The organism is Mangrovihabitans endophyticus (genome assembly GCF_014646155.1).
Taxonomy (GTDB): domain Bacteria; phylum Actinomycetota; class Actinomycetes; order Mycobacteriales; family Micromonosporaceae; genus Actinoplanes; species Actinoplanes endophyticus.
Genome location: NZ_BMMX01000001.1, coordinates 1,041,392 through 1,156,734, shown reverse-complemented (window position 1 = coordinate 1,156,734; position 115,343 = coordinate 1,041,392). Strand labels below are relative to the sequence as shown.

The following is a 115,343-nucleotide window of genomic DNA, read 5'->3' as shown; positions in this document are numbered from 1 at the left end:
ACCCCACCTACCTGTGCGCCCATCGCGTCGACCTCGACGGTCCACTCGACACCGACCGGCTGCTCGCCGCGATCACCGAGGTCGTCGCGCAGACCGAGGTGTTGCACACCGGGTTCGCCACCGACGGCGACCAGGTCTGGCGCGTCCCGCAGCCGGCCCCGCCGGTGGAACTGATCGACCTGGCCGACGAGACCGCGGTGGCCCGATGGATCGACGCCGACCTGAGCGTCGCGCCGCCGCTGTCCGGCGCTGCGCTGAGCCGCCAGGCGCTGCTGCGCACCGGCCCCGGCCGGACCGTCTGGTACGTGCGGGCGCACCACCTGCTGCTGGACGGCTACGCCTTCTCGATGGTCACCGAGCGGGTGATCGCGACCTACCTGGCGAAGGGGCGCGGCGAAGCCGCCGCCCCTGCCGCGTTCCGGCCGCTGGACGCGCTGCTGGACGACGAGCGGGCCTATCAGTCCGCGGGGCGCGCCGCGGCGGATCGCGAGTTCTGGCGGGACCGGCTGGCCGGCGCGCCGGAGCCCGCCCGGCTGGCCGACCGGTCCGCGGCACCGGCCCACCGGCGCGCCCAGCGGCGGACCGACCTGCCGGCGGACGCCGGGAACGCCATCCGGGCCGCGGCCGACCGCCTCGGCGCCACCTGGGCCGAGGTGGCGTTCGCGGTCACCGCGCTGTACCTGCACCGGATCACCGGGGCCACGGATCTGACTCTCGGCATGCCGGTGGCCGGCCGGCTCGGCACCGTGGCGGCCCGCATCCCGTCCAGCGTGGTCAACGTGCTGCCGCTGCGGCTGGCCGTGCCGCCGCGGACCACCGTGCGCACCCTGGTCGCCGGCGTGCAGCGGGAGTTGCGCTCGGCGCTGCGCCACCAGCGATACCGCTACGAGTGGCTGCAACGGGACCTGGGCCTGGTCGGCACCGGCCGGCGATTGTTCGGCCCGCAGGTCAACGTGAAGCCGTTCCGCCGCGTGCTGGACCTGGGCGACGGCGTGACGGCACGCGTGCACTACCTGGCCACCGGGCCGGTCGAGGACATCGAGATCACCGTCGGGACCGACACCGGCACCGGGGCGATGGACCTGACCGTGGACGCCAACCCCCTGGTGTACGACGATGTGGCGCTGGACGGGCACTTCGCGCGCCTGCGGGTGCTGCTCACCCGCTTCGCCGACCTCCACCCGGACACCCCGGTCGCCGAGGTGGAGGTACTCACCGGCACCGAACGCGACCTGGTCCTGCACCGGTGGAACGACACCGCGCATCCGGTGCTCGACCGCACCCTCACCGACCTGCTGGAGCAGCAGGCCGCGCGGACGCCGGACGCGATCGCGGTACGCGCGGAGGGCGCCGAACTCACGTACGCGCACCTGCACGAGCGGGCCGACCGGCTGGCCCGCTGGCTGACCGCGCGCGGCGCCCGCCCCGGCGCGCTGGTGGCGGTCGCCCTGCCCCGCGGCGTGGACCTGATGGTCGCCCTTCTCGGCGTGCTCAAGTCGGGCGCCGCCTACCTTCCCCTGGACCTGTCCTATCCGGCGCAGCGGCGCGAGTTCATGGTGGGCGACGCGCGTCCGGTGCAGGTGCTGGACGCGCTGCCCGATCTGCGGGAGGTGCCGGACGTCGCGACCGTCGCGGCGGGACCGGGCGACGCCGCCTATGCGATCTACACCTCCGGTTCCACCGGGCGGCCCAAGGGCGTGTTGGTGCCGCACCGCGCCATCGTGAACCGCCTGCTGTGGATGCAGGACCGGTACCGGCTCACCGCCGCCGACCGCGTGCTGCAGAAGACGCCGTCCGGCTTCGACGTCAGCGTCTGGGAGTTCTTCTGGCCGCTGCTCACCGGCGCGACCCTGGTGACCGCGGAGCCTCAGGGGCACAAGGATCCCGCCTATCTCGCCGACCTGATCGCCCGCGAAGGGATCGGAACCGTCCACTTCGTACCGTCGATGCTGCGGGTGTTCCTAGCCGAACCGAGCGCCGCACGCACCGCCGGCGTGCTGCGGCGCGTCATCTGCAGCGGCGAGGAACTGCCCGAGGACCTGGCCCGCGAGTTCCACCGGGTGGTCGGCGCGCGGTTGCACAACCTCTACGGGCCGACCGAGGCCGCGGTCGACGTCACCGCCTGGGAGTGCGCGCCGGGCGATCCACCCGGTCCGGTGCCGATCGGCCGCCCGGTCTGGAACACCCGGATCTACCTGCTCGATCCCGGCGGCCGGCCGGTCCCGCCGGGCGTCGCCGGCGAGCTGCACATCGCCGGGATCCAGGTCGCCAGCGGCTATCTGCGCCGGCCGGAACTGACTGCGGAACGCTTCGTCGCCGATCCGTGGGGCGGCCCCGGCGATCGGATGTACCGCACCGGCGACCTCGCGCGGTGGCGGCCGGACGGTGCGATCGAGTTCCTCGGCCGGATGGACGGGCAGGTCAAGATCCGTGGCTTCCGGGTGGAGCTGGGCGAGATCGAGGCGGTGCTCGCCGGTCACCCCCGGGTGCGGCGCGCGGCGGTGGCCCTGGCCGGCGGGCGGATCTGCGCGTACGTGGTGGGCGAGCTCGAACCCGAGCATTGCCGCGCGTACCTGAGCACCATGCTGCCCGAGCACATGGTGCCGGCGGCCGTCGTGGCGCTGGACGACCTGCCGCTCACCCCGAGCGGCAAACTGGACCGGCGGGCGTTGCCCGCGCCCGCGCCACGGACCTCCGGGGCGGCGCCGCGCACCCCGGCGCAGGCGGCGATCGCCGGGCTGGTCGCCCAGGTGCTCGGCGTCGCGCCGCCGGGGCCGGACGACAACTTCTTCGACCTCGGTGGGCATTCGCTGCTGGCCGCCACGCTGGTGCGGCGGATCCGGGAGGAGCTCGGCACGTCGCTGCCGCTGGCCGCGGTCTTCGCCGCGCCCACCCCCGCCGGGCTGGCCGCCCGCCTGCACACCGCGCGGCAGGGCGGGGACGCCGAGCGGGAGGGCGACGAGGCGCTGGGCGTTCTGCTGCCGTTGCGCCCGGCGCCGGACGGCCCGGCGCTGTTCTGCGTGCACCCGGCCGGCGGCCTGTCCTGGTGCTACGCCGGGCTACTGCCACACCTGCACCCGTCCGTGGCGGTGTACGGCATCCAGGCGCCGGGACTCACCGGACGCCCGGCCGGGCGGTCACTCGCCGAGACCGCCCGCGACTATGCGCGGCGGATTCGCGAGGCGCGGCCCCGCGGTCCGTACGCGCTGGCGGGCTGGTCGGTCGGCGGTGTGCTGGCGCACGCGGTCGCGGTCGAGTTGCGCGCCGCCGGGGAACGGGTCGTCGCGCTCGCGCTGCTCGACGCGTATCCCGCAGACCAGTGGCGCGACCTGCCCACACCGACCCGCACCGACGCGCTGCGGGCCGTGCTGCACATGGCCGGGCGGGATGAGTCCGCTGTGGACGGTACCGTGAGCACCGCGGCGGTCCTCGACGTGCTGCGGCATGACCACAGCCCGATGGCGGCGCTCGGCGAGTCGGTGCTCGCGGCCATCCCGGACGTGGTGGTGGACAACGCCCGGATGATGCGCGAGCACCGGCACCGCCGCTATGACGGGGACGCGGTGCTGTACGTGGCGGGCGCGCCGCGCAGCGAGCACTGGCTCGATCCCGGCGGCTGGCGGCCGTACCTGGGCGGCACACTCACCGTGCGGCGGCTGGACTGCACCCACCCCGGCATGATGGGACCGATCGCGCTGGACTTCATCGGCCGTGACCTTTCCCGGCTGCTGGTCACCGGCTGAGCGCACGCGGGTGGCGAGGCGCGGCGCCCGGTCACCAGCGGGCGCCGCGCCGCCGGGCGGCCAGCAACCAGACCAGATAGACCCCGCCGAGCGCGCCGGTGAACACCCCCACCGGGAGCGCCACCGGGGCGAACAACCGCTGCGCGGCCAGGTCCGCCAGCGCCAGCAGGGCCGCCCCGGTCAGCCCGGAGACGGCCAGGTTCGCGTCCGGGGAGCCGGTCATCCGGCGGGCGAGCTGCGGTGCCGCCAGCGCCACGAACGGCACCGGACCCGCGGAGGCGGTGGCCACCGCGGTCAGCAGGACGGCCACCGCCAGCAGCGTCCGGCGCACCCGTTCAACCGGCACTCCGAGCGCGCCGGCCATGTCGTCGCCCAGGCCGAGCACGCCCAGCGGCCGGGACAGCGCGAGCGCGCCCGGCACGCCCACCGCGACGATCACGCCCACCGGCACGGCGTGCTCCCAGCCGCGCCCGTTGAGGCTGCCGGTCAGCCACACCGCCGCCTGCATCGCGTCGCCGAGCCGCGCCCGGGTCATCAGGTAACCGTTCACCGAGGCGAGCACGGCGCTGACGCCGATGCCCACGAGGATGAGCTGATGCGGCCGGACCACCCCGTGCTGCCGGGCGAGCAGGTAGACCAGGGCGGCCACGAGCAGGCCGCCGCCGACCGCGCCACCCGCGATGACCGCGCTGCCGCCGCCCAGCAGCAGCACTCCGATCAGCGCGCCGGTGGCCGAGCCGGTGGTGAAGCCGATGATGTCCGGACTGCCCAGCGGATTACGCGCCACGCTTTGGAACACCGCGCCGGAGACCCCGAAGGCAGCTCCGACGAACAGCGCGGTCAGCACCCGCGGCAGCCGCAGGTCGTACACGGCGAACTCGGCCGCCCGGTCGCCGTGGCCGGCGAGCGTCCGCAGCACCTCCGGCACGCTCAGCGGATAGGCGCCCACGGCCAGGCTGACCACGATGGTGATGGCGGCGACCGCGCACACCGCCAGCGCGACGGCCGCCGTGCGCGGCGCCACCCGCACCGCGACCGCCCCGGCGCGCAGCACCGGGGCGGGCCGGGCCCGCCGGACCGGGTCCGTGGTGGCGCCGGTGCTCACAGCCGGGCCACCCGCATCCGCCGCACGATGACGATGAACAGCGGCGCGCCGACCAGCGCGGTGACCACGCCGGTCTCCAGTTCGCCGGGCCGGCCCAGCAGGCGGCCGGCGACGTCGGCGGTCAGCAGCAGCGCCGGCGCCAGCAGCGCCGAGTAGGCCATCACCCAGCGCTCGTCCGGGCCGGTGAACGCGCGGGCGGCGTGCGGAACGGCGAGGCCGACGAAGCCGATCGGCCCGGCCGCGGCGGTCCCGCCGGCGCTCAACGGCACCGCCGCCGCGGCGGCGCCCCCGCGGATCAACGCCGGCCGGGCGCCCAGCGCGCGGCCCTGGTCGTCGCCGAGCGCGACGGCGTTCAGCCCCGGGCCGAGGGTGGCGGCGATCAGCAGCCCGGCCGCGAGGAACGGGCCGATCGCAGCGAGCGCGCCCGCGCCGCGGTCGGCGAGGGCGCCCACCGCCCAGAACCGGAACCGGTCGAAGGCGCTGGAGTCGAACAGCACGATCGCCGACGTGTAGCCGGTCAGCGCCGCCGCCACCGCGGTGCCCGCCACCGCCAGCCGGGCCGGTGACGCGCCCGCCCGGCCGCCGCTGCCGAGCAGATAGACCAGGGCGAACGAGGCGCCCGCGCCGGCCAGGGCGAACCAGACGTACGCGCCGGGGGCGGTCAGCCCGAGCAGGCTCGTCGCGGTGACCACGGCCGCCGCCGCGCCCGCGTTGACTCCCAGGATGCCCGGCTCGGCCAGCGGGTTGCGGGTGAGCGCCTGCATCAGGCACCCGGCTACGCCGAGGGCCGCGCCCACCGCGATGCCCAGCAGTGTGCGCGGCAGGCGCAGGTCCCGCACGGCGACCGCGTCCGGGCTGGCGTCGTAGGCGGTGAGCGCCGCCCAGACGTGGTCGAGCGGCACCGGCCGCGCGCCCAGCGCCACGCTCGCGACGGCCGCCGCCAGCAGCACCAGCAGCGCGGCGAGCAGGCCCGCTGCCCGGGTCACGCGGAGGGTTCGGCCATCGCGTCGGCGACCGCCTGCAGGATCACGGTGGCGGCCAGCGGCCCGCCCGCGCTGGCCCACGCGGAACCGTCCACCGGCACCACGTGGTCGTTGCGGTAGGCGGTCAGCTCGGTGAATCCGGGCGTCCGGACCGCGTCCGAGGTGAGCGCCTTCTCGCTGGCCGCGACGCCCGCGGCGGCGCCGGCGTTGCCACCCTGCGGGTTGGTCGGGCCGCCGAGCGTGCCGAAGAACATCCAGTCGGCGTCCAACTGGTCCAGGTTCTCCCGGCTGACCGGCTGGGAGTGGCCCTCGCCCTCGCGGTCCTGTGCGGGCGGGCGGCGCAGGCCCAGGTCGGCGACGATCGTGCTGGGCGTCAGCTCGCGCAGCAGCACCGACGGCTGGCCGCTGCCCCACCGCACGATGCTCACCGTGTCGTCGGCGTGCTCACCGAGTTTCCCCTTCACCTCGGCGACCTGACTGTCATAGCCGGCGAGCACCTGGTCCGCCTCGGCGGTGCGGCCGAGCACCTCGCCGAGGGCGGTGAAGGCGGTTCGCCAGTCCGCTGCGGTCTTGCTCACGTAGACGGTCGGGGCGATGTCGGCGAGCTTGCCCAGCACCGCGTCGTCCGCGGAGACGGTGCCGTCGGTGAGGATGAGGTCGGGCTTGCGGGCCAGGATCTGCTCGATGTCCGGCCCGGCGACGGTGGCCACGACCGGGATGCCGGTGGCCTGGTCGGCCAGATACGCCGGGGGGCCGCCCTGCCCGCGCCCGCTGGTCGTGCCGACCACGTCGGCGCCGAGCGCCAGCGCGCCGTCCAGGGTCGGCTCGCTGAGGGTGATGATGCGGCGCGGGTCGGCGGGCACCTCGACCGACGCGCCCTTTCCATCGGTCACCGTGCGGCTGGCGTCGTCCGCCGGCGCGGGGTCGTCGTCCGGCCCGGAGGTGCAGGCGGCAAGGGTGAGCGCCAGCGCGGCGCCGGCCACCGCGGCCACGGCTCGACGTCCGGTACGCGAAATCACCAGGTTCCTCCCTCGTCGGTCGGCGTCGCCGAACGGCCGCGGGCACGGCCGGTCGGTCCGGCGCGAGCGGCGACCCGCCCGCGCAGCAATGAGGTTAGCCTAACCTCACCTCCGGCGGGCGGGTGGTCCCGGTGTCCGCCGTCCTATTTGGCCGGCATCCACTTCTGCCAGGTCTCGGCGTGCGCGTCCAGCCACTTCTTGGCCGCCTCGTCGCGCGACATCTTCGACACCGTGATGTCCCGGGCGACCGCGTTCTGATCGTCGTTGGTCCAGGTGAAGTTCTTGATCAGCGTGGCCGCCGGGGACCCGGAGTCGACGAACGCCTTCCGCCCGATCTTGTCCAGGTCGTACGGCTGGTAGTCGCAGGCCACCGTCTTCGGGTCGGCGTCACAGCCGGGCTTGTAGAGCGGCAGCGGAATGTGCACCAGGTCGATCTCGGACAGCAGCCACTGCGGCTCGTAGAAGTAGCCGATCACCGGCTTGTGATTCTCCTCCGCCTTGCGGAACGCGTCGATGAGCGCGTCCTCGCTGCCCGCGTAGACCACGGTGTAATTCAGCTTCAGATTCTTGATCAGCGCCGCGTCGTTGGTCACGAACGACGGGTCGCCGGCGAGGAACTGGCCCTTCGAACCGGACTTCGCGGTGCGGAACAGGTGGGCGTACTCGTTGAGGTTCTTCCACTTCACGATGTCCGGGTGGGCCTTCGCCATCCACGGCGGGACGTACCACCCGATGACGCCCTTGTTGCCGGTGAGGCCGAGCTCGACGGCCACCTTCTGGTCGTCGATGTACTTCTTCTTCAGGTCGTCGTGGCCCCAGTTCTCCAGGATGGTGTCCACGTCGCCGCTGGCCAGGCCCTCCCAGGACGCGTCCTCGGTGAGGTCCTTCTCGACCACCTTGCAGCCCAGTTCCTGGCGCAGCAGGTAACTGACCACCGCGACGTTCGCCTCGTACCCCACCCAGGGGTTCACCGCGATCGTCACGCTGCCGCACGGCGCCGGGTCCACGCCGGGCGGCGGGATGATCGCCGCGGAGCTGTCGCCGCACGCGGCCAGGGCGGCCACGCCCAGCAGGGCCAGCGCCGCGCGCCAGCGCCGTCGCGGCGACCGGTGTGCCGCAGGCCGCCGGGTCCGTGCTCGCATGGGTTCGCGCTCCTCTCCGTGGCCGCGATGCGCGGCTCCTCCTGCCTTTGCGGGGCGGCTCACGACGCCGACCCCGCCCGTTCCCGGCTCAGCCGCTTGGCGAGCACCTCCTCGGTGAGCGCGACAAGCACGTCCTTCACCGACTCCCGGTACCGCGCATCGCATTCCACGATGGGCACGTCCACGTCGATGCCCAGCGCGTCGCGGACCTCGTCGAGGTCGAAGCGGCGGGCCCGGTCAAAGTTGTTCACGCCGACCAGGAACGGAATCTCATGCTCCTCGAAATAGTCGATAGCCGCGAAGCAGTCCTCGATGCGCCGGGTGTCCAGCAGCACGATGGCGCCGAGCGCGCCGTCGACCAGGTCGTCCCAGAGGAAGGCGAAGCGGTCCTGCCCGGGGGTGCCGAACAGGTACAGCAGCAGCGCATCCTCCAGGGTGATGCGGCCGAAGTCGAGCGCCACCGTGGTGGTGGTCTTGCCGGTGACGGCCGTGGTGTCGTCGACACCGATCGACCGCTCGGTCATCTCGGCCTCGGTCACCAGCGGCTCGATCTCCGAAATGGCGCCGACGAAGGTGGTCTTGCCGACGCCGAAGCCACCGCTGATGACAATCTTGACGGCGACCGGCCCCGGTGCGGCCGGCTCACTAGAGCGCCCGAACACGATCCCGGATCCTTTCGATCAAAGAGATGGGAAGCTCGCCGAGCTGGTCCTCGACGCGCAGATAGCCGTCGGTCACCAGGTCGGCGACGATCACCCGGACCACGCCCAGGGGCGCGCGGATGGCGACCGAGATGTCGGCGATGGACATCGGCGACTGGCACAGCTCGACGATGCGCCGTGACTCAAACCGCAGCGGCGCCGACAACGCAGCCGGCGCCGCGCGCAGCAGGGTCTCGATCCGCAGCCCGTCGTGCAACGGACGGGTACGCCCCCCGGTGAGCATGAACGGGCGTACCACGAGCTCGTCTCCGGAGTCCGCGGCCGACGAGGCGGTCGGCTCCGGCTCGCGACGTGGTGGTTCACCGGTCCCCGCATACGGAATCATGCGCGGGTCCGGCCCCCACGGCGGCTGGCTCATCGCGGTAGGTGTTGCCGCGACTCGGAGATCAGCGCCGGGGTGAGCAGGCCGCCGAAGCGGTCGGTCAGCAACGACATCTCGTAGCCGACCAGCCCGACATCACTGTCGCCGCCGGCGACCACCCCCAGGCAACTGCCGCCCGCGATGACCGAGACCATCAGGAATCCCCGGCGCATCTCGATCATGATCAGCTTCAGGCCGTCGAAGTCGTACCGGCGCGACGCGCTGCGCGCCACGCTGGCCATGCTGGAGACGATGACCGCCAGGTGATCCGCCTCGGCGCGGTTCAGCCCGTCCGACGCCGCGATCAGCAGGCCGTCCGAGGAGACGGCGACGGCGTCGCGGACACCATCGGTCTGGTGCACGAAGTTGCCCAGCAGCCAGTTGAACTGGTGCCGGTCGGCCGACGTTTCAACGCTCATGGGAACTTCTTTCGCGATCACTGCGGGGGTAAGGGCGGTCACGACGGATCGGCGGGCTGGGTGCTGCCCCGCCGCGCGCCGTCGCGGAAGGCGGTCAGGCGGGAGCGCACCGCGTCCGGCGAGTCGCTGACCGGCGTGGCGCGTTCGGTGGTGGCCGAGGCGGTCGCGGCGGCGGGCGTCTTCTTGCGGGCGCGGGGGCTGCGCTTGCGCAGCCCGTTGGTGGTGCGCTCGGCGTCGTCGTCGGTGGCCGGCGCGAAGGTGTACAGATCCATGCCCAGCGCCGAGGGCGCCTTCGCCGCCTCGTACGGCGACAGCGTGCCGTCCGGCTGGCCGGCGCCGCTGGTCGGCCGGAGGGCGGGCGCGCCGGGCACGGTCACGTACTCCACCGAGGTGGGCCGCAGCCGACCGTCCGATGTGGTCGACTGCGCCGGCGGGGCGGAGGCCGGCGGCAACGTCAGCACCTGCGTCTCGGCCGGATCCGGCGAGTCCAGGGCGCGCGGCGCCTGCGCGGCGCGCGACCCGACGCCGTCCGGCGGTGCGGCGGGCGTGGCGGAGACCGCCTGCGGAGCCGCCAGCATGGTCGGCGGCAGCACGATGCGCGCCGTCACACCGGTGACCGGCGACTGGGTCAGTTGCACCTCGATGCCCATCTCGACGGCGAGCCGGCCGACCACGTAATGGCCGAGGAACCGGGCGGGCGCCGAGATGAAGTCGCCCTCGCCGCGCAGGCGCTTGTTCGCCTCGGCCATGTCCGTGGCGCTCATGCCGATACCCTGGTCGGTGACGGCAATCAGATAGTTCTCGCCGATCATCCGGCCCTGGATCTCCACGTCCGCGTCCGGCGGTGAGAAGGCCAGGCCGTTCTCCACCAGTTCGGCCAGCATGTGGGCGATGCCGCTGACCACCGCGCCGGAGACCAGGGCCTCGTCCACGCGGCGCAGCGTCACCCGGCGGTACTCCTCGACCTCCGAGACGGCGGCCCGGATCACGTCGGCGATCGGCAGCGGCTCGGACCACTGCCGCGGGCTGGCCGCGCCGACCAGCACCAGCAGGCTTTCCGCGTTCCGCCGCATGCGGGTGGCCAGGTGGTCCAGCTCGAACAGGTTGGCCAGGCCGGTGGGGTCGGACTCCTCCCGCTCCAGCCGGGTGATGAAGCCCAGTTGCCGGCGCAGCAGATTCTGGTTGCGCCGGCCCAGGTTCGCCAGCGACTCGGTGGTGCTGTGCCGCAGCCGGGCCTGCTCGGTCGCCAGCGTGTACGCGGTGGCCTGCACCAGTTCGAACGCGTCGGCGACCTGGCGGATCTCGTCGCTCGCCCCGGCCGGCACCAGCACCGTCGGTTGTGGAGCGTCCTCGTCGCCGGCGGTGGCCCGGCGCACCGCTTCGGGGAGCTGCTCGCCGGCCAGACGGTTGGCCTCGTCCGCCAGGGTGGCCAGCGGCGCGGCGATCGACCGGGACGCGACGGCGGCCAGGTAGATCGAGCCGGCGAAGCACAGCAGCACCGCCCCGAGCAGCACGCCCAGGCGTACGGTCGCCTGATCCTGCAGGTCCGCGGCGCGAGCCTGGATGACCGAGCCGACATGTTGTTCCAGCGTCAGCATGTCGTCCAGCACGGTGGTCAGCGCCGACCACCAGGACTGCGGGTTCACCTGGAGGTAGCGCCCGTCGCCGGCGCCCAGCGCGACCTGCTCGAAGGAGGTCGCCTCGCGGGCCGCGCCGGTGTCCAGCACGTATGTCAGCGCATCCCGCTCGGTGGCGGTGGCGTAACGGCCGAACGAGGCGAGGGCCGCGTCCTTGGTGGATCGCATGGTGACGAACTGCAGGAACTCACCGCCGCGGAAGCCGCTGGCGGAGAAGACGCCGTTGAGGAAGGCCCGTTCCTGGGCAGTGGCCTCCTTCGCGTCGCCGAGTGCTTCCAGGGTGGCGACACCGCGGCGCAGGCTGGTGTCGGTCGAGCTGTCCAGCCCGAAGTCGACGTGGCTCAGGTCCGCGATGCGGTCGGTGTAGTAGGTGAAGGTCGGCGCACGCCCGGCGGCACCGGTGTCGGTGCCGGCGCGCACCCCGGCCAGCCCGTCGAGTTTGCGCACGGCGGTGGAGACGCGGTCCTCGACCTGTCCACCGGAGGCGATCAGGTCCTCGACCTTGGCACGCTGATCGTCGACGCGCTTGCGGGCGGGCGCCAGTTCGCCGCGGAACCCGACGTTGCCGCCCAGCAGGCCCGCGGTGAGACCACGTTCGGTCTGCAGTTCCTGCACGAGATCCTGCACGGCGAGGTCGAGCGTGACCGCGCGCGAGGTCTCCGAGGCGTTGCGATAGTCGTCGATCTCGATGACGGCGATGACGGCCAGCAGCACGACGACCACGGCCACCGGCAGCGCCAGCGTCCGCACGATCCGGCGACGGATGGTGCCGCCGGAGCCGGACGTCATGGCACGCGGAATGTTCATCGGCCGGCCTCCCCGGGTGCGCGGCCGACCCCGGCAGTGATCATGTCGGTGACCGGACAGCCTTGTACGGACACGCGATCCTCTCCTCTGTCCAAATGACTGCCACGCGTCCGCCGCGGCGAACGTCGATCGACCCGGTGACCGTGTCCGGACCGAGGCACGCGCGCAAAGCGATACGTCACGCGCGGATCGGGGAAGCGGCCGTGGAGATGACGGTGCGGAGGACATGCGGGCTAGGGGGTGGTTTCGGGGTGCGGGGGTGGGCGTCCGTGCGGATGGTCCGGACGCCCGGCCGGCCCCTCGCCGGGCGGCGTGCGCCGCGGCGAGGGGGTCCGGCGAGCGGGATGCGCCGGCGCATCAGCTATCGGCGGGGATCCATTCCTTCCACGTCGACTCGTGGTCGTTGACCCACTTCTCCGCGGCCTGGTCGGCGCTCATGCCCTGATTGGCGATGTAGTCCGAGACCAGGTTCTGGTCGTCGTTGGTCCAGTGGAAATTCTTGATCATCTGGTAGGCGGCGCCGCCGTTGTCGGCGAACTTCTTGCTCACGATCTTGTCGAGGTCGTACTCGGGGTAGTCGCAGGCGACCTTCTTCGGGTCGGCGTCGCAGCCGTCGGTGTAGGCGGGCAGCTTCACCCGGACGTACTTCTCCTTGGAGAACAGCCACTGCGGCTCGTAGAAGTAGAACAGCAGGGGCTTCTTCTGCGCGGTGGCCTGCTGCGCGGCCTTGATGATCGCGGCCTCGCTGCCGGAGTAGACCACCTTGTAGTTCAGCTTGAGGTTGGAGACCAGCGCCTCGTCGTTGGTGACATACGACGGGTCGCCGTCGAGCAACTGGCCCTTGTCCCCCGACTCGGAGGTCTTGAACAGATCGGCGTACTTGTTCAGGTTCTTCCAGTCGGTGATGTCCGGGTACTTCTCGGCCATCCACTGCGGCACATACCAGCCGATGACGCCCTTGTTGCCGGTGGAGCCGGCGGACACCGCGACCTTCTTCTCGTCGATGTAGGTCTTCTTCAGGTCCGGGTGTCCCCAGTTCTCCAGGACCGCGTCGACCTCACCGGTCTCGAAGCCCTGCCAGGAGATCTCCTCCTTGAGGTTCTTCTTGTTGACGGTGTAGCCCATCTTCTTGTCGAGCAGGTAGCCGACCACGGCGGCGTCGGCTTCGTATCCGACCCAGGGGTTCACGGCGAGGTTGACCGTCCCCTTGGAATCCCCCGAGCTCGTGTCGTCTCCGGCGTCTGACTTCACGCCGCCACAACCCGCCAGAGACAGGCTGACGACGGCCGCCAGAGCGACGTACGGCCGGTACTTCATGATGCGCTTCCTCCAGGGGGTGGATGTCGAATGATCGGGCGCTACTACGCCCGATCGTGATCACGAACGGTCCGGTGCGACTGGTGCACAAGGCTGGGAGCGTGGCGTACGCGCGAATTCGCGCGCCCTGCGGAACGCCGGGCGCGCCGCTGTCCGGCACGACCTCCGGCGTCCCTTGTGGAGCATGAACAGCCGGTCTCGCCGTCGTGGACGAGAGTCGCGCCATGGCCACGCGCCACCGAGGTCTCCAGTGCTCCACTCCTGCCTTGAATGCACCGTCGAGACGCGCCGCCACGCGAGTCTGATCGCTGGGAAACGGGATTCGCTTCCCGCACCGCCGCAATAGGATCATCGGTCGATTCGCACCTGTCAACACTGAGTGTGCATGATTTACCACAGAGCAATGAGTTGATCATGCGATGGCCGCCCGAGCAGGGTCGGCGCATCACCGCGGGGGTTGTCACGACGACGTTTTCGCGATGTTTACAGTTGCGCCATGAGCAACAGTGGAGAGGTCCAATCGGTCGACCGCGCCGTGACGGTGCTGGAGATCCTGGCCGACCGCGGCGAGGCCGGCGTCACCGAGCTCGCGGCGGAGCTGGGCGTGCACAAGTCGACCGCGTCGCGGCTGGTGGGCGCCCTGGTCCAGCGCGGCCTGGTGGAGCAGAACGGCGAGCGTGGCCGCTACCGGCTGGGGCTCGGCATGGTGCGCCTGGCGGGCGCCGCCGCCTCCCGCATCGACCTGCCGCAGGTCGCCCAGCCGATCTGCGAGATGCTCGCCGGCGAACTGGGCGAGACGGTCAACGTCGCGGTGCTCGACGACAGGCACGCGGTCAACGTCTGCCAGGGATTGAGCCAGGCGGCGATCGGCAGCTTCAACTGGGTCGGCCGGCGCACTCCACTGCACGCCACGTCCAGCGGCAAGGTGCTGCTCGCCTTCTGCGCGGACCGGCCCCGTGACCTGACACTGGCGAAGTTCACCGGGCGCACGGTGACCGACGCCGGCCGGCTGGCCGAGCAACTGGACGAAATCCGGGCCCGCGGCTGGGGCACCACCAGCGAGGAACTCGAAATCGGACTGAACGCGGTGGCCGCACCGGTGCTCGGCACCAGGGCCGCGATCAGCGCATCCGGCCCGTCGTTCCGGCTCACCACGGACAAGTTCCCGGCGTACGGACAACGGCTGGTCTCCGGCGCCGCGCAGATCAGCGCGAGCCTCGGGGTTATTGCATAACGGTAAAAGTCCGCGCCCGCCATTGACCATCGGGGCCGGTGATGTTGATCTATTGCGGCGACTTGACGGAAGGGCGGTTCACGCTGCGCGCAATCCGGCAGCGGAGCGCTGCGGCGCACGGACCAACCGCCTGATCGCGGGCGACCCGCCCGCTTCACACACAAGGACCGATCATGACAACCACGATCGCCGTCGATCATCTGTGGAAGGTGTTCGGGCCCCGCCCCGACCGCGTCGTCGGCACACCGCTGGCCGAGTTGTCCCGCGCCGAGTTGCGCGCCCGGACGGGCTGCCTGGCCGCCGTCCGGGACGTGAGTTTCGAGGTGGCCTCCGGCGAGGTCTTCGTCGTGATGGGACTGTCCGGCAGCGGCAAGTCGACGTTGGTGCGTTGCCTGACCCGGCTGATCGAGCCGACCAGCGGCGAGGTCAGCATCGACGGCGAGGCGGTGCGCGAGATGTCCGCCAAGCGGCTACGCGATCTGCGCCGGCACCGCGCCGCGATGGTCTTTCAGCACTTCGGCCTGCTGCCGCACCGGTGCGTGCTGGACAACGTGGCGTACGGGCTGGAGATCCAGGGACAGAGCAAGGCGCAGCGGCACCGCAAGGCCGCCGCGATGATCGAGCTGGTCGGCCTGGACGGCCACGAGCGCCAATACCCCGATCAGTTGTCCGGCGGCATGCAGCAGCGCGTGGGCCTGGCCCGGGCGCTGGCCACCGACCCGGCGGTGCTGCTGTTCGACGAGCCGTTCAGCGCCCTCGACCCGCTGATCCGGCGCGACATGCAGACCGAGGTGAAGCGGCTGCACGCGGAGGTCGGCAAGACCATGGTCTTCATCACCCACGACCTGACCGAGGCGCTGCGCCTGGGTGATCGCATCGCGGTCATGCGCGACGGGGCTCTGGTGCAGGTCGGCACCCCCGAGGAACTGGTGGGCGCACCGGCCGACGACTACGTGGCCGACTTCGTGCGCGAGGTCCCGCGCTCCGGCGTGCTGACGCTGCGCTGGATCACCCGGCCGGCTGGTGACGGCGAGGCGGTCGAGGAGAAGCCGTTGCCCTGCACGACAGTGATCCGCGAGGCGGTGCCGCAGATCCTGCGCGCGGACCGGCCGGTGCCGGTGCACGACGGGGACAAGCAGATCGGCGTGGTGGACGCCGAGCAGATCCTCCCGATGATCTCATGAGCTCCGCTACCGTGGCTGACGCCGACATCGACGCCGGCGACGCACCGGCACGCAGGGCCGCCGTCCGAGCGTCGCTGACCCGCAAGCGGGTCGTCGTTCCCGTCCTGGTGCTCGCCTTCGTGGTGGCCTATCTGGTGTTGCGCGTCCCGGAGGGGGCGAGCACCGGTAACACGGCCGCCTTCCGCTTCTTCACCGACGTCCGCGACTGGGTGGACGCCAACCGGGACACCAGCCCGCTGTTCCTGTACGGCCTCAACTACCTGCGTTTCGGGGTCTCGCTGCTGGTCGACGGGGTCGGCGCGGCGTTGGCTGCGCTAGGTTTCGCCGGGCTGGTGGGTGTGGCCGGCGCGCTCGCGTTCGTGCTGGCCGGCTGGCGCACCGCGGTGCTCGCGGTGGCCGGCTTTCTCGCCTTCGGCGTGCTCGGGCTCACCGAGGCGAGCATCGACACGCTGTCGCTGACGCTGTCCGCGGTGATCCTGTCGGTGCTGATCGGCATGCCGCTGGGCGTGCTGGCCGCCCGGGTCGGCTGGCTCGGCGCCACGCTGCGCCCGCTGCTGGACGTGATGCAGATCCTGCCGTCGTTCGCCTACCTGGCGCCGATGACGCTGCTGTTCCTGATCGGGCAGCCCGCCGCGGTGATCGCCACGGTGATCTACGCCGTCCCGGTCACCATCCGGATCACCCAGCTCGGCATCGCCGGCGTCGCCCCCACCACCGTGGAGGCGGCCACCGCGCTCGGTTCGACGCCGCGGCAACTGCTCACCAAGGTGCGGCTGCCGATGGCGCGGCCGACGCTGGCGCTCGCCGTCAACCAGACCATCATGATGGCGCTGTCCATGGTGGTCGTGACGGCCCTGATCGACGCGCCCGGCCTGGGCGAGGAGATCATCCGGTCGCTGGAGCGGGTGAACGTCGGTGCCGCCTTCAACGCCGGTCTCGCCATCGTGCTGATGGCCATCGTGCTGGACCGGATCACCACCAACGCGGCGCGCCGGGCGTCGGCGAGCCACCACCCGGACGCGCGGCGCCGGTTGCTGGTGTGGGCCGGGGCGGCGGTCGCCGCCGTGCTGGTGGCCCTGCTGCCGCTGCGGATGCCCGAGTTCCCCATCACCTCGCCGGTGAACACCGCGAGCACGTGGATCGAGTACCACTGGTACGACGCGACCGAGGCGATCAAGAACGTGGTCAGCACGGTGCTGCTCAACCCGGCCCAGTCGGTGCTGGCGAGCACCCCGTGGTGGCTGTTCACGGTGGCCGTGCTGGTGTTCGGCACGCTGATCAGCGGGTGGCGTTCGGCGCTGATCGCGGCGCTGGCGGCGGCCGGGGTGGCCGGGCTCGGTCTGTGGGTGCATGCCATGCAGACGCTCACCACGGTGCTTGTCGCGATGATCCTGACGATGGTGCTGGGGCTGACGGTCGGTGTGCTGTTCGCCCGGTACGACCGGATGGCCACCGCGTTGCGGCCGTTGCTGGACGCCGCGCAGACCATGCCGTCGTTCGTCTATCTGCTGCCCGCCGTGGCGCTGTTCGGCGCCAGTCGGTTCACCGCGATCGTGGCCGCGGTCATCTACGCGGTGCCACCGGTGGTGCGCCTGGTGGAACGGGGCATCCGGGATGTGCCGGCGACCGTGGTCGAGGCCGCCCAGTCGGCCGGGTCGACGCCCGGACAGGTGCTGCGCAAGGTGCAGCTTCCGATGGCGCGCGGTGGGCTGCTGCTCGCCGCGAACCAAGGCATCGTGATGATCCTCGCCATGGTGGTGGTCGGCGGCCTGGTCGGTGCCGGGGCGCTGGGCTACGACGTGGTGGCGGGCTTCTCGCAACGGGAGGACTTCGGGGAGGGCTTGGCCGCCGGTTTCGCCATCGTGCTGCTGGGCATCCTGCTCGACCGCTTGACGCAGGGCATCTCGGCCGGGAACGGGGGGCGCGGCACGGCGAACCGCTGACACCCGCTGGACCCGCCGCCAAAAAGGGGTGTTGCGTAATCTGCATTCTGTTGCGCTAATAGGAACATGATGCGGGTCGTCATCATCGGAGCGGGCATCGTCGGTTGCGCCCTCGCCGACGAACTCACCTCACGCGGCTGCACCGACGTCACCGTCCTCGACCAGGGGCCGTTGCCGGTCACCGGAGGATCCAGCTCACACGCGCCGGGCCTGGTGTTCCAGACCAACCCGTCGCGCACCATGTCCCGGCTGGCCCGGTACACCGTGGACAAACTGGTCGAGCTCGGCTGCTTCCGGCAGATCGGCAGCCTGGAGGTGGCCACCACGAAGGCCCGGCTGCGCGAGCTGCACCGGCGGCACGGCTTCGCCACCTCGTGGGGCGTGCCGGCGCGGGTCGTCCCGGCGGACGAGTGCGCGCGTCTGCATCCGATGCTCGGCGACGGCGTGCTCGGCGGCCTGCACGTGCCCAGCGACGGTCTGGCCCTGCCCGTGCGGGCGTGCCAGGTGCAGGCGGAACGCGCGCAACAGCGCGGCGCGCGGTTCCTCGGCGGTCAGCGGGTCATCGGCGTGGACCAGCGCGACGGCCGGGTCACCGGGGTGCGCACCACCGACGGCGCCTACCCCGCCGACGCGGTGGTGAGCTGTGCGGGCTTCTGGGGGCCGGCGGTCGGCGCGCTGGCCGACACGCCGATCCCGCTGGTCCCGATGGCCCACCAGTACGTGCGCACCACCCCGGTGGCGCCGCCGCAGGCGCCCATCCTGCGGCACCAGGACCAGGATCTCTACTTCCGCAGCCACGGCGACCAGGTGGGCATCGGTTCCTACCGGCACCGCCCGATGCCGGTGGACCTGGCCGACCTGGCGCCCGGCGCGCACCCGTCGATGCTGGCGTTCACCGCGGCGGACTTCGCCGAGTCCTGGGACCGCGCGGTGGAGCTGATCCCGGCGCTGTCCGGCGCCTCGATCGCGGACGGCTTCAACGGCGTCTTCTCGTTCACCGCGGACGGCTTCCCGCTGCTCGGCGAGTCGGCCACGGTGCGCGGATTCTGGTCCGCCGAAGCGGTCTGGGTGACCCATTCGGCCGGGGTGGGCAAGGTGATGGCCGAGTGGATGCTGGACGGGCGTCCCTCGATCGACCTGCACGAGTGCGACCTCAACCGGTTCCATCCGGCCCAGCTCAGCCCCCGGTACGTGCGGGAACGCGCGATCCGCAGCTTCATCGAGGTGTACGACATCGTGCACCCGCTCGACCCGCCGTCGGTGCGGGGCCTGCGGGTGAGCCCGTTCCACGCCCGGCACACCGAGCTCGGCGCGGTCTTCGGCGAGGCCGGCGGCTGGGAACGGCCGCTGTGGTTCGCGGCCAACGAGTCCTTGCCGCGACGCGGCACCGCCCGCGACGAATGGTCGTCGCGGCACTGGTCACCGATCGCCGCGGCCGAGGCCGAACACACCCGCTCGCACGTGGCGCTGTACGACATGACCCCGCTCACCCGCCTGGAGGTCACCGGCCCGGTCTCCTTCCTGCAGGGGCTGACCAGCAACGACGTGGACCGTCCGGTCGGCACCGTGGTCTACACCCTGCTGCTGGACCGGTGCGGGGGCGTCCGCAGCGACATCACCGTGGCCCGGCTCGGCGAGCAGACGTTCCAGGTGGGCGTGAACGGGCCACTGGACCTGGACCGGCTGCGCCGGGCCGCGCCACCCGGGGTGACCGTCCGCGACATCACCGACGGCACCTGCGGACTGGGCGTGTGGGGGCCGGCCGCCCGCGACCTGGTCGAGCCGCTCGCCGACGTCGACGTCTCGCACCGTGGATTCGGCTACTTCAAGGCCCGCCGCGCCCGGATCGGCGACGTGCCGGTGACCATGCTCCGGCTGTCCTATGTGGGCGAGCTGGGCTGGGAGATCTACACCGACGCGTCGCAGGGGCCGCGGCTGTGGGACACCCTCTGGGCGGCGGGCGGGCGGCTCGGCGTGATCGCCGCAGGCCGCGCCGCCTTCGCCAGCCTGCGCCTGGAGAAGGGCTACCGGGCCTGGGGCGCCGACATGACCGGCGACCACGACCCGTACGCCGCGGGCCTCGGCTTCGCGGTGAACCTGGACTCGGGCGACTTCCTCGGGCGCGACGCGCTGATCGGCCGCACGAGCGAGCAGGTGCTGACCCCGCTGGTGCTGGAGGATCACGGTTGCGTGCCGATGGGCAGCGAACCCGTCTACGCCGACGGCCGGCCCGTCGGCTACGTCACCAGCGCGGCGTACGGGCACACCGTCGGCGCGCCGATCGCGTACGCGTGGCTGCCGGCCGGCCTCTCCCAGCCGGGCCACCGGGTCGAGGTCGGCTACTTCGATCGGATGCTGCCGGCCCGCACCGCCGCGGAGCCGCTGTTCGATCCCAAACACGAGCGCATCCGGCGATAGCCGGCGTCAGGAGGTCCGCAGTGCCTGGATACGACGTGATCGTGGTGGGGCTCGGCGGCATGGGCAGTGCCGCCGCCTGCCACCTGGCCGCCCGCGGGCTGCGAGTGCTCGGCCTGGAACGGTTCGGTCCCGCGCACGACCGGGGGTCCAGCCATGGCGGGTCCCGGATCATCCGGCAGTCCTATTTCGAGAGCCCGGACTACGTGCCGTTGCTGCTGCGCGCGTACGACCTGTTCGACAAGCTGGCCCGGGACTCCGGCCGGGACGTGATCACGCTGACCGGCGGGGTGATGGCCGGCCTGCCGGACAGCCGCACCGTGGCCGGCAGCCGGCACAGCGCGGAGCTGTGGGGCCTGGAGCACGAGCTGCTGGACGCGGCGCAGGTGCGCCGCCGCTTTCCCACCATGCGCCCGCGCCCCGAGGAGGTGGCTCTCTACGAGGCCAAGGCCGGGTTCGTGCGTCCCGAGGAGACCGTGCGCGCGCACCTGCAACTGGCCGGGGCGGGCGGCGCCGATCTGCACTTCGACGAGCCGATGACCGGTTGGCGGGCGACCATCGGCGGGGTCGTGGTGACCACCGCCGCGGGCCGGTACACCGCCGGGCACCTGGTGATCGCCCCCGGCGCGTGGGCCCCCGGGCTGCTCGCCGAGCTGGCGGTGCCGATCCGGGTGGAACGCCAGGTGCAGTACTGGTTCCAGCCGCGGGGCGGGGTGGATCCGTACCGGCCGGCGCGGCACCCGATCTACATCTGGGAGGACGCGGCAGGCAGCCAGGTCTACGGTTTCCCGGCCGCCGACGGGCCGGACGGCGGCGCGAAGATCGCCTTTTTCCGGCGCGGCGTGGACACCACCCCGCAGACCATCGACCGCACCGTGCACGGGCGCGAGGTCGAGGCCATGGCGACGCGTGCCGCCACCCATTTCCCGACCCTGCCCGGCACGTTCCTGCGTGCCCGCACCTGCATGTACAGCACCACGCCGGACGAACACTTCGTCATCGCGCGGCACCCCGGCCACGACGCGGTGAGCGTGGCGTGCGGCTTCTCGGGCCACGGCTTCAAGTTCGTCACCGTGGTCGGCGAGATCCTGGCCGATCTGGCCACCACCGGCACCACCGGGTACCCGATCGGCCTCTTCGACCCCCGTCGCTTCTCCACCGTTACGCCGAGGTGAGACCATCGTGACCACGCCCAGCCTGCTGCCCACCCTGCCCGGCCACTACTACACCGATCCGGCGCTGTTCGCGCACGAGCAGGCGCGCATCTTCGAGCAGATGTGGTTCTGCGCGGTGCGCGGGTCGGAGATCCCCGCGCCTGGCGCGTTCCGCACCGTGCCGGTGGGCCGGGAGAACGTCCTGGTGACTCGCGCGTCCGACGGCTCGGTGCGGGCGTTCCTCAACGTCTGTCGGCATCGCGGGGCCACCCTGTGCCCGCAGGAGAGCGGCTCGGTCAAGCGCACCTTCCGCTGCTCGTACCACGCCTGGTCGTACGACCTGGACGGCAGGCTGGTGGCGGCACCGAACCTGGTGAAGATGCCCGACGTGGACCGCGTGGAGTACGGCCTGCGCACCGTACACGCGCGCGAATGGATGGGCTACGTGTGGGTGTGCCTGGCACCCGAGCCGCCGTCGTTCGCCGACGAGGTGCAGGGCGCGATCGCCGAACGCCTCGGCGACCTGGATTCCCTGGACCGGTACGGCATCGGCGCGCTGCAGGTCGGCCGGCGCATCCGGTACGACGTCGGCGCGAACTGGAAGCTGATCGTCGAGAACTTCATGGAGTGCTACCACTGCGCGACCATCCATCCCGAGCTGACGCACGTGCTGCCGGAGTTCGCCGGGGGATACGCCGCGCAGTACTACGTGGGGCACGGCGCCGAGTTCGGGCCGGGCATCGCCGGGTTCACCGTCGACGGCGGCGCGGGCCTGGCCGCTCTCCCCCAGCTCGCACAGGAGCAGGACCGCCGCTACTACGCCATCACCGTCAAGCCGCAGGCGTTCGTCAACCTGGTGCCCGACCACGTGATCTGGCACCGGATGTTCCCGGTGGCGGTGGACCGCACGGTTGTCGAGTGCGAGTGGCTGTACCTGCCCGAGGTGATCGCGTCGGGGGCCGACCTGGACCGGTCGGTGGCGCTGTTCGACCGGGTGAACCGCCAGGACTTCGACGCCTGCGAGCAGTGCCAGCCGCGCATGTCGTCCCGCGCCTACGCGACAGGTGGGGTGCTGGTGCCCAGCGAGCACCACATCGCCGGCTTCCACGAGTGGGTGCTGTCGAGGCTGGCGGTCCCGGAACCGGGCGCGACGGCCACGCTGAACCTGCCCGCCGCCTAGCCCCTACTCCGCGGCCGGGGACTCCTGGTTCGCCCGCTGGGACATGCCCATCCGCCCGTCAATCCCGACGGCCTGCGGTGTGCTCTCCGGCAGGTCGTCCGGCTCCGGCTCGGTGGGTGGCGGCGTGGGCGCCGCCGACGCCGCGCCGGTGAGGGCGCGCAGTTCCGCGAGCGTGCCGTCGAAGGCGTCGATGTCCAGGTGCGCCGTGATGCCGCCGGCGGTGCCCTGGTCGGTGAACTGCAGCATCTTCGAACGGGCGAAGCCGCCGTAGCCGGGGTTCCACCACGACGCCGGGACCTTCTGATAGAGCACCGAACCGTACCCGGAACCGGACACGTAGTGGCTGTTCCAGCCGCGCACGCCGAGGCTCGCCACGTTGAATCCGTCCAGGTGCGGCTGATACCACCACGCGCCGCTGTAGAAGAACAGCGGATGGCCGGAGGTGCGCGTGTTCCACCGGGAGATGAAGGTGCGCACGGTGTCCTGGGTGGCCGGGTTTGACGTGTCCTCGCAATCCACCGCCGCGAGCATGCCGGCCGGACCGCCCACCGTGGACAGCCGGCTGAGGAAGTAGTCGACCTGGGCGACCGGGTCGTCGTTGTTGAGCCAGTGGTAGGCGCCGGTCACCATGCCGGCGGTGCGGGCGCGGCGTATCCAGCTATCGAACGTGGTGGGCGCCCAGTAGCCGGAGCGGCCCTGGGTCGCCTTCACCACGAGCGCGCTGTATCCCTCCCGCGCCAGCGACTCGATGTTCATGCCCTGCTGATAGGTCGTGTGCGCGTCGACCACCCACAACACCATGACGGCGCTCCTTCCGCCTCGGGCGCGGGACCTTCTCCCGCGGCCGGGGCGGACTACTACCCGAAATGCCGGAGATCTAATCGATAGCGGTAAAGATGTAGATCGACTATGCCACGCCGTACGCGCCGCCGTTGATGAGCATCTCGCTGTCGTCGAAGTCGAACTCGATCTCGTCGATCACCCGGACCACGCCGGAGACCTGGCGTGCCAGGCGCACCGCGAGATCGGCGGCCGACCGGCGGGCGACCCGGCCGGCCATGGTGACCACGCCGTCGTCCACCGCCACGGTCACCGGCCCGACATCCTCGGCGCGGAACTTGCCGAGCACGCCGGAGACGATGTCCGCCCGGATCTCCTCGTCCGGCCGCAGGTGGACCTTCAGCAGGTCGCCGCGGGTGACGATGCCGATGAGCAGACCCCTGTCATCGACCACCGGCAGCCGTTTCACCTGCTCGGCGTCCATGGCCCGGGCGGCGGCCGCGATCGGCGTCCCGGCCCGGGTCACCACGGGCGGGCTGCTCATCAGCTCGGCGGCGGTCCCGGCGAGCGCCTTGGCGCGTTCTCCGCGGCGGCGGCGACGCTCGAACAGCCGCGGCTCGTCGTCCCCGGCGTATTCGATCTTGCGCAACAGGTCCGCCTCGGACACCACCCCGGTCACGTGCTGGAACTCGTCCACCACGGGCACGGCACTGATCCGGCGACCGACGAGGAGGTCCACCACCTCCCGGTAGGAAGCGGTCTGCGGGACGGACACGACCTTCTTGGTCATCACATCGTCCACGGTCCAGTTCTTCATCGCGCCCTCCTGTCGTCACCTCCGACGCTAGAGCCGTGGCGGACGGGCGGTCAGGGCCGAAGTGCCCGTGTCCGGCGCCGGGCCATCAGGCCCTACAAGCCCGGCCGGTCGCCGGGCTACCAAGAAAGACGCCGGACTACCGGAACGCGAAGCAGCGAGGGGAGTGTCCGATGCCGAGGTACGTGTACGACTTCGTGGAGGGCAACAAGGATCTCAAGGATCTGCTCGGCGGCAAGGGCGCCAACCTCGCCGAAATGACCGGCATGGGCCTGCCGGTTCCGCCGGGCTTCACCGTCACCACCGACGCCTGCCGCGCCTACCTGCGCACCGGCTCCCTGCCGTCCGGCCTGTTCGGCGAGGTGGACCAGCACCTGCGCCGGGTGCAGAACAGCACCGGACGCAGGTTCGGCGACGCCGACGACCCGCTGCTGCTGTCGGTGCGCTCGGGTGCGAAGTTCTCCATGCCGGGGATGATGGAGACGATCCTGGACATCGGCCTGACCGACACGGCCGTCGGCGGTCTCGCCCGTCGGCACGGCGACGAGCGGTTCGCCTGGGACTCGTACCGCCGGCTGATCCAGATGTTCGGCCGGACCGTGTTCGACGTGCCCGCCGACGCCTTCGAGGCGGAGCTGGCCGCCGCGCGATCGGCGGCCGGCGTGCGCGACGACGCGGATCTGACCGCCGCCCAGTTGCGCGAGGTGGTGCACGCCTACAAGAAGGTGTTCCTCGCGCACACCGGCCGGGAGTTCCCGCAGTCCGCGTACGAGCAGCTAGTGCTGGCGATCGGCGCGGTGTTCCGGTCCTGGAACGCCGAGCGTGCCGTGCTCTACCGGCGGCAGGAACGCATCCCGCAGGATCTGGGCACTGCCGTGAACGTGATGGCCATGGTCTTCGGCAACCGTGGCGCGAATTCCGGCACCGGCGTGGCCTTCACCCGCGATCCGGCCACCGGCCGGCGCGGAGTCTACGGCGACTATCTGCGCAACGCCCAGGGCGAGGACGTGGTCGCCGGGGTCCGCAACACGGTCAGCCTGACCGAGCTCGCCACCATCGACCCGGCTTGCCACACGCAGCTCCTGTCCATCATGGAGCGTCTGGAACAGCGGTACCGCGATCTGTGCGACATCGAGTTCACCATCGAGGACGGCAAGCTGTGGATGCTCCAGACGCGGGTCGGCAAACGCACGCCGGCCGCCGCGTTCGTCATCGCCGCCCAGCTCGTCGACGAGGGTGTCATCACCCTCGACGAGGCCCTGCAACGGGTCACCGGCGAGCAGCTCGCGGCGTTGATGTTCCCCAGTTTCGACACCGGCGCCGCCCCGCCGCCGCTGACCACCGGCGTGCCGGCCTCCCCCGGCGCCGCGGTTGGCGCGGTGGTCTTCGACTCCGCCGCGGCGGCTGCCGCGACCGAACCGGTGATCCTGGTGCGCCGCGAGACCAACCCGGACGATCTGCCCGGCATGATCGCCGCACGTGGCATCCTGACCAGCCGCGGCGGCAAGACCTCGCACGCCGCCGTGGTCGCCCGCGGCATGGGCAAGACCTGCGTCTGCGGCGCCGAGGACGTGGAGATCGGGGTGGACTCGTGCACCGTCGGCGGGCGGACGGTCCGCGCCGGCGACATCGTCTCGGTGGACGGCGCGAGCGGGCGGGTCTACGCCGGCGAGGTGCCCGTGCGACCGTCCCGCGTCATGCGGTACTTCGAGGGCGAGCGCACCGCGCACGGCGACCCGCTGCTGGCGGCCGTGCAGCGGCTCATGGTGCACGCCGACCACGTCGCCCGGCTCGCGGTGCACGCCAACGCCGACACCGCGGCCGACGCCGCCCGCGCCCGCCGGTTCGGCGCCACCGGCGTCGGGCTGTGCCGGACCGAGCACATGTTCCTGGGCGACCGGCGGGTGCTCGTGGAACGGCTGATCCTGGCCACCGACGGCGCGCAGCGGCAGGCCGCGCTCTCCGCCCTGCTGCCGCTGCAACGCGCCGACTTCGAGGAGTTGTTCGCCGCGATGGACGGCCGGCCGGTCACCGTGCGGCTGATCGATCCGCCGCTGCACGAGTTCCTGCCGTCGCTGTCCGAGATGACCGCGCGCGTGGCCGAGGCGCGGGGGCGGGGCGAGGATCCCGGTTCCGACGGCGAACTGCTGGCCGCGGTGCGCCGGATGCACGAGCAGAACCCGATGCTCGGCCTGCGCGGCGTGCGCCTCGGGCTGGTGGTTCCCGGCCTGTTCGCCATGCAGGTCCGGGCCGTGGCGCAAGCCGCGGCGGCGCGCGTCGCGGCGGGCGGCGACCCACATCCGGAGATCATGGTGCCGCTGGTCGGCACGGTCCAGGAACTGGAGACGGTACGCGCCGAGGCCGAGTCGGTGCTGGCGAGCGTTCCGGGTGCGCCACCGATCCGGATCGGCACGATGATCGAGGTGCCGCGGGCTGCCCTGACCGCCGGCCAGATCGCCGCCGCGGCCGACTTCTTCTCCTTCGGCACCAACGACCTGACGCAGATGACGTGGGGATTCTCCCGCGACGACGTGGAGGGCGCGTTCTTCGGGCGCTATCTCGACCTGGGCATCTTCGCCGTGTCACCGTTCCAGACCATCGACGTGCCGGGCGTCGGCGAGCTGGTGCGCCTCGCGGTGGAACGCGGCCGGTCCGCCCGTCCCGGCCTCACCACCGGCGTCTGCGGCGAACACGGCGGGGACCCGGCGTCGGTGCGTTTCTTCCACGACGCCGGCCTGGACTACGTCTCCTGCTCGCCGTACCGGGTCCCGGTGGCCCGGTTGGAGGCCGGCCGGGCCGCGGCCCGCGCCGACGGCTCGGACAGCAGGTAGGAACGGGACTTTGGTCCTCCCCCGATCGGGCGATTGGGCCCAGGTGCCGGGGCACCGAGGAGAGCAGAGTCAATCACGAGAGAGCAAACATCGAGGAGGAACGATGACCACCACCGGCCGGAGCCACGCGACGCCACTCGAGCACGTCGAGGCGTCCGGCTCACCATCGATCACCGCCGCCCGTGTCCTTGCCGTGCTGCGCATCGCCACCGGATTCATCTTCCTGTGGGCGTTCCTGGACAAGACCTTCGGCTTCGGCTACTCGACGCCGTCGGAGCGTTCCTGGATCAGCGGTGGCTCACCCACCGAGGGATTCCTCTCGCACGTCGAGGTCGGCCCGCTGCAGGGCTTCTTCCACACCATCGCCGGCACCGCATGGGCCGACTGGGCCTTCATGCTCGGCCTGCTCGGCATCGGCGTGGCCCTGATCCTGGGCATCGGCCTGCGGATCGCCGCGGTCTCCGCCGCCCTGATGATGGCCCTGATGTGGATCGCCGAGTGGCCGCTGGCCCAGCACACCAGCGCCGGCGAATCCAGCGGATCGACGAACCCGATCGTCGACTACCACATCGTTTACGGGCTCGTCGCCATCGTGTCCGCCCTCACCTACGCCGGGCACACCTGGGGCTTCGGCCGGCAGTGGGCCGAGCTGCCGTTCGTCCGCAAGTACCCCTGGCTCGCCTGAACCTTTCTCTCCGCCCAAGCCGCCCGGCCGGGTTCCGGCCGGGCGGCTGCCTTGTCCGGTCAGACCGGCTGAATCCAGTCGAAGGTGCGCCGCACCGCGCGCTGCCAGTTGTCGTACTCCCGGCCACGCACCGCCGGGTCCATGGCCGGCAGCCACTGCGCCGCACGGTGCCAGTTGCGACGCAGATCCTCCAGGTCGGACCAATATCCGACGGCCAGCCCGGCGGCGTACGCGGCGCCCAGCGACACCGTCTCCGCCGCCATCGGCCGCACCACCGGCACATCCAGGACATCCGCGATGCACTGCATGAGCAGGTTGTCGGCGGTCATGCCCCCGTCCACCTTGAGCGTGGTCAAGGTCAGGCCGGAGTTCGTGTTCATCGCGTCCACCACCTCGCGCGTCTGCCAGGCCGTCGCCTCCAACACCGCGCGGGCCAGGTGACCCTTGGTGATGTACGAGGTGAGCCCCACGATCACGCCCCGGGCCTCGCTGCGCCAGTGCGGGGCGTACAGGCCGGAGAAGGCGGGCACGATGTAGCAGCCGCCGTTGTCCGAGACGGTACGCGCCAGCGTCTCGATCTCCGGGGCGCTGGCGATCAGCTCCAACTGGTCCCGGAACCACTGCACCAGCGAACCGGTGATCGCTATCGAGCCCTCCAGGGCGTACCGGGCCGGCTCCCGCCCGATCTGATAGGCGACCGTGCTGAGCAGTCCGTTGTTCGACCGGATCAGGTCGGTGCCGGTGTTGAGCAGCAGGAAACTTCCGGTCCCGTACGTGCATTTGGCCTCGCCCGGCGCGAAGCAGGTCTGCCCGAACAGGGCGGCCTGCTGGTCGCCGAGCGCGGCCCCGATCCGCACGCCGGGGAAGGCCGCGGTGGCCGCGCCGAACACCTCCACCGAGGGCCGGATCTCGGGCAGCATCGCCCGTGGCACCCCGAAGAACGCCAGGGCCCCCGGCGACCATTCGAGGGTACGCACGTCGAGCAGGTTGGTGCGGCTGGCGTTGGTGACGTCGGTGGCGTGCACGCCACCACGGGGGCCGCCGGTGAGGTTCCAGATCAGCCAGGTCTCCATGGTGCCGAACAGCACCTCCCCGCGCTCGGCGCGCTCCTGCAGGCCGGGTGTGTGGTCGAGCATCCATCGCACCCGCGGCCCGGAGAAGTACGTGGCCAGCGGCAGCGCCGACCGCCGCTGCACCTGCGCCGCGCCGGGCTCGGCCAGCAGCCGGTTGACCACGGCGTCGGTGCGGGTGTCCTGCCACACCAGCGCCCGGCCGATCGGCGTGCCGGTGCGGCGGTCCCAGAGCACCGTCGTCTCCCGCTGGTTGGCGATGCCGACCGCCACCACCTGGTCCGGGGTGATCCCCGCGCGGCGCAGCGCCAGCGGCGCCAGGCGTTCCACGTTGCGCCAGATCTCCAGCGCGTCGTGCTCCACCCAGCCCGGCTTCGGGAAGTACTGCTTGTGCTCCTGCTGGGCGAGGGACACGAGCTGGCCGCGGCGGTCGAAGACGATGCATCGGGTGGAGGTGGTGCCCTGGTCCACGGCGATCACATAGCGCTCGGTCATGAAAGGGTCCCCTCCCCGTTTCGTTCAGCGACGCGCGGCCCCCAGGTCGCGAGAGATGGCGCGGGCGGCTTCCCGCACGTACCCGACCAGCCGCGCGTGCGGCCGGTAACGGCTGTCGCAGATCCGCTCGACCAGTCCGGAGACGCCGATGGCGCCTACCACCAGCCCGCCATAGCCTCGGATGGGCGCGGCGACGGCGGCCTCCCCGAGGGTGAGCTCTTCGACCTCGGCGCCCCACCCGGCGTTGCGCACGCGTGCCAGATCCGCGCCCAGGTCACCGGGCGCGACTACAGTGCGCCGGGTGAAGCGTTCCAGGTCCGGCGCCGGGCGGGCCGCCCGGTACGCCAGCAGCACCTTGCCCAGCGCGGTGGCGTGCAACGGCAGCAACGTGCCGATGTCCAGCGTCTGGAACGTGTCGTCCGGACGGAACACGTGATGCACGACCAGTACCCGCCCCTCGTACACGGTCCCGATCCGGACGGCCTCTCCGGAGCGGGCAGCCAGCGGATCCGCCCAGTTGATCGAGCGGGACCGCAGCTCGTTGATGTCCAGGTAGCTCGTTCCCAGGTGCAGCAGCGCCGCGCCGAGCTGATAGTGACCCGACGCCCGGTCCTGCTCCACGAACCCCACGTGCTGCAGGGTCCGCAGGATCCCGTGCACGGTGCCCTTGGCCAGGTCCAGCGACCGCGCGATCTCGCCCAGACCGAGCCGTCCCGGTCCGCCCGCGAGCATCCGCAGGATCGCGGCGGCTCGCTCGATGGACTGCACCGTTCCGGGCACGTTTCGGACTCTATGCCAGCTCGTCACCGATGGCTGGGATCCACGTTCGGCAATGTCGAACGACGTTCGTTGCCCGCGCCGGTCGCCGTTCCTAGCGTCGGCCGCATGGAAGCACGACCGAAGATCCCCGCGCTCGCCGGCGAACTCGCCGCCGAGTTCGCCGGGACGATGATCCTCATCCTCTTCGGCGTCGGCGTCGTCGCGCAGGTGGCCGGCGGCGGCATCGGCGACCACGACAGCATCGCCTGGGGCTGGGGCCTGGGCGTCACGCTCGGCGTCTACGTCGCCGCGCGGATCAGCGGCGCCCACCTCAACCCCGCCGTCACCGTCGCGCTCGCGGTCTTCAAGGGATTTCCGTGGCGCAAGGTGGCACCGTACTCGCTGGCGCAGTTCCTCGGCGCGTTCGCGGCGGCCCTGCTGGTCCGCTGGAACTACACCGAGGTGCTGCACCAGGCCGACCCCGGACTGACGATCAAGACGCAGGGCGTCTTCTCCACGCTGCCCGGCAACGGGACCCTGCCGGTCGGCGAGTGGGGCGCGTTCCGCGATCAGGTGATCGGCACCGCGATCCTGCTCTTCCTCATCCTGGCGCTCACCGACGCGGCGAACACCCCGCCGGGGTCGAACCTGGCCCCGCTGATCATCGGGCTGGTGGTGGTCGGCATCGGCATGGCCTGGGGCACCGACGCCGGCTACGCCATCAACCCGGCGCGTGACTTCGGTCCGCGGCTGGCCAGCTTCCTGACCGGGTACGGCGGCGCGTTCCGCGACCAGACCGGCTATCTGTACTTCTGGATACCGATCGTGGGCCCGCTCGTCGGCGGGGTGGTCGGCGCCGGGCTGTATCAGGGCATGGTCGGGCGGTTCCTGCCCAAACTGGAGATGCCCGAGCCGGGCCGCGTCCCGGCACCCCGCACCCCCGAGACAGTGGAGGCGCAGCATGCCTGACTTCGTCGGCGCCGTCGACCAGGGAACCAGCAGCACCCGCTTCATGATCTTCGACCACGCTGGCCGTGAGGTCGGCCGGCACCAGCTCGAACACGAACAGATCCTGCCGCGCGCCGGGTGGGTGGAACACGACCCGGCGGAGATCTGGCAGCGCACCACGACGGTCATCGAGACGGCCCTGCGCGAGGCCGGCCTGCGCGCGAGCGACCTGGCCGCCCTGGGCATCACCAATCAGCGGGAGACCGCGGTGGTCTGGGACCGTCACACCGGCCGCCCCTACTACAACGCGATCGTCTGGCAGGACACCCGCACCGACCGGATCGCTGCCGCGCTGGACCGCGACGGCCGCGGCGACGTCATCCGGCGCACCGCCGGGTTGCCGCCGGCCACCTATTTCTCGGCCGGCAAGGTGCAGTGGATCCTGGAGAACGTGGACGGCGTCCGGGCGGCGGCGGAACGCGGCGACGCCCTGTTCGGCAACACCGATAGCTGGCTGGTGTGGCACCTGACCGGCGGCCCGGACGGCGGCCGGCACGTCACCGACGTGACGAACGCGAGCCGCACCATGCTGATGAACCTGGAGACCCTGGACTGGGACGACGAGCTGCTCGGGTTCTTCGGCATCCCACGGCGGATGCTGCCGCAGATCCGGCCCTCCTCGGATCCGGGTGGTTACGGCGCCACCCGCGCGTCCGGCCCGCTGGGCGGCGAGGTGCCGATCACCGGCGCGCTCGGCGACCAGCAGGCGGCCACCGTCGGCCAGGTCTGCTTCGCCGTCGGCGAGGCCAAGAACACCTACGGCACCGGCAACTTCATGCTGCTCAACACCGGCACCGAGCTCGTACGCTCGGAGCACGGCCTGCTCACCACGGTGTGCTATCAGTTGGGCGACGCGGCGCCGGTGTACGCCCTGGAGGGCTCCATCGCGGTGACCGGCGCGGCCGTGCAGTGGCTGCGCGACCAGATGCACGTGATCGACACCGCGGCGCAGAGCGAGGAACTGGCCGCGACGGTGCCGGACACCGGCGGCGTGTGTTTCGTGCCGGCGTTCTCCGGGCTGTTCGCGCCGTACTGGCGGTCCGACGCGCGCGGCGCGGTGGTCGGGCTCTCCCGTTTCACCACCGACGCGCACCTGGCCCGAGCCACCCTGGAGGCGATCTGCTATCAGAGCCGCGACGTCGTCGAGGCGATGGCGCAGGACTCCGGAGTCACCCTGGACGTGCTCAAGGTGGACGGCGGGGTGACCGCCAACGACCTGTGCATGCAGATCCAGGCGGACGTGCTGGGCGTGGCGGTGAGCCGCCCGGTGGTCGCCGAGACCACGGCGCTCGGCGCGGCGTACGCGGCCGGCCTCGCGGTCGGCTTTTGGAAGTCCACCGACGAGCTGCGGGAGAACTGGAGCGAGTCGCAACGCTGGCAGCCGCAGTGGTCGGCGCAGCAGCGCGAGGACGGATACCGGCGGTGGAAGAAGGCCGTGCAGCGCACCCTGGACTGGGTCGATGTCGACTGATCACGGACTCACCCCGACGTCCCGGCCGGCCGGCGACCTGTCCCCGGACGGCCGGGACGCCGCGCTCCGCGCACTGGCGGACACCGAAGTCGACGTCCTGGTGGTGGGTGGCGGCGTGGTGGGAGCGGGATGCGCCCTCGACGCCGCCACCCGCGGCCTGTCGGTCGGCCTGGTCGAGGCGCGCGACTTCGCCTCCGGCACGTCCAGCCGCTCCAGCAAGCTCATCCACGGCGGCCTGCGCTACCTGGAGATGCTTGACTTCGCCCTGGTCCGCGAAGCGCTGCGGGAACGCGGTCTGATCCTGCAACGGCTGGCACCCCACCTGGCCCGCCCGGTGCCGTTCCTCTACCCGCTGCGGCACCGGATCTGGGAACGTCTGTACGCAGGCACCGGCGTGCAGCTCTACGACCTGATGGCCACCGGGCACGGCGGACTGCCCCGGCATCGCAACCTGTCCCGGCGCGGCGCGCTGCGGGTCTGCCCCGCGTTGCGGCACGACGCGCTGGTCGGCGGGCTGCAGTACTACGACGCTCAGGTCGACGACGCCCGGCACACCCTCTTCCTGGCACGCACCGCTGCCGCGTACGGCGCGCACGTGGCCTCCCGCGCCCAGGTGGTCGGCTTCCTGCGGGAGGGCGAGCGGGTCACCGGCGCACGGGTGCACGACCGGGAACACGACCACACCTTCGACGTCCGGGCCCAGCAGGTGGTGAACGCCACCGGCGTGTGGACCGACGACACGCAGGCGCTGGTCGGCGAGCGCGGCCAGTTCCACGTACGCGCCAGCAAGGGAATCCACCTGGTGGTGCCGCGCGACCGCATCCAGTCCACCACCGGCCTGATCACCCGCACCGCCACCAGCGTGCTGTTCGTGATCCCATGGGGACGGCACTGGATCATCGGCACCACCGACACGGACTGGGACCTGGACAAGGCCCACCCGGCCGCGTCCGACAGTGACATCGGCTATCTGCTCGCTCAGGTGAACCGGGTGCTGACCACCCCGTTGGACCGCGCCGACGTGCAAGGCGTGTACGCGGGTCTGCGCCCGCTGCTGTCCGGCGAGTCGGAGTCGACCTCCCGGCTGTCCCGCGAGCACACCGTGGGCAGCCCGGCGCCGGGCCTGGTGGTGGTGGCTGGCGGGAAGTACACGACGTACCGGGTGATGGCCCGCGACGCGGTGGACGCGGCGGTACACGGCCTGGGCCGGTCGGTGGCCCGCTCGTGCACCGACCGGGTGCCGCTGCTGGGCGCCGAGGGCTACCCGGCGCTGTGGAACCGCCGCCGGGTGCTGGCCGGCGAGGCCGGCCTGCACGTGGCGCGGGTCGAGCACCTGCTCGGACGGTACGGCAGCATGATCCACGAGCTGCTCGGCATGATCCGCCGGGATCCGTCGCTGGGCCGGGCGCTGACCGGCGCGGACGACTATCTGCGCGCGGAGATCGCGTACGCGGCGGCGTACGAGGGAGCGCGGCACCTGGAAGACGTGCTGACCCGGCGCACCCGGATCTCGATCGAGACCTTCGACCGGGGGCTGGGCGCGGCGAGCGAGGCCGCCGAGCTGATGGGTGACGTGCTGGAATGGACGACCCAGCAGCGGGACCGGGAGGTGGAACACTACCGCCTGCGGGTGGCGGCGGAACTGGCGTCGCAACGTCAGCCGGACGACGAGACGGCGGACGCGGCGCGGCTGGGCGCACCCGAGGTGACGCCGCCGCAGGTCCGCCCGGCAACCTCCGCAGACCGCTGACCCCCACCCCACCCCACCCCCACCCACCGACCCCACGCCCCACACCCCCACACCCGCACGCCCCCCACACCCCCACGCCCGCACGCCCGCACGCCCGCACGCCCGCACGCCCGCACGCCCGCACGCCCGCACGCCCGCGCATACCCGTCGATCTTGAGGTTTGGTGGCCTGAGTTGCACGGGTATTCCCGACATATCCGACCACTAAGTCCAAGATCGACCGTAGGTCGCGGAGACCACCCGCCGATCTTGAGCTTTGTGGTCGGACAAGTCGGTTTTGCCGTGTCAGAACGGGCACCGAAACGTCAAGATCGGCGGGGAGCGCGACGGACGGCACGGGACGCGACGCGGGGCGACGGGACACGCGGGACGCGACGGGGCGCGGCGCGACGGGGCGCGGCGCGACGCGCGACGCGACGGGACGCGACGCGACGGGACGCGACGGGACGGGACGCGACGCGACACGGGACGCGACGGGACGGGACGCGACGCGACACGGGACGCGGCGCGACGGGACGCGGCGAGGCGGGGGGTTATGCGCCGCGGTCGCGGAAGGCCGCCGTGCCCGGTCGCATCACCATCGGGTACAGGCTGGAGTACGCCTGCCAGGACGGCTGCTCGCGGGGCGGCTCGGCGACCAGCGAGCGGGCCAGCGTCTGCAGGATGTCCGACGCCGCGGTCCGCAACTGCTCATCCACCACCAGGCCGTCCGCGCCGACCGCGGCGATGCTCAGCGGAATCCGGATGCACGCCGAGCGCACCAGGCGGGCGCCGCCGTGGCTCAGCACGGTTTCCAGTGCGGCGTACGCGCCCTCGTCCTGACCCGGCAGCGCGACCGACAACCAGGCCGCCGGCTTGCCGTCCAGGTCTCCGGCGTCCACCAGATGGTCGAACAGGTTCTTCAGGCTGCCGGGCAGCGATCCGGCGTACTCCGGCGTGCAGACCAGCAGGGCGTCCGCGTCCCGCACCTGCCGACGCAGCGCGGTGACCACCTCGGGCGGCTGCTCGCCGGGCACGAAGGCGGGCAGGTCACGCAGGCCGTCGTAGCGGGTGACGGTGAACCCGGCGGGGGCGAACCGGGCGGCGGTGCGCAACGCGGCGGTGTGTAGGGACCGGTCGTGGGTGCTGCCCGGGATCAGCAGGACGCGGGTCATGAGGCGACGATACGGCCCCCGGTCCTCAGGCCGGCGTGCGCCCACCTGCCCCGGCGCCGACGGTCGCGCCCCGGCCGGACGGGTCGGACGGGTCGGACTGGTCGGACGGGTCGGACGGGTCCGCCAGGCGCCAGCCGGACGGCGAGGCCGGCGCGTGCGAGCCGACGTCGAAGGTGGCCGCGACGTGACGCCGCTCCCGCCACAGGTGCACCAGCGCGACCGCGAAGATCACCGAGCCCAGTACGTTGGCGAGGAAGTGCCACCAGATCCGGTACGTCCACAGGCCGGGTCCCGGCTCCAGCACCCCGAACCAGGTGGACAGGCCGATCGCCTGGGACGCGCCGAGCGCCACCGACAACGTCAGGGCGAGGTGTTCCAGGCCGTGGATGCCCTGCATCCAGACGCCCATGCGGGCCCAGCGGCGGGCTCGCGAACCCAGCGCGTGCCGCGTGATGATCATGACGCCGGCGATGCCCGCGAGGAAGATGAAGTTCCCGATCAGGTGCAGGATCTCCATGCCCAGCGACGGCTTGCCGGGGTCGGCGCCGGCGAAGCCGGCGGCCAGGCCGTCACCCCACGGTGTCATCCATGGCTGTTGCCCGGAGTGCATCACCCAGTACCCGGTCTGCGCGACGTGCTCCTGGATGTGGCCGAGCTGGCCCACGATGCCCAGGATGATCACCGCCGCCGACCCCCGGAAGATCCACGGCCGGACCGTACGCCTGTTCGCGTACGCGAGGACGGCGACGGCGGCCCACATGGCCATCGCCCACAACAGCAACAGGGATGCACCGGCGATATCGATCACCGACGCGGCTTGGTGGTGGGCCACGAGCCCTCCTCTCGGACGGCGACGGCCGGGGCGGTGAGCCGTGACCGTCGCGCCGACGACGCCGACGTTACGCGGACAGCGTGCGCGACCGCCGGGCACGGCGGCTACCTTCAGATTGCCCTTCCCGCGCCGTTCCGCGGCGGTGGGAGCCCCCGGCGCCCTCCGGGAGGTTTGAGGTCAACGCCGACGCGGCGGCATCACCACCCTCGGGACATCAGGTCCTGGTCCGCGGCATCGTCCAGGTCAGCGCGCAGGCGGTCGGCGTCGACGGTAGGCGCCGACGCGAACGAGGCAACGACCTCTTCGCGGGGAACGAAGATCCGCCGGCGCAGCGGGATCAGGCGCGCCACGGGTGTGCCGTTGCGCGAGATGGTGAAGGACTCGCGCGTTCCACCCCCCGCATGATCGCGCCGGAGTCGTTGCCCAGCTCGCGTTGCGTGATCTCGCGCGGGAGCGGGTCCGTCATGAATGCCATGCCACCGAGCGCTACGCGCCGCTACACCGGCTGCGTGAACGTGCGGGAGCCGCGTCGCCGGAGTGTGCGGGCACGGACTACGTTGAACGAGATCCACTGTGCCCGATGGGAGTTGTGATGGACGGCGACGCACATATCGACACAACCGTGGCGCATCCGGCCAGACGGTACAACTATTGGCTCGGCGGCAAGGACAACTTCGCCGCCGACCGGGCCTCCGGCGACGAGCTGGAGGCGGTGTTCCCCGCGGTGCGCCTGGGCGCGATCACCAACCGGGCGTTCCTGCGACGCGCCACCCGATTCCTGGCCGCCGAGGCCGGCATCCGGCAGTTCCTGGACATCGGCACCGGCCTGCCCACCGCCGACAACACGCACGAGGTCGCGCAGGCGGTCGCGCCGGACAGCCGGATCGTCTACGTGGACAACGACCCCCTGGTGATGGTGCACGCCCGCGCGCTGCTCACCAGCAGCGCGCAGGGCCGCACCGCCTACATCGAGGCGGACCTGAACGACCCGGAGACGATCCTCGCCGATCCGCAACTGCGCGAGGTGCTCGACTTCGGCCAGCCGGTCGCGCTGATGCTCATCGCGGTGCTGCACTTCGTGCACGGCGACGGCGCCGCCCAGCCGCTGGTCCGCCGCCTGATCGACGAGCTGCCCGCGGGTAGCTTCCTGGCCGCCACCCACGCCACCTCGGATTTCGGCACCGCGGAGCAGCGGGAGCTCTACCGCCGCATGGTGGAGGAGCGCCGCTCGGACGTGTGGACACGCGGCCAGGACGAGTTCGCCGCGCTCTTCGACGGCCTGGAGCTGGTGGAGCCCGGGGTGGTGTCGGCGACCGAATGGCGACCCGACCCGGACGACCAGCCGATGGACCGCCGGCACGTCAACGTGTGGGCAGCCGTGGGTCGCAAGCCGTAGCGCCGGGCCGGAACAGCCGCCCGGGCTGCCGCCCCTTCGTACGCCTCGGCCCGGCCGGCCCGTTCCGGCACCTCAGCAGATCCGCGGGAGTTGCTCGCCGATCGGCATGGTCACCACGCGGGTGCCGCCGAGCGCCGTACGGGCGACCACCATGCCCGGATGGTCCGGCACGCAGGTGCCGATGCGGCGCGCCCCGGCGCCCAGCGGATGCGCCCGCATCGCGTCCAGCACCGCGTCGGCCGAGTCCGGCGGCACGAAGGCGAGCAGTTTCCCCTCGTTGGCCACCTGCAACGGGTCCAAGCCCAGCAGGCTGCAGGCGTCGGCCACCGCGGGCGGCACCGGCAGGTCCCGTTCTCCGAGCTCGACGCCGACGCCGGCCGCACGGGCGATCTCGTTCAGCGACGCCGCCACCCCACCGCGGGTGGGATCCCGCAGCACGTGCACGTCCGCGCCGGTGGCCAGCATCGCGGCGACCAGGCCGTGCAGCGGCGCGGTGTCGCTGGACACCCCGGTGCCGAACTCGACGCCCTCGCGGCAGCTCAGCACGGCCACGCCGTGCACTCCGAGGTCCCCGCTGACCAGCACGGCGTCACCGGCGGTGGCGCGCCGGGGCGCGATGTCCACGCCCGGGGCGAGCATCCCGACCCCGGCGGTGTTCACGTAGACGCCGTCGCCGCTGCGCCGGTCGACCACCTTGGTGTCCCCGGTGACCAGGCGCACCCCGGCCGCCGACGCGGCGGCGCCCATGGCCGCGGCGATCCGGCCGATGTCGGCCAGCGCGGTGCCCTCCTGGAGGATGAACGCCGCGGACAGGTACAGCGGCGTGGCGCCGGACATCGCCAGATCGTTGACCGTGCCGTTGACCGCCAGGTCACCGATCGATCCGCCGGGAAAGAACATCGGCCGCACCACGAACGAGTCGGTGGAGAACGCGAGGCGGACGCCGCCCGCCTCCACCACGGCGCAGTCGCCCAGCTCGCCGGCGCCGGCCGCGCCGTACCCGGGCAGGAACAGATGCTCCACCAGTTCGGCGGACATCGCGCCGCCGCCGCCGTGCCCCATCACGATCGCCGGGTGGTCCCGCAACGGCACCGGGCAGGTCCAGTTCTCGAAGTCCAGGCCGGCCGTCACGACGTGGCCACCAGGTCCAGGCGACGGTAGGCGTAGTACGCGGCGCAGGCCCCCTCGGCGGAGACCATCGTCGCGCCGAGCGGGGTGCGTGGCGTGCACTGCTTGCCGAAGGCCGCGCACTGGTTCGGTTTCCGCAGGCCCTGCAGCACCTCGCCGGCACGGCACAGCGGCGACTCGGCGGCGCGCACCCCGGTCACGTCGAAGCGGTGCTCGGCGTCGAACTCGCGGTACCGCGAGGACAGCCGCCATCCGCTGCCGGGGATGGTCCCGATGCCGCGCCACGTCCGGTCGGTCACCTCGAACACGTCCCGCAGCATCGCCATCGCGGCCGGGTTGCCCTCGTCGCGCACCGCCCGCGGGTAGGCGTTGGCAACCTCGTGCCGCCCCGCCTCCAACTGCACGACGGTCTGCCGGATGCCCTCCAGGATGTCCAGCGGCTCGAACCCGGTCACCACGATCGGCACGCGGTATCGTGCGGCAAGCGCCGGATATTCGCCCGTGCCCATCACGCTGCACACATGCCCGGCGGCCAGGAACGCCTGCACCCGGCAGCGCGGCGACTCCATGATCGCCGCGATCGCCGGGGGCACCAGGACGTGCGACACCAGCAGCGAGAAGTTGCCGATGCCCAGACGGCGGGCCTGATAGACGGTCATCGCGTTGGCCGGCGCGGTGGTCTCGAAACCGATGCCGAAGAACACCACCTGCCGGTCCGGGTTCTGCCGGGCGATGGTGAGCGCGTCCAGCGGCGAGTACACCACGCGCACGTCGCCACCGGCGCTCTTCACCCCGAACAGGTCCTGAGCGCTGCCCGGCACCCGCAGCATGTCACCGAACGAGCAGAAGATGACGTCCGGCCGCGCGGCGATGGCCAGCGCCTTGTCGATGGTCTCCAGTCCGGTGACGCAGACCGGGCAGCCGGGGCCGTGGATCATCTCGATCCCGTCGGGCAGGAGCTGGTCGATGCCGTGCCGGATGATGGAGTGGGTCTGGCCTCCGCAGACCTCCATCAGCGCCCAGGGCCGGGTGGTCGCCGCATGGATCTGGGCGAGCAGCTTGCCGGCCAGATCGGGGTCGCTGAACTCGTCGAGATATTTCACCGGTCCGCTCCCGCCTGCCCGGCCAGCCGGGTGAACCCGCCGCCGAACTCCTCGTCGAGAATGCCGATCCGCTCGAAGTGGGCGAGCGTCTCCCGAGCCGACGCCTCGTCCAGCCGTTGAATCGCGAAACCGACGTGTACGACGACGTACTCGCCGACGCCCACGTCCGGGACAAATTCCAGGCACACGTCCTTGCGTACGCCGCCGAAGTCGACCTCGGCCATCCGCGTACCGTCGACCTCCGCGACGCTCAGCACGCGTCCCGGCACCGCCAGGCACATCCGCGTCCTCCTTCCCCGGCCTGTCAGATTCTCCCCGGCCCGTCACGCGGAGCAGGCCCCCACCATCAGTTGACCCAGCGCGATGCCGCCGTCGTTGGGTGGCAGCAGCCGGGGCCGCAGCACGGTGAACCCGCGGTCCCGCAGCGCGCGCTGCGCCGCCTCGATCAGCAACGCGTTCTGGAACACCCCACCGCCGAGTGCCACCGTGCCCAGGCCGGTCTGTTCCCGGCACCGGTCGGCCAGGTCGGCGATCAGCACCGCCACCGCCGCGTGGAACCGGGCCGCCACCACCGGCGGCGGGACCCCGCGGCGGATGTCGGCGACCACCGCGCGCACCACCGGGGTGGGATCGGCGACCACCGGCGCCGCGCCGGGCGGCAGCGCGAACCGGTAGGGCGCGCCGGGCGCCGGCCAGGCCGCGCGGGCGGAACCCTCCAGCACCATCGCGGCCTCGGCCTCGTAGCCAGCGGTGTGGCGCACGCCCGACAGCGAGGACACCGCGTCGAACAGCCGGCCCATGCTGGACGTGGGCACGCAGCCCCAGCCGGACCCGAACTGGCGGTCCAGCAGCGCGCGCTCGGCCGGCGGGCAGGCCGCCACCGCGGGCAGGGCGGGATCCCAGGCGAGGCCCGCGGCCCGCAGATGCGCCAGCGCCATCCGGTACGGGCGCCGCACGCTCGCGTCGCCGCCGGCCAGCGGGACGTGCCCGAGGTGGGCGGCGCGCCGGTACGACCGGTAGCCGGCCACCAGCACTTCGCCGCCCCACACGGTCTGATCCGGCCCGTACCCGGTCCCGTCGAACGCCACCCCGATCACCCGCTCGTCGCGGCCCAGCCCGTGCTCGGCCATGACCGCCGCGATGTGGGCGTGGTGGTGCTGCACCCGCAGCACGGGGCGGCCGTCCGCGTGGCGTGCCGCCCACTGCCCGGACCGGTATTCCGGGTGCCGGTCGGCGACAAGCGTCCGGGGCCGCACGCCGGTGAGCAGTTGCAGGTGCGCCACGGCGCGGGTGAGCGCGTCCAGGGTGCTGAGGTCGTCCATGTCGCCCAGGTGCTGGCTGACCCAGGCGTACCGCCCGCCGGCCACGGCGCAGGTGTTCTTCAGGTCGGCGCCCACGGCCAGCATCGGCGGCACCTCGAACGGCAGCGCCAGTGGCAGCGGCGCGTACCCACGGGACCGTCGCACCGGCAGTTCCGCCCCGGCCACGTGGCGGCTCACCGAGTCGTCGCACGGCACCCGGATGACCCGGTCGTGCCGCAGCCAGGCGTCGGCCAGCGCGGCGAGCCGGGTGAGCGCCTCCGCATCGTCGGTCACCAGGGTTTCCCCGGCGACGTTCCCGGAGGTCATCACCAGCGCGTCCGGGCCGGGCGGGTCGCCGGGCAGGCCCAACAGCAACACGTGCAGCGGGGTGTACGGCAGCATCACGCCCAGATCCGGCGCGTCCGGCGCGACCTGCGGCGCGATCGTGCCACCGGCCCGCCGGGGCAGCAACACGATCGGGCGGCGGAACCCGGCGAGCAGTTCCGCGTCGCCGTCGCCGACGGTGGTCAGCGAACGCGCCGCGTCGAGGTCGGCGACCATGACCGCGAACGGCTTGTCGCCGCGGCGTTTGCGACGGCGCAGCAACGCCACCGCGGTGTCGTTGCGGGCGTCGCAGGCCAGGTGATATCCGCCCAGGCCCTTCACCGCGACGATGCGCCCGGCGGCCAGCATCGCGCGGGCGGACCGCACCGGGTCGCCGCGCACCGGCGTTCCGGCGGCGTCCACCAGCGACACCACGGGTCCGCAGTCCGGGCAGGCGATCGGCTGGGCGTGGAAGCGGCGATTCCGCGGGTCCTGGTATTCGGCGCGACAGGCCGCGCACATCGGGAACGCCGCCATGGTGGTCGCCGGCCGGTCGTACGGCAGACCGGTGATGATGGTGAAACGCGGCCCGCAGTTGGTGCAGCCGATGAACGGATGGCGGTAGCGGCGGTCCGCCGGGTCGCGCATCTCGCGCAAGCAGTCCGCGCAGACGGCGATGTCCGGTGCGGCCAGGGTGCGCGCGGCGCCACCGCCGTCGGAGGCGGCGATGGCGAACCCGGCTTGGCCGCGCACCGGCAGATCCGTCTCGTGCACGCCGGTCACCACGGCCAGCGGCGGAGCCTGCGCGCGCAGCCGCCGACCGTACTCGCGTACCGCCTCCGGATCGCCCTCCACCTCGGCCACCACACCACCGGCGGTGTTGGCCACCGAGCCGGCCAGCCCCAGCGCCTCCGCGGTGACGTACGCGAACGGGCGGAACCCAACGCCCTGCACCAGGCCGGACACGGTGAAGCGGCGGCGGACCCGGCTGCCGGACCTCCCCGGGTCCGGCCGGGCCCTCAGCTCCAGCCCGCGCATCGCCTGCCCGGCCTGGGACGCGTCAATGATCTCCACCGCGGCGACTCAGGGCGACGTTGATCCGGAGGACATGAGGGTGCCGACCAAGTGCTCTGCTCCCGCGGAAGGCATGGGTGACCCGCTTTCCGGGGCCTGACGGACCCCTGGCGGAGACGGGTCCGACCTCGGCCCGCGCGTGTGATCCAGCTAACGAGTAGACGCCCCGCGTGCACCGATGTCAATCCGTCTGACCTGGCCGGGCACGACCGGGACCTCCTCGCCGCCGGCGGCCCGCAGGGCCCGGCCGGGCCGCACCACCCGGCCCGGCCGGGGCACGGCGGCCAGCACCACGGCCAGCATTGCCGCGGCGACGGCCGCGTCCAGCCAGTAGTGGTTGCCGGTGCCCACCACCACGACCAGGGTCAGGACCGGATGCGCAAGGCAGATCCAGCGCAGTGGGCCCCGGGCCACCGTCGCCACCGCCACGGCCACCACGATCGCCCATCCGACGTGCAGCGAGGGCATCGCCGCGTACTGGTTGGCGAGCACGTCGGTGTCCGGCGGGCCATAGACCGACGGGCCGAACCGTCCGGCCACGTCGACCATGCCGGTCGCCGGGGTGAGCCGGGGCGGTGCCAGCGGCAGCAGCGCGTGCGCCGCCATCGCCGCCGCGGTCAGCCAGGCCAGCACCCGCCGGATCCACACGTAGTGCCGCGGATGGCGCAGGTACAGCCACAGCAGACCGGCCACCGTCGCCGGGAAGTGCACGTACGCGTAATAGCCGTTCGCCAGGTGGGCGAGCCAGTGATGGGCCAGCAGCGGTCGTTGCAGCAGCGTCTCGGCGGGCAGGTGCAGCAGCCGCTCCAGATGCCAGACCGACACTCCGTTGCCGAGGGCCACATCCGCGTGCCCGGCGACCGCCATCCGGCCCAGCTTGTAGGCCACGAAGAGGGCGGCGACCAGCGCCAGCTCGCGCGCCGCGCGCCGCCACGGGCCGGGCGCCGGCACGCCAGGCCCGTGGGGCGTGATCAGCGCCGTGCCGCGGTGCGGTCGCCGGGAGCGTCCACCGCGACCTGGTCGATCGGCGGGGCGCCGTCGATCGCGTCGGCCGCCACGGCCGCCGCCTTGGTGCTGTCCGGCAGGTCGATGCTGGATCGCAGCATCACCGGCTTGAGCAGCAGCGCCGCGATGATGCCGACCACCGCGATGCCGGCCGACACGAGGAAGATGTGACCGGTGGCGTCGCCGTACGCGGCGCGGATGATGTCCTGGATGGCCGGCGGCAGCGCGGCCAGGTTGAGGTTGCTGTTGCCGGAGCTGCCGGAGGTGGGCACCCCCGCGGCGGCCAGGTCGTGGGTGATCTGCTCGGTGACCCGGCGGGCGAGCACCGCGCCGAGCACGGACACGCCGATGGTGCCGCCGAGCGAGCGGAAGAAGGCGACCGACGAGCTGGCCGCGCCGATGTCCCGCAGCGCGACCGTGTTCTGCACGGCGAGCACGAGGTTCTGCATGGTCATGCCGACGCCCACGCCGACGCCGAACATCCCGGTGCCGACGAACCACAACGGCGTCTCGTGGTCGATGGTGCCGAGCACGGCGAAGCCGGCGACGAGCACGATCGAGCCGCCCACGATGAACGGCTTGATGTGCCCGGTGCGGGTGATGAGCCGCCCGGCGATGATCGAGGACAGCAGCACGCCGGCCATCATCGGGATGGTCAGCAGGCCCGCCTCGGTGGGGCTGTAGCCGCGGCCGATCTGGAAGTACTGGCCGAGGAAGACGGCGCCGCCGAACATCGCCATGCCCACCGCGAGGCTGCCCAGGATGGCCAGCGCGGTGGTGCGTTCCCGGACGATCTTCAGCGGCACGATCGGCTCGGCCGCCCGCGACTCGACCCAGGTAGCCAGGGCCAGCAGCACCAGGGCGCCGCCTACCATCACGGCCGTCTGCCAGGAGAGCCAGGCGAACGAGCCGTCCACGAACGAGATCCAGATGAGCAGGACGCTGACGCCCGCGGCGATCAGCGAGGCGCCCCAGTAGTCGATCTTCACGTTGTCACGACGGAGGGTCGGCAGGTGCAGCGTCGCCTGCAGCAGGAGCAGCGCGACCACCGCGACCGGCACGCCGACGAAGAAGCACCAGCGCCAGCCCAGCCACGACGTGTCCACGATCAGGCCGCCCAGCAGCGGGCCGCCGACCGTGGCCAGCGCCATCACGCCGCCCAGGTACCCGTTGTAGCGGCCGCGCTCACGCGGCGGGATCATCGCCGCGATGGCGACCTGGACCAGGGCCTGCAGCCCACCGACGCCGACGCCCTGGAAGGCGCGGGCGGCGATCAACTGACCGGCGCTCTGCGAGAAACCGCCGACCACCGAGCCGACGACGAAGACCACGATGGAGATCTGAATCAGCAACTTCTTGTTGAACAGGTCGGCGAGCTTGCCCCAGATCGGCGTGGTGGCGGTGGCGGTGAGCAGGGTCGCCGTCACCACCCAGGTGTACTGGGTCTGTGAGCCGTTCAGCGCGCCGATGATCCGCGGCAGCGCGATCGAGACGACGGTGCTGCTCAGCAGGGCGACGAAGAGCACCAGCAGCAGTCCGCTGAGCGCCTCCAGCGTCTGCCGGTGTGTCATCGGCGCCGGCTGGTCCGTCGTCGTGGTGGGTGCGCTCATCGCGCGGCCTCCAGGTGTCAGGTGTTGGGCAGCTACCAGCATCGGCAAAACTTGCGCACTTAGCAAGTTTTCTCATTGAGAACTGGATCACGGCGGCATATCCTCAGATCCGTGGGTGATCATCCCGGGCTCCGGGAGCGCAAGAAGGCCGCGACGCGTCTCGCGCTGCACGAGGCCGCGCTCCGGCTGGCCGTGGAGCACGGGCCGGACCGCGTGACCGTCGACGCGATCGCGGACGCGGCGAGCGTGTCCCGGCGGACCTTCTCGAACTACTTCTCCAGCAAGGAGGAGGCCCTCTTCCACGGCGACACCGAGCGGATGCGGCGCATGCTCACGCTGATCGAGGACCTGCCCGGCGACGAGCCGGTGTGGTCCGCGCTCAGCCGCGCCGCCGAGCATCTCGCCGCGGACGTGTTCGGCGAGCCGGACGCGCACTGGCTGGCCCAGCGGCGCCGATTGCGGTCCTGTCCCGGCCTGGTCACGCATCAGATCGCGGCATACTCGGCGATCGAACGCGAACTAGCCGCCGAGCTGGCCCGCCGCTCGCCCGGCCCGCGAGCCGTCCTGCACTCGCGGGTGCTCGCGGCCACCTTCCTCACCACACTGCGGGTGGCCGTGCAGCATTGGATCGAGCAGCCGGACCGGCCGCTGGTCACCGTCGTCCGGGAGGCCCTGGATCGGGCCCGCCCCGCGGTCGAGCCGGACCAGCCCGGGTCAGGCGGGTGACGCCCGCACGGCGCTGGAGGACACCGATGCCAGCCCGGCACGGGCGGGCAGCCATACCGTCGTCACCCCGAGCGTCTCGTTCATCGCGGCCAGCTCGTACTCAAACCGCGCGTCGGACGCGGTGCGCACGACCGGCGATGTCGAGATGCCCGGCGGTGAACGGGTCGAAGGTGCCGGGATAGACCGCGCGGGTCATGGCTGCGCCTACGCCGCGTGGCCGCTCTGGGCCGGCGGGGAACTCTGCGCCGCGTGGGCGATGGCCCCGCGCAGCGCCGACAGCGGAACCGTGCGCTCGTCGGTCATCTCGGTCAGGCCCAGTTCGATCCATTCCCGCACGAGCTGAGAGAACGGCACCCCGGCCTGGTCTGCCGCGGCGCGCACCCGCCGGGCGACGCCGGCCGGGACACGCACGCCCAGCGGCACCAGCGGCTCGGCCTCCGGCACCGGCGGAAGCTCGGCCGGAGTGGTCTCGTCGTACCTCACCTCACCGCGCGCGAACGCCGCCGCGGCGGCCACGACCTGGGCCGGGGTGACCCCCCGTTCGCCGTGCCGTCTGGCCATCACTCCGCCTCCCATGCCTCAAACCGGGCCAGCTCCCGGGGCGTCATCTCGCGCGCGCCGATGATCTGCTGATCCATGCCGCCGAGCAGGCGCACCGCGACGATCAGCGGCCGACCCGCCTGGGTCCGGCCGGAGATCGTCAGGAACCGCACGCCGGCGCTCTCCGCGACCAGCGGCATCCGGCGTGCCGCGGACAGCGCCTGAAGGACCTCATACGGCTCGACCCCACGCAACGCCGCCACGGCCTCGGCGAGCCATTCGTACCCCACACGCATCAGCGTAGAACGATTGTCAGACGCGGTCCATCGCTGCAGATGCGTTGGTCGTGAACGCGCGGGCTGGACCGCGAGCACGACCAGCCCGTCTACCCGGCGGTGCCAGAGGCGCCGATCGCGTCCAGCTCGGCCACCGCGTCGTCGGGCAGCTCCAGCCCCGCCCCGGCCACGTTCTCCCGCAGGTGCGCCACCGAGGACGTACCGGGAATCAGCAGCAGGTTGGGCGAACGCCGCAGCAGCCACGCGAGGGCGACCGACATCGGGGTCGCGCCGAGCCGCTTCGCCACCGTCTCCAGCTCCTGCGACTGCAGCGCGGAGAATCCGCCCAGCGGGAAGTACGGCACGAAGGCGATACCTTGCCGCGCGGTGCTGTCCACCATCTCGTCGTCCTGGCGGCGGGCGATGTTGTAGAGGTTCTGCACGCAGACGACCGGCGCGATGCTCTGCGCCTCGGCGAGCTGCTCGGCGTTCACCGTGCTGACACCCAGGTGCCGGATCAGGCCCTGCTGCTGGAGCTCGGCGAGCGCGGTGAACTGCTCGGCGATCGACCCCGGCTCGGGCTTGTCGAAACCGCCCATCCGCAGATTGACCACGTCCAGCGCGTCCAGCCCGAGGTTGCGCAGGTTGTCGTGCACCTGATCGCGCAGCTCGGCGGGGGTGCGCGCGGACGGCCAGCCGCCGTCGTCGTCCCGGCGCGCGCCGACCTTCGTCACGATGTGCAGGTCATCCGGGTACGGCGCGAGGGCTTCGCGGATGATCTCATTGGTGACATGCGGACCGTAGTAGTCCGACGTGTCGATGTGCCGGATGCCGAGCTCGACGGCCGCACGCAGCACGGCGATCGCGGCGTCCCGATCCTTCGGCGGCCCGAAGACGTGCGGGCCGGCGAGTTGCATCGCGCCATATCCGACGCGGGTGAACTCCAGGTCGGCGACGCGGAACACGCCACCGGGCAGGTCTGCGGATGCCATGGTTCCTTCCCGTCCACGGCAGCGCACCGCGGACTCGTCCACTCTGCCGCGTGACCGGGGCACCTGGCAGGACCATCCGATCCTGGGTCCACCAGACCCGGCCTCGCCGCGCCCGCTCACCCGTGCCACGGTGATCCGGCACGCACTGCCGTAGTCGTCTTCCCGGCCGTCGCGGACGGCTGTCACCACACGGCACACCCGCCCCAGCCGTCACGAACGCCCGTCACCACCGACTCAGCCGTAGCCGGTGGCTCTCACACCGGCCGTGTGACATCCGTAGCTGACGGCCGAACGCGCGATGACAGCCACCAGCGACGGCCGGCCCGCACCTGGCTACGGACCCGCGACGCCCCACCACGCCACACCCCACCACCACGCCGCACCCCGCCACGCTGCACACCGCCCCGTCACGTCAGGTCACGCCCCGCCGCGCCCCTTCACGTCACGCCGCGCGACGCCGCGCCCCACCACGCCGCGCCCCGCCGCTTCACGTCACGCCATGCCCCGCCCCGCCGCTTCACGCCGCTTCACGTCACGCCGCGCGACGCCGCGCGACGCCACGCCCCGCCACGCCACGCCACGCCACGCCACGCCGATCTTGGAGTTTCCGGTCAGACATAAAACCCATAAGCCCATTAGTCCGGCCCCTCAAGTACAAGATCGGCCGCCTAGCGCGGCACACGCGGGGCGATCATGGAGTTTGTGGGCGGGCATACGGGGCTTATCTGTTCTTAACGGGCACAGAAAGTACAAGATCGACGCGCACCCACGGGGGCGGGCGCGGGCGGGCGCGGGCGGGCGCGGCGGGCGGGCGGGACGGGCTGGGACGGGCTGGGACGGGAGGGGCGGGGCGTGTGGGGTGGCGGAGGGGCGGGCTGGGTGGTGTCTGGTGATGTGCCTACACCTGGGGCGGGACGCTGGGATGGCACGATTCGTCATGGTTAGCTCGGTTCCGTGAATGCCAGACCAGGATCGGGCCACGGCCTCACCCCGCCGCACGAACCACGGGCTCGCTCGGGCGCCGCCCGGCAACGCGTCGTCATTGTGGGCGGTGGCATCGCCGGTGTCAGCCTCGCCTGGCTGCTCGACGGCGTGCACGATGTCACGTTGCTCGAATCCGACGCCGAGCTGGGCGGGCACGCCCGCAGCATCGACGTCACCCTGCCCGGCGGACGGCGTGTGGTCGTCGACGCCGGCGCGCAGTATTTCGGGCCGAAGAGCCATCCGACGTACTGGAGACTGGTCCGCTCGGTGCTGGGGGTGCCCACCGTCGCCGCGCCGATGAATCTGACCGTCTCGGCGTACCAGACCCAGGCCGCCCTGCTGGTCTCCCCGGATGTCCGCCGCACGGCGCCGCTGCTGCGTCCGCGGTTCTGGCCCGCGCTGGCCTCGCTGGCCGCGTTCACCGCCGGTGGCAAGGCGCTGGAGCGCGACGGCGACTGGTCGCTCACCGCCGAGGAGTTCGTCGGCCGTCTGCCGATCCCCCGGTCGGTCCGCGACGGTGTGCTGTTCCCGTTGTGCGGCGCGATGTTCGGCTTCTCGGTGCCGCAAGTCAAGCAGATGTCGGCACGCTCGGTGGTCGCGTTCGTGATCCGCGGGCTCGGCGACGGCCTTCTCGCGCCGTACGACTATCACAACGCGACGAATGGTCTGCGCGCGGTGGTGGAGGCGTTGTCGGCCGGGCTGACCACGGTCACCTCGCACGTCGGCGCGGGCGCCACCGGGCTGCGCCGGTCCGGCGGCGTCTACCGGGTGACCGATGCGCGCGGCCGGGTGCACGAGGCGGACCATGTGGTGCTCGCCGCACCGCCGTACGCCGCCGGACCGCTGGCCGGGCAACTCGCCGGGGCGGGCGTGGCGGCGCAGGCATGCGCCCGCTTCCCGTACCTCCCGGCGCGGCTGGCCGTCCACCATGACCCGGCGTACATGCCGGCGCGCCGCCGTGCGTGGTCCGGCTTCAACGTGCTCACCGACGGCGACTTCTGCGAGCCGTCGATGTGGTACGGCGGATTCCGCGACTTCGGGATCTTCAAGAGCTGGATCTCGCACCGGCGGGAACCGCCCCGCGACACGGTGGCCACGTTCGACTACCGCCACGCGCACGAGACCCCGGAATACCATCGGGCGCAGACCGCGCTCGCCGGGGTGCAGGGCACCGGCAATCTGTGGTTCGCCGGCAGCCATCTGACCGACGTGTGCAGCCAGGAGAGCGCGCTGCTCTCGGCCGTACGGGTGGCCGAGCGCCTGGCACCCGACGCGGAACACCTCCGCCGACTGTCTCCTCCGGTTGCGTGAGCAGACCGGCCGATCTGCCGCTTGCACCCGGGAGCGCGGTGGCATAGAACGTGACAATGACTCGGCCGGACCACGATCCCGCTGCCGCGCTGCAGCCCGACGTGCCGCACGCAGCCCGCATGTGGAACTACTGGATGGGCGGGAAGGACAACTTCGCCGCCGACCGGGCCGCCGGTGACGCGGTCGCCCAGGTCTATCCGGAGATCGTGGACATGGCACGGCAGTCGCGGCGGTTCCTCATCCGGGTGGTGCGTCACCTGGCCGCCGAGGCGGGCATCCGGCAGTTCCTCGACGTCGGCACCGGCCTGCCGACCATGCAGAACACGCACGAGGTCGCGCAGACCGTCGCCCCGCGGTCCCGGATCGTCTACGTCGACAACGATCCGATGGTGCTGGTGCACGCCCGTTCGCTGCTGGTCGGCACCACCGAGCAGGGCTCGACGACCTATGTGCACGCCGACTACCACGACCCGGAGAAGATCCTCGCCGAGGCGGCGGAGTCGCTCGACTTCGACCAGCCGATCGCCGCGATGTTCATGGGCGTGATGGGATACGAACCCGACCTGGCCGAGGTCCGCGCCATCGTGGACCGGACCATGGCACCGCTCGCGCCGGGCAGCCACCTGGTGCTGTGGGACGGCACGGACACCCAGCCGGCGGTCGTCGAGGGCGCGGAGAAGCTCACCCAGAGCGGCGGGGTGCCCTACATCCTGCGCAGCCCGGACCTGCTGGAAAGCTGCTTCCGGGGACTGACCCTGGTGGATCCGGGCCTGGTGCCGATCACCCGCTGGCGGCCGGATGACGACGACACCGCATACATCGACGCGTACGGGGCGGTGGCCCGCAAGGCGTGAGAAGGGCCTACCGCCGTCCCTCCCCCGCGGTGAGGGCCAGATCCGCCTGCCCGGTCCGGTGCATCCGCTGCCACCGCTGCTGGTCACCGAGGAGCGCGGCGACCGTCGCCTGCACCACCACCAGGTACATGAGCTGGCGATAGACGACCTGCTGCAACGGCAGGGTCCACAGCGGCGTGGCCCGTTCGCCGTCCAGGCGCAGCGCGTACGCGGCGGTGGCCGCCTGCAACAACTGGAAACCCGCCCAGGTCGCGAGCACCTGCGGCCACGGCAGGAAGATCAGGCCGTACACGGCGGCCACATCGACCGCGGGCGCGGTCAGCGGGAGCAAGACCTGGAACACCAGCAGGTACGTCAGTCCGCTGCGGCCGAGACGACCGCCGGCGCCGCGCTCGACCAGGCTGCCCCGGTGCTTCCACATCGCCTGCATGGTGCCGTAACACCACCGGTACCGCTGCCGCCACAACTGGGCGACGGTCGTAGGCGCCTCGGTCCAGGCGATCGCGGCAGGCTCGTACACCACCCGCCACCCCGCCCGGATCACCGCCATGGTCAGGTCGGTGTCCTCGGCCAGCGTCGCGGTGGGCACGCCGCCCACCTCGGCCAGGGCCGCGCGCCGGAAAGCGCCGATCGCCCCCGGCACCGTCGGCATGCACCGCGCCAGGTCGAACATCCGGCGATCCAGGTTGAACCCGATCACGTATTCCAGGTGTTGCCATCGGCCGAGCAGGCCACCCCGGTTGGCGACCTTGGTGTTTCCGGAGATCGCACCCACCGACACGTCGGCGAAGGGCTGCACCAGCCGGTCGATGGCGTCGGGCTCGAACACCGTGTCGCCGTCGACCAGGACGAGCAGGTCGCCGCGCGCCGCGGCGATGCCGGTGTTGAGCGCCGTGGGCTTGCCGGCGTTGCGCTGCCGGATCACCCGTACGCCCGGCAGGGCCATCCGTTCCACGATGCCGGCGGTGTCGTCGCTCGACCCGTCGTCGACCACCACGACCTCCACCGCCGGATAGGTGCCGGCGGTCAGCGAGCGCACCGTGCTGGCGATGTTCGCGGCTTCGTTGTACGCCGGCACGATCACCGACACCAGTCCGAAGTAGCCGCGGCGTCCCCGATCCCGACGGACGCGCCGCACGTGCCGCCGCGAGTAGCGCACCTGCAGCACCAGCCGTGCCACCCCGAGGAGCACCGCCACGGCCAGCAGCACCGACATCGCCGCGGCCGCGGCCGAGCCGAGGTGTTGCAGCGCGACGAGCGTGTGCCCGCGCGCCAGCAGGCTCGGCGGGGCGGCCGACGGCGACGGCAGCTCCAGCGCCTGCGACACGGTCGTGAACCGGCGGTCCGGCTGCTCGGTGAGCAACCGGTCGACCGCCGCCACGGTCTGCGAACGGTCGCCGCCGCTGTCGTGCATCATCACCACCGCGCCCGCGTCACCGGCCGGCGTCGCCGCGCGTACCAGGGCGGCGGTGCCGGGCCGCCGCCAGTCCTTGGTGTCCAGGTCGGTGAGGACAGTGAGATAGCCCTGGGCGCCCGCTCGCCGCATGACCCGTTCCTGCGCCGCGCTCACCGAGTCGACGGTGGACGAGTACGGCAGGCGCAGCAGCCGGGTGCGGGTCCCGGTGGCCGCGGCGATCACCGCCTGGGTGGCGGCCAGGTCGGCGCGCTGGTGCCAGCCGGCCATCGCCGAGAGGTCATCGTGGGCGTACCCGTGCACGCCGATCTCGTGTCCTTCGGCGATCATCCGGCGCACCAGGTCGGGATGCTCGGCCACCTGAGCGCCGACGACGAAGAACGTGGCGTGGGCACGATGCCGGGCGAGCACGTCGAGCAGGCGCGGGGTCCAGCGCGGATCGGGGCCGTCGTCGAAGGTCAGCGCGAGCGTGCCGGGCGGCAGCCGCAGCGCCTCCGCTGCCCGGCCGGGCGCGAGCTGCTGGACCGGCCCGCCGGCCAGCACCTCGGGTGAGGCCGCCGTGCCGGCGCCGGGAGCGCGGGGCGCCTCGGCGCTCTCCGCGCCGATGTGGCGCACATAGCCGTTGGCGCACAGCGCCATCAGCAACAACGCCGAGGCCACCCCGAGCAGCCACCAGTGGGTGCGGGGCCGCCGGGCAGCACGCGCCGTCACCGGGCCTCCAGGTCGGGGCACGCCACGGACCGGGCGTCCACGGCCACGCTCGGGAGCGGCAGGTCGCAGCCGTCGCCCACCCCTCGGAGCTTCACGGCGCCGCGCGCAGCCGGGGTGCGCATGCCGGATCGCGCCGACGGCGATCGGGTGTCCGGGCTGGCCGGCACCGTGGGCGACCCCGAGCAGCAGCCATCCGACCGCGCCGGGGACGGCGACCGGGACCGCGACGGCGTCGGCGCAGAGGAGGAGGCCGCCATGGGCGACGATCGGGCGCTCGGCAACGCGAACGCCGAGGTGCCCGCGGGCCGGGGCGCCGCGGGCCGGGGTGCCCCGGGCCGGGGCGCCGCGGGCCGGGGCGCCGCGGGCCGGGTGCGCGAAGTCGGTGGCGTGGTGGCCGCCGGGGGACTCCCGCCGGCTTCGATCGTCACGGACGGGGCACGCCGCATCGACGCGCCGGTCTGGCCGGCCGACGGGCGCGGCACGGCGGAATCCGCATCCTCGCGGGCGGCTACGGGCGCCCGCGCCGGGTCGTCACCGGCGTCGGTGGCCTGCTGATCGGGCAGGGTGAATCCGGGCAGCGCGCCGTCGTGGGTCAAGCCGGCCAGCACCGCCAGCATCGCCGCCAGCATGGCGGCGAGGCCGGCCCGCCCGGCGGGCACCAGCACCCGGCGACGCCGACCGTTGCGGTCCACGAACACCGGACGATCACCGGACGAGCCGTCGTGGCCTGGCTGCACGGCCGTCGAACCTCCGCATGTCTCGGTCGGGTGCGTCTGCTTCTGCTACAACGACCGGCACGGCGAGAGGTCGTGTCCGCCCGGCACCGTGCCGGATCCGGTTCCCCCGACCGGCGCAAGGGTTTTCCCCATTACGGCGACGTACGTCGATGTTTAGCGTCTGCACTCAAGTGAACCCGCCGACCCGGCGGGAAAGGAGTGCCCGCGTGAAACGTCGAACCCCCCTGATCGTTGCGCTGGCGGCCGGTACCGCGGCCGCGTCAGCCATGGTCGCGGTGGCCGGACCGGCCACCGCCCAACCCGTCGACCCGGCGAGCGCCGCCAAGCTGGCCGCCGAGAAGGCCGCGGCCCTGGTCGCCAGCCGCCCCGCCATCCTGCAGGCGAGCTCGGACGAAACCTTCCAGCAGAGCAAGGTGTTCGCCTCGCACGGCCTGAACTACGTCTCGTACGAGCGCAAGTACCGGGGGCTGCCGGTGACCGGCGGCGACTTTGTGATCGTGACCGACAACGCAGGCCAGGCCAAGTACACCTCAGTCGCGCAGTCCCACCCGATCGGTGCGCTGTCCACCACGCCGAAGCTGACGTCGGCAGCCGCCGCGAAGATCGCCAAGGGGCAGCTCACATCGGTGACGAACGTGGAGGGCACGCAGCTCGTCGTGGTCGCCGACGACGCCGCGGCCGCCAAGCTGGCCTGGGAGTCGACCGTCAACGGCGTCGGCGCGGACGGGATCAGCCGGCTCACCGTGGACGTCGACGCGCTCACCGGGACGGTGCTGCGCACCAACGAGCACGTCATCGACGCGACCGGCTCGGGTACCGGCTGGATCAACGGCTCGGTGTCCCTGGACACCACGCAGTCCGGCTCCAGCTACCTCATGCAGGACTCCGCACACAGCACCGTGCGCTGCCAGGACGCGTCCACCCGCTCGACGTTCAGCGGGTCGGACAACGTCTGGGGCAACGGCAACGGCACCAACAAGGAGACCGGCTGCGTCGACGCGCTCTACGTGGCGGAGAAGCAGTTCGCCATGCTGTCGAGCTGGCTCGGCCGCAACGGTCAGAACGGCAGCGGCGGCGCCTGGCCGATCCGGGTCGGCCTGAACGACCAGAACGCGTACTACGACGGCACCCAGGTGCAGATCGGCAAGAACACCGCGGGGCAGTGGATCTCCTCGGCGGACGTGGTCGGCCACGAGCTGGGTCACGGCGTCGACGACAACACCCCCGGCGGCATCTCCCGCTCCGGCACCCAGGAATTCGTGGCCGACACCTTCGGCGCGGCCACCGAGTGGTACATCAACAACCCGAACGACCCGCCGGACTACCAGGTCGGCGAGGAAGTCAACCTGGTCGGCAGCGGGCCCATCCGGTACATGTACAACCCCTCGCTCGCCGGTGACAGCAACTGCTACTCCAGCAGCACTCCGAGCCAGGAGGTGCACGCCGCGGCCGGTCCCGGCAACCACTGGTTCTACCTGCTCGCCCAGGGCACCAGCGGCGGTGGCAGCGGTCAGCCGTCCAGCACGGCCTGCAACGGCAGCTCGGTGACCGGTCTGGGCATCCAGAAGGCGATCACCATCATGTACAACGCGATGCTGATGAAGACCTCCAGCTCGTCGTACCTGAAGTACCGCACCTGGACGCTCACCGCGGCGAAGAACCTGTACCCGAACGGCTGCACCGAGTTCAACACGGTGAAGGCGGCCTGGGACGCGGTCAGCGTACCGGCCCAGTCGGGCGACCCGACCTGCTCCGGCGGCGGCACCACTCCCCCGACCACCCCGCCCACCACGCCGCCCTCCGGTGGTAGCTGCACCGGCACCAACGGCACCGACGTCTCCATCCCGGACGCCGGCTCGGCGGTGTACAGCAACATCACCATCAGCGGATGCGGCCGCAGCCCGTCGACCTCCTCGCAGGTCGAGGTGCACATCGTGCACACCTACCGGGGTGACCTGCGGATCGACCTGGTAGCGCCGGACGGGTCAACGTACAACCTGAAGACGAACTCGGGTTCCGACAGCGCGGACAACGTGGACAGCACCTACACCGGCAACCTGGCGGGTGAAACGGCCAACGGCACCTGGCGGCTGAAGGTGCAGGACATGTACTCGCGGGACACCGGCTACATCGATAGCTGGACCCTCACCCTGTAAGAGCAGACCGTCAGGCACCCCCGGCGGTCGAGGCGGGCCGGCACCCCACTGCGGGTGCCGGCTCGTCGTCGTTGCGGCGCGGCCACCCTGACCAGACCTCCGGGTCGTCTCGGGGACGAACCGCATTGCCCCGGTCGCCCTCCCCGCGCAACGCTGAGCGCATGACCAACGTCATGCCTCTCGCCGTACGCCGGTACGCCCGCGCCACGTACGGCCCCGCGATGGTTCGCCGGCTCGGTGCCGCGGCGATCGCCGTACCGCTCGCCCTGCGCGCGGTGGCGTCCCGCCGCTTCGCCGGCGGCATCCTCGCCCTGCCGGTCGCGGCGGCGGCCACCGGCCTCACCGCCGCGCTCGGCTGGCTGTTGCTGATCAACCTGGCCTTCCCGTTCCGGCCCTACCTCGGGCTCGGCGACACTCCGGCGGGAGGTTTCTGGGCGAGCACGTACCACGGCTCGTGGGGCGGCCCGACGCTCGCGGGCGCCTGGTCGGTGCACGGCCTGGGCACCCTACTCCTGGTGGCGCCGCCGCTGGCATGGGCGGTGCGCGGTCTGATGCACGTGCAGGACCAGCTCACCGGCGTACGGACGACGACTCCCGTCTCGTCGGCGCCACCCGTGGCGCCGCCGGCCGTCACACCACGGGCCATGGCACCGGCCTCCTTGGCCCAGCCGACCGGGGCGCCGGCCGCTCCGCGGCCGGTCCCGGTGCCGACCGTCCCGGGCGGCGGCTTGTCCGACCGGGCGCAGCGGGTCGCGGTGGTCGGCGCGGCGCTGCTCACGTCCTATCTCGTGGCATCGCTCGCGCACGTGGCCGGCATCGGCGACAACGTGCTCTGGCTACCGCACAACATGCGCGACGCCGTAGCCCTGGTGGTGGTGCTGGCGCCGCTGGCCGTGGCGGCGCCGGCCGTCGGACCGGGACGGTCCCGAACACGCCACTGACATCGGCGACCAGACCGGCTCAGTGCATCGCCACCGGTGCGGTCGGGACCTCTCCGCCGCCGCCCCGGGTGTCCTCAAGCAGGTGCGACTCCTCGCGGCGCCGCGGCAGGAACAGCGCCGGCACCAGCACCACCACCATCAACACGAAACCCACCGTGAACGTGGTGCCGAACGAATCCGCCACGAACTGCAGGCCCCGCTGCAGCGCGCCCGGTTCGACCGGGAGTTGCTGCGTCACCGCCGGGTTCTGCTGCGCCGCAATGGCCAGCCCCGCCTCGGTGATCGGTTCGCCGCTCTGCGGGTTCACCGCGCCCGGGATCACCGGCGAGTCGTTCAGGGCGCTGGTGAGGATCACCGACATGGTCGCCGAGCCGATCGAGCCGGCGATCTGTTGCAGGATGTTCAGCAGCGTGGAGCCGCGTGCCACCTCATGGTGGGTCAGCGTCTTCAGCGCGGACGTCATGACCGGCATCATCGTGCCGCCCATGCCCAGGCCCATCACGAACAACGAGCCGCACAACAGCACGTACGAGGTGTCGGTGCCGACCTGGGTGAAGGTGAAGAAGCCCGTCGCGACCAGCAGGAGCGCGAACGGCACGGTGCGCCCGACGGGCATCCGGTCGGCCAGCATCCCGGCCACCGGCATGGTCACCATCGCCCCGAGGCCCTGCGGCGCCATGAGCAGCCCGGCGTGCAGCGTCGACTCTCCCCGGACTTGCAGGAAGTAGCTCGGGAACAGCAGGCCGGCACCCATGAACGCGACGAAGAAGACCACCAGCGTCACGGCTGACACGGTGAGGTTGCGGTTGCGCAGCAGACGCAGGTCGAGCAGCGGATGTTTCGGCTTGAACGAGTAGAGCACGAAACCGATCACCAGCAGGCCGCCGGCCAGCGCCGGAAGCCACACCTTGATGTCGGTGACCGTGCCGGCCTCGGGCAGCGACGAGACACCGTACAGGAACGAGGCGAGACCCGGCGACAACATGAGCATGCCCAGGAAGTCGAAGGACTCGGACGGTTCCGGCGCGTCCTTGGGCAGCGCCCACGCCGCGTAGCCCAGGGCGATGGCGCCGACCGGCAGGTTGATCAGGAAGATCCAGTGCCAGCTCGCCGCCTCGATCAGCCAGCCGCCCAGGATGGGCCCGCCGATCGGGCCGAGCAGCATCGGGATGCCGAGCACGGCCATCAGCCGGCCGATGCGCTGCGGGCCGGCCGCGCGCGTCATGATCGTCATGCCGAGCGGCATCAGCATGCCGCCGCCGAGCCCTTGCAGCACCCGGTAGCCGATGAGCTGGCCGATCGAGTCCGCGGTGGCGCACAGGCCGGACCCGGCGGTGAACAGCAGCACGGCGGCCATGTAGAGGCGTTTGGTGCCGAACCGGTCGGCGGCCCAGCCGGTCAGCGGGATCACGGTGGCCAGCGCCAGCGTGTAGCCGGTCATGGTCCAGGCGACTCGGGCGTACGTCGCGCCGAATTCGGACTGGAAGGTGGGCAGCGCCACGCTGACCACCGTCACGTCGAGAATCGACATGATCGCGCCGAGGACGATAACGCCGGCGATCTTCAGGACGGCGGCGTCCAGCTTCTCCGGTGCCGGCGCGGCGGCGGGGCTACTCACGGTGATGCTCCTGGTGGCTGATGTCGGTGACCGCGGACGGACCGGTCGGCCATGCACCGTGTCGCCCGCGCCGACCGGCGGTGAATGTCGCCGGCGGTGCGGATTCCCCGTGGTGGACCGCGGTGGCGTCACCATATCGAGATCCGCGGCCGGATGCGCCTCGTTTAGGTGTGACGCTCGTCCACCCGCGCCCGGCTACGCCGCCGTTCAGTCGCCGGCGGTCAGATTCGGCGGTCCGGACACCGCCAGGCGCTGGATCAGCGCCAGCAGCCGACCGCTGTCCAGCAGCCCCTCATCGGCGTTCATCCGGTCCATCACCTCGTCCAGCAGGGCGAACGTGACCTCGGACCGGTCCGTTTCGGTGTTGTCCCGGCCGCGTCCCGCATAGTCGGACAGCGCCCGTTCCAGCGCGGTCTGCCGGGCCGGGTCCGGCATGCGTGACTTGTAGTAGCGGCGCTGAGCCTTCAGCGGCGGGTTGTGCATCTCCTGCACGAAGTCGAAGCTGTCCGCCCGGGTGGCCCGCGAATCCAGGTCCTCGCGGCGCTCATTCGGGGCGACGACGACCAGCACCCATTTGTTCGCCCGGAGCTGGTGCAGCCGGCCGAGCAGGCCGCTGCTGAGGCTGCGGCCGGTGAGCGAGGCCCGCCCGTACGGCCGTCGCAGCACGTCCTCGCACTGCGCGACGAGCACCACCACGCGGCGCAGGCGCATCAGGTCGTTGAAGATCTCGTCGAGGGTGCGGTCGGCGAAGTCACGGTTCGCGTGCTGCACGAAGTCCGTCGGGGTGAGGGTGAGGATCGGCCAGTCCAGGGTGCGCGCCACCAGCTCGACCAGGCTGGTCTTGCGGGTACCCGGCGGTCCGGGCAGCAGCAGCGAGGTGGGGCCGGGGCGCAGCACCGGGCTCGTCGTGATCGGTTCGACGAAATGCCGGTGGATGCGCGCGGCCAGGTTGCCCGCCTCGGTCGGATCCGAGATGCGGTCCAGGAAGTGTTCCGCGGGACGGGTCAGCACGCCCAGCGCCAGCGCCAGGTCCGGCCACGGGAACTCGCCGCTGCCCGCGGGGGTCACGTCGTAGCGGGCCAGCACTCGTTCCTGACGCAGCCGCACCAGCGCGTCGTGGTAGCGGATGAGGAACAGCAGGACCACGGCGGTGGCCCAGGATTCCAGCCGGCCGGGCGAGCGGACCCGGTCGTTGCACCAGCCGTTGCGGGGGCCGGCATGCATGAACGTGTTGTCCACCAGGTCACGGGTGTTGCGCAGCACGCGCAGCAGCACCTCGACGTTGCCGTGCTCGCCCCGGTGGATCTCGCTGATCAGCAGCTCGGCCAGGGTCAGGGCGACCTCGAAGCTGGCCACGAACAGTTGCTGGGGGCCGCCGTACGAGATCAGCCGGGAGGTCGGCCAGGAGCCGTCCGAGGTCTGCAGCTCGGCGATCACCGCCAGGCTCCGCTTGGTGAGCGGCCGGTAGTCGGGGGATTCGAAGCGGTGCAGCAGGGCCACGCTGAAGGCCAGCTCGGCCGGATCGAACTGGGAGGTGATGGCCGCCGAGTGCCGGCCGAGCTGGACCAGGATCGAGTTGCGGATCCGGGTGCCCAGCTCCGGCCACCATTGCTGGCCGGAACCTCGGGCCAGCCCGGCCGCGTCGCCGGCCCGGACCGCGTGCAGCGTGATGAAGTCGTGTGTCTGATCCCGGTCGGTGATCCGGCCGCCCTGCCATCGGCGGAGTTTGGTTTCCGCGTCCTGCCAGACCGCCGCCGCCGGCTCGTCCAGATCGGCGCCCACCCCGGTGATCGGCCGGGCCGTCTGCAGCAGCACCGTGGACAGCAGAAGCTGAGCGTCGGTGAACATGTTGTATCCGTTGCTCTCCGACTGGCGGACGCGGGCCTCGTCCACCGCCAGCGCCGCGAAGTGGCCCTCCGCCAGCTCCTTGATGACCGGGCTGATCTCGTCCCGCAGCGCGCCGACCGGGCTCGCCTCGTGCGGCGTGGGCTGCTCGTGCTCGGTCAGCAGCCGGTGCAACTCCACCAGGGCGATGAAGGCCCGGCAGGTGGAGGTCTTGCCGATGACCGGCGCGGAGTCCGACCCGGTGGCCACCGTGTCGCGCACGAACGCGCCGCGGTGCGGGTCGTAGAAGGTGAGCAGCGCCCGGCCGGCGGCGAGAACCCGATCGAGGCTCTCAGCGATCTCCCGGTCGAGGTCCGACGGCTGGGTCACGCGTCTCCCTCTGCGAGCGGTAGCACTCGCGCAGTTCCCAGATCTTCCCGGACTCGTCGACCTCGATCGTCATGAACCCGTAGACCACTTTGACGGTGTCCTCGCCGCGGTCCAGCCGCGCCCGCCATTCGAAGAGCGCCCCGTCCGGACGGTAGGCGATGGAGTGGACGGTCACCGTCACGTCGCGCTGCGAGGTGACCTCCGCGCGCCAGTATTCCTGAATCCCGGCCAGTCCTTCAATGGGCGGTTTGAAGGGCTTGTCCCGGTAAAGGGCGTCCTCGGTGAAGACGTCGGCGAGCCGGTCCGGGTCCCGCTTGCGCCAGGCGGTGAGGTAGCCCCGCACCGCGGCCTCGCATGCCGGATGCGCGCTGCGCTCGAACGTCACCCATCGGGTCGCCCAGGTCCGCTCCACACCGTCCGCGGTGCGCGCCGGAACCTCCACCCGCCCGGTGCGGCGGACCAGCACACTCTCCGCCACCGGCCCGTCCAGCGCCGTCCAGAGTCGATCGTCGCCGCGCTCGATGACGGTCAGGCTGCCGCGCGGGCCGGCCAGCGAGGCCGCCTGGTCGAGGAAGTCCTCGGTGTGCGTCCGGTTCTCGGTGAGGACGTGGCTGGCGAGCACCATCGCCGGGGCGGCGACCTCCGGGAGCCGGTCGGCGGGCCAGTCGCCGTCCCTGCGGTGGATCTCGACCGCGAACGTCGGCCACTCGACCTTCAGTCGCTCCGCAACCGTCTCCACCAGCTCGACGGCCAGGTCCAGTTGCCGTTTCGAACGGTCGAACAGGTGCAACTGGACGGCCCGGTGCCCGGCGTCGAACACGTAGGCCAGGGCGGCGGCCGCCGCAGCCCCGCTCCCGCAGCCGATGTCGACCACCGTGGACGCCACCGCGGGTCGCGCCGCGGCCAGCACCGCCGCACACTTGCGGAAGTTGACAAGCAGAAACTCGGCCGCGAACGGCTCATGCACGTCGTCGTAGTCCAGAGGCGACGCGTGATCGTCGCGGAGGCGCCGGCGCACGAGTGATCGGTCGGCGTCCGGCACTTCCGTGAGCCGACTGCTCAACCAGCTAGTGGCCGCCTCCGCGACCAGGTCCGTAGTGCGCACCGGGCCACCTTAGTCGCTGCCGGTTGCGATTGGGCCGCAGTGCCGCTCAACCGATCGTGGAATGTTCGGCGGCGAGCAGGTCCGCCGCCGATGGCGGGGCGGCCCGCGCCTCGCGCACGCGCTGCTCGGCCAGCCGCAGGCCGGTCTCGTCGGCGAGTTCCCGGCACACCTGGGCGAGCTGCACCCACAGGCCGGTGACCAGCCGATCGGTGGGACCGGCCACCGCCGTCCAGATGGTGATGGCCTCGCGGAGCGCGTCCCGGGCGTGGTCCAGCTCGTTGAGCGAGGCGAGCACCGCGGCGTACGGCCGCAGGGTCTGCGCGATGTCCGGGTGCCCGGCGTGCAGCACCCGGCGCTGGATGGTCAGCGCCTGCTCGTAGTGCCCCCGCGCCTCCTCCCGGTCGTCCATTTGGACGGCCACCCCGGCCAGCGTGGTCAGCGCGCGGGCAGCCGGCGCGTCGTCGGGGTGGTCGCGCCGGTACTGCGCCAGCACCGGTCCGAGGACTTGGCGCGCCACACGCGGCGAGCCGAGCCGGTTGATGTCCGCCAGGTTGACCATGGTCGCCAGGTCGGCGGCGCCGGCCTGCCGATTCTGCAGGGTCAGCGCCGCCTCGACGTCACCGGCCTGGATGTGGGCACGGACACGCACCACGACCGTGTCGTCACCGGGTGGCAGCAGCGGGATCGCCTCGGCCGCGCGGCCCAGCTCCAGCAGCGCCTCGGCGACCACCGTACGGGCCCGCGCGCGCTGCCCCGCGGTGGCGCCCGGCCGGGCGGCGGCCAGCCCGGCCACCCGGCCGGCATGCACGTAGTTGCCGTGCACGATCAGCGCGCGGGCCGCCGTGAGCAGGCCCGCGTGCAGCCGAGCGGCGTCCACGCCGAGACGGGTGCCGTGCCGCAGCAGGGCCGCCAGGTGGTCGGTCACGGTGCCCTCGACCGGGTCGGCGAGGAACACGTCCGTTCGCGCGCCGATCGCGGCGAGCGTGTCGGCGATCACCCGTCGCGACCGCTCGGGGTCCAGCGCGGCGCGGACCGCGAGCTGCACCATCGGATGCCACCGCACCCGGTCGGTGTGCAGGTGCGCCAGGGATTGCTCGCGCAGGGCGCCGAGCGCCTCCTCGGAGGCGCCGGCCAGCGCCCGTGGCAGCGGCCGGGACGCCACGAAGGCGGGCACCACCACCTGCACCGGGTCCGGGGTCAGCGCGGTGACCAGGCCGGTGCGTTCCAGCAGCGCCCGGTCCTCGGCGTCCAGCCGGCGGCGGAACTCCTCGACCGGCACGGAGGCGAAGCTCAGGAACGTCACCGCCGCGTGCAGCGCGGACGGCAGGTGACCCAGCACGTCCGCCAGTTCGGTCCGCGCCCGCGGCGATTCCTGAGTCAGGTGGATACCGAGGAGTTCGGCGGACTCGGCCGGCTCGAACGGCGCGACTTCGATCTGTCGCGCGGCCTGTGACCAGCTACGCAGCCGCGAGGTGACCAGAATGTCGCCGCGCACCGCGGGCGGCAGGTGGGGGCCCACGGTGGCCGGATCGGCGGCTCCGTCGATGATCAGCAGCCACCGGCGTACGCCGGTGATCGGCTCACCGAGAAGGGTCCGCGGATCCGCGTCCGGGCGCCACCGCCCGTTCCATTCATGGGCCATGTCCCGCAGCCCCGCCTCGATCGCGGCCGGCCGCGAGCCGTCGATCCACCAGACGATCTGGTATTCGTCGGCGTGCCGCAGCGCGTACTGGCGCGCCGCCTCGGTCTTGCCGGCGCCGGGCATGCCGATCAGCGCGCAGACCGTCGGCGTGTCGGCCTCGCGGACCTCCCCCAGCAGGACGTCCACCCGGTGGCGCAGGTCGCGCCGCTCGACCAGGGCGGTGGACGGTTGCCGCACGTTGGTGACGCGCAGACTCCGTCCGGGGTAGGGCAGCGACGACTCGGTCTGCCGGCTCGCGCCCAGGTCCGCGGGGCGGCGGTGCCGCGGGTCGAGGGCGCTCAACAGCACCGCCCGGGCCTCCACCTCCTGCAACCCGTCGAAGGTGAGCACGTCCCGGTCGGCCAGCAGCGGTGGGACGGGCACCGGGCCGACCTTGGCCACCAGCACGCGTGGCGCGGCGACCCGCACCGCGGCCCAGTGCTGGGCGGGCGTCTCCTCCGCCGCCGCGCGGGACAGCACCACGACCACGTAGTCCGGGCGGGCGTCCGCCCCCGGCGCGCCGTCCAGCCCGGTGAGCTGCACCGGATATCCCGCGTCGGACAGTTGCCGGGCGAACCACTCCGCCCATCCGGCGTCACGGTGCCGGTGCCACACCGCGAAGGTGGGCGGCGCCTCCGGTTCGGACGCCTCGCCCGCCGCATCCGGCGGCACCACCGCGCGGACGAAGGAGAGGTATTCGCTGGTGGACACCAACGCGAACGAGTCGGCGGCGGAGATCCGGCATTGGAACACGTCCGGCAGGTCGGGGTGCCGGGTGGCGAACAGCCGGGCCCGTTCGTCGTCGAGCAACTGCCGGTCCGCGACCTCTCCCGGCTCGCTCGCCGGTGCGCGGTACGCCTGTTCCAGTGCGGCCAGCAGCGACGGCTCGTCCACGATCGCGTCGTACACGTCGCGGTACCGCGCCTGAATGACGACGATCTTGGCCAGGAGCGCGGGCACCGGCGGCGACGATTCCTCGAACGCACCCGCGGCCAGGCTCTTCAGCAGCGTGAACGTCTGCACCAGACGCTTGATCCGGCGGGGGTTGTAGGGCGGCCCGCCGCGCAGAATCGGCAGGCAGCGATGCACGTCCTCGTCGTCGGAGACCGCCCGGATCAGGTTGTCCATCGCCGGCGCGGGCACCGGCGGCAGCGAGAACGGCAACTGGACGATCTTCTCGAAGTAGGTCTCCGAGATGCGACGCAACAGGCCCTCGTGGGAGGCCAGGTCGCGGTACTGCACCGCCACCGCGTTCTCGATGATGTCGCGGTCCACCGCGACCAGGAAGACGCAGCCCTCGACGTCCAGGAAGAGCTTGATCGTCTCGACGATCTGCAGGGTCTGCTCGGGCAGGCAGCGGTCCAGGTCGTCGATGATCACGACCAGCGGCCGGTCCCGGCAGACGATCCGGACGATGTCCCGGAAGTCCGCGCTGAACTCCTCCAGGAACGCCATCTTCTCCCGGTAGCTGCGCCGCTTCCGGAAGGTGGCCAGGTCGAACCCGAGCCGGACATCGAAGATCTTGAACAGCGACTCCGGCTTGGCCGCCAGCGCCGCACCCAGCGCGACCGCCACTCGCGCCCAGGGCTCACCGAGCAGCTCCTGCAACGCCGGCAGCCCGTCCAGCGCGCCGGTCAGCGCCGCGCCTGCCGACGGCACCGCCACGCTGGCCGCCATGAACAGGAACAACGCGATCAGTGCGACGCGAAACAGCAGAACGAACAGCTTGCCGGACAGATCCAGCAGCCCGGCCCGTACGTTCACCGACCGGAACCAGAGCCGCAGCTTCACCCACGCGCGACGCGGCGGCGGACCGGCCACCCGGACGCGGTCCAGGATGGTCTGGATCAGCGCCTGCCACAGGTCCTGCTCCCGCGCGTACTTCCAGGCGTTGAACCAGACCGGCTCCAGTCCACGCGCGGTGAGCTCGGCGCTGACCTGACGCAGAAAGCTGGTCTTGCCGCTGCCCCACTCGCCGTAGACACCCACCGTCCACGGCGTGCGGCTCGGTTCCATGCCGGCGATGTATTCCGCCAGCGGGACCGCGAACCGGGCGAAGCCGAGATGATCCTCGACGGTGGCCGCGTCGCTCACTGCCAGCGACTTCGCCAGGGACGGCGACTTCGCCCGGGACGGCGCCGGGGGCGCGGACGCTTGTCGCGGTCGGCGCCTGTTCATCGGCACAGCTTACGGAACGATCCCGGTGCGGCGTCGGGGCCTGACACCGGTGGCCGGTGCTGGCAGGGTGGGCCCGGTGTTCTTCGATTCCGGCGCCGGGCTGCTGCATCGGCTGACGTCCTACACGCCCGATCGTGAGTGGACCGTCCCGGTGGACGATCCGCGGGTGCGGCACGATCTGGTCCCGAACAATCCGGACACCGTGCCGCCGCCGGCCAAGTCCTATCCCGACGGCCTTGCGGTCCTCGACCTGCCCGGTGACCCGAGCGATCCGGGCGTGTCCGCAACCGCCGTGCTGGCCGGGCATCCGTGCCCGGCGCAGCCGCTGGACGCGGCGCAACTGGGCCGGATCCTGTTTCTCGGCGCCGGCGTCGTGCGGACCACGCAGCGCCGCGGCATGCGGGTGCTGTTCCGTGCCTGCGGGTCTGCGGGCGCGCGGTTTCCGCTGGAGGTGTATGCGTCGACGGTCGGCGTGGCCGGCGTCCCGGACGGGGTGCACTGGTACGACCCGGTGCGGCACGCCCTCGTCCAGATCGGACCGGCGGCGCGGGGCGCGGCCACCACGCTCGTCGTCACCGGCGTGCCGTGGCGCACCGGATGGCGGTACGCCGAACGCGGCTGGCGGCATCTCTACTGGGACGCCGGCACGCTGTTGTCCCAGCTCAGCGGCGCCGCCGCGAGTGCCGGGATGACGCCACGGCTGCGCTCCCTGTTCCCCGACGCCGCGGTGCGGGAACTCGTCGGCGCCGACGGCGTGCACGAGTATCCACTCGCCCTGCTGTCGCTCGGCGACGCCGAACCCGCGGTGACCCCACGCGGTCCGGCCACGCCGGGGCGCCTGCCCGCGGTGGAGTTCCCGCTGTGCACCGCCGCGCAGACCGCGGGCGAGCGCAGCGTGCTGGGCGACCCGTGGCCGGAGGGGACCTCGCTGGCGCACGCCCCGGCCGCCGACTCGTTCGACACGGTGGTGCTCCGGCGCGGATCCCAGCGCCGGATGGACCGCGGGGGCACGCTCGCGCGGACCACCATGGAATGGTCCATGACCGCCGCCCTGCGTGGCATCGACGTGCCGCACTGGATGGCGGCGCACGGCGTCGATCATCTCGCGCCCGGCCTCTACCGGTGGCCCGACCTGGCCAGACCGGCGCCCGGCGGCGACCTGCGGGCCGAACTGGAACGCCTCTGCCTGGGCCAGTCGCTGGCCGCGGAGGCCGCCTACGTCGCCATCTCCGCCGTGCCGGCGGAGCGGCTGGACGACCGCGGTTACCGCGGCGCGCAACTGGCCGCCGGCATCGTCGAGGGCCGCCTGCATCTGGCCGCGTACGCGCTGGGCGCCAGCGCCACCGGCATGACCTTCCTGGATTCCGAGGTGCCGGGCCTGCTCGGGGTGCCGGAGGAGACGGTGACCCTGCTGTTCACGTGCGTCGGCGTGCCGGAGTACACCGCGCGGGCGGGCGGCCGTCCCCGGGACCCGGTCGGCGTCCGCACGGTGACCCCGCGACTCGCCGGGCGGCACACGCGCTAGCGCTGGTCGTGGACGGTGACCGCGTACCCGTCCGGATCGGTGAAGGTGAACGTGCGGCCGAACGGGCCGTCGACCGGCGGCGCGGCGATCGGCACGCCCGCAGCGGCCAGCTTGTCGTGCAGGACCTGGGCGTCCTCGGCGTGCAGCCACAGCGCCACGCCCAGGCCCGGCCGGTCCACCGCGTCCAGATCGACGCCGGGCAGCGGGTTGCGGACCGCGAACGGCACCGGCGTGGTGGCGAACACCACCGCCCCTGGTGGCCCGGCCGGGGCCCGGGTCAGCCCGAGCATGTCCGTGTAGAAGGCCGCCGCCCGGTCCAGGTCACGCACCTGCAGGGCGATGAAGTCGGGTCCGGTAACGCTCATGATCCACTCCCTCTCGTGCCCGGCATCGCCGCGTCCACCGCGACTTGATGTCAGGACTTTGACATACGGGAGAGTATGTCAAACTCCTGACATGAGTCAAACGGTCGGTCCGGTCGACGATGCCGTCGGGTACGTGCTCAAGCAGGCTGCGGTGGCGCTGCGCACCGCGATGGACGCGGCGCTGCGTCCCCTGGGCCTCACCGTCCCGCAGTACTCCTGCCTGGAGCTGCTCGGCCAGCGCCCGGGCCTGTCGAACGCCGAACTCGCCCGCGGCACCTTCGTCACCCGCCAGTCGATGAATGTCGTCCTGCGCGGCCTGCAGGACCGCGGCCTGGTGAACCGGCCGGCGGTGGCGGCGCGCGGCCGCGAACTGCCCACCGAGCTCACCACGGCCGGGCGGGCTCAGTTGCAGACGGCCAGCATGGCGGTGCGCGCGGTGCAGAACCGCATGTGCCGTACGCTCACCGCGGCGCAACAACAAGCGCTGCTGGACAGTCTGGGCGCCTGTGTGGCGAACCTGGCGGACGAGTCACCGCCCTGACCAGCCGCGCATTCCCGTCAGTCCGTGGCCACCGCCGACGAGGGTCGCGCACGGATTGTCCGGATCACCCACCCTGGAGATGCTTCTCAGCCGTGCTGCGTAGTATCGGCACGCCCATCATTCCCGCGCATCCAAGGATGACGATGCCGCTCACGCCCGCAGACATCCACAACATGGCCTTCAAGCGTCCGCCGATCGGCAAGCGAGGCTACGACGAAGAGGAGGTCGACGCGTTCCTCGACGAAGTGGAACAGGAGCTGATCAGGCTCCTGGAGGAGAACAGTGCGCTGCTGGAGCAGATGCAGCGGGGCGAGGCGCCGGGTGGCGGTCACGGGTCCTCGGCGATGGCGATGAGCGCCGAACTGTCCAGCCTGTCCGCACAGTTGCAGCGCCTGCAGCACGAGCGTGATCGCGCCGAGCAGAACGCCCGCGGCCTGCAGGCACAACTGGAGCAGGGACCTGCCGCCGGGCCGGCCGGCCAGCTCCCGGCCGGGGATGGTGACGAGCGCAACGCCCGCGTGCTGATGATGGCCCAGCGCACGGCGGACGACCACATGCGCGACGCGCACACCGAGGCGGACGCCCTGCTCAGCAACGCGCGGAGCAAGAGCGAGCAGATCACCAACGAGGCACGGCGCAAGGCCGGGAGCATCGAGAGCGATGCGCAGCGTGAGCACACCGAGGCGATGAACAGCCTGGGTGCGCGGCGCTCCCAGTTGCTGGGCGAGATCGAGCGGCTCAGCCGGTTCGCGGAGGGTTACCAGGAGGCGCTGGACAGCCACATCACGAACCAGCTACGCGACCTGGACAACGGCGGCCGTCCGGGCCTCGAAGCCGGTTGAGCGGACGCCCCGGCCGTGACGGCGCGGCCGGGGCGCCGACGCACCACGCGGAGCGCAGGCCGGCCGGGAAATCCCTTGTGGACAGCGTGACGAGAGTCTCGGACAGCCTGCCCACACCACCGAATACTGCCCTTCTCCCCGGAATATTAGCCGCAATTCCGGCTTCAGCTTTCGTCCAGCTTCGGATGCGCTGACGATGATGAGATGAGCGGAACCCCTGCCCCGGTCGGTGAACGACCGCCCAGCACAGACCGCATGCTCGTATCGATCGCCCTCGTCGGCATCCTTCTCGTTGTCCTGTGGGGTGCCCTCGCCCCCGATTCGCTCGGCGGATTCGCCGACACCAGCCTCGGCTGGACCATCGACACATTCGGCTGGTTCTTCGTGGTGGCCGCCGACGCCTTCCTCGTGATCACCCTCGTCATCGCGGCCAGCCGGTACGGCAAGATCCGGCTCGGCGCCGACGACGACCAGCCGGAGTTCAGCACGCTGGCGTGGATCGCCATGATGTTCTCCGCCGGCATGGGCATCGGCCTGATCTTCTATGCGGTGGCCGAGCCCGTCACGCACTACGCCACTCCTCCCCCGGCGGCCGGCGTGGACCCGCAGACCCCACCCGCCGCGGCGGCGGCGATGCAATACACGCTGTTCCACTGGACGCTGCATCCGTGGGCCATCTACGCCGTCGCCGGCTTGGCGCTGGCCTACGCCACGTTCCGCAAGGGACGCGGAAACCGCATCTCGGCGGCCTTCCACCCGCTCATCGGTGACCGCGCCGACGGCGCGGCCGGACGGGTCATCGACCTGATCGCCGTGTTCGCCACCGTGTTCGGCTCGGCCACCAGCCTCGGCCTCGGCGCCTTGCAGGTCGCGGCCGGGCTCGGCATCGTCGCCGACGTGCCGGACAGCAGGTGGCTGGAGATCGCCATCATCGGGACGCTGACCGCGGCGTTCGTGGTCTCCGCCTTCTCCGGGCTCAACAGGGGCGTCAAGTGGCTGTCCACCATCAACGTGTGCCTGGCCACGCTGCTCATGCTCTTCGTCTTCCTGACCGGACCGACGGTGTACGTCCTGGAGATCCTGCCCGCCGCGGTCGGCGACTACCTCACCGGCCTGCTCACCATGTCCACCCGTACCGGCGCGTTCTCCGACTCCACCTGGATGGCCGGCTGGACGATCTTCTACTGGGCGTGGTGGATTTCGTGGGCGCCCTTCGTGGGCACCTTCATCGCCCGGATCTCCCGCGGCCGTACGGTCCGCCAGTTCATCGTCGGCGTGCTGCTGATGCCCAGCGGCGCCAGCACGGTCTGGTTCGCGGTGATGGGCGGCAGCGCGCTGCGCGCCCAGACGACCGGCGGCGCCGACCTGGTCGGCCAGTTGCAGCAGGGTTCCGAGTACGCGCTGTTCGGCCTGCTCGACGCGCTGCCCGCGGCCACACTGACCAGCTTCGTCGCGATGCTCCTGATCGCGTTGTACTTCGTCACCAGCGCGGACTCCGCGTCGCTGGTGCTGGGTTCGCTGTCGTCGCGGGGTTCGCTGACGCCGAACCGGGTGCTGGTGGTCACCTGGGGCGTGATGATCGGTGCGGTGGCGGCGGTGCTGCTGCTGGCCGGCGGCCTGGAAGCCTTGCAGCAGGCGACCATCCTGGTGGCGCTGCCGTTCACGGTGGTGATGCTCGCGCTGACCGTCGCGCTGATGCGCGAGCTGTCGAGCGACCCCGCGGTGGCGCCGCCGGACGGGGACCGGCCCCGGCAGGGCCTGGGCGACGCGCTGCGCACCGCGCGTTCGGAGTCCGACGAGCGGCGCGCGGAGGAGACCGAGCGCACTCCCGCCTGACGCGATGCGGTGAGCCCGGCGGACGCACGTGTCCGCCGGGCTCACCGGTGTCAGATCGGTTCCTCGCGGGGCTCGATCAGCACCTCGTTGACCGCTACGTGCTCCGGCTGGCGCAGCGCGTTGAGCACCGCCGCGGCGACGTCCTCCGGGTCCAGCACGCGGGCGCCGGTGGGTTCGCCGTAGGCCGCCAGCGCCTCGGCGTCGGTGGACATGCCCAGCAGATCCGTCGCGGTGTTGCCGGGCTGCACCGAGGTCACCCGCAGTCCCTTGCCCGCGGTCTCCAGGCGCAGGCTCTGCAGGGTGGCTTCGACGAAGAACTTGCTGGCCGAGTACACACCGAGCCCCGGGAACACCTTGCGGCCCGCGTCGGAGGATATCGCCACGACGTGGCCGCGTCCGCGTTCCACCATGCCCGGCACGGTGGCGGCGAGGCAGTGCAGCAGCCCCTTGCAGTTGACGTCGACCGTGCGGTCCCACTCCTGCGTGCGGGCGTTGGCCATCAACGTGTAATACATCACACCCGCGCAGTTGACCAGCACATCGACCGGGCCGAGCTCCTCGCTTGTGGCACGCAGCAGCGCGTCCACCTGCGCCGGGTCGGTGACGTCGGTCGGCCGGATCATGCTGCGCGAGCCGTCCCGGTGGTCCAGGGTGTCCCGGACGGTCTCCAGCGCGTCGGCCCGCCGGGCGGCCAGGGCCACGTGCGCGCCCTCCCGGGTCAACGCGGCAGCGACCGCCGCTCCGATGCCCGACGAGGCGCCGGTGACCACCACGACCCGGCCGCGCAGCGACGTCTCGTCCCGCCGCGGCGCGGGTTCGTCGTCCGGCCCGTTGCGCGGCGGGTGCGGCAGCCAGCCACGGGCGTGGTAGTGCCGGGCATAGGTGGCCAACAACCCGCTGTCGATCTCCGGGCGGCGCAGCGCGTACCGGCTCAGCGAGGGCTGGGTGGCCGCGTCGTCGAGCACCGCGACCGACCGCAGCACGTCCGCGCTCGGCATGCCGCCGCGGAGCACCTCCGCGGTGTCGGTGTGCGCGGTGACGTTGCCGCGCTGCTCGTTCCACAGCGCGACCCAGTCGTCCCAGCCGATCCGGCGGGTCGGATAGCCGAGTTCGGCGAGCCGGTCGAACACGGCCCCGGCCGGCAGCGGGTGCGGGTCGCCCAGGTGGAACACTCGCTGGTCGGTACGGTCATCGCCGGCCAGCGTCCAAATCGCACGACTGACGTAGTCGACGGGCGTCATCTCCGCGTACCACCCGTCGACGTCCGGCGCGTGCCCGAGATACAGCGACTCCACGATCAGCGCGCCGAGCAGGTCACGGGTGTTGGTTTCGCCGGACGTGCTGTGCCCGCTGAGCGTGCCGGGACGGTAGACCCGCACCGGCAGGCCGCGCCGGCCCGCCTCATGCACCAGTTGCTCGGCCACCCACTTGCTCTGCCCGTAGCCGTCCGGCAGCGCGTCCGGCACCGCCTCGGCGTCCAGTTCGGCGTCCTCACTCCAGCGGTCCGCGGACGGCGGCAGCACGCCGTTGGTGGAGACGTGATGCACCGCGGCGCCGCCCGCCCGGCAGGCCAGTCGCAGCACCTCGCGCGTGCCGCCGACGTTGACGTTGCGCAGTGCCGCGTACGGGTAGACCAGGTTCACCGACGCGCCGGCGTGCACCACCGCGTCCACCCGGCCGGCCAACTCGTCGAACATGTCCGGGGCCAGCCCCAGCAGGGGCTGGCCCAGGTCGCCGGGCAGCACCTCGATCCGGTCCAGCAGGGTGTCCCGCCACACGCCCAGTTCGACCAGGCGGGCGCGTAACTTGGCGGTCGCCGAGGAGCGCGCGTCGACCGCATCCGCGTCCGGGCGGATCAGGCAGGCGATCCGCGCCACCGTGCCCTCCAGCAGCGCGTCCAGCAGGAACGCGCCGAGGAAGCCGGTCGCGCCGGTGAGCAGCACCGTGCGCGCGTCGCCGAGCGGACGCATGCGTCCGGGCCGGGGCGGCCGGACCTCCTCGTCCAGCGCCGCGTCGGCGCGCAGCGCCGCCCGCAGGTCGATGTGCGCCACCGGGTCCGCCCCGTCCCGCGCCTCCCGCACCGCGTCCCGGTGCCCGGTCAGCGTCGGGTCTTCGGCGAGCCGGGCCGGGGACACCGTGGTGCCGAACGCCTCGGACAGCCGGCCGCCCAGGTCGGCCAGCGCGAGGGAGTGGCCGCCCAGGTCGAAGAAGCCGGTCTCCGGCGTCACCGCGGACGGCGGCACGTTCAGCACGGCGGCCCACAGGGAGGCGATCGCGGCGGTGGTGACCGCCGAGCCGTCCCGCTCCTCGCCGCTCACCGGACCGGCGGGCTGGGCCGCGGGCGGATCCGGCAGGCGGCTGCGGTCGGTCTTGCCGGACGCCTCGTGCAGCGGCAGTTCGTCGAGCTCCACCCACCGCACCGGAACCATGTAATGCGCCAGGTGCGCCGACAGCACCCGGCGCGCCTGCGGGCTGTACCCGGAGGCGTCGATGTCCGCTCTGGTGCGGCCGGCCGCCGGGCGGTCGTCGCGGACCACGTAGGCCACGAGCTGGCGGTCCACACCGTCACCGTGCGCGGCCACGGCGCAGTCCCGGACGGCCAGATGGCGCATGATCGCGGTCTCCACCGCGCCGGGCTCCACGCTGTATCCGCGCACTTTGATCATGCTGCCGACGCGGCCGGTGATCTCCAGCACGCCGGATGGACGCATCCGGGCGCGGTCGCCGGTGCGGTACATCCGCGCGCCGGGAGCATCGGCGAACGGGTCCGGCAGGAACGCGCTCTCGGTCGTCTCGGGCAGGTTGAGGTATCCGCGCGCCAGGCAGTCGCCCCCGACGTGGAGCTCGCCGCTGACACCCGGCTCGACCGGCCGGCCGGCGGGGTCCAGCACGTAGGTGTGCCGCGGGTCGGTCGGCGGGCCCACCGGGCAGACCTCGGCGGTGTCGTCGAGCAGAGCGCGGATGTCACCGGCGGCGATCTCGTGGGTTTCGCTCGCGCTGTAGACATTGAGCACGCGGGCGTCCGGCAGCGCGGCCAGGGCGCGCCGCGCGAGCGCGCCGGTGACCACCTCGCCGTTGAGCCAGAGCACCCGCAGGTCGGGCAGCCGGGTACCCAGGTCGGGATGCCGGGCGAGCACGGTGGCCAGCAGCGTCGGCGTCATCAGGGTCTCCGCGACGCGCCGCGCGGCCAGCAGGTCGACGAGCGCGGCGGGGTCGTAGCTGACCTCGTCGGGCACCGCGACGACGGTCCCGCCGCGCAGCAGCGGCCGCAGCATCTCCCAGATGAAGAACACGTTGCAGGCCACCCGGTCGCCGGGCCGCACGTCGCTGACGGCGAACCGGCGCAGGTACGACCGGAGCGCCGCGCGGTGCGGATTGGCGATGCCCTTGGGGCGCCCGGTGGTGCCCGAGGAATACGACACGAAGGCCAGCCGCTCCGGGTCGCTCGCCGGCGCGGCGGCCGGCGGCCCGGCGGGTGGCTCCGCGGAGTCCGGACCGTCCAGCACGAGCAGCGGGACGCCGGTGCCGATCAGGTCGGTGTGCGCGGCGTGGGTGATCACCACGGACGGGTCCGCGTCGGCCATCACCTCGGCCAGCAGCGCTGGCGGGTAGGCCAGTTCGAGGACCAGGAAGGCCCCACCCGCCCGCAGCGCGGCCAGGCAGGCGATGACGTAGTCGGCGCTGCGCCCGAGCAGCACGCCGACCAGGTCGTCGCGGCCGACGCCGTGAGCGCGGAGGTGGTCGGCCAGCGCGGCGGTCCGGCGGTCCAGTTCCGCGTACGTGAGGGTGACGTGCTCGTCCTCCAACGCCACCGCGTCCGGGGTGGCGCGGACCTGGGCGGCGAATGTGTCGGTCAGATCACGGTCGGTGTCGAACGTCGGCATGGGTTCGGCCTCCGGGGGTTGTCCGATGGGAGCGGCAGGGCGGGGACTCTCCTCCCGCCGGTGCCGGCGGCGCCCGTACCGGACGGTTCCGCCATCGGCGCAGCGACCTCACCGGCCTGGCAAGCGCCGCGGCCGGCGGCGCGGCGCGCATGCACCGCGCGCCCCTCGGCACGATCGGCTTGTCGTTGTGACCCGCCACGCCATCCTTCGCTGCTCCCCGACAGGCGCCCGCCAGCGCACCGCGTGTGACGGTGAAACGACGCACGCACCGTCCGTTCCCTCTCGTCGGTACCAGTATCCCCCGGCTTCGAGAAATCAACCGGGCTGGCGGAAGGCGATGCGGCGAGGGCGGGGGCGGCGCGCCCGATCCGATGTGGCAGGACGGTTATGTCCGGTGAAAACCCGACAACCGGGGACCTGGCCTGGTCGCGCGCAGGCACAACACCGCGGACGGCAGCACGATCCGGCCGCCGGGCTGCCGGTGCCGGCCGGACGCTCGCACCAGTCCGCGGCGGATGCGGGTGCGCAGTCCCGGATCGCACCAGTCGGCGAGCATCTGCCGCGTGGACGGCGGCATGACATCCCAGGCGAAGTTCGCGAACTCCGCGCTGCTGTGCCACCAGAACGGCGCGTGGTGCACCACGACGGACACGTCCACGAAGCCCGCAGCGACCAGTTCGGCCACGCACCGCCGCGGATCGGACAGGCCGTACGTGCCCGGGTGTCCCGGCGGCGTCGCACCGAGGCCGAGGTGCGCGTGGACCACGCGCGAGACGAGGCCGACCACCGGCGCGGTCTCCGGCGGTCCCCAGACCGTGGCGACGAGCGCACCGCCGGGACGCAGCAGACGGCGCAGCCGGCGCAGCGCAGCGCCACGGTCGGCCAGGAACATCAGGCACCACCGGCTGAGCACCACGTCACACGACGCCGGTGCCAGGTCCAGGTCCTCCACCGCCCGGTGCCGGAAATCGACGTTGCGCGTCCCGGCGGCACGCGCGCGGGCGGCGGCCAGCATCGTCCCGGACAGGTCCACGCCGACGACGGACCCGGCGGAACCCACCACCCGCGCCGCGGACAGCGCCGGCTCGCCGAGGCCGGTGCCGACATCCAGCACGCGCTGCCCGGAACGTACGCGGCCACGGTCCAGCATCATCGCGGTGATCCGCCGTCCGCCGCGCTCGAACGCGTCGAACCAGTGCGACCAGCCCCGCGTGGCGGCGTCCCAGCCGGCGCGCTGCTCGCCCAGGACGTCGATACCGCCGGTCACCGCGGCCACCGGAAGTGCCACATCGCGGCCGTGGCCATTGTGGACTCCCCTCCGCCCGCGCCGGTCAGTAACCTCAGGCTAGGCGGCTCGAAGCGGCCCGATGTCTTCGAGATTGCCGTGACGCCCGATGTCTGTCGAGATTGCCGCGAGGGAGGCACAGATGAGCCGGCCCTATCCCCCCGGCGTCCCGTGCTGGTTCGACATGACCGTCGCCGATCTGGACGCCGCTGAGCGTTTCTACGCCGCCGTACTGGGGTGGCACTTCGAGCCGAGCAAGTGGCGCTACGACCGAGCCCTGCTGGACGGCCGCGCGGTCGCCGCGTTGAGCGCCGGGCAACCGGCCGGCCGGTCCGCCTGGACCACCTATCTGGCCTGCCACGACGTGGACATGACGGCGGAGGCCGTGGCGGCCGCGGGCGGGTCGGTGGTGGCGGCGCCGCACGACGCGCCCGGCGGTCGCCTGGCGATGGTGTCCGACCCGGCCGGCGGCGTCTTCGGGCTGTGGCAGGGCGACACCTTCTTCGGCAGCGAGGTGGTCGACGTGCCCGGCGCGCCGTGCTGGTCCGAGGCGTCCAGCCGCGACCCGGCCGGCACCGCGGAATTCCTCAGCACGGTGTTCGGCCTGGAGGCCGGCCGACCCTACCGCGGATACACCTATCGGCAGCTACGCCGGGACGGCGCCACGGTCGCCGGAGTGCTGGGCCGCACCCACGAGCGGCGGCCGTACACCGGGCACGCGGCGTGGCTGGTGTATTTCCGGGTGGCCGACACCGACGTGACCGTGCAGGCGGTCCTGGACCACGGCGGCGCGGTGAAGGAGAAGGCACACGACACCGGCTTCGGCCGTTTCGCGGTGGTCGCCGATCCCCTGGGAGCGCGGTTCGCGCTGATGGCACGCTCGGATCCCGGGTGACACCGGCGACCGCCGGGTCAGTCCGCGGCAGCGTCCCGGGCCCAGCGGTCGCCGCGGAACACGTCCTCCGGCGGGCGCGTCGCGGACAGCCCCTCGGCCCGCAACCGCCGCGCCGAGGGGCTGTCCAGCAGCGCGGCCAGGCGGGTCGCCTCGTCGCGCGCGGCGGCATGACCGGCCGCCGTGATCCGGTAGCGGCGCCGCCGGCCCGCGCGGCCGTCCGCCCGGACCGCCGCCGGGTCGACGTCCGCCTCCTCGATGAGCCCCGCCACGCGGAGTCGTTGCAGCGTTCGGTACAACGTGCCCGGTCCGAGGACGAGGCCGCCCGCGCTCAGCCGGTCGACATCGGCCATCAGCGCGTACCCGTGCCGTTCGCCGTCGGTGAGGGCGAGCAACAGCGCGAACGCCGCCGGGGTCAACGACTCCGCCATGTCCGCCGCCTCCCCGTGCGTGCCGCCGTCGCCGGTCCGGCCAGCGAGGGGGTGCACGCGGCGGACCGCCGACCATGATCTCAACGGCCGCCGCCCGCGCGGCACGCGGGTCAGCCGCGCACCAGCAGCCGGTGACCGTCCGGGTCGGTGACGGTCAGGAACGTGCCCCAGTCCTGCTTCTCCGGCTCGGTCACCGTGACGCCGCGAGCGGTCAAGTCGCGGTGCAAGGCGTGGACGTCATCGCTGCGCAGGGTGATGTCGGCGGACGAACCGACGCGGTCCTTGCGGTCGAACCCGGCCGCATCGGCGAGCACGAACGCGGTCGGCGAGCCGGGCGGCGCGACCTCCAGCCAGCGGCCCATTCCGCCCATGTCGGAGTCGGCCCGGACCTCGAAGCCGAGCACGTCGACGTAGAACCGGCGGGATCTCTCCTGGTCGGTGACGTACAGGGCGACGGTGTTGATGGTGATCATCGGCATCCTCCCGGATGTATCCAGCCCGAATGTATCCACTGTGAATATGAGATGCCATACTCGGGCCCATGGCATCGGACGTCACTGAGGAAAAGCTGCGCGCCTGGTGGGCCCACCGCCAGGGACTGGACGGCGGACTCACCGGCAGTTCGGCCGCCGACGTGCTGGCCCGGACCGGCTGGTCGCGCTCGGTCGGCGGATGCACCCCCTATCTGGGGCTGTTCGCCCGCGGCGGCGTCGCTCGCGAGGCGGCCGACGCCGACGTGGCCGCCCTGCGGATCCACGAGTTGCCATCGGCCCGCGGATGCACCTACGTGCTGCCCCGGCAGGACTTCGCGCTCGGCCTGGTGGTCGGCGGGGAGGCGCCGCGGGGCGACATCGCCGCGGCGGGCCGGCACCTCGGCGTAACGCCCGCGGAGATCGACGGCCTGTGCGCCCGCGTGCTCGCCGCCCTGGAGGCGGCGGACGGCCCGATGGATCCGGCCGACTTGCGCCGCGCGTGCGGCGACGCGGTGCGCAGCCTGGGAGCCGAGGGTAAGAAGCGCGGGCAGAGCACCACGCTGCCGATGGCCCTCGGCCTGCTGCAGGCCCGCGGGGAGATCCGCCGGGTGAGCATCAACGGCCGGCTCGACCAGCAACGGTTCAGCTATGTCCGATGGTCGCCCTCGCCCCTGTCCGGGAACGATCTCGACCTGGAGACCGCTCGCACGGAACTGGCCCGCCGATACTTCACCTGGGCCGGGCCCGCCTCGCTGCGACACTTCCGGTGGTTCTCCGGCCTGACCGCGGCCGCCGCGCGCACGGCCGTCGCCCCGCTCGATCTGGCTCCGGTCCGGGGCACCGACCTGTTGCTGCTGCCCGGCGACGTGGCGACGTTCGAGTCCTTCACGGTGCCGCGCCGCCCGCAGTACGCACTGGTCGCCGGCATCGACGGCATTCATCTGCTGCACCGGGAGATGAACCGCCTGTTCGACCCGGATGACCTGCGCCGCCCGGAGCCGGGCGGCAAACCCGGGCGCACCCTCGGTGACGAGTCCGATCCGCAATGCCCGATCATCGTCGACCGCGGCCGCATCGTCGGCCTGTGGGAGTACGACATCGATGCCACCGAGATCGTGTACTGGAGTTTCGTCAGCCCGGATGCGGCGATGAAGGAAGCCGTGGCGCGCACCGAAGAGTTCGTGCGGGAGCAACTCGGCGACGCGCGCACCTCGATCCTCGATTCACCGCAGAGCCGCGCGCCGCGCATCGCCGACCTCCGGGCCGCCACCCACGGCTGACCCGGCTTCGTCCGATGTGGACGTGGGGGGCGGCGACGACAGCGGCGTTTGCCGCAGTGGATTCAGGCGCTGCTCCCCGATCCGGGCGCGCAACGCCGGATCCGTGACGCCGAGCCCCGGTCCGGGCGCCATGCACAACACGCCGATCTTGCCGATGTGCCGGTTCGTCTGCACGATCCGGGCGGCCTCACCGGTCTCCGCCAGCGGGTGGACCGCGGACAGGGTGGGCACCACACGCCCGAGACCGAACAGCCGGTGACACTCCCACTGCTCCTGCAGATTGGCCACGTGACTGCCGATCACCCGTTTCAGGCGCATCCACAGGTACCGGTTGTCGAACTCGTGCCGATATCCGGTGCTGGATCCGCACGTCACCACGGTGCCGCCGCGGCGGACCACGAAGACCGACGCGGCGAACGTGGCCCGGCCGGTGTGTTCGAAGACGATGTGCGGGTCCTCGCCGACCGCCCGGCGGATGAGCGTGCCGAGCCGGCGGCCCGGCGTCGACCGGCTGTCGACCGGAACACCGCCGCCCGCAACGCCGTCGCCCAGGCCGATCTGCGCGCGATCCACCACCACGTCGCAGCCCAGACGCCGGGCGGCCGCAGCCTTGGCGGCGGAGCCGACCACCCCGACCGCGATGCCGCCGCCCTGGCGCACGAACTGCACCGCGTACCCGCCGAGCCCGCCCGCCGCGCCCCAGATGAGCACCACGTCGCCCTGCTTGAGCCGCGCTCCGTGGGCGCCCACCAGCATCCGGTACGCCGTGCCCGCGCAGGCCGCCGTGCACCCGGCCTCCTCCCACGTCAGGTGCGCCGGCTTGGGGATGAGCTGACTGGCTCGGGCCACCGCGTACTCGGCCAGGCCGCCGAAGTTGGTCTCGTAGCCCCAGGCGAGCTGCCCGGCGCCGAGCATGCCGTCCTCATGCGTCGCCGCCTCCTGGTCGTCGACGCAGGCCGAGCTGATCACCACGTGGTCCCCGATGCGCCACCGGCGCACCCCGGAACCGGTACGCACTACGACCCCGGCCCCGTCGGAGCCCAGCACGTGGTACGGCACGTCGTGCCGCGCCGCCCAGCCGCCCTGCGCGCCGTAGTCCTTGAGGAACCGGAACGTCGGCACCGGCTCGAAGGTCGCCGACCAGACCGTGTTGTAGTTCACCGAGCTCGCCATCACCGCGACCAGCACCTCGTCCGGCGCCAGTTCGGGCATCGCCACCGGTCCCACGTGCAGGGAGCGACGGACATCCCGGTCGCCCCCGTCGCCGAACATGTCCGCGTCCTCGGCCCGCAGGTGCGCCGCCGTGTAGACCGACGGCACGGGTGCGCGCGCGAGCTCGTCCGGGTCCGCACCGGACAGCAGCGCCTCGGCCAGCCGGTCCCCGGTCCGCGCGCCGGCGAACGCGGCGGTCATGACCCCTGTTCGCCCTCGGGCCGCAGGTATTTCTCCGCGTCGGCGCCGATCCCGGACGCGTCCGCCTCGGTCATCTTGACCGCCCACGGCACCTGCGGCCGCACCGGGGCGTCGCCGTTGCCGCCCTCGCGAGGCAGGAAGGCGAGGTTGCTGCCGATCTCCTCGGCGGTGCGGAGGAAGTCGTAGATCCCCCAGTGCTCGGCGATCTTGCCGTCCCGGATGCGGACCACCTCCATGCCCGGGATGACCACCTCCCGGTGGGTGGGCTCGATGCCCATGAAGTTCCCGTTGTGGGTGGCGTGCAGGTTGTACATCACGGCGAGCAGGTCACCCTCGCCGACGATGGCGATGTTGTCCTCCATCGGGTCCTCGAACGCCGACGCCCACGCCGAGAAGCGCATCTGCACGCCCTCCAGTCCCGGCGGGTCACCGGGCATCGCGGCGTGGTCGACGAAGTCGTCGGTGAGGTTGCGCTGCAACGTCTCCATGCTCCAGTCGCTGGAGTTGAAGACCTCCTGCTGGAAGCGCAGCAGCACCTTCTTGTTCTCCTCGATGCGGCCGAGGTCGGACGCGGCCTCGACGATCTGCTCGACGCTCTTGTCGGTCCCCAGCAGATCCCGCAGCCGGGACGCGGCCTGGTGGATCTCGCTCTGGAGGCGGTTCTCCTGCTGTACGGCACTGTCTTCGGCGGAAGCCATCGTCGTCTCTTTTCGTCGAGTCGCGTTGTGATCCGGTGATTCCTGCGGCGGCACCTGCCGGCCCCGCCACGGTGAAAAGTTCACTCCAGGCCGTCGATGCCGTAGCCGTGATGCTGATGGTGTTCGCAGTAGATCTCGCCCTCCGGCGCGATCATGGCGCAGCGCCGCAGGGTGCCCTTGAGCAACACCTGACACTGACGCCGCTTCAGCTCCACCAGGGACCGCAGCTCCGCGAGCTTGTCCTCGGACGCACCGGCCTGCACGGCGGCGTCGAAGGCGCGCTGCGCCAGGCTGCTGTCGAAACCCTGCTGCGCGCGGACCGCCATGATGTCCTCGGTCAGCGGCGCCATGATCTGGTTGGCGAAGATGTCCTCGAACGGGTTGATGTGCCGGTGTTCGATGATCAGACCGTCGGCGACCTTGATGGAGTGCAGCGTGGGAATGGCGATCTGATGGTCGCGAGGCGGCCGGCCAGCGAACTCCTCGTACTGCGTGCCCCGCCCGGTGATCAGGCCGACGACCGCGTCGTTGTCCGCGGAAATGATCTCGTTGATGACCATGAACCAGTCGGGGAACGACCGGAACAGCCCGCGCAGCATCCGCGAGTGCGCCTTCGGACTGATCGGATCGTTGCCGAAGTACGTCTTGCTGCGGAACTCGGTCGGGTGGAAGAGCTTTTCCATGTTCTCGTAGTCGCGGGCGTTCTCGTACTCGATATACCGGTAGAAGATGTCGATGTTCTGCTGCCGGCGGTCCTCGTTGATCGGCTGGGACACCGTGATGGTGCCGTTGAACTGGGCCGACACGGTGGCGAGGAACTGATCGAAGAGTTGCTCGCGGGCCGGGGCCGGAAGCCGTTCGATGAGCGACAGGTTGTCCCGCAGGTTTCCGTCCACGGCTCGGATGTCGCGTTGTTCGCTCGGCGCCACCTCCTTGGTGGGTTTGCCGTTGCCCTCCGTGGCCGCCTCGCTCATCTCGAACCAGCGGCCTTGCAGCTCCTTCAACCGGGTCCCCTGCGGTGAGTGGCCCTGGGTGTCCTCGTCAGCACTCATGGATCGGTCCTCCCGAACAGTGGCACTTGCCGGTCAGCCTCTCACCGGCCGCTCCCCCGACACTTCTTCGTCGTTGCTTCCGCCACCGCCGCCGCGGGCTCAGCGCGAACCATCGAGATCCAATGTGGACACCACGGTGCCACGCAGCCTCGCCGCAGCGGCGCGCCCGGCCATCGGCGCCAGCGTGACGGGCAGTCCGGGCCGGGGTTGCAGCACCATCAGGCCGCCGCGATCGATGCGAGCGCCGGAACGCATCTGCGGGCGCCATCGTTGCAGCAGCATGGCCAGCACGAGCCGCATCTCCAGCATCGCGAAACCCGCGCCCAGGCAGGCGCGCGGGCCAGCCGAGAAGGGCAGATACTCGTACGGGCCCGGATCGCAGGTCAACCAGCGATCCGGCGCGAACCGGTCCGGCTCCGGATAGAGCTCGGGCAGCCGATGGGTGACATAGGGGCTGAACACCACGGTGGCGCCGGCCTCCAGCCGGTAAGGGCCGAGGTCGCACGGAGCGGTGCTCACCTTCCCCCACCACGCGACCGGCGGCAGCAGCCGCAGGCTCTCCTTGACCACCCGGGTCAGCAACGGCAGCGCGGCCAGCCCGGCCGCGTCCGGCGGCGCACCGCGCAGCGCGCCGTCCACCTCGTCCGCCAGGTCGTGCAGCACACCGGGATGTGCGCACAGCAACAGCACGGTCCAGGCCAGGGCGGCGGCGGTGGTGGCGTGCCCGGCCATGAACAGGAACGCGGTCTGCCCGACCAATTCCTCGTCGCTCAGGCGCACGCCCCGCTCCTCGGCGTGGATCAGGCGGGCCAGCGCGTCACGCCCGCCGGACGGCCCGGCGCGGCGCCGGCGGATCAGATCCCGCACGGTGCGTTCGAGACGGTCGGACAGCGTCTGCAGGCGGTGGTACGGCAGCCCCGGAACGTCCAGCGGCATCGCCATGGCCGGCACCGAGAACACCGCGTCCATCCAGTCCTGCAGGAGGCGGCCGGTGGGTCCGCCGTCCGCGCCGGGCTCCAGACCGAGCAGGGTCTTGACCGCCACCGCCATGGTCAGGGTGCGCATCTCGGCGAGCAGATCGAGCCGGTCGCCGGTGTGCCAGCCGGCGAGATGCCGCGCGGTGACGTCGGTGATGTCGCCCGCGTACGTCTCCACGTGGCGCCGCGGCAACGCGGCGGCGACCAGCCGACGAACCCGGTGATGGGGTTCCCCGTTCATGGTGGTCAGCCCGGCGTAGAGCCGCCGCAGCGAGCTGTCCTGCGGCATCCGCACGGGCGCGGAGGCGGCGTCGAGGTTGTGGAACAGGTCGGGGTCGCCGAGCACCACGCGGTTGTACCGCGGGGAGAAGACGAAGACATGACCGGTGTCCCCGCGGGCGAGGGCGGCCACCTCGCCGTACCGCTCGTGCAGCCGGTGCAGGTGCGCCACGGCGTCGGTCAGAAAGGCCAGGAAGTTCCCGCGGGCCCCCAGCAACGGCACGGGCCGGGGACCGGGAATCCGCGCCCCGGTCATCGCGCCTCCTCGGCGTCGCGCCCACCGCGGCGGGCCACGGCGGGCGGCCGTACGGCGTCCACGCATGCCGCCAGGCCCGCCGCGGTGGGCGACTCCATCAGGGTGAGCGTGGTCAGCTCGGTGCCGAACGTGCGGTTGACCGCCGCCATCATCTCGGTCACGAGCAGGGAGGTGCCGCCGAGCTGGAAGAAGTCGTCATGCACCGACAGGGTGGGCACGCCGAGCATGTCCCGCCACAGGCCCGCCATGATCTGCTCGGTGGACGACTCCGGCGCCGCCGACGGCTCGGCCGCCTCCGCCGCCGGGCCGGCCGGTGTCGGACCCCCGTCGAACCAGTGCCGCCGCCGTTCGAACGGGTAGGTCGGCAGCGGCACCCGGCGGCGGCGTTCCGGCGCCGCGAACCCCTCCCAATCCACGTCGGCGCCCGCCTGCCACATCCGGCCCAGCGCGCCCACCAGCGCCGCGCGGGCGCCGCCGGGCGCGGTCTGCGGAGGCAGCGACGGCACCACGGTGCGGCTCGGGCCGGTCATCCCGTGCGAGCGCACCAGCGTGCTCAGCGCCCACCCGGGTCCGGCCTCCAGGAACATCCGGCCGGGGTGTCGCAGCAGTTCGCCGACCGCGTCGGAGAAGCGCACCGTGCCGCGCATCTGACGCGTCCAGTACCCGGGATCAACGGCCTGTTCGTCGGTGATCCAGGTGCCGGTCAGGTTGGACAGGAAGGGCACCGACGGGGGCCGCAACGTCAGACCGGCGACGTGCGCCCGGTACGGCTGGAGAATCGGATCGAGGTGCCGGGAATGACCGGCCGAGCGCACCGCCACGACGGAGCAGCGCACCCCGTCACCGGTCAGACGGGCGGCGAGCGCACGAATCCGTCCGGCTGGACCGGAGACCACGCAGTTGTTCGGGGCGTTGACGGCGGCCAGATCCAGATCATCGGCGAGCAGGTCGCGAACCCGCTGGACGGGCAGCGCGACGCTGAGCATCTCGCCCACCGGCAGGCTCTCCAGCAGCCGTGCGCGGGCCACCACCATGTCCAGCGCGCCGGGCAGCGTCAGCACACCGGCCAGGCACGCCGCGCTGATCTCGCCGAGGCTGTGGCCGAGCAGCGCCGCGGGCCGGATCCCCCACGACGTCCAGAGCGCGGCCACTGCCCGGCACACGATCAGCAGCAGCGGAAGCTGGATCGACGGGCGCGCGTACTCCGGCGGCGGGTCCGCGACGCCGCGGGCGGTGAGCGCGGCGAAGTCGTAGTCGCTCAACCCGTGCAGCGCGTCCAGCCCCTCGTGCAGGGCCGTGCGGAACACCGGCTCGGCGTTCACCAGGTCGGTCAGGTCCGGTGGCCGCCGGCTGCCGCCACCGGGCAGCAGGAAGACCACCGGGTGCGGGCCGGCCGGGACCGTGGTGGCCGGTGGTGGCGCGCCCAAAGCCGCGACCGCCTCGCCCCTGTCGTGGCACGGCACCGCCCGGCGCACGCCGAGCATCCGGCGCCCGGCCTGCAAGGTGTGCGCCACGTCGGCGATCCCGGTCTCCGGATGCTTGTCCAGGTGGGCGCGGAGGGCCGCCGTCGCGGCGTCCAGCCCGGACCGCGTACGCGCCGAGAGCACCAGCAGCGCCGGCGAGCGCGCGGGCCCGGAGGCGGCGGGCGGCGGGGCCTCCTGCAGGACCACGTGCGCGTTGGTGCCGCCGATGCCGAGCGACGTCACGCCCGCCCGGCGCGGGCCGGTCCGCCGCGGCCACGGCAGCGGCTCGGTGTTCACGAAGAACGGCGAGCCCGCGAAGTCGATCCGCGGGTTGGGCGCGCGGAAGTGCACGGTGGGCGGGACGAGGCCGTGCCGGACCGCCAGGATCGCCTTGATCAGCCCGGCCACACCGGCGGCCGCGTCCAGATGCCCGAGGTTCGTCTTGACCGAGCCGACCGCGCAGAACCCGCACCTCGACGTCGCGCGGCGGAACACGTTGCTCAGCGCGGTCATCTCGATCGGGTCGCCGAGCGGCGTGCCGGTGCCGTGCGCTTCCACGTAGCCGACGGTGCCCGCGTCGACGCCGGCATGGGACAGCGCCTCGGCCACCACGTCGGCCTGGCCACCGAGCCCGGGTGCGGTGTAGTCGGCCTTGGCCGAGCCGTCGTTGTTGACCGCCGACCCCTTGATGACGGCGTGCACCGTGTCGCCGTCGGCAAGCGCCTCGGCCAGCGGACGCACCACCACCACGCCGACGCCGCTGCCCAGCATGGTCCCGGCGGCGCGCGCATCGAACGCGCGGGTGTGCCCGTCCGGCGAGAGCGGACCGTCCGGCTCGCTCAGGTAGCCGGCACGCTGCGGCACCCGCACCGCCACGCCCCCGGCCAGGGCCATGTCGCACTCGCCGGCGAGCAGCGCCTGGCACGCGGTGTGCACCGCCACCAGCGAAGTCGAACACGCCGTCTGCACGGTGATGCTGGGACCGCGCAGTCCCAGCTTGTACGACACGCGGGAGGTCAGGAAGTCCTTGTCGTTGGCGACCAGGGTGGCGACCGGTCGCTCCCGCAACTGTCCCGCGACGCCGGTGGCGTACAGGTAGCTGTTCATCGCCGCGCCGGCATAGACGCCGACCGCGCCGGGGAACCGGGCCGGGTCGTGCCCGGCGTGTTCCATCGCGGTCCACGCGCATTCCAGGAAGACCCGGTGCTGGGGGTCCATCAGCGCCGCCTCCCGCGGCGAATAGCCGAACAGGCCCGCGTCGAACAGGTCGTGACCGTCGAGCAGGGCGGCCATCGGCACGTACCGGGGATGGCCGCGGGCCTCCGGCGGGACCCCGGCGGCACGCAGGTCGGCCGCGGACAGCCCGGTCACGGATTCCACCCCGGCGACCAGGTTGTCCCAGAACTGGTCCACGTCGGCCGCGCCGGGAAACCGGCCCGCCATGCCGATCACCGCGACGTCCTGCTCGTCCACCGCCGTCACCCGCCCTCTCCGGCGGCGCGCGAGCGGGGCGGCACGGACCGGCGGCGCAGCCCGCGGCGCTGCCCGGCGTCCCCGGCATGCTCGGCGCCGCCGCGCAACATGCCGGCCATCGCGCGGACGGTCGGATGCTCGAACGCGCCGATGGCCGGCAACGCCCGGCCGAACCGCTCGCTCAGTTCCGCGATCAACTGCACCGCCCGCAGCGATGTGCCGCCCAGGTCGAAGAAGTTGTCGTCGATGCCCACGTCGTCGATCGCCAGGATCCGGCGCCACGCCTGGGCGACGGTGCGTTCCAGGTCGTCGCCGGGCGTGCCGGGCGGCCCGGCCAGGGACGGACGCCGCCGGGCGCGCCGCCGCTCGACCGCCGCGACGACGGCGTCCAGGTGGTTCAGCTCGGTCGCGATCCGCTCGTACGGTGGCGCACCCGAGCGTTCCGGCCCGGCCGCGGCGGGCGAGCGCGGTTCGGCGGCCGGCGGCTCCTCGTCGCCGGGCCGGAAGGTGGCGTGCGCGGCGGCGGCTGCCGACACCGCGAAGCGCAGCACGTCCCCGTCGCGCGGCGCGGGACCGGCGACCGAGGTCAGGAAGGCGCGCGCCGGGGCGTTGCGCCCGGTCTCGGTCAGCGGCACCGTGATGTCGCCGAGGCCGCGATGCTGCGCCAGTTCGCCGAGCGCGGCGAGCATCCGGTGCTCCACGCCGCGCCCCAGGGCACGGCAACTGAGCGACAGGCCCGCCACGTCGAGCACGTCCCCGGCGACGCGGAACAGCATCACCCCGACCAGGCCGTAGTCGCCGAACCGGTCGCGCACCCGGACGGTCCGGCATTCCAGCCCGGCGGCGAGGGCCGCGCGCAGCCCAGCCGGGCCGAACCGGGCCGCCGTGGTGGTGAACTGATGGGTGCGTTGGGTCAGTTGCGCGATGCGGGGCAGATCCGCGGGCGTCGCCGGGGCCACCACCACCCGCAGGTCGAGCCCGGCCAGGAAGGAGGCGAAGTCCAGCGCGCCGGAACGGGCCGCCGCACGGTCCCGCTCGGTGCGGTACCACCGCGCGCGGGTGCGGTCCTCGCCGGTGACGTCGGCCCGGTCGAAGGCCCACAGGTGTCGCAGCACCGCCGCGACCGGGTCCGGTCCGGACGGCAGGCACACGGTCAGCGCCTCGGGCCGGTGCGCGCGCACCTCGGCACACTCCACCGGATCGTCGTCCAGCAGCACCATCGCGTCGGTGCCGACCCCGAGCTCGGCGGCCAGGGCGGCCAGGTTGTCCGACTTCGCCGCCCAGTTCAGCCGCCACGCCGCCAGGTGCTCCGGCCGCAACGGCAGATCGTCACGGGCGGCGAACACCGCGAAAACGTCGGCGGCGTTGTTGCGGCTGCACAGGCACAGCAGCGTGCCCGCGGCGCGCTGCCGCAACGCGAATTCCTGCACCGCCCGGTGCGGCGCCTCCAGGCGGACGCCGCGCGGCCCGTCCTCGCCGCACCGTCCGGCCCACAGCGTCTCGTCGCAGTCGAGCACGAGCACCTTGGCCGGTGGGCGGCCGGCCGCGAGGATCCGGCGTGCGACGAGCGTCCCCACCGCCGCGAAGAACCGGCCGGTGTACGGGACACCGCCCAGCTCCTCGGCGCGTGGCGCGTCGACGTGCCGCACCGGGTGGGCACGCCGCACGTCCCGCGCGGTGACCACCTGCACCCCGGGGATCCCGGCCAGTCCCTCGCAGATCCGGTGCTGCGCGCGGTCCAGACGCCGCCGCTGCGCCGGATCGCGCCGCTCGGGCGCCGGCGGGGGGCAGAGCACCACGACGAGCGGGACCGCCGTCGTCTCGGCCGCCCGGCGCGCCGCCCGCACCAGGTCGTCGACGTTGTGCCGCAACGACGAGGGTGCGTGCCGGCGGGACCGGCGGGCGGGCGGCCCGGAGGATCGCGCCGCGGGCCGGCGCGCGAAGATCCCGGCGTACCCGGTGCCGCGCAGCATCGCGTCGTCGTCGGCCACGACGGTGAAACCGCGCGCCGCCAGGATGTCCCGCACCCGCCGGACCCGGTCCGGGTCGTGCGCCTCCACCACCACCTGGCGGATCGCCGGCCAATGCTCGTCCGCGATGCCGCGCAGCACCCGTTCCTCGTACCCCTCCGCGTCGATCTTCAGCAGATCGACCCGGGTCAGGCCCTCCGCGCGCCAGACCCGCGACAGTGTGGTGACCTTGCGGTGCAGGGTCCGGGCGTCCAGGCGGTCACCCGTCAGGCGGTCCAGCACCGCATGCAGGCCGGTGAGGTGCGTCCCGCCCACGCTCCGCAGCACGTTGCCGGCCACCGCCCGGACCGCCGCCCGGTCACGCACCGCGTCGGCCGCGAACCCCGAGAAGACGCTGGCGTTGCGATAATCGGTGAACGGACGCTCGCCGTCCGCCTCGGCCAGGCCCGCCTCGAACACCCGGGTGGCCGGGCCGTGCGTCGCGACGTTGCGCCGCAAGGCGTCGGCGGCATCCGGGGACGGCTCGAACGCGTACACCCGGGCCGCGGCGCACTCGTGGTGCACGAACAGCGTGAACAGCCCGATGTTGGCGCCCACGTCCACCACCACCGCGTCGTCCGGCAACACGATGCCGTGCCGCAGGTAGGACCGCCGGACGAAGATCTCGTCGTAGAGGAAGGCGGTCTCGTACTCGTGCAGATGTGCCACATCGCCGACCTCGGGCAGGTGGTAGCGGGCCCCGTCGCCGACCGCCGGGGTGAGGTCGCTCGCGCGGACCAGGATCACGTTGGCCGGGCCGGTGTTCGTGCACAGCAGGCTGTCGGGGTCGAGGAGCTGCTGATAGACCTGCCGGTACGGGGCGAAGGCGACATCCGCGTCCAGGCCCAGCGTGTCCAGCCAGAAGGCGAGCGCGTCGGCGAGGGGTTCGGCGGTGAAGGTGGCGGCCACCACCACGCGGGGGCGGGTGGCGGGCGGCGGCTTCTCCTCGGCAGCAGCGGACAGCCGGCGCAACCGCACCCCGCAGAGCGCGCCGGCGTTCCGGCCACCGGAGTCCAACAGCCGCACATCACCGACGATGTCGCCGTCCGTCGCCTCCGGACGCAGACGCGCGTGCACGCGGCGCACCGGACGGCCGGGCAGGTGCAGCATGTCGGCGCCGGCCAGCACCAGGGTGCCGGGCCGGTCCGGGCCGACGGCCGCCGCCAGCACCTGCATGGCCGCGTCCATGACGACGGCACCGTCGGTGTCCACACCGGTGATCAGGGCCACGGCCTCGCCTGCGCCGACGCGGCACTGGGTGATCGCACGGAAGCCGGGACCGAACCGGTTTCCCGCGTCGCGCATCCCGGCGTACAGCCGGTCACCGGTCAGCGCGCGACCACCACGCCACACCGCATCGGCCTGGCCGGCCGGCGGTGCGTCGTCACCGGCGTCCACGGATGCCGCCGGATCCGGCACGTGCGCGACGGCGTGCCGGATTCCGGTGTCCGCGCCGGTGACGGCGACCTCCCGGCCGCCCGGCACCGGCGTCACGGTGATCCGCAGGTCGCGCGGCTCGTCCCGGGGCACCACGAAGAAGCGCAGGAAACGCACATGGCGCAGAGTCTCCGGGCGGTTCCCGCCGGTCGCCGCGGCGGCGGCCCGCGCCAGCTCGACGTGCACGGAACCGGGCAGCACCGGCACGCCCTGCACCACGTGGCCGGCGAGGTTCGGCTGGGCGGCCAGGCTCAGCGAGACGGTCCACCGGTCACCGCCGGAGCCGGCCGGGCGAAGACGGGCGGCCCACCCTGCGAACTGCGGCCGGTCGCCACTCATCGCTGACCGGCCCGCACCGCGCCGGTCACGCCGGGGACGAAGACCCGGAAGATCACCTTCATCGCCGCACCCATGTTCGGGTTGATCACGATGTTGGGCAGCCGCTGGCTGAGGAAAACACCGATCAGCGACGGCTCCGACCGGGGCTCCAGCCAGCAGTACGTCATCATGCCGCCGAGCTGTTCCAGGGTGTCCACCCCTTGCCCGTACGGGGTGGCCTGGGTGCGATAGCCGAAGCCCATGGTGTGCCCGTGTCCCTGGTCGTCGGCGAGCAGGGCGGCCACCCGATCGGACAGCACCCGGCGGTCGCCGTCGCGACCCCTGTCGCGCACCACACGCAGGAACCGCATCAGGTCCACGACGGTGGTGTACATGCCGCCGTCCGGAAAGACGAAGCGCCACCCGCGGCGGTACTTGTCCCAGCGGCCGTCCGGCCCGGGACTCACCTCGGGTGGCATCAGACCGTCCCGGGTGACCAGCGCGACATCCGCGATCCGGGCGCGCTGCCCGGCGCTCACCCCGTCGTCCATCCGTGCGTCCAGATCCGGGTCTCCGGTGGGCTGGGCGATGAAGAAGGAGTCCGTCATGCCCAGCGGTGCGAAGACCCGCTCGTGCAGGAACCGGTTCACGGACTGGCCGGACAACGACTCCACGATGCGCGCGGCGATCACGTAGCCGATGGTGCTGTAGAGGTAGGCGGCGCCGGGTTCGGTCACCGGCTCGTACGTGCGCATCAGATGCTCGCTGACCTGGTCCAGGGTCAGCGTGCGGGCAGGCTGGCAGTGCCCGTCGGCGACCATGTATTCGTTCGCGCCGCCGGGGTAGCAGGTGTAGGTGCCGGTGGGCCCGAGCGCGACGCTGGCCTGCGGGCAGTACGGCGGTGGACCGTCCGGATCGTTGCAGGGGCTCTTCGGGCTGTCCGTGTAGGGCTGGATCGACGGCAGTCCCGCGGTGTGCTGCAACAGGTGCCGCACCTGGATGCGGCTCTTGCCCGGATGCTCGGCGTACGCGCGCATGCCGGGCAGCCGCCACACCTCGGTGTCCACCTCAAGCAGACCGTGTTCCTCCAGCGCGAGCAGCACCGCGGTGCCGGTGAAGGCCTTGGTCATGGTGCCGATCGCGCAGATGGTGCGCGGCGACCAGCCGGAGCCGACGCTGCCGAACAGCGGCTCGTCGGAGCCGGTCTGCACGGCGAAGGTGGCGCCCGGCAACTGCGCCGGGTCTGTCTCGTGTTCCGCACGGACCTCGCCGGTCACGCGCGTCCACCACTGCGGGACACTCATGTCGTTCTCCTTCGTGCCGGTGCGGTGGGACGGCTGCCGAAGCGGAAGACGTCGTCGATGCGCGCGGCCAGTTCCTCGACCGTGGGCGCTTCCATCAGCGTCAGCAGCGGCAGGTCGATCCGGAACGTCCCGTTCAGCCGGGCGGCCACCCGCGTCAGCAGCAGAGAGTGCCCGCCCAGGTGGTAGAAGTTGTCCCGCGGGCCGATGGGGACGTCGCCCAGCACCGCCCGCCAGACCGCGATGACGACGGCCTCGGTGGCAGTGCGAGGCGCGGCCGCATCCCGGGCATCCGCGGTGGCATCGGCGTCCGGCGCCGCGGTGCCGGACTCGGCGGGTGCCGCGGTGCCGGACTTGGCGGGTGCCGCGGTGCCGGACGCGGCGGCGGGGCGGTCCGGGAGCGTCCCGGCGTGGGCTTCGGGCGGCTCCGGGTCCACGTCGGCGGGTGGCGCGTCGATCCAGCACCGGCGACGGCGCATCGGGTGGCCGGGCAACGGTATCCGGCGGCGCGGCTGCCCGGCCGAGAACGCCGCCCAGTCCGGATCCACGCCCGCCTCCCACAGCCGGCCCAGGGCGCGCACCACCGATGGCGCGTCGTCGCCGGACGGGCCGTCGACCACCGCCAGCGGGCCGGGCTGTTGCCGGGCCGGCCCGCCGAGCGCCCCGCCGGCACCCACCTCCAGCAGCACGTAGCGGCCGAGCCCGGCCAGCGTGCGCAGGCTGTCCGCGAACCGCACGGGCCGGCGCAGGTGCCGGGCCCAATAGTCCGCTGAGGTGGCTTCCGCGTCACGCATCCAGGCACCGGTCACCGTGGAGACCAACGGAATCCGGGGCGCAGCGGGTGACACCTGGCACACCGACGCGCGCAACGGCGCGATGATCGGTTCCATCATCGCGGAGTGGAACGCGTGGGTCACCGGCAACCGGCGCGCCGGCACCGCTTGCCGGCGGAGCCGGTCGGCCAGTTCCGCGACCGCGTCGAGCGGCCCCGCGACCACGCATTGGGCGGGGGCGTTGACGGCCGCCACCGTGAGACCGTCGCGCAGATGCGCACGCGTGCGTTCCTCGGACAGCGGCACGGCGAGCATCGCGCCGGCCGGCACCGTGTCGACGAGCCGGCCGCGTGCGGCCACCACCCGGGCGGCGGCCTCCAGCGGGAACACCCCGGCGAGGCACGCGGCGACGAACTCGCCGAGGCTGTGCCCGACGAGTGCGGCCGGGTGCACTCCCCACGACTCCCAGAGGCTGGCCAGCGCGTACCCGAGGGTGAACACGGCCGCCTGGGTGGCGGCGCCGCCCCGCGGCTGCGCACCCCGCTCCACGAGCGTGCGCAGATCGGTGTCCATATGGGACGCGAAGTGGTCGGCGCAGCGGTCCACGCCTGCCCGGAACACCGGTTCGTGCCGGTATAGCCCGGCGCCCACACCGGCATCCGGCGCACCCTGGCCGGGCAGCAGGAAGACCACCGCGGGCGGCGGGGCGGCGCGGGCCGGTGCGGCGGGCATGCGGCGGGAACCGGCCGCGCGTAAGGCTTCCGCCGCCTCCGCCGCGGTGCGTGCGACGGCGGACCCGCGGCAGGCGAAAGCCGCCCGGCCCACTTGCAGCGTGTACGCCGCGTCGGCCAGGTGAGCGTCGCCGTGGGCGGCGAGATGGTCGGCCACCGCGCCGGACAGCGTGGCCAGGGCGTGCGGGGTGCGGGCGGACACCGCCAGCAGCACCACCGGCCGCGCCGGAACCGACGCGGCCGGTTCCGGCGGGGCAGGCGCCTCCTGCAGGACCACGTGCGCGTTGGTGCCACCGACGCCGAGCGCGTTCACCGCGGCCCGCCGCGGCCCCGCGCCGGCCGGCCAGGGTTCGAGCCGGTCCGCCACCCGGAACGGGGTCTCGTCCAGCCGCAGGTCGGGATTCGCGTGCCGAAAGTGCAACGTCGGCGGGATCTCGCCGTGGCGCAGCGCCAGCACCGCCTTGATCAGGCCGGTGACGCCGGCCGCCGCGTCGAGATGGCCCACGTTGGACTTGACCGAGCCGAGCGCGCAGAAGCCCCGCGCGCGGGTGAACCGGCGGTAGGCGCGGGTCAGCGCGGCCACCTCGATCGGGTCACCCACCCGCGTGCCGGTGCCGTGCGCCTCGACGTAGGCCACCGTCGCCGGGTCCACGTCGGCCGCGCCCAACGCCTCGACGACCGCGTCCGCCTGGCGGCGCACGCTCGGCGCACTGAACCCCGCCTTGTCCGCGCCGTCGTTGTTGACCGCGCTGCCCCGGACCACCGCGTGCACCGTGTCGTGCTGCGCACGGGCGTCGTCCAGCCGCTTCAGCACCACGATCCCGGCACCGCTGCCGAACAGGGTGCCGCCCGCGGCGGCGTCGAACGGCCGGCAGTGGCCGTCGGCGCTCAGCATATGGCCGCCGTCGTGCAGGTAGCCGACGCGGTGCGGCACGCGCACCGACACCCCGCCGGCCAGCGCCATGTCGCACTCGCCCGCGAGCAGGGCACGCACCGCGAGATGCACCGCGACAAGCGAGGTCGAGCAGGCCGTCTGCACGGTCAGGCTGGGCCCGGTCAGCCCGAGTTTGTACGAGACGCGGGTGGCCAGGAAGTCCTTGTCGCTGGCGGTGAGCGTGAACAGGTAGTCGTCGGACAGCCGCGGCAGCAGACCGCTGAACAGCAGATACGAGTTGAGAGCCGACCCGCCGTAGACACCCACCGGCCCGGTCTGCCGGCCCGGGGCGTATCCGGCGTGTTCCATCGCTGCCCAGGCGCATTCCAGGAAAAGCCGGTGCTGCGGGTCGAGGGCACACGCCTCGCGGTGGGAATAGCCGAAGAAGTCCGCGTCGAACAGGGAGGGGTCGGCCAGCACCGGCGCGGCCGGCACGTAGTCGGGCCGGGTCCGCAGCGCGTCGTCCACGCCGGCCGCGCGCAGTTCCGCAGCGTCGAAGACGGTGACCGACTCCACCCCGGCGCGCAGGTTCGCCCAGTACCGGTCGGCGTCCGGCGCGCCGGGCACCTGGCATGCGAGGCCGACGACGGCGACGTCCGGGTCGGCGTTCACGTCGCGCCACCGCTGCGGTGCCGGCGTGCCCGGCCGCGCGCCCACGCCGGGTCGTCCCGGCCGCCGTCGCCCGGTGGCCCGGTGGCGTCCGCCCGGTCGATCGTCGCGGCGAGACCGCGCGCGGTCGGCGTGTCGAACAGGTACACCACCGAGACGTCCGCGCCCAGGTCCCGGCGCAGCCGGGCGGCCACCGCGGAGGCGGCCAGCGAGGTGCCGCCGAGGTCGAAGAAGTTGTCGGTGGCACCGACCCGGTCGAGCCCGAGCGCCTTCGCGAAGGCCGCCGTCACGGCGCGTTCGGTGGCGCCGCGGGCATCCGCACCTCCCGGCGGTGACGTGGTCGCGGCCGGTTCCGGGGCGGGCAGCGCGGCGCGGTCCACCTTGCCGTTCGGGGTCAACGGCACACGGTCCAGCATGATGATCGCGGACGGCACCAGCGCGGCGGGCAGCCGGTGTGCCAGTTCCCGGCGCAGCCCGGCCGCCGTCGGCGTGGTGGCCGGCATTGACCGCGGATGGTTGGCGTACGCCCGGGGGTCGGCGCCGCCGGTGTGGCGCGCCGGGACCATCGCCGCGCCCGTGTCGTGGAGCACCACGTCACAGGTCTCCGGGTCGCCATCGGCCGGGCAGCACACCTCGACGCTCCACGACAGGCGACCGCCGAGTGTCCACAGTGTCTCCGGATGCACGCCCCGGCCCGCGCAACGGCGCGCCGCGGCGGCCCGGACACGCCCGGCGGTGGCCGACGCCCCGGCGGCCAGCAGCCGGGACTGCTCGACGCAGGCCAGCACCCGGGCGTTCGGCACCCCCCGAACCCCGAGCACGGGCGGCCGGGGACGCAGGCGCGCCGCCGCGGTCAGTTCGGCGAGCCCGCGCCACGGCAGCCACAGCGGTTCGGTCGCGGGCCGCGGGCCGCGCGCCGGGTCACCCACGCGCAGCAGGACGTCGTACCGGAAGCGGGTCAGTTCGTTGTCGTGCTTGCCGCGCTTGAGGTGCAGGTGAACGGTCCGCACGCGAGCGTCCCAGGCCGCAAGCGCGGTGAAGAACCGCGGATCCAGCACCAGTTCCGGTTCCTGGCGCAGCCTGCGGTGCGCCGCCCCGCGTACCGTCGCCGCCGGGGTCTGCTCCGCGGCCCGGTGCAACGCCACCGACGAGTGGAACGCCTCCAGCAGCGGAAGGCTGCGTACGTCGGCGAGGTAGATCCAGCCGCCGTCACCCACCATGTCGAGGGCGCCGGCCAGCACGCGCAGCAGGTAGCCGGCGTCCGGGAAGTGCTGCACGACCGAGGAGAGCACCACCACGTCGAAGTCCCCCGGCGGCAGGCCGGTGACATCATCGGCAGCCCGGCGCTCGGCCCGGGCCTGCGGCAGCGCCGGCCGGTGCCGGTCGAGCAGGGCGTTCACGTGCCGCACGGCCGTCGCGGACAGGTCGGTTCCGAGGTACGCCGAGCAGTGCGGCGCGACGCGGAACAGGAGCAGACCGGTGCCGCATCCGATGTCCAGCACCCGTTCCGGCCGCAGCGCGAGCACCCGCTCGACGGTCTGCGTCACCTGTTCGCGCATCTGACCGGCGGGCAGCGGCGAACCGGTGTAGCTGCTCACCCAACTGGCGAGGTTGAACGTGGGGTCGTCCCCGGTCGGCGTCTCGGCGCCGAGCCGCGCGTAGATCACCTCGTCGTACAGCTCGCGCCATCGCTGCACCGACGCGGCACCGTCCCGGCGGGGGCCGTCCGGCGGATCCGGTTCCGGCACCACGTAGGCGGCCAGACGCGGCACATCGGCCGGGTCCCGGTACGGCGCCACCACGCACTCCCGCACTCCCGCGCAGCCGCGCAAGGCCGTCTCGATCTCCCCCGGTTCGATCCGCACGCCGTCGAGCTTGATCTGCCGGTCGCGGCGGCCGAGGTATTCGACCTCCCCGTCCGGCCGGCGCCGACCGAGATCTCCGCTGCGGAACATCACGGCGTCGGGGCGGCCGGCGAACGGGTCGGGCACGAACCGTTGCGCGGTGAGCGCGGGACGGTTGTGGTACCCGCGTGCCACACCGGCACCGCCGATGTAGATCTCCCCGGTGACTCCGGCGGGCACCGGGCGGCGGAGTTCGTCGAGCAGGTACAAGCGGGCACCGGCGACGGGCCGGCCGATCGGGACGGTGCGCGCCTGCGGTGCCAGCCGCCGCACCAGGTGCCAGGCGGCGAACGTGGTGGCCTCGGTCGGGCCGTACGCGTTGAGCAACCGCCGGGGCGGCCCGGCGGCGAGCACGCGGCGTATCCAGTGGGCGTCCACCGGCTCGCCGCCCACCAGCAGATCCGACAGGCCGGCGAACGCCCCCGGTTCGGCGGCGGCGGTCATGTGGAACAGACCGGCGGTCAGCCACAGCACGCTGATGCGGTGGGCGCGCAGGTCGGCGGCGAGGGCGCCGGGGTCCAGCACGCGGTCCGGTGGCAGCACCACCAGGCAGGCGCCGTTGAGCAGGGCGCCCCAGATCTCGAACATCACCGGGTCGAAGCCGACGCTTGTCACGTTCGCGACCCGGTCCGGCGCGCCGATCCGCACGTAGTCGGTGTCGCAGACGAGCCGGACGACGGAGCGGTGCGCGATGCGGCTGCCGTTGGGTGTTCCGGTGGACCCCGAGGTGTACATCAGGTACGCCAGGTCCTCGGCACCGCCGGCAGCGCCAGCGTCCTCCAAGGCCGGGTCGTCCGGGGCCGGGTCGTCCGGGGCCGGATCGTCCGGCCCGTCGTCGAGGCACCGCACGGCGAACGGACCGGACGGCACACGGGCGTGCCACCGGCGCAGGGTCAGCACCAGCGCGGCGCCGGAGTCGTCCAGCAGGAAGCCGATCCGGGCGGCGGGCAGGTCCGGATCGACGGGCACGAAGGCGGCACCGGTCTTGAGCACGGCGAGCATCGCCACGACCAGATCCAGGCCGCGATCCAGCACCAGGGCGACGAGTGCGCCGCGACCGGCGCCCCGGCGGCGCAGGTCCGCGGCCAGCCGGCCGGCCTCGTCCGCCAGTTCCCGGTACCGCATCCGCGCCGGGCCGTCGCACACGGCGACGGCGTCCGGCACGCGTGCGGCGGTCGCCGCGAAACGCTCCTCCACCCGGCTCATCCGCGCTCCCGGTAGACGGCCGGGACGAACTCCCGGAAGATGGCCCGCATCCCGTCGGCCATGTTGTTGCGCAGCACCGCGTTGGCCAGCCGCTGGCTGAGGAAGACCCCGAGCAGCGGATCACCGGGCCGCGGGTCGTACCAGAAATACGTCATCAGGTTGCCCAGGTGGTCCAGCGTTCCGGGGCCTTGCCCGTACGGGGTGGTGGTCGACCGGAAGCCCAGGCCCATCGTGCTGGCGAAGCCCTGGTCGGCGGTGAGCAGCCGGGTCACCGCCGGGGACAACACGGTGGCGGCGCCGCAGCGTCCGCCGTCACGTAGCAGCCGCAGGAACCGCAACAGGTCCGCGGCGGTGCTGTACATGCCGCCCTCCGGAAACACGTACCGCCACCCGCGGCGCAGCCGGTCCCACCCGCCGCCGGCACCCGGGGCGATCTCCGGCGGCCACCGGCCGTCGTGGGTGATCAGCGACAGCGGGGCAACCCGGTCGCGCTGCTCCCGGGTGACCCCCTCGTCGATGCGCCGGCGCAGCTCCGGATCGCCCGGCGGCTGCGCGACGAAGAAGGAGTCGCGCATGCCCAGCGGCCGGAACAGCCGGCGCCGCAGATACACGTTGGGCGACTGCCCGGTCAGCCGTTCCACCAGCCGTCCGGCCACCACATGGTTCGCCGAGCTGTACGTGTACTCCGCGCCGGGCTCGTGCAGCAACGGGTATGTCCGCATCACGAACGAACTGACCTCGTCCAGGGTGGCCGTCCGGGCCGGTCTGCGGTCGCCGCCCAGGGACACCGACTCGTTGGTGTCACCGGGCGAGCCGCGCCAGCGCACGGTGGGCCCGAGCGTCCCCGGGCCCTCCGGCCAGATGTCCGGCGGATTCCGGGGTGGGCGGAACGCCTCGGGTGGCGCGCCGTACGGCAGATACAGCGGCATGCCGGAGGTGTGCTGCAGCAGGTGCCGCACGGTGATGCGCTTCTTGACCGGGTCGCTCGCGAAGGGTTCCATGCCGGCGAACTCGGCCACCGGAGCGTCGACGTCCAGGGATCCGTTGTCCTCCAGGGCGAGCAGCACCGCGGCGGCGGTGAAGGTCTTGCTCATCGAGGCGAGCGTGCAGATGGTGTCGGCGGTCCAGCCCGCGCCCACGGCGGCAACCTGCGGGCCGGCGGTGCCGGCGGTCTCCACCGCCAGCACCGCGCCGGGCAGGTTGGCGGGATTCGCCCGCTGGTAGGCGGCCATCCGCTCGACGACCGCCGTCCACCATCCGTTCTCGCCCATCGGGTCCGCCTCACCGGGAGACGACGTCGACCAGGCCGGCGTGTTCGCCGTACATGAGACGCCGGACCAGGCCGCTGTTGAGGAAGTCGTGCGGGAAGCCCAGCCGGATCCGGCTGACCGCGTCCAGCCGGTCCGCCTGCTCGGCGGAGAGCAGGCTGTCGAAGCAGGCCGCGTTCTGCCGGACCTGCTCCGGTGAGGTGGCCCCGAACAGCGGGATGGCGCCGCGGCGGCGCAGCCAGTTGAGGGCCACGTGGGCCGGAGGGCACTCGTTCTCCTCGGCGATCCGGCACACTTCCCGACCGATCTCGACGGTGCGGTCGTTGCGTGGCAGGAACCGGGACATCACCGGATCGTCGAGTCGGCGACCACCGGATCCGTTGCTCCCGGCGGTGTCCCCGCCGGACAGGTATTTGCCGGTCAGCCATCCGCTGGCCAGCGGGGTCCAGGCGGTCACGCCCAGGCCCAGGCTGTGCGCCATCGGCAGGATCTCCCGGTCCACGTCGCGCTCGACGAGGCTGTACTCCACCTGGACCGCGACGAACGGGGTCCAGCCCCGCTGGTCGGCAAGCGTCACGGCATGGGCCACCGCCCACGCCGGGGCGTTCGCCACCCCCAGGTACAACACCTTCCCGCGGCGCACCAGATCGTCGGTGGCGCGCATCAACTCCTCGGTGGGGGTGAGCGGATCCCAGGCGTGCAACCAGAGCAGGTCGAGATAGTCGGTGCGCAGCCTGCGCAGGCTGGACTCGACCGAGCGGACCAGGCTCTTGCGGTGCGCGCCGGAGGCGTTCACGTCGTCGGCCGCCAGCGTGCCGCCGAATTTGGTGGAGAGCACCACGCGGTCCCGGCGACCGGTCAGGTAGCCACCGAGGTAGTCCTCGGTGGGGCCGTAGGTGTGGGTGTCGAGGAAGTTCCCGCCGGCGTCGAGGAAGGCGTCCACGATGCCGCGTCCCTCCTTTTCGGACACGCACCATCCGCCGCCGGTGCCGTCGAAGGTCATCGTGCCCAGGCACAGCGCCGACACCCGCAGCCCGCTCCTGCCCAGCAGCTTGTACCGCATCGGTGCCTCCCGAGGCCCGCAGGGGGTCAGTCGTCGACGAACACCCAGTCGGCCGCGTCGGCGGGTCCCGGCAGGTTGTCCGGGTCCGGTTGCAGCGTCAGTTGCGAGGCGGCCAGCCGCCACCGGTCGTCGGAACGGACGTACGTGTGGGTGGACCGGAATGTGCCGGTGCGGCGGCGACGCCGCGTCTCACCGGTCTTGATGTTGCGCGCGAGCTGTGTGGCGTTCATCCGGAAGACGCCGACCGAGATGGCCGTGTCGCCCTTGACCATGAACTCGTCGCTCAGCGTCTCGAACCCGCCGCGCCCGAAGGTCTCCTTGCGGATCTTCCCGGAGAAGATCGCTTCCATCGTCTTGTCCCGGCCCCCGATGTTGCCGGCCGGGTCGGTGAGCCGGTAGTCCTTGGTGAACGAGTCTTCGAGCAGCGCCCGGTCGGCGGCCAGATCCTGCTGATCGACCGAATCCCTTGCATCCCGCTCGGTCTCCAGGGCGATCTGGTTGTACGCCGCGCTGATCACCGTGCATTCGGCCATGATGTTCTGCACCGCGGTCCGCGCCAGGTCGACCTGGGCCAGGTCGACGCCGTCCGCTTGGGCGGCGGCCCGGTCCACGGTGAGCGTGCCCGTGGTCTGCTGAATCTGCTCGTCGGTCAGCCCGGCACGCTCCTGGTACCGCTGGCGCCGCTCGGGATCCATCGGCATGTCCTGCTCCCTCCGTGCTTCAGGTCCGGGGCGACGTCGTCGGCCCCGTCTGAGCGCCAGTCTCGGACCGGGCCGCGGACGGCAACTTCTTCCACGTTGCGCTGCGCCGCCGTGCCCGCCCCGGCCGCCGTGGCGGGCGCGGGCAGCAAGACCGGAGAAGCTCGGCCGGCGACCGTCCGGAAGTGTTGAGCGGTGGAGGACAACGACACCACACCCGCTCGCGCCCGCGGGCCGGTGCGCCGACGGCACGAGGAGGCGACGATCCGATGTCGACCGAGGACAACAAGGAACTGGTCCGCCGATACATCCAGACCTGGAACAGCGGAGATCTGCAGGGCGTGGCCGAGTTCTGGGCGCCCGAGATGGTGCATCACACGCGCAGCGGCAGCCACGGCTTCCACGAGGTGGTGACCATCGTCTCGGACTTCATGCGGGCGTTCCCCGATCTGCAGTTCGAGATCGAGGATCTGGTCGCCGACGGGGACCGCGTGGCCAGCCGGATGACCGCACGGGCCACCCACACCGGCGAATACCTCGGTACGCCGGCCACTGGCCGGAAGGTGAGCTGCTCGGTGTTCGGCATCGCCCGCATCGCCGACGGCAAACTGGTCGAGCATTGGGGCGTCACCGACGAACTGCAGTTGATGGAGCAGGTCGGCCTGGTGCCGGAGGAATACTTGGCGGCCATGGCCTGACGCGCGAACGGTGGCCGCCGCGGCGTGCCGGGGCGGCCACCGTGCCAGCGTGGGCGGGCGCTGCCCGGCCGGCCTAGCCGCGGGCGCCCGCGCCGGTTTTCGGGTCGGAGCTGCCGACCTGCTGGAAGTCCACGGTCGCGGAGAAGCCGCGGACCGTACCGTCCAAGACGTTGAGCGACATCATCGGGAACGCGAAATCGGAGGCGGCGTAGATGCCGTGCTTCTGTTGCAGGGTGAAGACCGCATCGCCGAACTCCTTCATGTCGAACTCGCGGTCCGGGCCGGCGTGCCGGTCCACGAGATCCGCCATCGCCGCGATGAACGCCTCCCGGTCGGCCGGGTTCGGGTCCACCGCGCTCTCCAGCACGATCTCGCCGCACCGGCGGCCGTCGCCGCGCAGCAGGCACGCGAAGAACTCCCCGATGAGTTCGCGGACCCGCTCGGGCAACTGCACGCAGTAGCCCGCGTCGAGGATCACCACGCGCTGGTCGCGTGTCAGATAGACGTTGCCCGGATGCAGGTCGCAGTGCACGAACCCGTCGACGAACATCATCCGGTTCGCGGCTTGCAGAACCCGGTCCGCCAGCGCCGCGCGCACATCGGCGGGCAGTGCGCCGGGGGTGGCCGTGTCCAGTTGCGGCAGGTATTCGAACAGCAGACAGGTCGGGCTGGACACATCCGCGTACACGGCCGGGACGCGAATCTGCGGTACGGGCGACAGGCACTGCCGCAAACGCGTGATGTTGCGGGCTTCCCGGGCGAAGTCGAGCTGGCCGAGGATCGCCGTGCTGACGTATCCCACCAGGTCCGCCATCGGCATGCCGCGCATCCGGGGCATGCGTTCGAATCCGCGCATCAGCGCCCGCACCAGCGCCAGGTCGGCGCGCATCCGCGCCTCGATGCCGGGCCGCATCAACTTGACCGCCACCACCCTGCCGTCGGTGAGCTGCCCCCGGTACACCCCGGCGATGCTGCCGTTGGCCAAGGGCCTTTCGTCCATGGTGGACAGCATCGGCACGCCGGCGTCGCGCAGCGCTCGGTCTCGTTGCCGCCGGGACATCGCTCGGACGGCGTCGTGCAGCCGGGACAGCTCCGTGGCCATCTCCGCGGACATGGTGTCCCGGCGCGTACTGGAGGTCTGGCCGAACTTCACGAAGGTCGGCCCGAGGACCTGCAGGGTGCGCACGAGCCCGCGGTAGCCGGTGCGCCGGGCCCGGCGGGGGCCTCCGACGATCAGCGAACCGGCCATCGCCGCCGCTGTCGCCACGGTGGATCCGGCCAGCACCACGGATATCACGGTGAGCCGGCCGAGCATTCGCCACACGGGCACGGCGGGAGTGGGCTGCGACATCTCGGTCCTCCTCTACGGCCGGAGCACGAACAAGGCGTTCATCGGGCTCTGCACCGGCACCTCGTGCACGTGCCCGAAACCGGCCTTGCCGGCCAGGGCGGCCAGGGTCTCGTACGGCAGTCCGAGGGTGCCCAGCGCCGGACCGCCCGCGGCCAGCGCCGCGGGTACGCAGTGCAGGACGCTGGTGGCGTACAGGATCTGTCCGGCCGGCCCGGTGTTCTCCCCGGGGGTGGCCGCCGCGCTCTCCTGGATCAGCAGGACCCCGTCCGGTTTCAGCGCGGCCCGCGCAGCGCCGAGCAGCGCATACGGGTCCGGCGCGTCGTGCAGGGTCGCGAACATGGTGATCAGATCCAGCGGACCGGTCAGGTCACCGGCGGCGTCCGCTTCCCGGAACCGCACCCGGTCGGCCATTCCCGCACCGGACGCCAGCTCGCTCGCCCGCGCGACGTTGCGCGCATAGACGTCGTAGCCGATGAACTCACTGGCCGGGAAGCGGCGTGCCATGGCCAGCACGGCCCGGCCCGACCCGCTGCCCACGTCCGCCACGCGCGCTCCCCGGCGCAGGCGCTCGACCAGGCCGTCCACGGACGGCAGCCACTGATCGACGAGCAAGGCGTCCAGCCACGTGGCGCTCATCTGCTCCATCGCCTCGTACATCGACTCCGGGAAGCCCTCCGGGCCGATGCCGGAACCGGCGCGGAACGCCGCCGCAACCTCGTCCAGCATGCCCGCCATGGCCGGTACGAGCTGGAATCCCGCGCTCATCGACATCGGCGAGTCCGGTGCGCCCAGCACCGCCGCGTGCTCGGCGGGCAGCGTGAACCGTCCCGCCGGGGCGTCCAGCCGCAGATAGCCGGCGCTGTGCAGGCCCCACAACCACTCCCGGACGTACCGTTCGGCGAGTCCGGTGCCCGCGGCGAGCTCGGCGCTGGTGGCCGGTCCGGCGGCGAGCGCGCCGAGCAGCCCCAGCCGGAGGCCGAGGGCGACGAGCAGACTGGTCATGGCGCCGCCGAGATGGTCCAGCACGGTTTGGCCGAAGGCCATCGCCGCCGGGAGGTCGATCGCCGGTGGGCCGCCGCCGTGGCCGTTCATCGCGCCCGGCGCGGGCCCGGCACCGTTGTGTTCCGGGCTCGGTGCGGCCCCGGCCGTCCACCCGTGCGGCCCGGCGGCCGACGGGCCCGCCCCGAGCAGCATCTGGGCACGGGCGGCGGCACCGGTCCAGAACGAGGTCAGCAGTTTGCGTTCGGTCACCGGATCGTGGATGTCCAGGCGTTCCCAGCCGTGGTGGAAGACCTGCAGGAGGCTTTCGCCGAGCCCGGCCGGCTCGATCCAGAGGCGACCGCCGAGCGCGGCACGCCAGGACGGGCGGCGCAGTTCGAACTCCAGATACGGCATGTAGGAGGGGAACTCCTGACCGGCGTCCACCGACTTGGTCACGGTCAGTTCGACGGTGCCGCTGGCGTCGCCCATCACCACGGTCATCGGGTCGCCGACGGTCAGCGATCCCGCGCTGCGCTGCAGCCAGTGCTGCACCGCCGGCGGGCTGGTCAGCGCTGCCCACGCCGCGTACGGCATCTGCGGGAGCGGAATCTGCAGATACGGTCCCATGCGCCGCCACGGCCACCGGCTGTCCACCCCGGTGCGCAGATAGTTGGCGAGCTGGTCGAGGATCCCCGGCCAGCCCATGCCGTTCCAGGAACGCCAGTCCGACGGTGGGTTGGTCGCCTCCTCGACCACGGTGACCAGGGTGCCTCCGGGCACCGGGCGGACGGTCCAGGTGACCGTGGCGGCCGGGCCGATGCCGACCCAGCGCCACTGATAGATCAGGGTGCCGGGGCGGGCGCCGCGCGGTCGCATCGACTGCGACGTGCGGCAGTAGAAGAACTCGCCGTCCTCGAAGTCCAGTGTGGACTCCTGGTCGGGTTCCGCCCAATGTCCGTGACACACCGCCAGCCAGTGGCGAAGATGTGCGGGTGAGACCAGAGCCTCCCACACCCGCCCGGCCGGGAACGGCATCTCGGCCATGGTGACCAGCCGCTCCCACCGGTCCTGCGCGGCCGGGAACGCGGTGCCGGCCAGCGGCGGGAACGGCGGCGGCGCGGCGCTCGCCGGCACGGATGGCACGCCCGCGATCGCGGACAACGTCGAATTTCCGGTTGCCATGTCCCGCCCCCTGTTCTCCGACCGCCTTCGGCAAGTGCGAATCTAGGGCGGATGCGGCCGCCGGACTTCTCAGCGATTGCGTTCCTGCGCCGCCACCGCGGCGGCGCCCGGCCACCGCTGCCGACGCCGGTAGCGCACCGGGCACGGCGACCGGGGACGGGTCACGCCGAGTTCCAGGTCGGCGGCGGGCTCGGCGGCCAGCGGTTCCAGGTCGTACCGGGAGATCAGGCCATTCAGCAGGACCCGCACCTCGGTGGTGCCGAACGCCTGGCCGGGGCATCGGTAGAAGCCTCCGCTGAACCCGATCAGGGCATGCGGGTGCCGCTTGTCCTCGGCCCGCGACGGGGCGAAACGGTCCGGGTCGTACCGGTCCGGATCGGCGAAGATCTCCGGAAGCCGGTGGGCGACACCGGGGCAGAGCATGGTCATCCAGCCGCGCGGCAGCCGGTAGCCGCCGACGTGCAGGTCCTGCCGATTGGTCCGGGCGTAGAAGCCCATCACCGGACGCAGCCGCAGGGCCTCCTTGAAGGCCAGGTCCAGCAGGGCGGCCCGGCTCGTCCGGTCCGCGGCGTCCACCACGCGCGCCAGATAGGTCGGGTGGCGCAGCAGCAGGGCCAGCGTCCAGCACGCCTGGGCGGCGGTGGTGATGTACCCGGTGAAGATGGTGCACAGCGCCATGCCCACCGGCACCTCGTCGCCCTCGGCGGCGAGCGCGGCGTCGTCGGCGAGCACCTGCAGGAAATCGTCGTGCCGTCCCGGCGCCCGGCGTCGTTCGGCGAGCATCGGACGCACCATCTCGGCGAGTTCCCGGCGGGCCTGATCGCGCCGCCGGAAGCGGCGCAGCGGCAGGTTGGGCGGGAGGATGAACTCCATGCCGCGGGCCAGGTCGACCAGCAGCGGACGGAACTCGTCGATCCGGGCCCGGATCTCCGCCCCCATCAACGCGCTCGCCGCGATCCGCATGACCACTGGCTCCACGGCGTCCCACAGGTCGAACTCGCCGGACTCGCCGAGGGAGTCGAGCCAGGCGTCCACCTCCGCGGTCATCACGTCGGCATAACCGGCGAGCCGGCCACTTTGGAAGGCCGACTGCAGCAGCGCGACGTGTCGCCTGCGCCGGGCGGTGTCGGTGGCGGCCATCATCACGTCGCCGAACATCGGCACCACGAAGCGGTACAGCTCCGGCACCGACAACCGCCGGTCCACCTCACGGAAGTAGAACTCGTGATGCTGCGGTCCGATCAGCACCGCCCCGCGCCGGGGCCCGAGACGAACGCCGAAGACCGGCCCGAGTTCCCGGTACGCACGCAGGAAGAGCTGGTCGTGGTCGCGCCGCCACTCCAGCAGGCTGCCCACCACCGGGGGCGCTTTGATCATCGGAGGCGTGCGTGTGGCCATGCGGTCCTCCCTTCGGCGCACGCGTGGGCGGCGGCCCCGGGGGTGGGCCGCGACCCAGGCGTGCCGGCACGCGTCGGCGCGTCTACCGCGCCGCCATCTGTTCGGCGCTGAGGTAGCCGCCCATCGTGAACCGCAGGCTGGTCACATAAGCCACCGGCTCCGCGTCGGGGTTCTCGATGTCGTGCAGCGGGAGCATCCGATAGATCTGACCCTTGCCCGGCGCGCCGGCGGGTGGGATCTGCCGGACGTCGTCGATGGTGAGGATGATCGGTTCCTTGTTGATCAGCTTCATGCCCAGCTTGGGCATCGAGAACACCGCACCCACCGCCATCCGGCACGCCTTCGCGGACGGCCCCTCACCGGCGTACGGGTCGAACGGCGTGCGAATCTGGCCGGTGGACAGGCAGTCCGGATTGAGCCGCACCGTGATGGTGCCGAGCTCCGGGCAACTGCCGACCATCTTCATCTCGATGAGATTGGTGTAGACCTCGGCATCGGACCACTGCCGGGAGGTGGGTTCGGAGCGCACGACGCGCACGTACCCGTCGAAGGCGACGGTGTATTCGCCGACGCCCGGCACCGCGAACGTGTCGATCGAGCTGATACCCAGGTTGTCGATTCCGGGGTCGGGCGGCGTCCACGGGGTGACCGTGGCGCCCGCGTAGATGTCGGGCACGCCGTCCGTGGTGACCGGACGGCCGTACTTCACGGAGGGCTGCGTCGGGGTGGAAGTCATCTCATTGCCTCCCAGAGGTCAGGCCATCAGGTTCGTGTAGTCGCAACAGGTGCGGCCGGGCTCGTCCGGCACGCCGTCCTGGTCCGAGTCGATTTCTCCATCCACTGTGGAGTACACGTCGCGCGAGTTGAGGTCGATCGTCCCGTCGCCGTCCCAGTCGTTGAGCTTGCCCTTGAACGTGCCCAGGATGAAGGCGTTGGTCATCGGACCCACCTCGGGGTCGTGCAGCGTGGAGAGCACACCGTTGCCGGGTGTCAGGATCTCCTCCAGGGACCGGCCGGCGATGCGCGCCAGATTCACGTATCCCCAGCCCTGGAAGCGTCCGCGCACATACCGGATGGCCGGTTCCTCGTGCACCTGGAACTTCGGCTCCAGATGCCAGGTGCCGTACCGCGCGAAGCCGATGTCGGCCTGGCGCACGCCCTCGGACGGGTCGTCGGCGTGTCCCGAGCGGAAGAACGTCCGCGGCACCAGCGATTCGAAGAAGAAGTTTCCCCGGTCCCGGCGCGTGCGATCGGTGAAGCCGCGGAACAGGTAGTTGTCACAGTGCGGAGAGCCGTCCGCGTGCAGCCCGGAAATGGTCTTGGCGATCACCAGTTGACGTTCCCGGGTGGCCACGTTGGGGCAGGCGTGCGCCTGTCCGTAGATGCGGGCGAGTCCTTGCGGCGCCAAAGAGATCTTTCCCCAGTGGGTGTTCGAGGCGTCCAAGCGCACGTACAGGTCGCAGTGGATGAGCAGATAGATGGTCTCGTCGAAGGTCCGGCCCGGGGTGTAGCGGCCCGGCCGGCCGTCGAAGGCCGGATCACCGGTCTGCAGCTCGCTGCCGAACAGCATGGCCCATTCCGCGATCTCCGGGTCGCTGTCGGTGCGGAATTCCCGCAGCGCGGCCATCGCCGCGGGTCCGCCCAGCTTCTCGATCGCCCACAGCGCGTCCCACCGCAGTTCCCGGTTCGCATCGCTGCGTACCGCTTGACGCAGCAGGTCCACCGCGTCCTCGCGGTCGCGGTCGGCGTATTCGAACAGGGCCTGCTCGCGCATCGCCGGATCCGGATGCGACAGGGCCTGCTCGCGAAGTTCGCTGTTGGTCCGGTTGTCGAGCCGGATCGCCACCCGGTCGAGCGCATAGCCGAAGTCGCTCGCCCAGGCCGCCGGGTCACCGGCCACGAATCGCGGGTCGACGTTGCTCAGCGTCGCCCGGTAGGCGAAGTTGAGTGCCTCCCGCTGCTCGGCTCCCAGGTCGTCCAGCAGAACCGGCTCGTCGACCGCCCCGGACCACTCTTTGGGATCGTGTTCCGCCAGCGAGCCCGGCGACTTGTTACAGAGGTCGATAGCCATCGCCGCATTCCTTCCCGTCACCAGAGGTCTGTATCGACAGTCTGGTGGCGCGGCGGTGCGACGCCTTCTCGCATGTTGCCTTCCGCGGCATGCTCAGGCCGTCGGAACGGCCCGCCACCCGAGCGGCCGGCTCAGGCCGGCGATCCGGCCAGCGGCCCGGCCGCGGCGAGCAACGGCAGCGCCAGCACCAGGGGTGGGTCGGTGTCCCGGCGCAGCCGCAGCCGCAGGCGCACGGCGGTCGGCTCGGCGCGACCGTCGACGACCCGGACCGGCCGGTCGCCCGCCGCGACGAAACACCGGTCCGGCTCGGCGGTGGCCACCGCCTCGGCCACCGTGACCGCGGACGGGAAACTCATCGCAAGCGGGTGGTATTCGCCGTCCGGAAGGCCAGAGATACGAGCCGATCCGGGCACGGTGAACGCGGCGCAGGCGGGCGGGCGCCGCTGCGGGATGCCGGAGGAGAACAATCCGAGAGCGGCGTACACGCGCTCGTCCGGGCCACCCTCGACGGTGACTGTCACCTGTGGACGGTCGGGCTCGGCGGAGGCCGCGGACAGGCTCGCCAGCACCTCCTGGAAGGACCGGTCCGCCGACGTGGCGACCAGCCTGCGGAACCGGCCCGGAGAGACCCCGACCATCCGGGTGAACTGGCTGGTGAAGGTACCCAGACTGGAGTATCCGATCTGCATGCAGATGTCCGTGACGCTGACTTGGCTGTGCACCAGCAGCCGCTTTGCCTCGGCCATCCGCCAGGCCGCGAGGAACCGGGCCGGCGTGGCGTCGGTCATCTTCTGGAAGACCCGGTGGAAGTGGAACGGGCTCAGCCACGCCGAGCGGGCGAGCGTCCGCAGCGAGTGCTCGTACCCGAGGTCCTCGCGCATGGCACCGATCGAGCGCAGCACCGCCCGGCGCCAGTCCTCGCTGATCTCGTCGCCGGCGTGCCGCACCGGCATCTGGTCGACCTCCACGGTAGTCCTCCCTCAACGCGTCAATGCCAGGTCCCGGGCGTGCGCGACGGCGGACACCCACGTCGCGGTGAATCGGCGGCGCAACTGACGTGCGCGGTGCTCCGGCAGATCGAGGCGGCACCAGCCGGCGTGCACGAACGACAACCGGCGGCCGGCGCCCGCGCGGGTCACCCGGATCGCGCACGACGTGGGTCGTGCGGCTTGCGGGATCGCCAGCCGGAAGGTCACCTCGTCGGCCGCATCCGTCCAGTCGTCGAGCCGGAACCGCCGCGGCCCGTCGGAGTCCACGATGAAGAACCAGCGCGGCACGAAACCATCGGTGGCGATCGGCAGCCAGCGATGCACGACGCCGGGATCCAGCGGGTCGGCCACCGCGTCGGGCAGGTCGACCGTTCCGTCGATCTCGTCGCGGATCCCGTACCGGCTCGTCTCGCCGGTGCGCAGGTGGCGCGCGAGCCGACCGAGGAAGTCGGTCCATCCGGCGATCATCGCGTCCGTCTCCGCCGGGGTCCGGCCGGGCTGCCGGTCCTCGACCGTGACCTCGCTGCCGTCCGGCCGGTCCGTGATCAGCCAGCGGACATGGGACTGGGCGCCCAGCCCGAGGAAGCGCCAGCGGAAGGCGAGGTGATCGGCCTCGGCCAGCTCCTCGACAGACAGGTCGAAGAAGTCGCCGTCGCCGATCTCGATGCGGCCCCGGCAACCCGGCGACCAACCCGGCGTGAGATCACCGAACCACCGGCTCAATCCCGCCGGATCATGCAGTGCCTGCCACGCCCGGTCACGGCCGCACGCGCATCGCACGCCGACCCGGACCGCACCGGAACCGTCGGATGCGCTCCAGACGGCCTCATCCTCGCTCATCGTGTGCCTCCTGCGTCGATCGACGGGTCTCGGCATGCGCGCCCGGAAACGCGAACAGGCGGGCGAGCTGCGCCCGTTGCGCCCGTTGCGGCACCGCAGTCATCAGCGTCTCCCGCACCCGGCAGGCCAGCCCACCACGCCAGGCGCCCATCCGGGCCAGCATCCGCGCCTGCGACCAGGCCGCGCGGGCCCGGGCGCGGCGGCGCGCCTCGTACTGTCGCAGTGCCTGCTCGATGCGCGGCTCGGCGGCGAGGCGGTCGGCGAGCACCGCCACGTCCTCGAACGCCTGGGAGGTGCCCTGCCCCATGTTCGGCAGGCTCGGGTGGGCCGCGTCGCCGACCAGCACGATCCGGCCGGAGCTCCACCGGGGCAGCGGGCGACAGTCGTAGATCGCGGTGACCGTGATCCGCTCGGTCGACGTCGCGGCGATCAACTGAGGGATCGGCTCGTGCCAGTCGTCGAACACCGCGGGCGGCCGGGTGCGTCCGCGCCGGCCCGTGGTCTCCGACGTGGGCGCCGCGGCGAACCAGTACACCTCGTCGTCCGGCAGTTGCCAGAGACCGAACTGATACGGTCCGCCGAGGGTGAGCAGGCCGGGGCGGGACGCCATGGGGAACCGTACGGTGCCGCGCCACACCGTGAAGCCGGCGTAGCGCAGCCGGGCCCGGATGCCGCAGGACGTCCGCACCGGCGAGCGCATGCCGTCGGCCCCGATCACCAGGTCCGCCCGGGCATCAGCGCCGTCCGCGAACGCCGCGGTGGCGCCGTCCGGTGTGCCGGAGACGCCGACGCACCGCCTGCCCCACCGGATGACCCCGGGGTCGAGCCGGCCGGCCAGCGCGGCGAGCAGATCACCACGGGCGATGGCGACGCCCCGCCCGCCGGCGGCATCCAGCGCCGCCGCGGGCATCTCGCTGAGCACCCGGCCGCGATCGGTCCGCATCTGCGTGCCCGGCGCGGCCAGCGCGCGCCGGGCGACCGCGGCCTCCGCGCCGAAGGTGGCCAGCGCGGCCAGTCCGTTGGGCCACAGGGTCAGGCCCGTACCCACCACGTCGGCGTCCGCGCGGCGCTCGTGCACCGAGACGGCGAAACCCCTCTCGCTCAGGGCGATCGCGGCGGCCAGCCCGGCCGGTCCGGCGCCGATCACGATCGCGCTTGGCTGATGGGCCATGGACACCTCCTCGGCCGGTCCGGCCGCTACGCCGGCAGGGACCGGCAGTCTCCTCGATCGTCGGTGCGCCGGGCAGCCGCCCGGTCCCGCCCGAGCAGACGCAGCCGCGCCGGGCCGGGCGGCAGTGCGAGCAGCCGCTGAACGGCCGCCAGCCCGGCGCGGAGCGCCACCGGTGTCCAGCCCAGGCGCCGGGCCTGCGGAACCACTCCGAGGTCGTGCGCCATACCGGCACCCGCCCAGATCGACCACTGGGCGACCACCGTTGACACGTGCGGGAGCGACCGTGCCGCCCGCAGCGTCGCGCGGCGCAGCAGTTCGTTGGCAAGCGCATAGCCGGCCAGACCGTGCGGCGGTTCCTCGGCCACGGTGGAGCCGAACACCACCAGGTGCCGCAGCGCGCCGCGGTCGATCGCGTCCAGGACGTGCCGCAGCCCGGCCACCTTGACCGCCTGAGTCGCCGTCAGATCCTCGGCGGCGCAGGACGCGACCGGGCCGGCGTGCAGCACACCGGCGCCGTGCACCACGATCGTCACCGGGGTGGGCAGGCTGGTCAGGGCCGCCGCCACCGCCGCCGGGTCGGTGACATCGGCGGTCCGCACACTCGCGCCCGCCGGTCCGGCGAGCAGTCGGCGCAGCCGGGCCCGCGCGTGCGGTGCGAGGCTCTCCGGCGCGCGCCGGTCGACCAGTGCCGGGTGCAGGCCGTAACGCCCGGCGAGGATCTCGGCGACATGCAGCCCGAGGCCGCCGAGACCGCCGGTGATCAGCACCGTTCCGGAGATCGCGCCGGGTGCGGGCGGGAGCCGGACCCGGCGCCAGCCGGTCGCGACGGCGTGGCCGGCGCCGTCGACGATCACCTCGTCGGCGCCGGGGACGTCGGCACCGGCCAGGGCCACCGCCGCCCGTACCGCCGCTGCCGTCGGCTCCGGCGGCAGCTCGATCGACATCCCGGTCAGCCTCGGCGCCTCGGCGCACGCCGCGCGCATCAGGCTGGTGCCGCCGGCACCCCGATGGATCAAGGCCAGCCGTCCGCCCCGCCTGGTGGCGGCCCGGATGGTCTCCAGCAGCAGGTCGTTGTCCCGGGCGGTGAACTCCGTCCCGAGCAGGACGGCGGTCGCCGGCCACGGCGTCGTGGCATCCAGCGTCGGGGCGTCGGGCATCCCGGCACCGGACATCGCCCGCAGTGCGATGGCGACCGGACCGTCCGCGGCGCCGCGCACCCGCCAGCGCCGGGCCACGCCGCCGACGCCCGGCGCGGTGACCGGCACCGAGCACGCGGTGAGCGCGTCGACGCCGATCATGGCGTCGCCGGTGCCGGAGGCCGGTGACGCAACGCCTGCAGCAGCGTCGGGACCGCCTCGGCCTGGAAGTCGACGTCCACGTCGAAGTCATTGATCATCCCCTCCAGGACGAGCAACGACAGCAACGGGAACACGAACGCCGGAGCAGCGGCGATGCCCGAGCGGCGTTGCAGGTCGAACAGGCGCGCGGCGAACGGCGCCAGCCGGAACTGCCCGGCAGGGCGCCCGTGGTTGCGCCGCACCAGATCGGCGATGCCGCGGCGGAAGCCTTCCCGATCGCAGTCCGGCGGCACCCGCTCGGCGCTGCGCACCACCACGTCGGCGCAGGCGTCCGCGCGGCCGGTGGACAGGTTCAGGAAGAACTCGGCGAACAACCGCCGGACCGACGGGCTCAGACGTGCCACGAACCCCGCGTCGAGCAGCACCGGCTCGCCGCTGCGGGTGAGATAGAGGTTGCCGGGGTGCATGTCGCAATGCACCAGTCCGTCGATGAACAACATCCGGTAGACACCATGCAGGATCCGCCGCACCACCGCGCGGCGCTCCTCCCGGCCGAAGTCGTCGGGTGTGAACCGGTGCAACCCGGCCACGTGCTCCATCACCAGGACGCCCTCGCCGGATGCCGCAGCCACCGGTGCGGGCACCCGGATCAGCCCGGCCAGATTGTCCCGCAGCAGGTCCAGCGCCTGCGCCTCGGCGGCCAGGTCGAGCTGGCCGAGCACGGCCGCGCCCACTTCGTCCACCATCCGCCGCATCGGCACCCGTCGCAGGCCGGGCAGGCGCTGGCCGAGTCCCGCGCCGAGGGTCAGCAGCCGCAGGTCGGCGTGCATCCTCTCGGCGATGCCGGGGCGGCGCACCTTGACCGCGACATCGCGTCCGTCATGCAACGTGCCCCGGTACACGCAGGCGACGCTGCCGCTGCCCACCGCGTGATCGCCGAGCTCGTGGAATGGCCACCGGCCGGGCGGGTACGCCGCCTGCAGTGTCCGGCGGCGCTCCCCCGGCCGCATCGGGTCGACGCGATCGTGCAACCGGCCCAGCGCGGCACGCCACGACGGCGACACGAGATCCGCGCGAGTGCTCAGTAGCTGACCGCCCTTGACGAACGCGGGTCCAAGGTGGATCAGCAAGGCGCGAAGCTCCCGAGCGAAAGCGTCGGACCGATGCCGGGTCAGGCGGGCGCGCACCGCGCCCGCCACGGCGACGGTCAGATGCACCGCCGCCAGCCCGGCCCACGTCGCCAACCGGGCCGCCAGGCGTGTCCGGCCGGGCTGGATGCCAGGCTGAAAAATTCTCATGGCAGTCATGCGCCCCCTCCCGCGTGCCCGGCCGAAGCCCCGGCCCTGCCAGCGATTGAAATCTCGTCCGCGGGGACGGAACAAGACGAGAGCGCGACATGCGCAAGATGGAAGAGTCAAAGCGCCGCAGCCAAGGGACGCGAGGGTCTTTCGGCTATATGCCCGTCAAGAATCCGTCAAGTCTCGGGCGACACACTGCCAGCGGTGGGGTGGCCCTGCTCAACGGCGGTGGGGATCGTGGATGCAGCAGTGAAGCAGCGCGGCAGGGGCGTATCGGCGGATCACGCCGAGGCGGTGACCCGCGCGATCGACGAGATGCGGGCCGGGCTGGGCCGGGCGCAGCCGCTGGCGGCACTCGCCCGTACCGGGATGTTCAGCCCGTTCCACTTCCATCGCATCTTTCGTGACACCACCGCATTCACCCCGGCTCGCTTCCTCACCGCGCTGCGCATGGCGGAGGCACGCCGGCTGCTGTTGCATTCGTCGATGCCGGTGCATCGGGTCGGCACACGCGTCGGATACACCAGCAATGGCGGTTTCATCACGCACTTCGGACGCGTCGTGGGCATGTCACCGACCCGGTTCCGGTCGCTGGTCCGCGCGCTCGGCGACACCCGGGCCGGCGAATGGCTCCCCTCGCTGCCGGACGTGCTGGACTCCCCCGGCGAAACGGTGGTCGCGCGGCATGCCTCATCGGTGCCCGCTTCGCTGGCGATGAGCTGGTTGTTCACACCCGGCCAGCCGCCCGGACGACCATGCACGACGAGCGTCGGCGGCGGAACCTCACGCATCCGGCTGCCCCGGCCGCCCGGCCCCGGCGCGTACTGGGTGGTCACGATGATCGTGCCGGCGCAGAGCCGAATTCTCGACGCGCTGGTGGACGACGTGCCGGAAAGCTACCTCGTCGGCCGCTCCCGGCTGTCGTTGAACCGACAGGAACTCCGACCCGTCGTGGTGCCGGTGCATCTGCGCCGGCCGGAACGCACGGATCCACCGGTCGCGGCCGTCGCTCCACTGTGCTGGTCTCCGATGTGACGGTGGTCCGCCGCGGTGGCCGGCACGGCGCGTCAGACTATCGACGACCGAGGTGGCACAAAACGACGAGCCCGAAACGGATAGCGACGATGCACACTGTTCATTGAGCTCCAATCACCGTGGCGAGGGGCCCATCGCGGCGCCGGCCAGCAGCACGGAGGCGAACGTGGGGGGTCCGCGATGTCCAACTCCGACGCACCGTTACGGGTCGGGCTTCTCGGCCCCTTGCTGACACACCGCGGTCCGGTGCCCATCGATCTCGGCCCGACCAAGCAGCGTGCGGTGTTCGCCGTGCTCGCCCTGCACGTGGGAGCGGTGGTGCCCATCGAGGCGGTGTTGGATCTGGTGTGGGGTGACCGGCAGCCGGCCAGTGCGCGCCAGCTCGTGCACACCTACATCGCGCGTCTGCGGCATCTGCTCGAAC

87 protein-coding genes (2 of these 87 running past the window's edge) are annotated in these 115,343 nt (G+C 72.5%); 27 read left to right on the top strand and 60 right to left on the bottom strand.

Annotation, left to right across the window (positions count from 1 at the left end; all coding sequences use genetic code 11):
* A protein-coding gene (locus IEY73_RS04560; RefSeq protein ID WP_189077683.1) for a non-ribosomal peptide synthetase crosses the window boundary here: on the top strand, positions 1-3,743 show its 3' portion. 73 nt of this gene lie to the left of the window's left edge; 3,743 of the gene's 3,816 nt are visible here — the last part of the coding sequence; its start codon lies beyond the left edge, outside the window; it ends in the stop codon at positions 3,741-3,743.
* A 31-nt stretch (positions 3,744-3,774) separates the two neighbouring features.
* Here the strand turns inward: IEY73_RS04560 and IEY73_RS04555 are convergent, their stop codons facing one another.
* The 9 genes from IEY73_RS04555 to IEY73_RS04515 all read right to left on the bottom strand — a co-directional run bounded on the left by IEY73_RS04555 (position 3,775) and on the right by IEY73_RS04515 (position 13,255).
* Positions 3,775-4,797 carry a FecCD family ABC transporter permease gene (locus IEY73_RS04555; RefSeq protein WP_189077849.1) on the bottom strand — a complete coding sequence of 341 codons (1,023 nt, stop codon included), beginning with the start codon at positions 4,795-4,797 and terminating at the stop codon, positions 3,775-3,777.
* 47 nt (positions 4,798-4,844) lie between these two features.
* Positions 4,845-5,834: a FecCD family ABC transporter permease gene (locus IEY73_RS04550; RefSeq protein WP_229715487.1), complete on the bottom strand. Its 990-nt coding sequence runs from the start codon at positions 5,832-5,834 to the stop codon at positions 4,845-4,847.
* Entirely contained in the window at positions 5,831-6,850 is a 1,020-nt protein-coding gene (locus IEY73_RS04545) for an iron-siderophore ABC transporter substrate-binding protein (RefSeq protein ID WP_189077681.1), read from the bottom strand. Before IEY73_RS04545 ends, IEY73_RS04550 begins: the two co-directional genes overlap by 4 nt.
* Positions 6,851-6,993: 143 nt before the next feature.
* Positions 6,994-7,992 (bottom strand): ABC transporter substrate-binding protein, encoded by a 999-nt coding sequence (locus tag IEY73_RS04540; protein ID WP_189077680.1) that lies wholly within the window; start codon positions 7,990-7,992, stop codon positions 6,994-6,996.
* A 59-nt stretch (positions 7,993-8,051) separates the two neighbouring features.
* A complete protein-coding gene (locus IEY73_RS04535) occupies positions 8,052-8,654 on the bottom strand; it encodes a GTP-binding protein (RefSeq protein ID WP_189077679.1) in 603 nt (200 codons plus the stop codon).
* Entirely contained in the window at positions 8,638-9,072 is a 435-nt protein-coding gene (locus tag IEY73_RS04530) for a DUF742 domain-containing protein (RefSeq protein ID WP_189077678.1), read from the bottom strand. The genes IEY73_RS04535 and IEY73_RS04530 overlap by 17 nt, the downstream gene beginning before the upstream one ends.
* A complete protein-coding gene (locus IEY73_RS04525) occupies positions 9,069-9,494 on the bottom strand; it encodes a roadblock/LC7 domain-containing protein (protein ID WP_189077677.1) in 426 nt (141 codons plus the stop codon). Before IEY73_RS04525 ends, IEY73_RS04530 begins: the two co-directional genes overlap by 4 nt.
* Before the next feature lie 38 nt (positions 9,495-9,532).
* A complete protein-coding gene (locus tag IEY73_RS04520) occupies positions 9,533-11,920 on the bottom strand; it encodes a sensor histidine kinase (protein ID WP_444543366.1) in 2,388 nt (795 codons plus the stop codon).
* A 375-nt stretch (positions 11,921-12,295) separates the two neighbouring features.
* Positions 12,296-13,255: an ABC transporter substrate-binding protein gene (locus tag IEY73_RS04515; protein ID WP_189077675.1), complete on the bottom strand. Its 960-nt coding sequence runs from the start codon at positions 13,253-13,255 to the stop codon at positions 12,296-12,298.
* A gap of 496 nt (positions 13,256-13,751) precedes the next feature.
* Here IEY73_RS04515 and IEY73_RS04510 point away from each other — a divergent pair, with 496 nt between their 5' ends.
* From IEY73_RS04510 to IEY73_RS04485, 6 genes are all read left to right on the top strand, one after another.
* Positions 13,752-14,489: an IclR family transcriptional regulator gene (locus tag IEY73_RS04510; RefSeq protein WP_189077674.1), complete on the top strand. Its 738-nt coding sequence runs from the start codon at positions 13,752-13,754 to the stop codon at positions 14,487-14,489.
* A 173-nt stretch (positions 14,490-14,662) separates the two neighbouring features.
* A complete protein-coding gene (locus IEY73_RS04505) occupies positions 14,663-15,673 on the top strand; it encodes a quaternary amine ABC transporter ATP-binding protein (protein ID WP_189077673.1) in 1,011 nt (336 codons plus the stop codon).
* Positions 15,670-17,616, top strand: a complete 1,947-nt coding sequence (locus tag IEY73_RS04500; protein ID WP_189077672.1) for an ABC transporter permease — start codon at positions 15,670-15,672, stop codon at positions 17,614-17,616. Before IEY73_RS04505 ends, IEY73_RS04500 begins: the two co-directional genes overlap by 4 nt.
* A gap of 66 nt (positions 17,617-17,682) precedes the next feature.
* The gene (locus tag IEY73_RS04495; RefSeq protein WP_189077671.1) at positions 17,683-20,034 is read left to right on the top strand and encodes a GcvT family protein; all 2,352 of its coding nucleotides are present in this window, start codon (positions 17,683-17,685) and stop codon (positions 20,032-20,034) included.
* 20 nt (positions 20,035-20,054) lie between these two features.
* Positions 20,055-21,206, top strand: coding sequence for an N-methyl-L-tryptophan oxidase (gene solA / locus IEY73_RS04490; RefSeq protein WP_189077670.1), 1,152 nt, complete (start codon positions 20,055-20,057; stop codon positions 21,204-21,206).
* Between the two features lie 7 nt (positions 21,207-21,213).
* Positions 21,214-22,365 carry an aromatic ring-hydroxylating oxygenase subunit alpha gene (locus IEY73_RS04485; protein ID WP_229715486.1) on the top strand — a complete coding sequence of 384 codons (1,152 nt, stop codon included), beginning with the start codon at positions 21,214-21,216 and terminating at the stop codon, positions 22,363-22,365.
* Positions 22,366-22,368: 3 nt separating this feature from the next.
* On the opposite strand, the gene IEY73_RS04480 is transcribed toward IEY73_RS04485, so the two are convergent.
* On the bottom strand, positions 22,369-23,166 hold the full coding sequence (locus IEY73_RS04480; protein WP_189077669.1) for a GH25 family lysozyme: 798 nt from the start codon (positions 23,164-23,166) through the stop codon (positions 22,369-22,371).
* A 106-nt stretch (positions 23,167-23,272) separates the two neighbouring features.
* A complete protein-coding gene (locus IEY73_RS04475; RefSeq protein WP_189077668.1) occupies positions 23,273-23,962 on the bottom strand; it encodes a CBS domain-containing protein in 690 nt (229 codons plus the stop codon).
* Between the two features lie 170 nt (positions 23,963-24,132).
* Here IEY73_RS04475 and ppdK point away from each other — a divergent pair, with 170 nt between their 5' ends.
* Together ppdK and IEY73_RS04465 are read left to right on the top strand one after the other, a co-directional pair.
* Positions 24,133-26,790 carry a pyruvate, phosphate dikinase gene (gene ppdK, locus IEY73_RS04470; protein ID WP_189077667.1) on the top strand — a complete coding sequence of 886 codons (2,658 nt, stop codon included), beginning with the start codon at positions 24,133-24,135 and terminating at the stop codon, positions 26,788-26,790.
* 103 nt (positions 26,791-26,893) lie between these two features.
* A complete protein-coding gene (locus tag IEY73_RS04465) occupies positions 26,894-27,475 on the top strand; it encodes a DoxX family membrane protein (protein ID WP_189077666.1) in 582 nt (193 codons plus the stop codon).
* 59 nt (positions 27,476-27,534) lie between these two features.
* On the opposite strand, the gene glpK (IEY73_RS04460) is transcribed toward IEY73_RS04465, so the two are convergent.
* A complete protein-coding gene (gene glpK / locus IEY73_RS04460; protein ID WP_189077665.1) occupies positions 27,535-29,040 on the bottom strand; it encodes a glycerol kinase GlpK in 1,506 nt (501 codons plus the stop codon).
* Positions 29,041-29,064: 24 nt separating this feature from the next.
* A complete protein-coding gene (locus tag IEY73_RS04455) occupies positions 29,065-29,820 on the bottom strand; it encodes an IclR family transcriptional regulator (protein WP_189077664.1) in 756 nt (251 codons plus the stop codon).
* Positions 29,821-29,925: 105 nt separating this feature from the next.
* On the opposite strand from IEY73_RS04455, the gene IEY73_RS04450 reads away from it, so the two are divergent.
* From IEY73_RS04450 to IEY73_RS04440, 3 genes are read left to right on the top strand one after another with little or no spacing between them, the layout of a single operon-like run.
* The gene (locus tag IEY73_RS04450; protein ID WP_189077663.1) at positions 29,926-30,768 is read left to right on the top strand and encodes an MIP/aquaporin family protein; all 843 of its coding nucleotides are present in this window, start codon (positions 29,926-29,928) and stop codon (positions 30,766-30,768) included.
* The gene (gene glpK, locus IEY73_RS04445) at positions 30,761-32,278 is read left to right on the top strand and encodes a glycerol kinase GlpK (protein WP_189077662.1); all 1,518 of its coding nucleotides are present in this window, start codon (positions 30,761-30,763) and stop codon (positions 32,276-32,278) included. The genes IEY73_RS04450 and glpK (IEY73_RS04445) overlap by 8 nt, the downstream gene beginning before the upstream one ends.
* Positions 32,268-34,028 carry a glycerol-3-phosphate dehydrogenase/oxidase gene (locus tag IEY73_RS04440; protein ID WP_189077661.1) on the top strand — a complete coding sequence of 587 codons (1,761 nt, stop codon included), beginning with the start codon at positions 32,268-32,270 and terminating at the stop codon, positions 34,026-34,028. The genes glpK (IEY73_RS04445) and IEY73_RS04440 overlap by 11 nt, the downstream gene beginning before the upstream one ends.
* Positions 34,029-34,560: 532 nt before the next feature.
* On the opposite strand, the gene IEY73_RS04435 is transcribed toward IEY73_RS04440, so the two are convergent.
* The 3 genes from IEY73_RS04435 to IEY73_RS33330 form a co-directional block, all read right to left on the bottom strand.
* Positions 34,561-35,181, bottom strand: a complete 621-nt coding sequence (locus IEY73_RS04435; RefSeq protein WP_189077660.1) for an NADPH-dependent FMN reductase — start codon at positions 35,179-35,181, stop codon at positions 34,561-34,563.
* Positions 35,182-35,206: 25 nt separating this feature from the next.
* A complete protein-coding gene (locus tag IEY73_RS04430; protein ID WP_229715484.1) occupies positions 35,207-36,013 on the bottom strand; it encodes a DUF6008 family protein in 807 nt (268 codons plus the stop codon).
* Between the two features lie 197 nt (positions 36,014-36,210).
* Positions 36,211-36,363, bottom strand: coding sequence for a hypothetical protein (locus tag IEY73_RS33330; protein WP_229715482.1), 153 nt, complete (start codon positions 36,361-36,363; stop codon positions 36,211-36,213).
* 230 nt (positions 36,364-36,593) lie between these two features.
* Here IEY73_RS33330 and IEY73_RS04420 point away from each other — a divergent pair, with 230 nt between their 5' ends.
* Complete coding sequence (locus tag IEY73_RS04420; RefSeq protein ID WP_189077659.1) at positions 36,594-37,409, top strand: SAM-dependent methyltransferase; 816 nt, start codon at positions 36,594-36,596, stop codon at positions 37,407-37,409.
* 72 nt (positions 37,410-37,481) lie between these two features.
* Here the strand turns inward: IEY73_RS04420 and hypE are convergent, their stop codons facing one another.
* The 6 genes from hypE to IEY73_RS04390 form a co-directional block, all read right to left on the bottom strand.
* Positions 37,482-38,540 (bottom strand): hydrogenase expression/formation protein HypE, encoded by a 1,059-nt coding sequence (gene hypE / locus IEY73_RS04415; RefSeq protein WP_229715480.1) that lies wholly within the window; start codon positions 38,538-38,540, stop codon positions 37,482-37,484.
* Positions 38,537-39,640 (bottom strand): hydrogenase formation protein HypD, encoded by a 1,104-nt coding sequence (gene hypD / locus IEY73_RS04410; RefSeq protein WP_189077658.1) that lies wholly within the window; start codon positions 39,638-39,640, stop codon positions 38,537-38,539. Before hypD ends, hypE begins: the two co-directional genes overlap by 4 nt.
* Complete coding sequence (locus tag IEY73_RS04405) at positions 39,637-39,921, bottom strand: HypC/HybG/HupF family hydrogenase formation chaperone (RefSeq protein WP_189077657.1); 285 nt, start codon at positions 39,919-39,921, stop codon at positions 39,637-39,639. Before IEY73_RS04405 ends, hypD begins: the two co-directional genes overlap by 4 nt.
* Before the next feature lie 42 nt (positions 39,922-39,963).
* Positions 39,964-42,339 (bottom strand): carbamoyltransferase HypF, encoded by a 2,376-nt coding sequence (hypF, locus tag IEY73_RS04400; RefSeq protein WP_229715479.1) that lies wholly within the window; start codon positions 42,337-42,339, stop codon positions 39,964-39,966.
* Between the two features lie 150 nt (positions 42,340-42,489).
* Complete coding sequence (locus IEY73_RS04395) at positions 42,490-43,290, bottom strand: phosphatase PAP2 family protein (RefSeq protein WP_229715477.1); 801 nt, start codon at positions 43,288-43,290, stop codon at positions 42,490-42,492.
* A gap of 20 nt (positions 43,291-43,310) precedes the next feature.
* Positions 43,311-44,954 carry an MFS transporter gene (locus IEY73_RS04390; RefSeq protein WP_189077656.1) on the bottom strand — a complete coding sequence of 548 codons (1,644 nt, stop codon included), beginning with the start codon at positions 44,952-44,954 and terminating at the stop codon, positions 43,311-43,313.
* Between the two features lie 111 nt (positions 44,955-45,065).
* On the opposite strand from IEY73_RS04390, the gene IEY73_RS04385 reads away from it, so the two are divergent.
* Entirely contained in the window at positions 45,066-45,680 is a 615-nt protein-coding gene (locus IEY73_RS04385) for a TetR/AcrR family transcriptional regulator (RefSeq protein ID WP_189077655.1), read from the top strand.
* On the opposite strand, the gene IEY73_RS04380 is transcribed toward IEY73_RS04385, so the two are convergent.
* The 5 genes from IEY73_RS04380 to IEY73_RS04360 form a co-directional block, all read right to left on the bottom strand.
* The gene (locus IEY73_RS04380) at positions 45,669-45,809 is read right to left on the bottom strand and encodes a hypothetical protein (protein ID WP_189077857.1); all 141 of its coding nucleotides are present in this window, start codon (positions 45,807-45,809) and stop codon (positions 45,669-45,671) included. The genes IEY73_RS04385 and IEY73_RS04380 overlap by 12 nt on opposite strands.
* Positions 45,781-45,876, bottom strand: a complete 96-nt coding sequence (locus IEY73_RS04375) for an adenylyltransferase/cytidyltransferase family protein (protein WP_189077654.1) — start codon at positions 45,874-45,876, stop codon at positions 45,781-45,783. The genes IEY73_RS04380 and IEY73_RS04375 overlap by 29 nt, the downstream gene beginning before the upstream one ends.
* An 8-nt stretch (positions 45,877-45,884) precedes the next feature.
* Positions 45,885-46,241 (bottom strand): hypothetical protein, encoded by a 357-nt coding sequence (locus IEY73_RS04370; RefSeq protein WP_189077653.1) that lies wholly within the window; start codon positions 46,239-46,241, stop codon positions 45,885-45,887.
* The gene (locus IEY73_RS04365) at positions 46,241-46,510 is read right to left on the bottom strand and encodes a hypothetical protein (protein WP_189077652.1); all 270 of its coding nucleotides are present in this window, start codon (positions 46,508-46,510) and stop codon (positions 46,241-46,243) included. The genes IEY73_RS04370 and IEY73_RS04365 overlap by 1 nt, the downstream gene beginning before the upstream one ends.
* Positions 46,511-46,605: 95 nt before the next feature.
* A complete protein-coding gene (locus IEY73_RS04360; RefSeq protein WP_189077651.1) occupies positions 46,606-47,487 on the bottom strand; it encodes an aldo/keto reductase family oxidoreductase in 882 nt (293 codons plus the stop codon).
* Between the two features lie 954 nt (positions 47,488-48,441).
* Between IEY73_RS04360 and IEY73_RS04355 the strand changes: the two genes are divergently transcribed.
* The gene (locus IEY73_RS04355; protein ID WP_189077650.1) at positions 48,442-49,782 is read left to right on the top strand and encodes an FAD-dependent oxidoreductase; all 1,341 of its coding nucleotides are present in this window, start codon (positions 48,442-48,444) and stop codon (positions 49,780-49,782) included.
* A gap of 56 nt (positions 49,783-49,838) precedes the next feature.
* Positions 49,839-50,636: an SAM-dependent methyltransferase gene (locus IEY73_RS04350; protein ID WP_189077649.1), complete on the top strand. Its 798-nt coding sequence runs from the start codon at positions 49,839-49,841 to the stop codon at positions 50,634-50,636.
* A 7-nt stretch (positions 50,637-50,643) separates the two neighbouring features.
* Here the strand turns inward: IEY73_RS04350 and IEY73_RS04345 are convergent, their stop codons facing one another.
* Together IEY73_RS04345 and IEY73_RS04340 are read right to left on the bottom strand one after the other, a co-directional pair.
* A complete protein-coding gene (locus tag IEY73_RS04345) occupies positions 50,644-52,761 on the bottom strand; it encodes a bifunctional polysaccharide deacetylase/glycosyltransferase family 2 protein (RefSeq protein ID WP_229715475.1) in 2,118 nt (705 codons plus the stop codon).
* Complete coding sequence (locus IEY73_RS04340) at positions 52,758-53,498, bottom strand: hypothetical protein (RefSeq protein WP_189077648.1); 741 nt, start codon at positions 53,496-53,498, stop codon at positions 52,758-52,760. Before IEY73_RS04340 ends, IEY73_RS04345 begins: the two co-directional genes overlap by 4 nt.
* A gap of 266 nt (positions 53,499-53,764) precedes the next feature.
* On the opposite strand from IEY73_RS04340, the gene IEY73_RS04335 reads away from it, so the two are divergent.
* Positions 53,765-55,654 carry a M4 family metallopeptidase gene (locus IEY73_RS04335; RefSeq protein WP_189077843.1) on the top strand — a complete coding sequence of 630 codons (1,890 nt, stop codon included), beginning with the start codon at positions 53,765-53,767 and terminating at the stop codon, positions 55,652-55,654.
* A 161-nt stretch (positions 55,655-55,815) separates the two neighbouring features.
* The gene (locus tag IEY73_RS04330) at positions 55,816-56,595 is read left to right on the top strand and encodes a hypothetical protein (protein ID WP_189077856.1); all 780 of its coding nucleotides are present in this window, start codon (positions 55,816-55,818) and stop codon (positions 56,593-56,595) included.
* A 19-nt stretch (positions 56,596-56,614) separates the two neighbouring features.
* On the opposite strand, the gene IEY73_RS04325 is transcribed toward IEY73_RS04330, so the two are convergent.
* From IEY73_RS04325 to IEY73_RS04310, 4 genes are all read right to left on the bottom strand, one after another.
* Positions 56,615-58,213: a DHA2 family efflux MFS transporter permease subunit gene (locus IEY73_RS04325; RefSeq protein ID WP_373292727.1), complete on the bottom strand. Its 1,599-nt coding sequence runs from the start codon at positions 58,211-58,213 to the stop codon at positions 56,615-56,617.
* Between the two features lie 207 nt (positions 58,214-58,420).
* Positions 58,421-60,427 carry an AAA family ATPase gene (locus tag IEY73_RS04320; RefSeq protein WP_189077646.1) on the bottom strand — a complete coding sequence of 669 codons (2,007 nt, stop codon included), beginning with the start codon at positions 60,425-60,427 and terminating at the stop codon, positions 58,421-58,423.
* The gene (locus tag IEY73_RS04315) at positions 60,390-61,532 is read right to left on the bottom strand and encodes a nuclear transport factor 2 family protein (protein WP_189077645.1); all 1,143 of its coding nucleotides are present in this window, start codon (positions 61,530-61,532) and stop codon (positions 60,390-60,392) included. The genes IEY73_RS04320 and IEY73_RS04315 overlap by 38 nt, the downstream gene beginning before the upstream one ends.
* 46 nt (positions 61,533-61,578) lie before the next feature.
* Positions 61,579-65,391, bottom strand: coding sequence for a P-loop NTPase fold protein (locus IEY73_RS04310; RefSeq protein WP_189077644.1), 3,813 nt, complete (start codon positions 65,389-65,391; stop codon positions 61,579-61,581).
* Between the two features lie 76 nt (positions 65,392-65,467).
* On the opposite strand from IEY73_RS04310, the gene IEY73_RS04305 reads away from it, so the two are divergent.
* The gene (locus IEY73_RS04305; RefSeq protein ID WP_229715472.1) at positions 65,468-66,916 is read left to right on the top strand and encodes a nitroreductase family protein; all 1,449 of its coding nucleotides are present in this window, start codon (positions 65,468-65,470) and stop codon (positions 66,914-66,916) included.
* Here IEY73_RS04305 and IEY73_RS04300 read toward each other — a convergent pair.
* Entirely contained in the window at positions 66,913-67,281 is a 369-nt protein-coding gene (locus IEY73_RS04300; protein ID WP_189077643.1) for a VOC family protein, read from the bottom strand. The two genes, IEY73_RS04305 and IEY73_RS04300, sit on opposite strands and share 4 nt — an antisense overlap.
* 91 nt (positions 67,282-67,372) lie before the next feature.
* Between IEY73_RS04300 and IEY73_RS04295 the strand changes: the two genes are divergently transcribed.
* The 3 genes from IEY73_RS04295 to IEY73_RS04285 all read left to right on the top strand — a co-directional run bounded on the left by IEY73_RS04295 (position 67,373) and on the right by IEY73_RS04285 (position 70,500).
* Complete coding sequence (locus tag IEY73_RS04295) at positions 67,373-67,822, top strand: MarR family winged helix-turn-helix transcriptional regulator (RefSeq protein ID WP_189077642.1); 450 nt, start codon at positions 67,373-67,375, stop codon at positions 67,820-67,822.
* Between the two features lie 143 nt (positions 67,823-67,965).
* Positions 67,966-68,664: a DivIVA domain-containing protein gene (locus IEY73_RS04290; RefSeq protein ID WP_189077641.1), complete on the top strand. Its 699-nt coding sequence runs from the start codon at positions 67,966-67,968 to the stop codon at positions 68,662-68,664.
* Between the two features lie 204 nt (positions 68,665-68,868).
* Positions 68,869-70,500, top strand: a complete 1,632-nt coding sequence (locus tag IEY73_RS04285) for a BCCT family transporter (protein WP_189077640.1) — start codon at positions 68,869-68,871, stop codon at positions 70,498-70,500.
* A 50-nt stretch (positions 70,501-70,550) separates the two neighbouring features.
* Here IEY73_RS04285 and IEY73_RS04280 read toward each other — a convergent pair whose 3' ends face one another.
* Positions 70,551-74,384 (bottom strand): non-ribosomal peptide synthetase, encoded by a 3,834-nt coding sequence (locus tag IEY73_RS04280; RefSeq protein WP_189077639.1) that lies wholly within the window; start codon positions 74,382-74,384, stop codon positions 70,551-70,553.
* Positions 74,385-74,769: 385 nt separating this feature from the next.
* Positions 74,770-75,672, bottom strand: a complete 903-nt coding sequence (locus IEY73_RS04275) for a class I SAM-dependent methyltransferase (protein ID WP_189077638.1) — start codon at positions 75,670-75,672, stop codon at positions 74,770-74,772.
* 139 nt (positions 75,673-75,811) lie between these two features.
* Here IEY73_RS04275 and IEY73_RS04270 point away from each other — a divergent pair, with 139 nt between their 5' ends.
* A complete protein-coding gene (locus IEY73_RS04270; RefSeq protein ID WP_189077637.1) occupies positions 75,812-76,564 on the top strand; it encodes a VOC family protein in 753 nt (250 codons plus the stop codon).
* A gap of 17 nt (positions 76,565-76,581) precedes the next feature.
* Here the strand turns inward: IEY73_RS04270 and IEY73_RS34050 are convergent, their stop codons facing one another.
* Together IEY73_RS34050 and IEY73_RS04260 are read right to left on the bottom strand one after the other, a co-directional pair.
* Complete coding sequence (locus IEY73_RS34050) at positions 76,582-77,049, bottom strand: PadR family transcriptional regulator (RefSeq protein WP_268240403.1); 468 nt, start codon at positions 77,047-77,049, stop codon at positions 76,582-76,584.
* Positions 77,050-77,102: 53 nt separating this feature from the next.
* Complete coding sequence (locus IEY73_RS04260) at positions 77,103-77,465, bottom strand: VOC family protein (protein WP_189077636.1); 363 nt, start codon at positions 77,463-77,465, stop codon at positions 77,103-77,105.
* A 68-nt stretch (positions 77,466-77,533) separates the two neighbouring features.
* On the opposite strand from IEY73_RS04260, the gene IEY73_RS04255 reads away from it, so the two are divergent.
* Entirely contained in the window at positions 77,534-78,745 is a 1,212-nt protein-coding gene (locus tag IEY73_RS04255; protein WP_189077635.1) for a DNA glycosylase AlkZ-like family protein, read from the top strand.
* On the opposite strand, the gene ccrA is transcribed toward IEY73_RS04255, so the two are convergent.
* From ccrA to IEY73_RS04195, 12 genes are all read right to left on the bottom strand, one after another.
* A complete protein-coding gene (ccrA, locus tag IEY73_RS04250) occupies positions 78,689-80,158 on the bottom strand; it encodes a crotonyl-CoA carboxylase/reductase (RefSeq protein WP_189077634.1) in 1,470 nt (489 codons plus the stop codon). The genes IEY73_RS04255 and ccrA overlap by 57 nt on opposite strands.
* Positions 80,155-80,856, bottom strand: coding sequence for an ester cyclase (locus IEY73_RS04245; protein ID WP_189077633.1), 702 nt, complete (start codon positions 80,854-80,856; stop codon positions 80,155-80,157). The genes ccrA and IEY73_RS04245 overlap by 4 nt, the downstream gene beginning before the upstream one ends.
* An 80-nt stretch (positions 80,857-80,936) precedes the next feature.
* Positions 80,937-81,908 carry an ester cyclase gene (locus IEY73_RS04240; RefSeq protein ID WP_189077632.1) on the bottom strand — a complete coding sequence of 324 codons (972 nt, stop codon included), beginning with the start codon at positions 81,906-81,908 and terminating at the stop codon, positions 80,937-80,939.
* A gap of 99 nt (positions 81,909-82,007) precedes the next feature.
* Positions 82,008-83,420 (bottom strand): cytochrome P450, encoded by a 1,413-nt coding sequence (locus IEY73_RS04235; RefSeq protein WP_189077631.1) that lies wholly within the window; start codon positions 83,418-83,420, stop codon positions 82,008-82,010.
* The gene (locus IEY73_RS04230) at positions 83,417-86,365 is read right to left on the bottom strand and encodes a type I polyketide synthase (RefSeq protein ID WP_189077630.1); all 2,949 of its coding nucleotides are present in this window, start codon (positions 86,363-86,365) and stop codon (positions 83,417-83,419) included. Before IEY73_RS04230 ends, IEY73_RS04235 begins: the two co-directional genes overlap by 4 nt.
* Positions 86,362-90,141, bottom strand: coding sequence for an FkbM family methyltransferase (locus IEY73_RS04225; protein ID WP_189077629.1), 3,780 nt, complete (start codon positions 90,139-90,141; stop codon positions 86,362-86,364). The genes IEY73_RS04230 and IEY73_RS04225 overlap by 4 nt, the downstream gene beginning before the upstream one ends.
* Positions 90,138-91,424: a serine hydrolase domain-containing protein gene (locus tag IEY73_RS04220; protein ID WP_189077628.1), complete on the bottom strand. Its 1,287-nt coding sequence runs from the start codon at positions 91,422-91,424 to the stop codon at positions 90,138-90,140. The genes IEY73_RS04225 and IEY73_RS04220 overlap by 4 nt, the downstream gene beginning before the upstream one ends.
* A complete protein-coding gene (locus IEY73_RS04215) occupies positions 91,421-94,516 on the bottom strand; it encodes a type I polyketide synthase (RefSeq protein ID WP_189077627.1) in 3,096 nt (1,031 codons plus the stop codon). Before IEY73_RS04215 ends, IEY73_RS04220 begins: the two co-directional genes overlap by 4 nt.
* Positions 94,468-97,578, bottom strand: a complete 3,111-nt coding sequence (locus IEY73_RS04210; protein WP_189077626.1) for an amino acid adenylation domain-containing protein — start codon at positions 97,576-97,578, stop codon at positions 94,468-94,470. The genes IEY73_RS04215 and IEY73_RS04210 overlap by 49 nt, the downstream gene beginning before the upstream one ends.
* Entirely contained in the window at positions 97,575-98,849 is a 1,275-nt protein-coding gene (locus IEY73_RS04205) for a serine hydrolase domain-containing protein (protein ID WP_189077625.1), read from the bottom strand. Before IEY73_RS04205 ends, IEY73_RS04210 begins: the two co-directional genes overlap by 4 nt.
* Positions 98,850-98,859: 10 nt before the next feature.
* Positions 98,860-99,909, bottom strand: coding sequence for an aldo/keto reductase (locus IEY73_RS04200; RefSeq protein ID WP_189077624.1), 1,050 nt, complete (start codon positions 99,907-99,909; stop codon positions 98,860-98,862).
* Positions 99,910-99,935: 26 nt separating this feature from the next.
* On the bottom strand, positions 99,936-100,610 hold the full coding sequence (locus IEY73_RS04195; RefSeq protein WP_189077623.1) for a DUF4440 domain-containing protein: 675 nt from the start codon (positions 100,608-100,610) through the stop codon (positions 99,936-99,938).
* A 266-nt stretch (positions 100,611-100,876) separates the two neighbouring features.
* On the opposite strand from IEY73_RS04195, the gene IEY73_RS04190 reads away from it, so the two are divergent.
* Entirely contained in the window at positions 100,877-101,305 is a 429-nt protein-coding gene (locus IEY73_RS04190) for an ester cyclase (RefSeq protein ID WP_189077622.1), read from the top strand.
* 73 nt (positions 101,306-101,378) lie between these two features.
* On the opposite strand, the gene IEY73_RS04185 is transcribed toward IEY73_RS04190, so the two are convergent.
* The 10 genes from IEY73_RS04185 to IEY73_RS04140 form a co-directional block, all read right to left on the bottom strand.
* Positions 101,379-102,656: an ABC1 kinase family protein gene (locus tag IEY73_RS04185; protein ID WP_189077621.1), complete on the bottom strand. Its 1,278-nt coding sequence runs from the start codon at positions 102,654-102,656 to the stop codon at positions 101,379-101,381.
* A gap of 12 nt (positions 102,657-102,668) precedes the next feature.
* The gene (locus IEY73_RS04180) at positions 102,669-104,819 is read right to left on the bottom strand and encodes a methyltransferase domain-containing protein (protein ID WP_189077620.1); all 2,151 of its coding nucleotides are present in this window, start codon (positions 104,817-104,819) and stop codon (positions 102,669-102,671) included.
* Between the two features lie 69 nt (positions 104,820-104,888).
* Positions 104,889-106,217, bottom strand: coding sequence for a cytochrome P450 (locus IEY73_RS04175; RefSeq protein WP_189077619.1), 1,329 nt, complete (start codon positions 106,215-106,217; stop codon positions 104,889-104,891).
* A gap of 82 nt (positions 106,218-106,299) precedes the next feature.
* Complete coding sequence (locus IEY73_RS04170) at positions 106,300-106,953, bottom strand: DUF6073 family protein (protein ID WP_189077618.1); 654 nt, start codon at positions 106,951-106,953, stop codon at positions 106,300-106,302.
* An 18-nt stretch (positions 106,954-106,971) separates the two neighbouring features.
* On the bottom strand, positions 106,972-108,288 hold the full coding sequence (locus tag IEY73_RS04165; protein WP_189077617.1) for a HEAT repeat domain-containing protein: 1,317 nt from the start codon (positions 108,286-108,288) through the stop codon (positions 106,972-106,974).
* A gap of 131 nt (positions 108,289-108,419) precedes the next feature.
* Positions 108,420-109,256, bottom strand: coding sequence for a helix-turn-helix transcriptional regulator (locus IEY73_RS04160; protein WP_189077616.1), 837 nt, complete (start codon positions 109,254-109,256; stop codon positions 108,420-108,422).
* Between the two features lie 12 nt (positions 109,257-109,268).
* Positions 109,269-110,117, bottom strand: coding sequence for an SRPBCC family protein (locus IEY73_RS04155; protein ID WP_189077615.1), 849 nt, complete (start codon positions 110,115-110,117; stop codon positions 109,269-109,271).
* The gene (locus IEY73_RS04150; protein WP_189077614.1) at positions 110,104-111,288 is read right to left on the bottom strand and encodes an FAD-dependent monooxygenase; all 1,185 of its coding nucleotides are present in this window, start codon (positions 111,286-111,288) and stop codon (positions 110,104-110,106) included. Before IEY73_RS04150 ends, IEY73_RS04155 begins: the two co-directional genes overlap by 14 nt.
* 26 nt (positions 111,289-111,314) lie before the next feature.
* Positions 111,315-112,586, bottom strand: coding sequence for an SDR family NAD(P)-dependent oxidoreductase (locus tag IEY73_RS04145; protein WP_189077613.1), 1,272 nt, complete (start codon positions 112,584-112,586; stop codon positions 111,315-111,317).
* Positions 112,583-113,893, bottom strand: coding sequence for an ABC1 kinase family protein (locus IEY73_RS04140; RefSeq protein WP_189077612.1), 1,311 nt, complete (start codon positions 113,891-113,893; stop codon positions 112,583-112,585). Before IEY73_RS04140 ends, IEY73_RS04145 begins: the two co-directional genes overlap by 4 nt.
* Positions 113,894-114,121: 228 nt before the next feature.
* Between IEY73_RS04140 and IEY73_RS04135 the strand changes: the two genes are divergently transcribed.
* Entirely contained in the window at positions 114,122-114,919 is a 798-nt protein-coding gene (locus IEY73_RS04135; RefSeq protein ID WP_189077611.1) for a helix-turn-helix domain-containing protein, read from the top strand.
* Positions 114,920-115,099: 180 nt separating this feature from the next.
* Positions 115,100-115,343 carry the 5' portion of an AfsR/SARP family transcriptional regulator gene (locus tag IEY73_RS04130; RefSeq protein ID WP_189077610.1) on the top strand. Its footprint extends 1,601 nt past the window's final position, so only the first 244 of its 1,845 coding nucleotides appear in the window; it begins with the start codon at positions 115,100-115,102; its stop codon lies beyond the right edge, outside the window.

What these genes read in the sequence shown, in the direction of transcription:
- IEY73_RS04540 (WP_189077680.1), bottom strand. Translation starts at nt 7,992, where the DNA reads ATGCGAGCACGGACCCGGCGGCCTGCGGCACACCGGTCGCCGCGACGG.
- IEY73_RS04530 (WP_189077678.1), bottom strand. Translation starts at nt 9,072, where the DNA reads ATGAGCCAGCCGCCGTGGGGGCCGGACCCGCGCATGATTCCGTATGCG.
- IEY73_RS04525 (WP_189077677.1), bottom strand. Translation starts at nt 9,494, where the DNA reads ATGAGCGTTGAAACGTCGGCCGACCGGCACCAGTTCAACTGGCTGCTG.
- IEY73_RS04520 (WP_444543366.1), bottom strand. Translation starts at nt 11,920, where the DNA reads ATGACGTCCGGCTCCGGCGGCACCATCCGTCGCCGGATCGTGCGGACG.
- IEY73_RS04515 (WP_189077675.1), bottom strand. Translation starts at nt 13,255, where the DNA reads ATGAAGTACCGGCCGTACGTCGCTCTGGCGGCCGTCGTCAGCCTGTCT.
- IEY73_RS04510 (WP_189077674.1), top strand. Translation starts at nt 13,752, where the DNA reads ATGAGCAACAGTGGAGAGGTCCAATCGGTCGACCGCGCCGTGACGGTG.
- IEY73_RS04505 (WP_189077673.1), top strand. Translation starts at nt 14,663, where the DNA reads ATGACAACCACGATCGCCGTCGATCATCTGTGGAAGGTGTTCGGGCCC.
- IEY73_RS04500 (WP_189077672.1), top strand. Translation starts at nt 15,670, where the DNA reads ATGAGCTCCGCTACCGTGGCTGACGCCGACATCGACGCCGGCGACGCA.
- IEY73_RS04495 (WP_189077671.1), top strand. Translation starts at nt 17,683, where the DNA reads ATGATGCGGGTCGTCATCATCGGAGCGGGCATCGTCGGTTGCGCCCTC.
- IEY73_RS04480 (WP_189077669.1), bottom strand. Translation starts at nt 23,166, where the DNA reads ATGGTGTTGTGGGTGGTCGACGCGCACACGACCTATCAGCAGGGCATG.
- IEY73_RS04475 (WP_189077668.1), bottom strand. Translation starts at nt 23,962, where the DNA reads ATGAAGAACTGGACCGTGGACGATGTGATGACCAAGAAGGTCGTGTCC.
- ppdK (WP_189077667.1), top strand. Translation starts at nt 24,133, where the DNA reads ATGCCGAGGTACGTGTACGACTTCGTGGAGGGCAACAAGGATCTCAAG.
- IEY73_RS04465 (WP_189077666.1), top strand. Translation starts at nt 26,894, where the DNA reads ATGACCACCACCGGCCGGAGCCACGCGACGCCACTCGAGCACGTCGAG.
- glpK (WP_189077665.1), bottom strand. Translation starts at nt 29,040, where the DNA reads ATGACCGAGCGCTATGTGATCGCCGTGGACCAGGGCACCACCTCCACC.
- IEY73_RS04450 (WP_189077663.1), top strand. Translation starts at nt 29,926, where the DNA reads ATGGAAGCACGACCGAAGATCCCCGCGCTCGCCGGCGAACTCGCCGCC.
- glpK (WP_189077662.1), top strand. Translation starts at nt 30,761, where the DNA reads ATGCCTGACTTCGTCGGCGCCGTCGACCAGGGAACCAGCAGCACCCGC.
- IEY73_RS04440 (WP_189077661.1), top strand. Translation starts at nt 32,268, where the DNA reads ATGTCGACTGATCACGGACTCACCCCGACGTCCCGGCCGGCCGGCGAC.
- IEY73_RS04435 (WP_189077660.1), bottom strand. Translation starts at nt 35,181, where the DNA reads ATGACCCGCGTCCTGCTGATCCCGGGCAGCACCCACGACCGGTCCCTA.
- IEY73_RS04420 (WP_189077659.1), top strand. Translation starts at nt 36,594, where the DNA reads ATGGGAGTTGTGATGGACGGCGACGCACATATCGACACAACCGTGGCG.
- IEY73_RS04405 (WP_189077657.1), bottom strand. Translation starts at nt 39,921, where the DNA reads ATGTGCCTGGCGGTGCCGGGACGCGTGCTGAGCGTCGCGGAGGTCGAC.
- IEY73_RS04390 (WP_189077656.1), bottom strand. Translation starts at nt 44,954, where the DNA reads ATGAGCGCACCCACCACGACGACGGACCAGCCGGCGCCGATGACACAC.
- IEY73_RS04375 (WP_189077654.1), bottom strand. Translation starts at nt 45,876, where the DNA reads ATGACCCGCGCGGTCTATCCCGGCACCTTCGACCCGTTCACCGCCGGG.
- IEY73_RS04370 (WP_189077653.1), bottom strand. Translation starts at nt 46,241, where the DNA reads ATGGCCAGACGGCACGGCGAACGGGGGGTCACCCCGGCCCAGGTCGTG.
- IEY73_RS04360 (WP_189077651.1), bottom strand. Translation starts at nt 47,487, where the DNA reads ATGGCATCCGCAGACCTGCCCGGTGGCGTGTTCCGCGTCGCCGACCTG.
- IEY73_RS04350 (WP_189077649.1), top strand. Translation starts at nt 49,839, where the DNA reads ATGACTCGGCCGGACCACGATCCCGCTGCCGCGCTGCAGCCCGACGTG.
- IEY73_RS04335 (WP_189077843.1), top strand. Translation starts at nt 53,765, where the DNA reads ATGGTCGCGGTGGCCGGACCGGCCACCGCCCAACCCGTCGACCCGGCG.
- IEY73_RS04330 (WP_189077856.1), top strand. Translation starts at nt 55,816, where the DNA reads ATGACCAACGTCATGCCTCTCGCCGTACGCCGGTACGCCCGCGCCACG.
- IEY73_RS04310 (WP_189077644.1), bottom strand. Translation starts at nt 65,391, where the DNA reads ATGAACAGGCGCCGACCGCGACAAGCGTCCGCGCCCCCGGCGCCGTCC.
- IEY73_RS04300 (WP_189077643.1), bottom strand. Translation starts at nt 67,281, where the DNA reads ATGAGCGTTACCGGACCCGACTTCATCGCCCTGCAGGTGCGTGACCTG.
- IEY73_RS04295 (WP_189077642.1), top strand. Translation starts at nt 67,373, where the DNA reads ATGAGTCAAACGGTCGGTCCGGTCGACGATGCCGTCGGGTACGTGCTC.
- IEY73_RS04290 (WP_189077641.1), top strand. Translation starts at nt 67,966, where the DNA reads ATGCCGCTCACGCCCGCAGACATCCACAACATGGCCTTCAAGCGTCCG.
- IEY73_RS04285 (WP_189077640.1), top strand. Translation starts at nt 68,869, where the DNA reads ATGAGCGGAACCCCTGCCCCGGTCGGTGAACGACCGCCCAGCACAGAC.
- IEY73_RS04280 (WP_189077639.1), bottom strand. Translation starts at nt 74,384, where the DNA reads ATGCCGACGTTCGACACCGACCGTGATCTGACCGACACATTCGCCGCC.
- IEY73_RS04270 (WP_189077637.1), top strand. Translation starts at nt 75,812, where the DNA reads ATGAGCCGGCCCTATCCCCCCGGCGTCCCGTGCTGGTTCGACATGACC.
- IEY73_RS04260 (WP_189077636.1), bottom strand. Translation starts at nt 77,465, where the DNA reads ATGATCACCATCAACACCGTCGCCCTGTACGTCACCGACCAGGAGAGA.
- IEY73_RS04255 (WP_189077635.1), top strand. Translation starts at nt 77,534, where the DNA reads ATGGCATCGGACGTCACTGAGGAAAAGCTGCGCGCCTGGTGGGCCCAC.
- ccrA (WP_189077634.1), bottom strand. Translation starts at nt 80,158, where the DNA reads ATGACCGCCGCGTTCGCCGGCGCGCGGACCGGGGACCGGCTGGCCGAG.
- IEY73_RS04245 (WP_189077633.1), bottom strand. Translation starts at nt 80,856, where the DNA reads ATGGCTTCCGCCGAAGACAGTGCCGTACAGCAGGAGAACCGCCTCCAG.
- IEY73_RS04240 (WP_189077632.1), bottom strand. Translation starts at nt 81,908, where the DNA reads ATGAGTGCTGACGAGGACACCCAGGGCCACTCACCGCAGGGGACCCGG.
- IEY73_RS04235 (WP_189077631.1), bottom strand. Translation starts at nt 83,420, where the DNA reads ATGACCGGGGCGCGGATTCCCGGTCCCCGGCCCGTGCCGTTGCTGGGG.
- IEY73_RS04225 (WP_189077629.1), bottom strand. Translation starts at nt 90,141, where the DNA reads ATGAGTGGCGACCGGCCGCAGTTCGCAGGGTGGGCCGCCCGTCTTCGC.
- IEY73_RS04220 (WP_189077628.1), bottom strand. Translation starts at nt 91,424, where the DNA reads ATGAGTGTCCCGCAGTGGTGGACGCGCGTGACCGGCGAGGTCCGTGCG.
- IEY73_RS04210 (WP_189077626.1), bottom strand. Translation starts at nt 97,578, where the DNA reads ATGAGCCGGGTGGAGGAGCGTTTCGCGGCGACCGCCGCACGCGTGCCG.
- IEY73_RS04205 (WP_189077625.1), bottom strand. Translation starts at nt 98,849, where the DNA reads ATGGGCGAGAACGGATGGTGGACGGCGGTCGTCGAGCGGATGGCCGCC.
- IEY73_RS04200 (WP_189077624.1), bottom strand. Translation starts at nt 99,909, where the DNA reads ATGCGGTACAAGCTGCTGGGCAGGAGCGGGCTGCGGGTGTCGGCGCTG.
- IEY73_RS04195 (WP_189077623.1), bottom strand. Translation starts at nt 100,610, where the DNA reads ATGCCGATGGATCCCGAGCGGCGCCAGCGGTACCAGGAGCGTGCCGGG.
- IEY73_RS04190 (WP_189077622.1), top strand. Translation starts at nt 100,877, where the DNA reads ATGTCGACCGAGGACAACAAGGAACTGGTCCGCCGATACATCCAGACC.
- IEY73_RS04185 (WP_189077621.1), bottom strand. Translation starts at nt 102,656, where the DNA reads ATGTCGCAGCCCACTCCCGCCGTGCCCGTGTGGCGAATGCTCGGCCGG.
- IEY73_RS04180 (WP_189077620.1), bottom strand. Translation starts at nt 104,819, where the DNA reads ATGGCAACCGGAAATTCGACGTTGTCCGCGATCGCGGGCGTGCCATCC.
- IEY73_RS04175 (WP_189077619.1), bottom strand. Translation starts at nt 106,217, where the DNA reads ATGGCCACACGCACGCCTCCGATGATCAAAGCGCCCCCGGTGGTGGGC.
- IEY73_RS04170 (WP_189077618.1), bottom strand. Translation starts at nt 106,953, where the DNA reads ATGACTTCCACCCCGACGCAGCCCTCCGTGAAGTACGGCCGTCCGGTC.
- IEY73_RS04165 (WP_189077617.1), bottom strand. Translation starts at nt 108,288, where the DNA reads ATGGCTATCGACCTCTGTAACAAGTCGCCGGGCTCGCTGGCGGAACAC.
- IEY73_RS04155 (WP_189077615.1), bottom strand. Translation starts at nt 110,117, where the DNA reads ATGAGCGAGGATGAGGCCGTCTGGAGCGCATCCGACGGTTCCGGTGCG.
- IEY73_RS04150 (WP_189077614.1), bottom strand. Translation starts at nt 111,288, where the DNA reads ATGGCCCATCAGCCAAGCGCGATCGTGATCGGCGCCGGACCGGCCGGG.
- IEY73_RS04145 (WP_189077613.1), bottom strand. Translation starts at nt 112,586, where the DNA reads ATGATCGGCGTCGACGCGCTCACCGCGTGCTCGGTGCCGGTCACCGCG.
- IEY73_RS04140 (WP_189077612.1), bottom strand. Translation starts at nt 113,893, where the DNA reads ATGACTGCCATGAGAATTTTTCAGCCTGGCATCCAGCCCGGCCGGACA.